Source organism: Amycolatopsis sp. NPDC058986, assembly GCF_042741125.1.
Classification (GTDB): domain Bacteria; phylum Actinomycetota; class Actinomycetes; order Mycobacteriales; family Pseudonocardiaceae; genus Amycolatopsis.
Genome location: NZ_JBHYJW010000033.1, coordinates 1 through 103,821 on the forward strand (window position 1 = coordinate 1; position 103,821 = coordinate 103,821).

Here is a 103,821-nt window from a genome sequence, read left to right on the forward strand (position 1 = left end):
TGCCGGCGCTGAGCGCCGGCAAGGAGGCCTTCACGGTCCATCAATCCACAAAGGACACCACAACGCGGGCGGTGCGGGTCAGTCCCTGGTGGCCAGCACCATGCGGACGCTGCCCTCGGCGAAATCCTCGTCCGTGTTCACGCGCACGCGGTAGCCCCGCCCGGAAAGCAACGACGTGACCTGGTCCAGCTGGCCGTCGATGTCGTGCACTTCGACCACGGCCCGGTGGATGCCGGGCCACTGGCCGTCTTCCACTCCGCTCAGGACGTCGAGTTCCGCGCGCTCCACGTCGATCTTCAACAGCGCCACCTCGTCCAGGCGGCGTTCGGTCAGCTCGCGCCCCAGCGTGGTCACCGGCACCGTGACCCGCTCGGGGTTGGCCCGGAACGTCGGCCAGAACTCCGAGCGCATGTCGTCGGGCACGTTCCGGTGGTTCAGCGCCGACTCCATGTTCCGCACGTCGTCGGCGTCGTCCACGAAGAGCGTCGACATCGTCGTGTGCCCCGGGTAGTAGGTGAGTTCCGCGGTGCCGGGCCGGGCACCGACCGCGGTCTGCGCGACGGCCATCGTGGGCAGGTGGCGCGCCCGGTTGATCTCGAGACACGCGAACGAACGAGGCGCGGGCTCGAACCCGACGATCTCGACCCCCGGCACCAGTTCGGTGAACAACAGGGCGGTGAGGCCGATGTGGGCGCCGACGTCGACGATCAGGTCACCGGGGCCGAGGCCGGCGACGGCCTCGGTGTACAACGCGCTGGTGCGGATCTGTTCCCAGACGATCTCGGTTTCGAACGCGGCATCGCAGGCGATCCTGCGTCCCCCGCCGATCTCGATCTCGCTGAACTCATTTACCGAGTTGGTTGTCATGCCTCACCTCGCTGTCTTCACGGCCACTATCGGTACGGTCTTCGTCGACGCCATCGAGTGCGTAGCGCGGTGCGTAGCGCTCGATGACGCGGTTCAGGTAACGCTCGCCGCCGAGTTCCGCGGCGAGGCCGGGCAGTCGCCGCCGCAGCTTCGCGATCGACACCAGGGTCGGCCCGCGGGCGTCGTGGACGACCTGCCGGGCGACCTTCGTCCGCAGCCTGCGCTCGATCTGGTCCACAATGGACTCGATGGGATACGGGGTACCGCTGGCGACGTTGACGATCTCGCGGTTCACCCCGGCGTCGAGCAGGCCGACCAGCGAAGCGCGGACGTCACTGACGTCGATGAGATCCCGGTACGCCCCGGCGTGCACCCGGACGACTCCGGTCCGGAGCTGGCCGACCAGGTTGGGCAGCAGATGCCACGGGGGCTGGTCCCCGCCCACCACATGGCTCAGCCGCAGTACCAGCCAATCCCGCAGGGACGTCGAGACCATCAGTTCGAGTTCGCGCTTGTGCCTGCCGTAATGCGCCGCCGGCACGATCGCCGCGTCCTCGGTGGCCGGTTCGGAGGTCGACCCGTACATCGCGTACGAGGCCGTGGACAGGAAGACCAGCAGCCTGCCCTCCTCCTGGCAGCGGGTGACGACCCGGCGGACCAGCTCCTTCTCCCGTGCGAACTCGTCGGGGGAAACCGACCGGCTTTTCGACACGCCGGCCGCGAGCACGGTCACCCCGGCGAAGCGCGCCGTCGCCGGGCCGAGGTTCCGTGCGATGAACCCGTTTCCGACTATGTTCATCACGCGGCTTTCGTCGAAGCGCGCACGAGCCGCTCCAGCTCGGCGACGACGGCGCTCGGCGGCGGCGCCGACTCGATCTCGTGCCGCAGCCGCCGCGCCCCGGCGGTGAACCCCGGGTCCTCCAGCACCGACGCGAAAGCCTGCCGGAGACCGTCGATGTCGGCCTGGCGTTCGCGGCTGCCGATCGAGAGCCCGGCGCCCGCCTCCTCGATCCGCCTGCCGTAGTCGAACTGGTCGAACCACTGCGGCAGAACGACCTGGGGCAGGCCGAAGGAGGTCGCGGTGAGCCCGACACCGCCACCCCCGAGCAGGACCACGAGATCGCAGCCGCCCAGGAAGAGGTTGAGCGGAAGCTGTTCCACCACCCGGAAACTCGCGGGCAGCGGTCCCACCCGCTCGCGGTCCGCCGCGGTGAGGGCGACCGTCGTCTCCACGTCGGGAATCCCGTCGAGGGCCGCCACGGCGCGCAGGACCGGTGCCGGTCCGCAGGTCGGCACGAGCGTCCTGCCAGGGCAGAGGCAAACCCGTTTGCGCCCCGCGCCGGTCAGCGCCCACTGCGGGAACACACCCGGCCCGTTGAAGGGGAGGTACCGCATCGGGATGCCGGGAACGGCGCTCTCGTGCTGGAGGCTCGGCGGGCACGGGTCGATGATGAACTCGGGATCCGGCAGCTCCGGCAGGCCGAGTTCCGCGCACAACGGGCCGAGCTGCCGTCGTGCCCGCTCGCGGAACGCCTCCCCGGTGGGGTCGACCCCCCATCGGTGCGTCACGGTCGGGACGCCGAGCACCCCGCCGAGGGGACGCGCGATGATCGCGGTGTGGTCGGCGAGGACGAGGTCCGGGCGCCAGGCCTCGGCGAACCGGCGATAGTCGGCGAGGTGGTCGATGGCGTAGGTCGACTGCATGTCCGCGATCAGCTCCATGAGCACGCGGCTGCGGTCGGCGTCTTCCCGTTCGGCCCACTCCGGGGCGGGGAAGGTGTCTTCGGGGACGGTCTGCGCGGCACCCTCGAACCGCTTCGCCGAGCCGAGCTCGATGAAGCCGAGTCCGGCGCTCAGCGTTGTCTCTTCGATGTCCGCCGGACCGGCGACGAGCAGCTCGTGACCGGCCGAGCGCAGCGCCCAGCACAGGGGTACCAGCGCGAGGAGGTGGGTCGCGGCCATTGCCGGGGGAATTACCAGCACTCGCACAAGAAGTTCTCCTTCGTGCCTCGCGGACAGGGCGGACGAGGTCACAGGACTCGTCCGGATCAGCCTCACGGGTGCGCCTAGCACGGACCTCGATTCGGGCCGGAGGCGAGCGCCCGCGGACGGCCCTCGTCCGTCCACATAGGACTGATCCGGCCCCTGGCGGCCCGGACGTGCTTCAGCCGCGCCCGAGGTCCGTTCCACCGGAGTGGGCTGGACTCGACGTGGACCGGCCGCGGCGTACCACCGCGCGGCGCATCCCGACGTGACACCCGAGGAGAACGGCAATGGTCCAGATGTCGCCGCAACCACTACCGTTGAACCGGCGCAGCCCGCTGGAGCCGCCTGCCGGCTATTCCCGGCTGCGCGCCGAAGCCCCCGTCTGCCCGCTGGCACTTCCGGACGGCAACACCGGCTGGCTGGTGAGCCGGTTCGAAGAGGTGTCGGCCGCGCTGGTCCATCCCGCGGTGAGCGCCCGGCGGAAGTTCCAGACCAATGTCTCGTCGGTGACGCTCACCGCCGAGGAATGGGTGGCGTCCGGCTTCGGCGAGGCCTTCATCGGCATGGACCCGCCCGAGCACACCCGCTACCGGCGGCTGCTGACCGGGCAGTTCACCGTGCGCAGGCTCAAGGCGCTCGAGCCGCGGATCGAACGGATCGTGGACGAGCACCTCGACGCCTTCGTGGCCGCCGGGCCGCCGGGCGATCTGGTGGCCGGGTTCGCGACGCCCGTGCCCTCGCTGGTGATGTCCGAGCTGCTGGGCATGTCCGCGGAGGACAGCAAGCGCTTCCAGGAGCACGCGGACGTGATGCAGCGGTTCGAGCGGACCCACGACGAGCTGCTCACCGCGATGACCGGCATGGGCACCTGCATGCGCGAGCTGGTGCGGGACAAGCGCGCGCATCCGGACGACGGGCTGATCAGCGCTCTCGTCGAAGCCGAGCCCGAGGACGGCGTGGCGCTGACCGACGAGGAACTGGTGGGAATCGGCAACCTGCTGATGATCGCCGGTTACGCGACCACCTCCAACATGATCGGCATGGGCGTGCTCGCGCTGCTGACACATCGGCCGCAGTGGGAGCTGCTGCGCGAACGTCCCGAACTCGTCGAGCGTGGTGTCGAGGAGATCCTGCGCTATCTCTCGGTCGCCCCGTTCGGCCTGCCGCGCACGGCGAAGACGGACTTCGAGCTCGGCGGGCAGCAGATCCGGGCGGGCGACCCGCTCGTCCTGTCGATCGAGTCCGCCAACCGGGACGCCGACCGGTTCGACGACCCGGACGTGCTGGACGTGGCGCGGGAACCGCGGCGGCACGTCGGTTTCGCCTACGGCGTACACCAGTGCCTCGGTCAGCAACTGGCCCGGCTCGAACTGCGGATCGCCTTCGGCAGGTTGCTCCAGCGCCTGCCAGGGCTCCGGCTGGCCGTTCCGGCCGGCGAGGTTCCGATGCGCGACGACATGCAGATCTACGGACCCCACAAGCTCCCCGTCACCTGGTAGCCGGGAATCGCAGGAAGGATCCCACCATCATGACCGCACTGAACGATCACCGGACCCCGGTACTGATCGTCGGGGGTGGGGTGACGGGACTGTCGATGGCGTTGTTCCTTGCCCGGCAGGGCCTGCGCCCGACCTTGGTCGAACGGCACCCGACGACGGCGATCATGCCACAGGCACGCGCGTTCAACCCCCGGACGCTGGAGATCTACCGGGCCTACGGCCTGGAAGCCGAGATCCGGCAGCGCGTGTCGATCCTCGCCGACATGCCGGACATGATCGGGGCGGCGACGCTGGCCGGCGCGGAGCGCTTCCACCTCACCGCCGACCAGCAGCCGCCCGCCGGACTGAGCCCCACGGACTGGGCGATGATCGACCAGGACGAACTGGAACTCCTGTTGCGCGCCCACGCCGAAGCGGCGGGCGCGGACGTGCGGTTCGCCACCAGCCTGACGTCCTTCGACGAACACGGCGAAGGCGTCGTCGCCACCGTCCGGGAGTCCGGTACCGGGAACGAATACCGCGTGCGGGCCGACTATCTCGTGGCCGCGGACGGCCATCGCGCCGGGATCCGGCATCGGCTCGGGATCGGCGTGGACGGCCCCGGGGTGCTGCACCGGGCCGCGCACTTCCTCTTCGACGCCGACCTCACCGAGGTCCTGCGTGGCCGCCGGTTCCACCTGGCCTACTTCGACGAGCCGGTACCCGGCACCGTCCTGGTGCCGCTACGGCAGTGGGGACGGTGGATGCTCGGTGTGCCCTACGCGTCGAGCGACGAACGCCCCGAGGACTACACCGAGCAGCGCTGCGCCGAACTCGTCCGGCTCGCGACCGGGGTCCCGGACCTCGACCTCGAACTCGTTCCGCCCGTGCCGGGCCGCGTCGACAAGATCACCCACCTCGGCATCGGCGGCTGGGTCGCGCACCGGTATCGAGCGGGCCGGGTCTTCATCATCGGCGACGCCGCGCACGTGGTGCCCCCGGCGGGTTCCTATGGAGCCAACACCGGGATCGCCGACGCCCATAACCTGGCTTGGAAACTCCTCGCCGTCATCAACGGCCACGCCGGTCCCGCGCTGCTGGACAGCTACGAGACGGAACGGCGCCCCGTCGCGACGGCGACGCTCGACCACGCGCTCGCCCTGCTGCGGGCCCGCCAGGTCGGCGCGGCGGCCGAACTCGACACCGTCGACGACATCACCATGATCTTCGGCTACCGCTACGCCTCCTCCGCCGTCCACACCGAACCCTCCACGCCGGACGGTCCCACGCAGGACCCCACCACGTGCACCGGCGAGCCGGGTCTGCGCGCCCCGCACGTTTGGTTGCAGCGCAACGGAACGAAGCTGTCGACCATCGATCTGTACGACGGGGCGTGGTGTGTCCTCGCCGGGCCGGGCGGTACCGCCTGGCGTGCCGCGGCCGAGGCCGCCGCGGCCCGGCTCGGCGTCCCCCTCACCGTCCACCAGCTCGGCACCGACCTGCACGACGCGGACGGCCGGTTCCTGGAGGCCCACGGCATCGGCGGCGCCGGTGTCACCGTCGTCCGCCCCGACGGCTTCGTCGCCTGGCGCAGTGCCGACCTCCCCGCCGATCCCCGCGAGACGCTCACCGGCGCGCTGGCCGGGCTGCTCCGGTCCCCGCTCCCCCGGTGACCGTTCGCCACGAAACGACCGGTCCGGGCGGGCCTCGCGGGCGCTCCCGGACCGGCCGTCACTCAGATAGCTGGTTGACAGGGCGATACCGGATGAGAATCGTTGACCCGGGGGAAGGACGGACGAGGGTATAGCGTCGCCTCCCCATGCCAGCCGTGGTCGGCGCTGCCCACCCGCGTCCCGCTCGCCGACACATCCGCCAGGGCATGGAGGAAGCGCATGGCCGCACGAAGACCGGGCCGGGTGGTCACCCCGCCCCCACGCCGATCACGAAAGGCGTGGTCACGAAGCTGTCCGCGACGCCGTTCCTCGTCCGCCGGGCACCCGGCGTGACGGCGAAGAACCGGCCAAGCCTGCCAGCCATGATCGTTTTGTCGGATATCGTCCCGAAAGAGCCGCTTTCCACGCACAAGCGTTTCCACGCCGAGCCGAGCCACCGCGCCACCGCCCCTGCCGGGACACCGATTCTCCGTCATCGCGCCGGGCCACGAGTTCCCGAGTCCCCGCCGCCGGAAGAGCAAGGGCCGTCGTGGCGACGGCGACCGCATTCGGCATCGGCCCGCGAACCTCCCGCGGCGACGCCGGAGCCGGCGACCTCGAATACCGATTAATCGCCCGGCGGGTCTCCTCGCCCGCCCGACGCGGGCACCGGAGATTATTCCCCGCCCACGCCCGGTATTGACGTTTTCGCCGGTATCCGCACACCTTGACAGTCCCGACCATGATCTCTATATTCAGCAATAAAGATCATTATCGAATAAACCTCGATCCGGTTTGTTCGCACATTCTTGTTTTGCCCTGGGGGATCGAATTGGCAGACGAGCATGCCCTGCACACGAATAAACTGCAATTCAGACTACTAGGGCCGATGAGAGTTTCCCTCGGCGGCAGGGACGTCACCCCCAGCGCGCCGAAACTTCGCGAGGTCCTCGCCTTGTTGGTACTGCGGGAAAATCGGCTGGTGTCCACCGGGGATTTGTCGGAGGAGCTGTGGGCGGCCACACCGCCGCCCAGCGCGTCCGTGACGTTGCAGACCTACATCCACCGGTTGCGCAAACTGCTGTTCCCGGCGGGCGCGTCGCTCCCGGCGGGGCCGTCGCTGCACACCGGCTGGCGTGGCTACCGGCTGGAGATCGGCACCGAGTGCGTGGACACCAGCCAGTTCGAAAGCCTGGCCGCCCGCGGCGCGATCGCGCTGGACGCGGACAAGCCATGGGAGGCCGCGGAGTTACTGCGTGGCGCGCTCACGCTGTGGCGGGGTGCCGCCATGGGCGATGTCGAGATGGGCAACCTGCTGACCGCGCACGCGGCACGCCTCGAGGAGGGGCGGGTGGGCGCGCTGGAGGCACGCATCGAGGCGGATCTGCAGCTGGGCAGGCACCGCGGGGTGATCAGCGAGCTGCGCGAGCTGGTCATCAAGCTGCCCCTGCACGAAGGCTTCCACCGCCAGCTCATGATGGCGCTCTACCGCGGTCACCGCCGTGACGAGGCGCTCAGCCTCTACCGGACGTTTCGCGACCGGCTGGTCGACGAGCTCGCCCTCGACCCCTCGCCGGCGCTGCAACAGCTGCACCGGTCGCTCCTGACCGGAGCGCTGGAGGACGATCCGGTTCCCGACGTGCCCGCCGACCGTCTCACGGCCACGACACCCGCCCAGCTGCCGTACGACATCTCCGACTTCGTCGGCCGCGACCGGCCGCTCGCGTCGGTGGTCCGCCGGCTGGCATCCGGGGACGGCACCGCGGGCGCGTTGCGGATGGCGCTGGTGACCGGAATACCGGGAGTCGGCAAGACGGCGTTCGCCATCCGGGTGGCCCAGGCGTTGCGCCCGACGTTCTCGGGAGGCCAGTTCTACACCACGCTCGGCGGGTCCACCGGACACCCCGTCGACGCGGCCGTGGTGCTGGGCAAGTTCCTGCGCGCCGCCGGGTTCGCCGAGGGCAGGATACCGGCGGACCTCGAGGATCGGGCGGCGCTGTTCCGCAGCTGGAGCGCGGACCGGGACGTCCTGGTGGTGCTCGACGACGCGGTTTCCGAGGCTCAGGTGGAACCGTTGCTCCCGGCCGGGCCGCGGTGCGCCGTCGTGGTGACAGCAGATCGGGGGCTGCAGGGCCTGGCGGGGGCGCACCTGGTGGCGTTGGCGCCACTGCCCTTCGACGAGGGGCTCGAGCTGCTGGCGACCCTGATCGGCCGGGACCGGCTGGCGGCCGAACGCGCCGAAGCGGCGCGGCTGGTCGAGCTGTGCGGCGGCCTGCCGCTGGCCATCCGGTGCGTCGGCGCGCGGCTGCGCGCCGCATCCGGCTGGCCGGTGGCCAATATGCGGCGGCATCTGGAATCGAGCGACCGGCCCTTGGATCTGTTGCAGTTCAACGGCTTGAACGTGCGAGCCAGGCTCGCGAACGCGTACCGGTCCATCCCGGCGCAACTCCAGCGCGCCTTTCGCCTGCTCTCGATGTTCGAGGACGGTTCGTTCACCGCCGCCGCCGTGGCACACCAGCTGCACTGCTCCGCGAAACAGGCGGACAAGCTGTTGGCGCACCTTGTCGGACACGGCCTGCTGGGCATCAGCGCCGCACCCGACGGCGTCGCTCATTTCCAGCTCCATCCGGTGAACCGCTGGTACGCGGCGGAGCTGCTGCGGGAAGAAGCCGGGCACGCCGAGCCGAGCCCACTCGGCGCGCCCGGCTAGTGTCCCCCGCCGGAAATTGGTCACACATCTCGACGGCCCAGCTTCCCGCTGGCGGCGTTGCCGGTCCGCCCGAGTACGATCCAGTACGAGGGCGAACCGGCGCCTTGCCGGCAGAAACCTGGATCCGCCGATATACGCAACGGATTTCCGGCGGGGGACACTGACTCACCAGGCCGAGGCGTCCACCTCGGTCAGCAACCGGGGCGCGGCCAGCCGCGGCAGGACACCCTGCTGCGGAAGCTGATCCTCCGCGTGCAGTTGCCTGCCGATCCTGCGCACCGCGCGGGGAAACCGGAACTCCGTCTCACCCGTCGCCGTCACCAGCAGGGACAGGTCCACCAGTTCGTCGAGTACCGCCTCGGCGTCCTCGTGGCTCACCGTGAGCTCGGCCGCGGCCGTCCACGTGCCGACCTCCGGTCCATCCAAAGTGGACAGCCGGCGGAAGGCCGACCGGGCGGCCGCGGAACCGAGGCCGTCGGAACGCAGCACGCCCGCCCGCAGACCGAGTGGATCGTCGCGGATCTCGGCGGGCGCGTCCGAGCCCGTTTCGAGCCACTCCAGCATCCGTGCCACCGACCAGCGCGGGCGCCGCTTCATCCGCGTGGCCGTGCTCTGCAGCGCGGCGGGCAGCCCGTCGTGCAGGTTGACCAGCCGCCGCAGGTCACACGGATCGACGTCCGTCCGGTCACCACCCATGGCGTTGGTGAGCAGCTGGACGCTCTCGGCCGTGGTCAGCGGCCGGGGACGCACCGTCGCGGTCACGGCGCCGGACACCAGCCGCCTGCGGCTCACGGCGAGCACCGCGCAGTCGCGGCTGGACGGGATGAGCTGCTCGAGTACGGTGTCGCCGGGCACGTCGTCCAGTACGACGAGCACCCGCCGCTCGGCGGTCCAGGTCCGGAACAGCTTCGCCCGGTCCTCGGCCGAGTCCGGGATCTGCTCCGCGACCATCCCCGTGGCGTGCAGGAATCCGCCCAGCACCTCCCCCGGGTCGATCGGCTCCCCGCCGGGAGTCAGCAGCCGCGCGTGGAACTGGCCGTCCGGGTACTGCTCCCGCAGCAGGTGACCGGCTCGCACGCACAGGGCCGATTTCCCGCTGCCGGGCAGCCCCTCGATGGCGACGACCGCCGGACCCCCGAAGCGGCGGGTCGCGCCCATCGCGGTCGTGATCGCCCGCAGCTCGTCTTCCCTGCCGACGAGCGGTTCCGCCTCCGGCGGCAGCTGCCGGGGTGGTTCCGCCGTGGCCTGGCGCCGCACCTCGACCGCTTCCGTTTCCCGCCAGTCGAGACTCCCGTCCGCGGTGAGCACTCCGTGGTGCAGCCGCTGCAGCTCCTGCGACGGGTCCAGCCCCAGCTCCGTGGCCAGCGTCCGCCGCGTGCGGTCGTACACCTTGAGCGCCTCGGACCGGCGGCCGGAACGGTACAGCGCGAGCATCAGCTTGGCCTGGAACCCTTCGTGGGTGGGCATCTGCGCCGAGAGCAGGGTGAGCTCGTCGAGCGCGGCGTGATGCCTGCCGAGGACCAGGGTCGCGTCGACCCGGTGTTCCAGCGCGCGAACCCGCATCTCCTCCAGGTGGACCACCTTGGCGTGCAGCACCATGCCCGGGTTCACGTCCACCAGCGCGGGCCCGCGCCACAGTCCGATGGCCTGGTTCAACGTGGTCAGCGCGGCTTCGGCGGAACCGGCTTCGAGCTCGTTCCTCCCCCGTGTCGCCAGCCGTTCGAACTGGCCGATGTCCAGCGCGTCGGAATCCAGCGCCAGCAGGTACCCGCTGGGCAGTGTGTGCAGTGCCGGACAGCGGGCCTCACGGTGTGCCGCGCCCGCCCGGTGGGAGGCGTCCAGCCACAACCGCTTGCGAAGCTGGTAGACGTAGGTTTGCAGGGTGGTGGTGACACTGGGCGGCGGATTGCCCTCCCACAGCTCCTCGATCAACTGCCCGGTATGCACCATGTCGTTCGCGTTGAGTGCGAGCAGGCTCAGCACCTGCCGCAGCTTCAAGGCGGAAGGAGTGGCCAGCACCCCGTCCCGCAGCACCTCGATCGGACCTAACAGATTGATACGCACCGACCGCACGCTCCGCTCCTCTCTCGGTAACGATGTGCATGGCGTGGTACGGATCGTGGCGAGTCGCTGGTCAAGTGCGGCGCGCACAGCCCGAACTTGTTTGAGGACCCCCAGTCGTCCACGATTCGACCTTCCCACGGATTCACTAGCAATCGTGCTGACGGCTCGCTTGATCCGACCTTGATCCAATGCGTGATGAATTTTTTTCCCGCGGTCGTCCACCCGGTCCTGACCGGGACCAGTTCCGGACAACCGGAGAACACACGGCCGTTCGCGGGGATTCGAGTCCGAATTGTCCGGACTCGAATCCGTCGGATTCCGAAATAGCGGCCATCGCGCAGTGCCCCGGCGACCGGGAACAGCCGCCATCGCGCGGCAGGGCGAACCCGTCCGAGGCGGTCCACGAGGAGTCCACATAGGATTCCGCGGAAGGTCTGCGAACCGCACCGTGCGGCCGGGGTGTGTTGTTCACGGGCGTGTCGTGAGGGCAGGGGCTTCGCGCGACGGCAACGCCTGTCGCGAACGCTCCGTTCGCGACGATCAACGTCCCGGACGGAGCGTTCGCGACAAGGGCGGAGTGGCCGGGCCGCCTCGCCGAGGCGTTTTCCGGGCCGGCACGGCGCGCCGAACACGCCCGCGATGAAGCCGGGCGGGACGTGGTGGGATAGATGTAGAGGGTGACCAGACAACGATCACGCTCGGCTGTCGGGGACAGCGTGTGGGCGCGCCTGCGGCGCCGGTACCGGTGGCTCGACCATCTGGTGCGGGCCATCGAGCACTACGTCGACTACAACGGCTATCACTACGTGGCCTCGATCTCGTACTTCACGCTGACCTCGCTGGTACCCATGCTGATGGTCGGGATGTCCGTGGCCGGGTTCGTGCTCGCCGGGCAGCCGGAGCTGGTGGAGACGATGTTGCGCTCGATCGCGCGAGCGGTGCCGGGGCCGTTCGGCGACAACCTGATCGCACTGCTCACCGGCTTCATCGACCAGCGCACCAAGGTCGGCCTCGCCGGTCTCGCCATCGGGCTCTACTCGGGCTGGAACTGGATGAACGCGCTGCGGGACGCGCTCACCGCGATGTGGGACAAGCATCCGCCGCGCCAGCCCCTGCTGCGCACGATCGGCAAGGACCTGCTCGCCCTGCTGAGCCTGACCGCGGCGCTGATGGTGTCGTTCGCGCTGACCGCCTCCGGTGGCGCGCTCGGCGCCTTCCTGCTGCGCCTCAGCCCGCTCGCGCACGTCGGGTGGGCGCACACCGTGGTCTCGGTGCTGTCCATCCCGGTCGCGCTGCTCGCCGACTGGCTCGTCTTCCTGTGGGTGTTCGCGAAGTTGCCGAGGGAACCGGTCGGCGTGCGCAGCGCGATGCGCGGCGCGCTCGTCGCGGCGATCGGGTTCGAACTGCTGAAGCAGGCGGGCGGGCTCTTCATCGGCCTCGTCGGCAAGTCGCCGACGGGGCTCGCGTTCGGCTCGGCGATCGGCATCCTGTTCTTCATCGCGCTGGTGTCGAGGATGGTGGTGGTGATCACGGCGTGGACCGCGACCGCGCACGACGCGCCGGTGAGGAAACCGGCGCCGCCCGGGCCCGCGGTGGTCCGGCCGGTGGTCACCCCGCGCCGGGCGTCACTGGCCTCGGCGGCGACCGGGATGATCACCGGTGTGGTGGCGACGCTCGCGGTGCTCCGGCTGCGTCGCAGGCCCTGACCAGGCGCCGCGTCGCGGGACGTGCGCGGGAACGGGCGCTCCTGCCAGGATGGGTTCCACGAGTGGCAGGGCCGCTGGAGCGGGGGTTGTCGTGGCGACGGTGCTGATCTGTGTGTTGCCCGCCAAGGGACACGTCGGGCCGACGCTGCCCGCCGCCGAGGCACTGGTCCGTGCCGGGCACACGGTGCGGGTGCTGACCGGGCGGCGCTACCTCGGCGACTTCACCGCGGTGGGTGCCACGGCGGCGCCGCTTCCCGAGGAGTCGGACTTCGGCGACGGGTACTTCCCCGAGCGCGAAGGGCTGCGGGGCATACGCCTGGCGAGGTTCGACCTCACCACGTTCGTGACCAGGATGGGCCCGCAGCTGGCGGCGATCGACGAGGTGCTGGCGGCGCATCCGATCGACGTCGTCCTCTGCGACCCGCTCCTCATGGCGGGCCTGCCGCTCACGATGCGCCGCCACCGTCCGCCGGTACTGGTGCTGGGATTTCTCCCGCTGACGGTGCCGCTTCCCGGCCTGGCGCCGCCGCGGACCTTCGCCGACCGCGTGCGCGCCCTGGCGACCAGGGCGATGATGCCCCTGGTGCTGCGGCCGGTGCAGGCGACCGCGGAACGGGAGGTGCGGGCGCTGACCGGCAGGGCGCCGGAGGTGCTGTTCCTCGACTGGCCGCTGGGCAGCGACGGGATCCTGCAGATGACCTGCCGTGGATTCGAGGTACCGCAAGGAGAACAGCCGATGCCTGTCGAGTTCGTCGGGCCGCTGTCGGCCAGTGACGCCGGCAGGCACCGGCTCCCGCCGTGGTGGTCCGATGTGGACGGTGGCGCCCCGGTGGTGCTGGTGACCCAGGGATCGGTGGCCAACACCGACCTCGGGGACCTGGTCGTGCCCACGCTGAAAGCCCTGGCCGATCGGGACGTGCTGGTCGTCGTCTCCACCGGGGGCGCCGAGCTGCCGGAAGACCGGTTGCCGGCCAACGCCCGTGCCGCGCGGTCACTTCCCTATGACGACCTGCTTCCCCGTTGTGCGCTGATGGTCACCAACGGCGGATACGGCGGCGTGAACCACGCGCTGCGCCACGGGGTACCGCTGGTGTGCGTCGGCGCGACGGAGGACAAATCCGCGGTGGTGGCGCGGGTGCGCTGGTCGGGCGCGGGCGTCGGCTTGACGCGGCGACGCGTGTCCGCGCGCACCGTGGGAAAAGCCATCGAGCGTGTGCTGGGCGATCCGCGCTATCGAGCACGGGCGCGGGCACTCGCGGAGGAGATCGCCGCCTGTCCTGGCACAGCGGGAGTCGTGGCCGCGGTCGAGCGGGTAACCGGACAGCGCGGCGAGTGACCCCCGTCGCGCCTCAGTCGGCGGGCAACAAGGTCCCGAGCGGGCCGAGATCGAGGTTGAGGTCGGCGGCGGAAAGCCCGTACCGTTCGCGCAGTTCGGTCATGCGTTCGTCCAGGAGCAGCAGCGTCAGGCCGACCCGTTCCTCCTGGTCCTCGCTGAGATCGCCCTCGTCCACGCGGCGCAGCGCCTGTCGTTCCATCAGCTGGCGCAGCAGCTCGACGATGGTCAGCACCAGTTTCATCAGGTCCCGCTCGACGCTGTCCCGGTCGGTGTCGATCCGCTCGGTGAGGGTGTGCGAAGCCCGGCTCAGCGCCGCCGTAACGCGCTCGGTGTCCGGTGGTTCAGACATCCGGCACACTCCTTTCCGGCACCACGTCGGGAAACGGCCGGCCCGCCCGGACCGAGGTGATCAACGCGCGCAACGACACGTGCACCAGATCCACCCCGGCGATGGACAGCAGCACGTCCCCGGTGAGCACGACGCCACCGGCCAGCAACCGGTCCAGGAGGTCGACGAGCGCGATCTCCCTGCCGGCCACGGGATCGCGGACGTCCCCGAATCCCGTCGTCTCGACACTCACGACGCGGTGTCCTCGGTTTCGCCGAGGTCGGGCAGCGCGAACGAGTAGGGCACCCAGGGCCCGGTCAGCTCGACCCGGCACTCCCGTGCCGCGGCGCGCAGCTCGTCCGCCTTCGCCAGGAACGACTCGACGCCGGCATCGCCGACGAGGTAGGCGATGTTCAGCACGTTCTGCTCGCCGCCTCCGCTCAGTCGCGTGCTTTGCGGCCGATGTGCCCGGCGGTCCACCGCGAGCGCACCCAGCGCCCGGTCCACCTCGGCCGCGGTCGCTTCGGCACGGGCCCACCCGGCGTCCCTCGATCGCCGTTCGGCCAGCCGTTTGCGCAGGTACGAGCGCCCCGGCGGGTCCGCCGAACCGGACGGAGCCACCGGCTGCTCGACGGCTCGTGCGGCGCTTTCCGTGTAGACCTTGACGCCCCATTCCGACCGGCCCTCGACGCGGTCCAGTGCGGCGCCGATCCGCTCCGCACCGGTCCTGAGCACGTCGTGGATCCGTTGCCGGTCAAGGTAGATCGTGGCCAGCCGGAACGGCAGCGTGGTCGCCCGTCGCGCCGCCTCGGCCACCACGTCGTTGTGCCTGCGGGCGACCTCTTCGAGCCAGCCGAGGTTCTCCAGGTTCGCCCGCAGCGCCGCTTCGCCGAACTCGGCGGCGGGCACCGGGCTGACCACCGCGCTGAGTCCCGCACAGTCCACAGTGTCCACTTCGGCGTCCGAGTCCACTGTGGAATCCCGAAGGCCCGGCAGGCCCTCGAAGGCGCCGGGCGGGAGCTGTCTGGTGACCGCGTAGCAGTACCAGACCCGCGCCCCGGCGCTCATTTCCGCTCGCTCCCTTCGAGCCGCGCGACCTTCTCCCGCAGTTCGCGGTTCTCCGACTCCAGCTTCCCGGTCGCGGACGCCGACGTCAGTGACGGATCGTGCTCCCACCAGTCGATCCCCATTTCCTTCGCCTTGTCGACCGAGGCGACCAGCAGCCGCAGCTTGATCGTCAGCAGCTCGATGTCCAGCAGGTTCACCTGGATGTCGCCCGCGATCACGATGCCCTTGTCCAGCACGCGTTCCAGGATGTCGGCCAGGTTGGCTCCGGAGGAGCCGCCGCCGTACACCGGCGGGCGGCTGCCCGCCGAGCGGTTCACCGGGAGGTCCGGTTCGGTCACGAGTGCACCTGCCTTTCCACACGGGGCGGCGGCTCGGCCGGATCAGCGGGCACCCGCGGGCTCCCGCTCTTCGTCCTCGACGTCCTCCTCGTCGTAATCTTCGTCGCCCTCGGCGGGCTCCTCTTCTTCGTCCTCGACGTCCTCCTCGGGCTCTTCGGCTTCCTCCGGCTCTTCGGCTTCCTCATCGTCCGGAGTCTCGTCGTCGTACTCCTCGGGCTCCTCCTGCTCGGCTTCCTCGGCCTCCATCGCCTCTTCGTGCGTGTGGACGACCTCGCCGTCCCGGATCTCGCCACGCCAGCCCTCGCCGGAGGCCTCCCCCGCCATCGTGATGAAACGGCGGTAGTGCTTGAGATCGAGCCTCGCCCGCCTGCCCTGTGCACGCCAGAGGTTCGCGGTCTTCTCGAACAGCCCGGCCGGGTAGTACTCGATCAGCAGCAGGACCTTCGTCAGGTTCTCGCCGAGTGCGTGGAAGGTCACGACGCCCTTGATGGTGCCCTTGGCCCCGTCGGTGGTCCAGACGATGCGCTGGTCCGGGATCTGCTCGGTGGTGGTCGCCTTCATCGAGCGGTTGGACCAGAAGATCTTGAACTTCCAGTTGCTCGTCACATCGTCGGCTCGCTCGGCGCTCTTGACGCCCTTGGCGAAGGTGCTGAACTTCTGGTACTCGGTCCACTGGTCGTACGCTTCGCGAAGCGGCACTCCGACGTCGATGTCCTCGACGATGGCGATCATCTTGCCGCCGGAGCCACTCTTTCCCCTGCCCCTCTTGAAAAGCCCGGTGATCTTGTCCTTTATGGACTTCCCGGCGGTCTCGAACCCCGCCCGCGTCATCGATTTGCCCTCGGCCAGCTTGCCGCCGAAACCGAGTGCGGTACCGATTCCCTCACCGTTCTCCGCGGCCTCGGAAAGCCGCGTGGTCATCTCACCGAGCTTCCGGCCGGCGTTCGACATCAGCTGCTGCGCCTTCGCCTGCAGGAAGTCCTCCCCCGCGTGCAACAGTTCCTCGGTCGCCGGATTCTTCGCCGCGTACTCACGCAGCTTCGTGATCGGGCCACTCTGCTCTTCGTTGCCGGCCACGGGTCACCTCCGCTTCGCCTGCGAGCCGCCGGAACCACTGCGGCTGCTGGTTTTCCGGGCTCCGCCGCCCTTGGCCGCGGCGCTTTTCGTCCCGGTGCTCTTGCGCGCGGAGGACGGGCTCTTCGCCGTCCCGGCGCGCTTCGCCGCAGTGGCACGGGAACCGGTGGTCCGCTTGACGGCCGAGGTGGCCGCCTTCGCCGGACCCGACCGGCCGGCACGACGAGGCTTCCCGGCGTCCGTCTCCTCCTCCGATTCCGGGGTTTCCTCGTCGGTGTCCTCCTGGCTGTCCTCGTCGTCACCGAGGCCGATGCCGGACTGCAGCGCGTTCAGCCTGTCGGTGTGCTGCCGCAGCGATCCGGCCATCCGGCCCGCCTGGGCGGCCGCCATGGTGACCGCCATCTTCTTGCCCGCGTCCAGCACCTGCTCGCGAACCTGTCCCTTCAGCTCGGCGAACTGCTCGGAGGAGCCGAGTTCCCCGGTCACGTCGGCGAGCAGTTTCCGCGGGCTCAGGTTCAGTTTCTTCCCGGCGAGTCCCAGTCCCATGGCGATCGCCAGCTTGGCCTTTTTCCTTCTGCCCAGGATGTATCCGCCGATGACCGCGGCGGCCACCTTCATTCCCGGAGACATGCGGCTCTCCTTTCGGTTCATGTCGTGTTGTCGATCGGCCCCCCACCGAGGTCTTCGAGTTCGTCGAGGAGTTCGTCCTCCCTGCGGTCGAATTCCTCTTCGGTGATCTCCCCCGCGAGCAGCGCGTTCTCCCACCCGGCCAGCTCCTGGCCGATGCGCGCGCGACGCTCGGCGAGCGCCGCGTCGGCGACCACACCGACGCTCCAGGCCGCCACCCGGAGCGGCGCGAGCGGCAACAACGCGATCTCCCGGAACAGCCCCACTTCAGTCCCGGTTCCCACCCGCGAAGCTGTAGGGCGGCAACGGTCCCCTCAACCGGACCTCCGCCACCTGGTCGAGCGTTCGCCTGAGGTGGTCGACGACCGAGGTGAAGTCGTCGAGCTCGTCTCGATCGACCAGGAACGAGCTGTTGAAGAAACAGCCGTCGACCTGCGGCCCGCTGCTCTCCCGCACCGCGTGCTCGCCGAGCATCGCGCTGAGGGCCTCGCTGTCGCGTCGTTGCCGCTCGGTCAGCGCGCCGGCCACCAGTTCACCGAACCGGATCTGTTCGTCCCTCGTCCCGCCGCCGCGCCCGCGCAGCTGCTCGTTCAGCCCGGCGAGTTCCCTGTCCTGCCGGAGCAGCGCGCCGAGCACCGCGTCCTGCTGGTGCGCGACCTTCACGTTCATCTCCACCCGTCCGTCCAATTCGGACAGTACGGCGCGGTAGTCGTCCTTGCGTGCGGCGACCGCGCCCGCGACCGCCTGCTCGTCCTGGGCGACGAGGCCGAACCGCATCGGCAGCACCGGGCCCTGCTCGATCAACGCCGCCAGCACATCCTGGTGTGCCTTGAGGTCCCGTCGTTTCGCCCGCAGGTCCGGCGGCGCGTCGCCGACCACGGCCTTGAGGCCGTCCGCGTCGACGGTCCGCACCGGGCCCGGTGTCTCGCCGACCCCGCGCAGCTCCGCCACGCCGGCCGGGTGGGAGTCGAGGACGATTCCGTAGACGTAGGTACTCATTCCGCACTCCCGCTACTGCGCCGGGTGCTGCGTGTCTTCGGCCGCTGCGCGGGTTGCTTCTCCCGCTCGTCGTCGCCGCTCGACTTCTTGAACTGCTCGGCGAACGTCTCCGCCGCGCCGGTCAGCGCCCCCTTCGACTTGCCCTTGGCGCCCTTCTCGGTCATGTCGCCGACAAGGTCGGGAAGTCCCTTCGCACTGGAGGACTGCTGCAGATCCAGCCGGTTGCAGGCCTCGGCGAACCGCAGGTAGGTGTCCACGCTGGCGACCACGATCCGCGCGTCGATGGTGAGCAGTTCGATGCCGACCAGCGAGACGCGGACGAAGACGTCGATCACCAGCCCCTTGTCCAGGATGAGATCGAGGATGTCGTACAGGTTTCCGGACCCGGCGCCACCGGCGCCTTGCTGCCGTCCGGAAGACTGGGTTGTCGCTACCGTCATGGGACCCGTTCCTCTCCTAGGCGTCCAGCCTGCCGCGGGCGTAACGGGCCACCCGTTCGTAGCCCGCGAGTTCGCCGTCCGGCCCCAGCCGGACCTGATAGGTCGCCAGCACGCTGGTGGTATCGGGGATCCGTTCCAGCTCGACGACCTCGACGTTCAGCTGCCATCCGTCGCCGTCCCGGCCGAACGACGACACCGATTCGACCGACCGCCCGGTGAGTTCCTCGAACTGATCCCTGGCCCCCCGCATCAGTTCGGCCGGCGAGGGACGCTTTCGCGTGCCATCCGTGCTTCTGGTTGGTTTGTGGTCGCTCTCGGCCATGGCGCCCGGCTACCCGTTCGAGTGAAGCCAAAACTCCGCGATCCCGGCTTCTCAGCGGCTTCCAGCACCTCGGCACGTCGAAAACCGTTGCGCGACAAGCACATTGCGGACCCGGAAGACGGATTCCGGCCGGCTGGTTCCGATCGCGGCGCGTAGGCCGTTCAGTCCACCACCGGCACCCGGCAGGGCGAAGGTCACCTGCCGCGCGCCTTGACCTTGACACTGTGACAAGGTCTTCACTGTGGGCAGGAGGTGGTACCCATGAACACGACACACCGGAATCCCCAGGACCCGCGCCTGCTCGGCGCGCTGGGCGCCGACAACTCGTCGACGCGTCTCGAGGCCGCGCTGGCCGCGGGCACGCAGGCCGACCCCGGCCTCGCCGACGCGCTCGTGGCGCGGTGCGCTGTCGAGCCCGACTTCTTCGTGCGCGACATGCTCACCTGGGCATTGACCCGGCTCCCGGCCGAGATCACGGTGCCCCGGCTCGTCTCGGAGCTGCGTGCCGAGCGCGCTCAGGCCCGCAGCCAGGCACTGCACACGCTCTCCAAGATCGGGGACCGGAGCGCGTGGCCCGCGATCACACGGTCGTTGCTGCGCGACGCGGACGACGATGTCGCACGGAGCGCGTGGCGTGCTGCCGTGGTCCTCGTCCCGCCCGACGAGCGGCACGAGCTGGCCACCGAGCTGGCCACCCAGCTCGGCCGCGGCGACCGGACCGTGCGGCTGAGCCTCAGCCGGGCACTCGTCGCGCTCGGCGAGGTGATCACCCCGGTTCTGCACGCGGGCCTGGCGAGCAAGGACCCGGCGGTGCGAGCGCATGCCCGCGCCACGGAGCGGCTGCTGCGCGACCCGGACGCCGGTTTCGATCTCGCCCTCGACGAAGCGAAACGGGTCGTCGCGCTCGGCCCGGAGCGCGTCAGGGACACGGCGTGCTGATCGGCGAGGTCGCCCGCCGCTCCGGGGTGAGCACCCGGATGCTCAGGCACTACGACTCGCTCGGGCTGGTCCGGCCGACGGGCCGCACCGTGGGTGGCTACCGCGAGTACTCCGCGGCGGACATCCGCCGGATCTTCCACGTGGAGGGCCTGCGGTCGCTCGGCATGTCGCTGCGCCAGATCGGACGAGCGCTGGAGGATCCCGCCTTCACGCCGTCCGCTCTGGTCGGCGACCTCATCCGGCGGACCGAAGACCGGCTCAAGCGGGAACAGGAGCTGCTCGAACGGCTCCGCACGATCGACGCCTCGGCGCCCTTCGGCTGGGAGGGCGCCCTGCGCGTCGTCGAGCTCCTGCACGGGCTCAACTCGCCCAGTGCCGCACGCCGGCAGCAGGCCGTCCTGTCCCCAGCCGAAGACGTACCGGTGCCGGCCGAGCTGCTGGCCAAGGCGGTCCTCACCGAGTCGGATCCCAACGTCGCCGGTGCCCTGCGGTGGGCCCTCGCGCGGGCGGGCGGTGACGGGGTGGCAAGCGTGGCCTCCGGCGTGCGTTCGGAGAACGCCGACATCCGGCGGCGCGCGGTACTGGCGATCGCCGAACTGCCCGGGGACGAGGCGACCGCGGTGCTCGCGGACGCGCTCGGCGACCCGGACAGGACCGTGCGCGGGCACGCCGCCCTGGCGGCGGGCAAACGTGGCGAGACCGCGGCCGTGCCGACGCTCGTCGACATGGTGGTCGAGGGCACGAACGACGTCGAGGCCGCCGAGGTGCTGGGCACACTGTCACTGGACTCCGCGTGCGCGGAGCGGATCATGAGCGCGCTCGTCGGCGAACTCGCCGCGCACACCGAGGACTCCGCGGTCCGGATACGCCTGACGCAGGCACTCGCCGAGCTGCCGGTGAGCGGAGCGCGGGACGTCCTGCGGCAGCTGACCCACGACGACGACCGGGCCGTCGCCCTCATCGCCTCGGCCCTCCTGGGCGTGCTCGACGAAAAGTAGCGCGGTGGGTCGTGGTACGAAAGCGACCGTGACCGATGCGGCCGATCGAGTGGTGGACGTCTACCGGCGTCATGCCTCGGCATGGGCAGCCGCGCGCGGCGCGAAGCCGCGAGAAAGCGGATGGCTCCTGCGGTTCGCGAGCATGCTCGGGCGTGCCGGCACGGTGCTCGACATCGGCTGCGGATCGGGCGAGCCCATCGCCCGCTCCCTCACCGGTCTGGGGCATCGCGTCACCGGCGTCGACAGCTCACCGGAGATGATCGCCCTGTTCCGGTCGAATCTGCCCGGCGCCGCCGCCGAGGTGGCCGATATGCGCTCGCTGAACCTGGGCCTCGGGTTCGGCGGCCTCATCGCCTGGGACAGCTTCTTCCATCTGACACCTCGCGAGCAGCGCCTGATGTTTCCCGTCTTTCGCGAGCACGCCGAGCCCGGCGCGCCGCTTCTCTTCACCAGCGGGGCCGCCTTCGGAGAGAGCATCGGCACCTTCGAAGGGGAGCCGCTCTATCACGCGAGCCTCGATCCCGACGAGTATCGTCGCCTGCTCGCCCACGCGGGTTTCGACGTCGTGGCCCACGTCGCCGCGGGCCCGGATTGCGGCGGGCACACGGTTTGGCTGGCGCGCTGCCGGTAACCACTTCCTTCGCGATATGTCCACAAAGGACGGGACGCGCCCGCAAGCGCTTACCCGGATCCACGAACACGGACGTCCATGATGGTCCATTCGTCCCAACGCCGTCCCAGCCGGACAGGTTACTCGCGGGTAAACGTCGACGCGCTCAAAACACTGCTCTATAACTTGTTCTAAATCCCTCAACGGCGAGGACTGTCAAATGAGCGACAAACCCGTGTGGAGACCCACTTCTGACACCATATCCCGTCGCCTCTTCCTAGCAGGAACCAGTTCCATCCTGGCCGGAGCCGCTCTCGGCGGCCGCGCCGCCGCCGCGCCGGTGTCCACCACCGGCCTGCCCAGCGGGGCACACGTTTCCGCGCTGGTGATCGGCAGCGGCTACGGCGGTTCGGTCGCCGCGCTGCGGCTCGCGCAGGCCGGCGTCGACGTCGCCATGATCGAGATGGGCATGGCATGGGACACCCCCAGCGCGGACGGCAGGATCTTCGCCAACACCACCAGCCCGGACCAGCGATCGTTCTGGTTGCGTACCAGGACGAAGCAACCGCTTTCCAACTTCCTCGGGTTCCCGCTCGACAAGGACATCCCGCGCTACACCGGAATCCTCGACGCGGAGGAGTTCGGCGGGATCATCGTCTATCAGGGCCGGGGCGTCGGCGGCGGGTCGCTCGTCAACGGCGGTATGGCCGTCACGCCGAAACGGGAGAACTTCGGCGCGATCCTCCCGTCGGTGAACGCGGACGAGATGTACGACGTCTACTACCCGCGCGCCAACGAGGGCCTCGGCGTCGGCACCGTCCGCCCGGCCTGGTTCGACACCACCGACTGCTACCAATACGCCCGCGTCGGCCGCAAACAGGCGCAGCGGTCCGGTTTCCCGTTCGTGTTCGTGCCCGACGTGTACGACTGGAACTACATGGAGCAGGAAGCGGCGGGCACCGTGCCGAAGTCCGCGCTCGCCGGGGAAATCCTGTACGGCAACAACTACGGCAAGAAATCCCTGCAGAAGACCTATCTTCCGCGGATCGCGGCGACCGGCAGGGTCAGCGTCTCGCCGCTGCACCGCGTGACGTCGGTGGCACCCGCCTCGGGCGGCGGCTACACGGTCGCGATCGAACAGCTCACCACCGACGGAACGGTGTCCACCACGAAGACGGTGACCGCGGACAAGGTGTTCTTCGCCGCGGGCAGCGTCGGGACGAGCAAGCTGCTGGTGAAGCTCAAGGCCACCGGCGCGCTGCCGAACCTGAACGGCGAGGTCGGAAAGAGCTGGGGTGACAACGGGAACGTCATGTGCGGGCGCGCCAACCACCTCTGGGACCCGACCGGCAGTCTCCAGGCGTCCATTCCCTGCGGCGGCATCGACAACTGGGCCGCGGGCGGCGCGTTCGCCGAAGTCGCCCCGCTGCCGACCGGGATCGAGACGTGGGCGTCGTTCTACCTGTCCATCACGAAGAACCCGAACCGCGCGCAGTTCAGCTGGAACCCGTCGACGCAACGCGTGGACCTGAACTGGCAGACCGCGTGGAAGCAGCCGTCGATCGACATGGCGAAGTCCATTTTCGACAGGATCAACGCGACGGAGGGGACGATCTACCGGACCGATCTCTTCGGCGCGTACAAGATCTGGGGCGACCACCTCACCTACCACCCGCTCGGCGGCGCGGTGCTGAACAAGGCGACCGACAACTACGGCAGGCTCGCCGGGTATCCGGGCCTCTACGTCATCGACGGCGCCCTGATCCCGGGCAACACCAGCGTCAATCCCTTCGTCACCATCACGGCGCTGGCAGAACGCAACATCGAGAAGATCGTCGCGACGGACTTCTGATGGTCCGTGAAGGCCTCCTTCACAGCGCTCAACGCCGTGAAGGAGGCCTTCACGGCATTCGTCACGACCGGTGCGACGGGAGCACGCAGACCGTGTCCAGCCCGAGAACGTGATTCAGCCGCCCGAACGCCAGCCACGAACCGAGGCTCATGCTCAGCTCGACGATTTCCCGCTGGCTGTAGTGTGCGGACATCCGCGTCCAGAACTCCTCGTCGAGGCCGTGATGGTCGAGGGCGTACCGCTCGGCGTACTCCGCCGCGAGCCGCGTCCGGTCGTCGAAGCGGTCCGTCGTGCGCCAGTCCAGCACCGCGTCCGCGAACTCCTCCTCGACCTTTTCGCCGTCGCGTTCGGTACGCCAGTCGAGACAGAAGACGCAGCCGTTGAGCTGCGCGATCCGCAGGCGCGCGGCCTCGAACTCCCGCAACCCCAACGTCGTGTGCGAGTAGACGGCCAGCGAAAAGTTCGACGCGGCGACTCCGATGCCGGGCACCATCTCGCCCCACACGTACCCGATCGGATCCTTGCCCTCGGGGATGTCGATGCGCATCAACGTTTCCTTCCGAGCTTGCCTGCTGCCGGGCGCAGCGGGACGTCGAGTGCGTCGTACAGACCGGGTTCCGCGCCCGCCAGCCAGTCGATCGCGCCGACGAGCCTGCCTACCGCGGTGGCATTACCGCCCGCGGAACGGTTTTCGCCCTCGTCGCTCGCCTCGACCGTGACCTCGATGCGTGGCCTGCCTTCGATGATCACGCGGTGCGCGCCCGCGCCACTCGGCGGCGTCGGCCAGTCCGGCGCGCACGACGGGTGGATGCGCGTCACGTGCTCGACGACGATCCGCGGCTCGCCGTCGACGACGCCCTGGACCTCGAACCGCACCGCGCCCTGCGTGCCCGCCTCGAACTCGCCCATGGTCCGCGTGGTCACGGTTTCCTCGAGTGGCCGCCGGTCGAGCGTCTCGCGGATCTCGTCCAGCTCGACGTCCAGCGCCCGCGCCATCAGCCGGACCTGGCCGCCCCACACCATCGTCGGCACGCCGCTCAGGAGCATCGGCGGCTGGTAGTCCATCGGCTGGCCCATCCCGACCAGATAGCGGACGGAATCGGGCTGCTCGTAGGTCGAGTAGTCGAAGATCTCCTGGCACCGGATGGCGTCGACGGTAGTACCCAGCCCGCTGATCAGCAACGGCAGCACGTCGTTGCCCCAGCCGGGATCGACGCCGGAGACGAACAGCGAACCGCCGCCGTCCTCGATCGCCGCCAGCACCGGCTCCCGCAGCTCCGGCGGCGCGTTCCGCTGGTCGTAGAGCGGATAGAGCGACGGCGTCACGACAACCGCGCCCGCCCGGACCGCCCGCACGATGTCGGCGAGCGCGTCGCCGGGCCGGACATCGCCCGAGGCGGCGTAGACCACCGCGCGCGGACTCGCCGCCAGCACGGCCTCGACGTCGTCGGTCGCGGCCACGCCCAGCGCGTCCACCCCGGCCAGCTCGCCCGCGTCCTTGCCGACCTTCGCGGGATCGTGGACGAGCACCGCGGTCAGCTTCAACGCCGGATGAGCGTCGACGGCCCGGATCGCGGCCCGGCCGACATTGCCCGTACCCCACACCACTGTGGCGATCATTCCGCCGAGTTTCCCCGCGCCGTCGCGAATCCGGGAAGCCTTTCGTTCCGGTGAGCGGACCGTACGGCCGAACGTCGCAATGGCGGTCAGGCTCGCGCCGGTGCACGCGAACGAGCGCCGACGTGACTGGCGATGAGGCGGCGGGTTTCGCGTTCGGGCAGTGCGTGTTCCTCAAGCGAGGCCAAGGTGTGCTGGTAGTGCGTCACCGCGCTGTCGCTGGTCAGGTAGGCGTGGCACCGATTGTGCTCGGCAACGACGACCTCCCGCTCCGGAGGCAACGTGATACACGCGAACGCCGCGGGCAACGGCCACCTCACGGTGTCGGGCACGATGCAGATCGGCACGGCCTGATCCAGCAGATGCCGAAGCTGGCCTCGACCGACGTCACACCCTCCCGGGAGGCGGCGTACCGCACGCTCGCCGAGCAGCACCCGGTACCGCATCGACAGGACGTGCTGCCGCGAAGCCGCGAGCACCACGCGTTCATCCTCACCACCGAGCGCCCCGACGTAATCGGCGGTTTGCAGCGGCACGGGAATCACCTCCGGCGCCCACACGGTGATCCTGGTCGCCCGGTGCTCGTACTCCAGCAGCAGCGCCGGATGGACCGCCGGGTCCGCATCGACGAAGTCGGGAAGACCGACCTGGCGCGCGAGTGCGAGCAACCGCGCGCCCTCGTCGGCACCCACGTGCAAGCCACCGATGATCCGAGCCACGTTCTCCACGTGCGGCGCGCGCCGCCCGCTCTCGTACAAAGCCAGCTCCGCAAAGGAGATACCCGTACGCGCACCCAGTTCCCGGTAGGTGATCTTCCGAGCCTCCCGGACCGCACGCAGCCTGACACACAACGCGACAGCCGCCGGGGTAAAACTCCGCGTCGTAGAAGCACGCAACGTCAGTACTCGTTCCTCTCAGGTGTGCCAGTGGTGCCGCAGCCGGTCGGCCACCGCGCCGTTGTGCCTCCGCGTCACGCGCGTGGGTACGGAACCGGCCGATGAGAAGCCGTCGGGTAACCGCCCGGCGGCGGCGAATAGCCCAGCTCCGCGCGATACTCGCGCTCACAATCCCAGCACTGGACCGGCACACCGTGCGTATCCCGATCCAGACGATCGCAATACTCCGCGGTCGCAACAAGACCACACAACATCGCGACACCCTCGCCCGGCGCGGGCAAATGAGTGAGCCACGCCCGATGCCACACCCCATCGACAACCGGGTGCAGATGCGCGAGATCCACATAGATCAGCGCGCTCACGGCAGGCGCTCCGGCTGGTCGCCGATATTTTCCTCAGCCCGGTCACGCTGCTGGCGCTCCGCTTCGGCAGCCAACTGCTGTTGAAGCTGCTGCGCGGCCATCGCCTGCGCCGCGATGCCGATCCCCTCGGCGCCCTTTCCGGTCACGTTCACCGCGCACCGCCTGCTCGCAGCGCGCTCTCCGCGAGCGTGTCCACTTCGCTCACGGTGTCCACGCCGTTGCCGCAGATGTCGGTCGCGCGCAAGATCCGCTTGTCGCCACGCCCTTGTTGTGCCATGTGCAGGACGCTATGACCTGCGGAAACCTCCGAAGGGTACGGTTTGTACCCTCACCCGATCAGCTGTCAGGCCACCAGGCCGACCCGCTGGCCAAGGTCCCGCACCTCGTCTCGCGCACCCGCTGGCGGACGTTTGGACAATTCCACCAGCATGTCCCGGGCAAACCCGTTGTAGCTGATCGTCTCGGATGCCACCCGCTGCGCCCGGTCGAGGGTGGCGAGAACCGCGGCCCTGTCGTCTTCGAGCGCGTGTACACGAGCGACTTCGATGAGGTGGCGGCTCCGCCGCGCCAGCGAAGGAATCGAAACAGGGTCCAGCGACTCGACGGCTCGCCGAGCTTCACCAACCCGGCGAAGTTCCACTCCGAGGGTTACCGCGTGTGCCTTCATCACGCTCTGGGAGAACGAAGTCTGGGTGTGGCGGTAGTCGGCGCCTAGGCCCTTGGCGACTCGCTCTGCGGCTTCCCAATGCGCCCATGCCTCACCGTGTCGTCCGCGCCGTGCGTGGACGTAGGCGATCTCCGCGTCCAGCGCACCGGCCATCCCGCGCCAGTGGACGGGCGCGGTATCGAGGTGAGGCAGCAACTGATCCTTTGCAGCTGTCGCCAGCGACACCGCCTCGTCCCACCGCCCGGCATCACGCAGGGCCTGCACCATTGCCCAAGCGCCTCCGGCGATCGAATACGGGTCGTCCGCCTCCTGCGCCTCGGTCAGTGCCCGGTCGGCGACCATCCAGACCAATTCCGGCGATGGCTGGTAAGCAACGTAGAAATCGGCCAGCTGATAGACCCCGGAAAGCACTCGCCGGGCCTCACGCCGCTCGGGCTCGGAAAGGGCGCGTACGGCTGCCTGCGCGTCGCTGATGAGTCCGGGCAGGAGCGCGCCGAGCTGGGTTCGGTGATCGGAGGAGGAGTGCCGGACGAGCCACGCGACACGCAACCGCTCGGCGAGATGAAGAACGGAAACTGGCTCCGGCGTGGCATTGATCCGGTATTCGGTGAGCGCGGACTGCACGGCGGACAGCGCAGCGTGGCGCTGTCCGGCGTAGACCGTCACGGGCACGGCGTGGCCGTTGCCGGTCAGCTTGGCCAGATCTTCGAGTTCGAGTGCCTGCGCGATCCGGAGCAGCATCGGAAGCCGTGGCGTTTGAAGCCGCCCGGACTCGACCGCCTTCAGCCACTCGACGGACTTCCCCAGGAGCCCGGCAAGCACCGGACGCGACATTCCCACGCGCTCGCGGTGCAGCCTGATCCTCTTGCCAACGGGCAACACGTCGTCGTCGGTCACGCAGACCCCCTCATTCGCGGAGTCGACCTCTCCGCGTGCACCCGAGAGCTACCCGGGGGCGTTCCTCCGCGAAGAGGTACGCCACCCAGCGTAGCTGCTACACGACCAGGTGAGCAGGGGCGGCCGATCGAGGTTCCGTCAGCGCTGTCGCGAATGGCACTCAGAACCTCGGCAGGCGCTGCTCTTCGGTCCACTCGACGCTGGTCGGTCGCGCTCCGGTCGTCATGAATTCGTGGGCGGCTTTACGGACGGCTTCGGCGGGGATCTCGGCGTTGTCGGGATAGTCGTTGTCCGAAGTCATGTAGTAGTAGCGGACCGCACCCCATTCGGGCCGGGCGAACGGTGTCCCGGTGTTGCGGCTGCAGGAGCCTGATGGGGCGTCGTGGCCTGCGTAGCGCAAGACGCCCCGGTCGCCATGGAGTCCGGCGGAGAGTTCCGGGCCGTCCGGGCCGTCGGCGGGGTACAGCTGGACGAGCCTGGGGCCGTCGAGTGCCGCCACCTTGTCAAGGACGGCGTCGAGTTCGGCCGCCGTGGTGACGATGGTCGGGTCGTCGGCGTCCTGGTCGTACCAGGCTTCCACCTTCATCGGTTCGCCTTTCCGGTGTAGCGGTTGACGGTGCGGGTGCCGTCCGGCGGCGTCGCGAATGGCACATTGGGGACGTTCAACGCCGTCAATGTCCCATTCGCGACGCTATTCAAGCTGGTAACCGGGCCGCGAGGTCCGCGAGTTGCCCGGTGTCGCGCAGCGGGTGGCCGTGACCGACGCAGACGATCCGGGGATCGAGACCGGCGAGACGGCGGATCGACTCACGGTTGCGTGCCGGATCCACGCAGAACGCGACAGGCGCCTCGGCGAGGGCCCCGCCCATGACCAGCGGACGCCGGTTGACCACGTCGCCGGCGATCAGCACCCGATCGGCTTCACGCCAGAAAGAAACCGAACCGGGTGTGTGTCCCGGCGTCTCCAGCACCGTGAATCCGCCGACGACGTCGCCTTCGCGCAGGCGCCGGGCGACCGGGTGCGCCGGGCCCGCCCAGTGGGCCAGCTGCCAGCGGGCGATCGCGACGTCCGGAGTCACCGCCGTGAGGTCGCCACTTTCGAGGGCGTCCGCGTCGCCCGCGCCGCACCACAGCGGGAGCCCCAACCGCTCGCACACCGCGTGACTGGCGCCCTGGTGGTCAGGATGCGCGTGCGTCACCGCGTGCGCCCGCACCTTCCGGCCCGCGAGCTGGCGCAGGATGCGTCGTCCGGCGTGCCGCGATCCGGCGTCGACCAGGACGTCGTCCAGCAAATAGACGTTGTAGGCGAAGCGCGGCCTGCCTTCGAGCAGGAACACGTCCTCTGCGATCTCGAACATCCCGTCCCCCTTAACATACGGAACCGTATTGATACGCTGTCGTATTGATACGCCCCCGTATGGTCATCCGTCAATACGGTCCCGTATCCTGGCGGCGTGCAGGAGCAACGGATGCCGCGGCTGTCCGGGCAGGACTGGGCGCGGGCGGCCCTGGAGGCGATCGCCCACGGCGGGCTGGCCGCCGTCGCGGTCGAGCCTCTGGCTCGCAAACTGGGCGTCACCAAGGGCAGCTTCTACGCGCACTACAGCAACCGCGACGAACTCGTCGTGGCCGCGCTGGCCGAGTGGGAACGTACCCACGGCCAGGACGGCCTGGCCGAATTCGCCGCGACGACCGAGCCCGCGGAACGACTGCGCCAGCTGGTTTCGGCGGCCGCGCGCGCCGGCACCGGCCTGGCACCTTCGGTACTTCTGAGCCTGCTCGCGGAACGGAGCGACGAGCGGGTCCACGCCGTACTGGGCCGGGTCAACCAAGCCCGGCTGGACCTGCTCGTCCGCACCTACCGCGAACTCGGCCTCTCACCCGCGCAAGCCCGGCACCGGGCGAGGATCGCGTACGCGACCGTTCTCGGCCTGCTGCAACTGGGTCAGCAGGACCCCGGCACTTCGCCGCGCGGCCCGCACCTGACGTCGTTCATCCACGAGGCCACCGCGATGCTCGTTCCCCATCGGGACTAGCCTTGCGTCGCCGAGGCCGGACCCCGCGGGCACGCCGCGACCGCGTCGGCCAGGATGCGAGACTGCGCCGCATTCCGCGCGGCTACCCAAGCTCTGCCGCGGCGCGAACGGTAAGAATGGGTACATGTCGGAAGAGGTCCGGGTCAGCGCTCCGCGCACGCGCAACCGCTGGGGGGAGGGCGAGCGGCTGCGCGGGGAGATCCTCGCCGCGGCCAGCCGGTTGCTGTCCGAGCTCGACGGGGAGGACGGGCTGACCATCCGCGGCGTCGCCCGCGCCGCCGGTATCGCGCCGGCCAGTATCTACCAGCACTTCACCGATCGCGCCGCGCTCGTCACGGGGCTCACCGAGTACGAGTTCGCCCGGCTGCGTGCCGCGATGGAGGCGGCCGAGGGGCGCGTGGACTCCGGCGACGTGGTGGGCCGCGTGCGGGCGATGATCCATGCTTCCTGCCGGTTCGCGGTGGAGAACCCCGGACACTACCGGCTGATGACCGCCGACGGGCCTCCCCGGACCGCACCCGGTGCCCGGCCCGCCGGGCCGCTGGCCGAGGTGATCGATCTGCTCGTCGACGGCTTCGCACGCTGTGCCGCGGCGGGGATCGCGCTCCGGGTGCCCGCCGAGCGGGCCGCCGTGATCGCCTTCGTCGGCGCGCACGGCCGCGTCGCTCTCTTCCCGAACTCCCCCAAGCACACCGATGCGGACTCGGTGATGGCGTTCGTCGACGAGTTCGTTTCGCTCGTTTTCGCCTGAAACACGGCGTTTTCTCCCGTTCCACACCGACGACCGTTCCCTGCTGTGGCGGCGATCTCGACCGGGCGGGTGGACAGGGTGCCCCGAGATTCCTAACATGTGTTCAGTAAGTTGGTGAACATTCGTTCGGTAGCTCTTCGCAGGAGGAAGCTCACCGTGACGTGGTGAACCCGGAAAGGACCGGCATGTTTCATCTGGATCACCTCTGCCTGGGCGTCCGCGACCTGGACGACGGGGTCCGCCGGGTGCGGGAGGAGACGGGACTCGCCCACTACGAAGGTGGCGTCTTCGCCGCCGGCATCGCGAACACCATCTTCCCTCTCGGCGGGGACGTCTACCTGGAGGTCGAGGCGGTGACGGCACCCGCGGCCGAGCGTGAGGCGGGGGCCGCCTGGTTCGATCGGGTCGTCGCGGACGGCGACCGGTGGATGTTCTGGAGCCTGCGCGCCGACACCCTCGACGAACTGGCCGCGGTCGCGCAGCGGCTCGGCGGCGAAGTGGCGCGGCTTCCGGGGCGCGTCCAGCCCGACGGTACCCAGCGCGTCATCACCACCGCGCCCGGCCCCGGCCGCGCGCTCGACACGTGCTGGCGACGGGGGCTGCCGAACTGGTTCTACCGGGAGGACCCGGCCACCAACCCGGATCGTGGGGCGGCGGAGCACGGTGAGCGCGGGGTGGCCGTGACCCGGCTGGAGATCGGTGCTGACGCCGGGGAACTGCGGGAGCACATCGGTGCCGAGACCTTCGACCGGCTGCCGCTGGCCGTCGTGTCCGGTCGGCCGGGCGTGCGCGCGGTCACGGTGCGCACCGCGGCCGGGCGCGAGGTCACGCTGCGCAGGGACCCGGCCGACCTCTAGCGCCGTCGGCCGGCCTGCCGCTACGAACGGACACAAGGAGGACCGACACACATGATCGTCGACGTACACGCCCATTACCTGCCTACCTCGTATCGGCCCATGCTGGGAGCGTTGACCGCTGGGACGCCAGCCACGACCCCGGCGAAATCGGTACTAGCGGAACGCAAGACGCTCGCGGTCATGACCGATGAACCGGGGATGATCGATCAGCGTATCGACATGATGGACGATGCCGGAGTGGAGCGGCAGGTCCTCTCCGCCGCCGGTCTGGCACCATACGCGCCGGAACCCCAGGTGGCGGTCGAGGCGGCACATATACTCAACGACAGCTACTGCGAGCTGACGAATTCGCATCCTGACCGGTTCTCCTCCTTCGTTTCTCTGCCCTTGCCGCATATCGATGCGTCACTCGAGGAAATGCGGCGCGGGCTGGACGAGTTGGGCATGGTCGGCGTGACCTTCAACTGCTCGGTGTTCAACCGCTCCACGGCCGAGGAGGAATTCGAACCACTGTACGAGGAGATGAACGCGCGTGGCACGACACTTTTCTTTCATCCATCCCAAAACGGCATCTGTTCACCGTTGATCAACGACTACGGCTTCACGGCGGCGGCCGGGGCATCACTGGAGGACACCGCTGTCGTTCTCCATCTGATCAAGCGAAACATCCCGGCTCGCTATCCGAATATCAAAATCATCATTCCTCATCTGGGTGGCCTGATCCCCATGCAGCTGGCGAGACTCGATGGCCAGGCAAGCACGCCAGACCTGCTCAGTCCACCAAGCGTGATGGCTCGCAGCCTGTACTACGACACCGTTGGATGGGGTTCACAAGCCGCTCTCCGGTGTGCCTGCGAAGCCTTCGGCGCCGACCATATCGTGCCGGGTAGCGACTTCCCCATTCTGCTGTCGGTCGAGTCCTACAAGCAGACGTTCGAGTACATCAAGGAATCCCGATTGCCCGACCAGGAAATCGAGAAGATCCTCTACGGCAATGCGTTGGCGCTGTTCGACTTCGACAAGGCACCACCCCGGACCGTTCCCCATCGGGGCTAGCCGCACATCGCCACCCGGTGGAAAGCCGCTAGCGCGTCGTCGATCGGATGCGGTAGCGGCTTGCCCGAGGGCCCGAACCTGTTCCAGCGCTGCAGGTTCACCGCCACGGCCAGCTGCCGCTCGCCGTCGGCGCTGGTCATCGCCAACGCTCCTCCGCCCCAGACCGAGCCGCCGTGGCCCCAGAAGGTGGTCCCGTCCGCGGCCGCCATCGGATGCAGGCCGAGGCCGTAGTCGATCGTCTTGCGTTCCTGGGAGATGACCGGGACGGTGCGTCGCATCCGCGCCAGCGACTCCGCGCCGACGATCTCGCCCGCCAGCAGCAGGCCGAAGAAGCGGTTGAGGTCCGCGACGGTCGAGATCAGGGACGCGGCGGGTCCCACGAAGGACATGTCGTAGACGCTGAAATCGCGTGGCGGGTCGATCATGCCGAACCAGGACTCGTAGAGCCGCGAGTGCGGCCCGTCGACGTGCGCCCCGTCGGGGAACGCGGTGTCCCGGAGACCGGCGCGCTCGATGATGTTGTGGGTGATGTACTTTTCGGCCGCGACACCGGTCACCTGTTCCAGAAGTGCGCCGAGGAGCAGGTAGTTGGTGTTGGAGTACACCCCCGGCGTACTGCCCGGGGCACCGGTGGCGGGCGCGGCGGCCCCCAGCCCGATCAGTTCTTCCGCGTCGAAGCGCGTGAAGCGGTGGTCGTCCAGGCTCTGCGGCCAGGTGTTCGCCATGTCGGGAAACGCTTTCAGCGTCGGGTAGGCATAAGGGAGGTATTCGGCGAGCCCGCTGGTGTGGTTGATCAACATCCGGACCGTGATCGCGGCACCGCGTTCGCCGGGAACCAGTCCCGGCAGGTAGTGGCCGATCGATGTGTCGAGCCCGATCTGGCCCTGCTCGACCTGCTGCAGCACGGCGGCGGCGGTAAAGGTCTTGGTGATGCTGCCGACGCGGTGCCGCAGATCGGCGGTGACGGGACGGCCCGTGACGACATCGGCGACACCGGCGGCGCCGCGCCAGATCTCTTCGCCGTCGCGCACCTCGGCGAACAGGCCCGGTATCCCGGCACGGTGGACGTTTTCCAGAGCGGCGGCCAACTCGGCGGGATCCAGCGGTTTCCTCATGGCGGATGTCCTTTCCTATTCCCCAGTCGCGAACTCGACGACGGCGAAGCGTGGGAGCGCGCCGCTTCGGGCGGCACATGTCCTCATTATGCACGCACTGCGTGCAACAGCAAGTGCATAAGCTATGCTGGCCGCGACGAGAGGAGCGAGATGACAGGTCGAAGGCGTTGGGCGACCGAGGAAATCCTGGACACGGCGGCGGATCTGCTGCGCACGGGCGACGCCGAGTCGTTCAGCGTGCGCAAGCTCGCCGCGGCGCTCGGGACCGACTCCTCCAGCCTCTACCGGCACTTCCGTACCAAGACCGAACTGCTGCGCGCGGTCGCGGACCGGATCCTCGCGGCGGCGATGGACGATCACCGCCCCGAAGGCGACTGGAGACAGCGCATCACCGCCTTGGCCCTGCGCCTGCGAGAGGCCTTCGGGCAGCAGCCCCAGCTCGCCTCGATCTGGGGGCGCTACGCGTCGAGCGGCACCGGTTCCCGGTTGGTCATGGAAGAAGTGCTCCAGGCCCTGCGCTCGTCGGGCCTGCCCGACGCGGAAATCCCGGGGCGCTACCACCGGCTCGTGGTCCTCATCGCCGCGCTGATCGCCGCCGAGGCGGGAGTCGGCACCCTCAGCGCCGACGAGCGCGAGCAGGGCATGGAACTGTTCCGTGTCGCGGTGCTGGGCGCCGACCCCGAACACTTCCCCGCCCTGGCCCACTTCGCGCGCGACGTCCGTCCTCTCGGGGCGGACCGCCGCGCCGCGTTCGAAGAGATCGTCGCAGCCCACCTCGCCGACATCGAGGCTCGTCTCCCCTGACGTGACAGGACCGCAACCCGAAGCGGGTTGACCCGCTGCCTGTTATCGCTAACATAACCTTGCTCACGCACCCGGAACGCGGCAAGGAGGTGTCGATGCCCGCCGATGGCTCCTCTGGCAAGCGCCAGGCAGGGCTCGCCGAGGTCGCGGCCCTGGCCGGGGTCTCGCACATGACGGTGTCCCGGGTCGTGAACGACACCGGCCCCGTCCGCGCCGAAACCCGGGCACGCGTGCTGGCCGCGGTGGAGAAACTGGGGTACCGCCCCAACTCCGCCGCGCGGGCACTGGCGACGGGCCGGTCGAACACGCTCGGCGTGGTCGCGCTGGAGTCCAATTTGTACGGTCCGGCGAGCACGCTCCACGGAATAGAGAACGCGGCCCGCGAAGCGGGTTACGCGATCACCATCGCGAGCGTGAGCCGCCCCGGCCGCTCGTCGATCGCGGATGCCGTGGAGAACCTGCGGCGCCAGGCGGTCGAGGGCATCGTCGTGATCGCACCGCATGTCACCGCGGGCGACGCGTTGCGGCGCGCGCCCGCCGACGTCCCGATGGTCGCCGTCGGCGGTGGCGACTCGGCTCCGGTGCCGGTGATCTCGGTGGACCAGCACGAAGGGGCCCGGCGCGTGACCGAGCACCTGCTCGCACTGGGACATCGGACGGTATGGCACGTGGCGGGGCCGTCCGACTGGCTGGAGTCGCTCGAACGTGAACGGGGCTGGCGGGAAACCCTGGAACGCCACAGCGCGCCGGTGCCACCCGCGCTACGCGGGGACTGGAGCCCGCGCTCGGGCTACGACGCCGGCCGCGCACTGGTCCGCGAGAGAGGAGTCGACGCGGTCTTCGTCGCGAACGACCAGATGGCGCTGGGCGTCCTGCGCGCGTTCGCCGAGGCCGGGATCGCGGTACCGGGAGACGTCCGGGTCGCCGGGTTCGACGACGTCCCCGAGGCGGCCTACTTCAGCCCGCCGCTGACGACGGTGCGGCAGGACTTCATCGAGGTCGGCAGACGGACCTTCCGGTTACTCGTCGAGCGAATGAACGGGGGTTCCCCCGACGCCCGCCACCTCGTGGCACCCGATCTGATCGTGCGGGACAGCACCGGAAAACGGTAGCCCTGCTCAGGAAAGCGCTTACAGTCTTGCCGTCCCGCAAATGTTAGCGCTAACAGTACTCGTTTCACCCGCCGCCAGCGGCGCTCCGTCACCCCGGTCCCCGAAAGGAAAGTCCCCAGTGCCAGCAGATCCTCTGGTCGTCGGTGTCGACTTCGGCACCCTGTCGGGCCGCGCGGTGGTGGTCAGGGTCCGCGACGGCGCGGAACTGGGAAGCGCGGTCACCGAATACCGGCACGGTGTTGTCGACGACCGGCTCCCCACGACCTTCCAGAAGCTGCCGCCCGGCTGGGCGCTCCAGGTGCCGTCGGACTATGTGGACGTCCTGCGCACCGCCGTCCCCGCCGCGCTCGCCGAAGCGGGTGCCGACCCGGGTGACGTGATCGGGATCGGCACGGATTTCACGGCCTGCACGATGGTGCCTGCCACCGCCGACGGCACGCCGCTGTGCGAGGTGCCGGAGTTCACCGGGAATCCCCACGCGTACGTGAAGCTGTGGCGTCATCACGCGGCGCAGCCGCAGGCGGACCGGATCAACGCGCTCGCACGGGAACGCGGTGAGGCGTGGTTACCGCGGTATGGCGGGCTGATCTCGTCGGAGTGGGAATTCGCGAAGGCGTTGCAGGTCTTCGAGGAGGCACCCGAGGTCTACGCCGCGATGCGACACTGGGTCGAGCTGGCCGACTGGATCGTCTGGCAGCTGACCGGGTCCTATGTCCGCAACACCTGCACGGCCGGGTACAAGGGGATCTACCAGGACGGCCGGTATCCGAGCCGCGCCTTCCTCCACGCGCTGACGCCGGGCTTCGAGTCCTTTGTGGCCGACAAGCTCGAACACCCGTTGGGGCGGCTCGGGTCCCGGGCGGGCAGCCTCACCGCCGAGGCCGCCGTGCTGACCGGGCTGCCGGAGGGAATCGCGGTGGCGGTCGGCAACGTCGACGCGCACGTGACCGCACCGGCGGCGCAGGCGGTCGAGCCGGGGCAGCTGGTGGCGATCATGGGCACCTCGACCTGCCACGTCATGAGCGGTGCCGAGCTGCGTGAGGTTCCCGGCATGTGCGGGGTGGTCGACGGCGGGATCGTTCCCGGGCTATGGGGATACGAAGCGGGGCAAAGCGGCGTAGGTGACATCTTCGGCTGGTTCGTCGAACAGGGCGTCCCAGCGTCCCATGTGGACGACGCGTGGGCGGCGGGGCTGTCCGTGCACGAGTGGCTGACCAGGCTCGCGGCGCGGCAGGAGGTCGGCGAGCACGGCCTCGTCGCGCTCGACTGGCACAGCGGGAACCGTTCGGTGCTGGTGGATCACGAGCTGTCCGGGGTGCTCGTCGGGCAGACCCTGGACACCCGCCCCGAGCACGTCTACCGGGCGCTGCTGGAGGCGACCGCGTTCGGCACCCGCAAGATCATCGAGACGTTCACCGCGGCGGAAGTGCCGGTCACCGAACTGATCATCGCCGGTGGGCTGACCAAGAACGCGCTGCTGATGCAGATCTACGCCGACGTCACCAACCTGCCGTTGTCGATCATCGGGTCGGCGCAGGGACCCGCGCTCGGCTCGGCGATCCACGCCGCGGTCGCCGCCGGCGCGTACCCCGACGTCCGTGCCGCCGCGGCCGCGATGGGTTCGGTCGAGCGGCTGGTGTACCGCCCGGTGCTGGCGAACGTGGCGGCCTACGACGAGCTGTATGCCGAATACGAGCTCTTGCACGACTACTTCGGCCGCGGCGGCAACGACGTCATGCACCGTCTCGCCGCCCGTCGCCGCGAGCTGGCCACTGTCGCGAAAGGACAGAACACATGACGCTCACCGCACGAGCCCGCGACACCATAGCCGCGCTGCGGGAAACCGTCGCCCGGCTGCACGGCGAGCTGACCCGCAACGAGCTGGTCAGCTGGACCGCGGGCAACATCTCGGCACGTGTGCCGGGCCAGGACCTGATGGTGATCAAGCCGTCCGGAGTGTCCTATGCGGACCTGAGCGCCGACACGATGGTCGTCACCGATCTGCGCGGGAAGCTGGTGCACGGGGACCTCGCACCGTCCTCCGACACGGCCGCGCACGCGTATGTCTACCGGCATCTGCCCGAGATCGGCGGGGTGGTGCACACGCACTCGACGTACGCGACGGCGTGGGCGGCGCGCGGCGAGCCGATTCCTTGTGTGCTCACGATGATCGCCGACGAGTTCGGCGGCGAGATCCCGGTCGGCCCGTTCGCGTTGATCGGGGACGATTCGATCGGCCGCGGCATCGTCGAGACGCTGCGCGCGAGCCGCTCCCCCGCGGTGCTGATGCGCAATCACGGCCCGTTCACCGTCGGGCGGACCGCGCGGGACGCGGTGAAGGCCGCGGTGATGGTCGAGGACGTCGCGCGCACTGTCCACATCGCACACCAGCTCGGGAAGCCCGTTCCGTTGTCCGAAGACGACGTCGACCGGCTGCACGAGCGCTACCAGAACGTCTACGGCCAGCACCGAACCGGCCAGAACGGGGAGAACAGATGACGTCCGGGACCAAGCCGCAGGTGTGGTTCCTCACCGGCAGCCAGTCGCTCTACGGCGACGAGACGCTCGAGCAGGTCGCCGGGCAGTCCCTGCGGATCCAGCACCTGCTCGCCGAGTCCGGCGGGCTGCCGGGCGAGCTGATCGGGAAGCCGGTGCTGACCGGGTCCGCCGGGATCCGCCGGGTACTGCAGGAGGCCAACGCGGACCCCGCCTGTGCCGGGGTGATCGTGTGGATGCACACGTTCAGCCCGGCGAAGATGTGGATCACCGGGCTGGACGCGCTGCGGAAACCGGTGCTGCACCTGCACACCCAGCTCAACCAGGCGCTGCCGTGGGCCAGTATCGACATGGACTTCATGAACCTCAACCAGGCCGCGCACGGCGACCGCGAGTTCGGCTACATCCAGACCCGGCTCGGCGTGCCCCGCAAAACCGTCGCCGGCCACGTGGCCGACCCGCTGGTGGTGGCCCGAATCGACGCCTGGGCGCGGGCGGCGCTCGGCGCGGCCCGGCTGCGGACGCTGAAACTGGCGCGGTTCGGCGACAACATGCGTGACGTCGCGGTGACCGAGGGTGACAAGGTCGAGGCAGAGCGGAGGTTCGGGGTCTCGGTCAACACCTACGGCGTGCACGACCTCGTCGAGCGGGTCGACGCGGTGTCCACTGTGGAGGTCGACGATCTGGTCGTCTGGTACGCCGACGAATACGTGCTCAGGCCCGAGCTGGCGCGCGGCGGTGCGCGGCACGACTCCCTGCGGTACGCCGCGCGGATCGAACTCGGCCTGCGGTCCTTCCTCACCGAGGGCGGGTTCGGCGCGTTCACCACGAACTTCGAGGATCTGGGCGGGCTACGTCAGCTCCCGGGGCTCGCGGTGCAGCGGCTGATGGCCGACGGGTACGGCTTCGGCGGTGAAGGCGACTGGAAGACGTCGATGCTGCTGGCCGCGGTCAAGACGATGGGCCGTGGATCGGACCGCGGAACGTCCTTCATGGAGGACTACACCTACCACTTCGGGCCGGGTGAGCCGAAGATCCTCGGCGCGCACATGCTCGAAGTGTGCCCGAGCATCGCGGCCGGGAAGCCGTCGTGCGAGATCCACCCGCTGGGCATCGGCGGGCGGGAGGATCCCGTCCGGCTCGTCTTCGACGCTCGCCCCGGACCCGGCGTCGTGCTCGGGCTGAGCGATCTCGGCGACCGGTTCCGCATGGTGGCCAACGAGATCGAGGTCGTACCGCCCGACGAGCCGCTGCCGAACCTGCCGGTGGCCCGCGCGGTCTGGAAGCCCGCGCCCTCGCTGACGACGTCCGCGGAGTCGTGGATCACCGCGGGCGCCCCGCACCACACGGTGCTCAGCCAGGCCGTCGGCACCGAGACCGTGCGGGACTTCGCCCGCATGCTCGGCGTCGAACTGCTCGTCATCGACGAGCACACCACGACCGCGGACTTCGCGGACCGGATCCGCTGGAACCAGGCCTATCACCGGCTCGCGCTGGGTTTCTGACAGAGCAATTCGAGAAACGCCTTCGGACAGGAGAACGAACAATGAGGTTCATTCGAAGCATCGCCGCGGCTGGGATCGCGGTACTGGGGCTGAGCGTGTCCGCGTGCGGGTCCAGCACGAAGACGGCCGACCAGCAGGCGGCGGCCGGAGCGGGTGGCGGGCTGGTCGGTGTCACCATGCCGACCAAGTCCTCCGAGCGCTGGATCCACGACGGCGACAACATCAAGGCATCACTGGAAAAGCTCGGCTACCAGGTCGATCTGCAGTACGCCGAGAACGACATCCCCACCCAGGTCAACCAGATCGAGAACCAGCTCACCAAGGGTGCGAAGCTCCTGGTCGTCGCCTCGATCGACGGGACGGCGATCACCACCCAGCTGCAGGAGGCCGCCGACCGCAAGGTCCCGGTGATCGCCTACGACCGGCTCATCCGCAATTCTCCCCACGTCGACTACTACGCCACGTTCGACAACTTCAAGGTCGGCGTCGAGCAGGCGAACTCCCTGGTCAAGGGTCTCGGCGACGGGCAGGGCCCGTTCAACGTCGAGCTGTTCGGCGGCTCACCCGACGACAACAACGCGACGTTCTTCTTCAACGGCGCGATGTCGGTGCTCAAACCGTTGATCGACAGCGGGAAGCTGATCGTCAAAAGCGGACAGACGGACTTCGCCCGCACCGCGATCCTGCGCTGGGACCCGGCCACCGCGCAGCGGCGGATGGAGGACCTGCTCACCAAGACCTACACCGGCGGCGCCAAGGTCCACGGCGTGCTCTCGCCGTACGACGGGCTGTCGATCGGCATCCTGTCCGCGCTGAAGAGCAACGGCTACGGCACCGCCGGGCAGCCGTACCCGGTGGTCACCGGACAGGACGCGGAGGTCGCCTCGGTCAAGTCGATCATCGCCGGGGAGCAGTACTCGACGGTGTTCAAGGACACCCGCAAGCTCGCCGAGGTCACGGTGAAGATGGCCGACACCGTGCTCAAGGGGAACAAGCCGGAGGTCAACAACACCACCGACTACGACAACGGCAAGAAGGTCGTGCCGTCCCAGCTGCTGCAGCCGGTCACCGTGGACAGGAGCAACTACCAGAAGGAGCTGCTCGACTCCGGGTACTACACGCCGGGCCAGCTGAAATGACCGAGTTGCTCGGCATGCGCGGGATCACCAAGACCTTCCCCGGCGTCACCGCGCTCGCCGACGTCACGCTTTCCGTGCGCCGCGGGGAGATCCACGCGATCTGCGGCGAGAACGGCGCCGGGAAGTCGACTCTGATGAAGGTGCTCTCCGGCGTCCATCCACACGGGACATTCGACGGCGAGATCTCCTTCGACGGCGAGCGGTGCACGTTTTCGTCCATTCGCGACAGTGAGCGGCGCGGGATCGTCATCATCCACCAGGAACTCGCGCTCTGCGGCCAGCTGTCGATCGCCGAGAACATCTTCCTCGGCAACGAACAGGCCCGGCGCGGCTGGGTCGACTGGAATCGCACCAATCACGAGGCGGGCGAGCTGCTGCGCCGCGTCGGCCTCCACGAGAACCCGGTGACGCCGGTGCGTGATCTCGGCGTCGGCAAGCAGCAGCTCGTCGAGATCGCCAAGGCACTGTCCAAAGAGGTCAGACTACTCATCCTCGACGAGCCGACCGCCGCGCTCAACGACGACGATTCGGCGCATCTGCTCGGCCTGCTCCGCGAACTGCGTGACGACGGGGTGACCTGCGTGATCATCTCGCACAAACTGGGCGAGGTGACCGCGATCGCCGACACCGTCACGATCCTGCGGGACGGCCGCACCATCGAAACGCTCGGCGCGGCCGGGCTCAGCGAGGAACGCATCATCACCGGCATGGTCGGCCGCGACCTCGAACACCGCTTCCCGCCCCGGGAACCGGATATCGGCGACGAGGTGCTGCGCATCGAGGACTGGACCGTGCACAGCCCCACCCAGCCCGGCAGGGTCGTCGTCGACCACGCCAACCTGATGCTGCGGCGCGGCGAGATCGTCGGGCTCGCCGGGCTCATGGGCGCGGGCCGCACCGAACTGGCGATGAGCGTCTTCGGCCGCTCCTACGGCACGGACATCTCCGGGCGGCTGGTCAAGGACGGCCGGGAGATCACCGTGCGGTCCGTCGGCGACGCCATCCGGCACGGGATCGCCTACGCCACCGAGGACCGGAAACGCTACGGGCTCAACCTGATCGACGACATCCAGCGCAACACCGCCGCCGCGGGCCTGCGCAAGCTGGCCCGCCGCGGCTGGGTGAACGAACACGCCGAACACGACGTCGCCGCGAGGTTCCACCGCGACCTGCGGATCAAGGCACCGTCCGTGCGCAGTGTCACCGGCAAGCTGTCCGGCGGCAACCAGCAGAAGGTCGTGCTGGCCAAGTGGATCTTCACCGACCCGGACGTGCTCATCCTCGACGAGCCCACCCGCGGCATCGACGTCGGCGCGAAGTACGAGATCTACACGATCGTCAACGCGCTTGCCGCACAAGGGAAGGCGGTGCTCGTCATCTCTTCCGAACTCCCCGAACTGCTCGGCCTGTGCGACCGGATCCACACGCTGTCCGCCGGCCGGATCACCGGCGAGGTCGCCCGCGCCGACGCCACCCAGGAAATCCTCATGCGGTACATGACGAAGGAACGGCCATGACCACCACCGACACCCCGCGGACCACGGACTCCGCCGCTCCGGCCGCGCCGCGCAGTCCCCGGCGGATCTCGATCAACCTGCGGCAGAGCGGAATCTACGTCGCCTTCGCGCTCATCGTCGTGCTGTTCGAGGTGATCACCCGCGGCGCGCTGCTGGAACCGCAGAACATCTCCAACATCATCGTCCAGAACTCCTACGTGCTGATCCTGGCGATCGGGATGATCCTGGTGATCATCGCCGGGCACATCGACCTCTCCGCGGGCTCGGTGGTCGCGATGACCGGCGCGGTTTCGGCTGTGCTGACGGTGAATCTCGGCCTGCCCTGGCCGCTCGCCGTGCTCGTCACCCTGGTCGTCGGCGCGCTGATCGGCGCCTGGCAGGGCTACTGGGTCGCCTACTTCGGCATCCCCGCGTTCATCGTGACACTGGCCGGGATGCTCGCCTTCCGCGCGCTGACCCTGACCGTGCTCGGCAACCAGGGCATCGGCCCGTTCCCGGACGCGATCCGCACGTTGTCCAACGGGTTCACCGGCGGCTACCTCGGCAACATCGGGCTCGGCCCACTCGGCGGCGCCGACCTCGTCAGCCTGCTCGCGGGCGTGGCCGTGGTCGCCGGGATCGCGCTCACCCAGTGGCGCAAGCGGACCGCGCGGCTCGGGTACGGGCAGGAGGTCGACCCGCTGCCGATGTTCGTGCTCAAGATCGCCGCGGCCGCCGTCGTCGTGCTCGCGGTCGTGGTGCAGCTGGCGCGGTTCAAGAACCTGCCCTGGGTGCTGGTCCTGCTCGCCGTGCTCGTGCTGGGCTACTCGCTCGTGGCCGGGAAATCCGTGTTCGGCAGGCACATCTACGCCGTCGGCGGGAACCTGCAGGCCGCGACGCTGTCCGGGGTCAAGGTCAAGTCCGTGACCTTCTGGATCTTCGTCAACATGGGCGTGCTCGCCGCGCTCGCCGGGATCATCTTCGCCGGACGGCTCAACCAGGCGGGCCCGACCGCGGGCGTCAACTTCGAACTCGACGCCATCGCCGCCGCGTTCATCGGCGGCGCCGCGGTGCAGGGCGGCGTCGGCAAGGTCGTCGGTGCCATCACCGGCGGCCTGATCATGGCGGTCATCAACAACGGCATGTCCCTCATCGGCGCCCCCAGCGAACGCGTCATGCTCGTCAAGGGCGCAGTCCTGCTCGCCGCCGTCGCCTACGACATCTGGACCAAACGCCGTGCGGGGACGGCGTCCCGCCTGCTCGCCCGGTAGCCCGTGGCAACCCGGACAGCTCGCTCGCGCGTATATGCGGCATCGATTCCAGGCGCGCGACGAGGAGGAACGGGAAATGGCCAGGAGAACGGCGACGACGGCACTGACGACCATGGCGATCGTGTTCGGGGGTGCGCCGGTGGCGGCCGCGGCGAGCGCACCGGCCCTCGAGGTCTATCCCACGGAGGTGCGGCCGGGCAGGATTTTCGGCACCGGCATCCACGGCGGCTGTGACCGGTACTCGGCCGTTTCCTCACCCGGCTTCACCGCGCCGGTCGCCCTGGTCGCCGTCGGCGGCGACCGGAACAACCTGTGGGGCAACGGCACGGCCGTCTCCACGCCGGGTGTCTACACCGCGACCGCCACCTGCGACGGCAGGAAGCTGTCCACCCGGTTCACCGTCCTGCCGCACCAGCCTCCGGCGTGGGGCCTGTACCCGGCCGAGGTGCAGCCGGGCGGCGAGATCTCGGCCGGCTCGGACACCATCAACGGCTGCCCCGGTGGCGCGCTGGGCCCCGCGACCTCGCCGGGTTTCGCCGCCCCGCTGCGGTGGACCAGCGGCGGCAACTTCGGCCGGTTCAGCGGGAAGACCACGGTGATCAGCACGCCCGGCCGGTACCAGGCCACCCTGAGATGCGCGGGCACCCCGATCCCCGGCGTGCTCGAGTTCACCATCCTGGGCACCCCGCCCACCACGACGCCACCGGCCTCCCCTGCCACGACGACGCCCGGGAGCGGCTCGGGCCTGCCCGCCGGACGGACGCCGATCGTGAAGCCGAAGGGCGCGCCGCAGACCGGAGGTGGCGGCACCGCGGAATAACCGCCCGTTTCGGGCACGCCGCCGTGAGCGCGGCGTCGACGGGAGAGCACAGGGCGTTGCGGATCGGGCTGGACCGCTATACGGTTGGGCGGAACTAGAACAGGTTCCAGTTTTTGGGTTGCGGTCCGGACCGAGGAGCGGAAATGGTGAAAAGGGCGCCGCGCGGCGACGAAGCCGACTACGTGGTCGTCGGATCGGGCAGCTCGGGGGCTGCGATCGCGGGCAGGCTGGCGAAGTCGGGGGCCAGCGTCATAGTGCTCGAGGCGGGCAAGAGCGACGAGCAGCTGCTGGTCACGAAGCCGGGGATGGTCGCCCCGATGCACGCGGTGCCCCAGCTCAAGAAGATCGTGGACTGGGGCTACTACTCGGTCCCGCAGAAACACGTTCTAGATCGCCGGATGCCGGTGCCGCGCGGCAAGGTGATCGGCGGCTCCAGCTCGGTGAACGGCATGGTCTACGTCCGCGGCAACCGCGCGAACTTCGACTCCTGGGCCGCCGAGGGCAACACGGGCTGGGACGCCGACAGCGTGAACGCCGCGTACAAGCGGATGGAGGACTTCGAGGACGGCGAGAACGCCTTCCGGGGCGCGGGCGGGCCGATCCGGATCACCCGCAACAAGATCCCGCAGGAAGGCACGCTCCAGTTCCTCGACGCCACCGCCGACGCCGTCGGCTGCGACATCCTCGACGACTACAACGCCGAGTCGCAGGAAGGCGTCAGCCGGATGCAGCAGAACGCCGCGGACGGCCTGCGCTACAGCGCCTCGCGCGGCTACCTCCGCGACCTCGCACCCGCGACGCTCGACGTGCAGTCCCGCGTGCTGGCGAAGAAGGTCGTCATCGAGAACGGCCGCGCCGTCGGCGTCGAGGTGGTCGACGCGAACGGCAGGCAGCGCACGGTCCGCGCGGGCAAGGAGGTCATCCTCTCCGCCGGGTTCGTCGGCTCGCCGCAGCTGCTCATGCTCTCCGGGATCGGCCACGCCGAGCACCTGAAAGAACACGGCATCGACGTGCTCGCCGACCTTCCCGTCGGCGACAACCTGCACGACCACATGTTCCACGCCCTGACGTTCCGGGTCTCCTCCTGCAAGAACAAGGGCACGGCGCCGTACTTCGCGCGCGGCCTGGCCCGTGAGCTGCTCCGGCCCGGCAGCACCTTCCTGGCGAACTCGGTCTTCGAGGCGCTGGCGTTCCTCAAGACTTCCCAGGCCGAGACGGTCCCGAACCTGCAGCTGCACCTGCTGCCGTGGGCGTACGTGTCGCCCAACCAGGACGCGCCGATCCGGCACGCCGTCGACAAGCGGCCCGCGCTCACCGTGCTGACGACGCTGATCTACCCGAAGAGCCGGGGCACGCTGCGGCTCGCCTCGGCCGATCCCACGGCGTCCCCGCTCATCGACTTCCAGTACCTCGCCGACCCTGCCGATCTCGACGTCCTCGCCGAGGGCTCGGAAATGGTGCGGGAGATCTTCGCGTCGAAGGCGTTCAAGGGCGCGATCAAGGAGGAGCTCCACCCGGGCACGCAGCTGCGCGGCCAGGCACTGCGCGACGCGATCCTGAACCGCGCGACGTCGGTCTACCACGGCGTCGGCACCTGCCGGATGGGCGTCGACGAGCTCGCCGTCGTCGGCCCCGACCTCAAGGTGCGCGGTGTCGACGGGCTGCGGGTCTGCGACGCCTCGATCATGCCGTCGATCACCGGCGGCAACACCAACGCGCCCGCCATCATGATCGGCGAGATGGGCGCGCAGCTCGTCCTCGCCGGAAAGTGAGCGGATCATGACCCTCACCCCGCTCGGGCTCACCCGGCCGGCGTCGGTGACCGACGCCTTCCTGCGGCAGCTCGTCGCCAGGGTCCCGGGTTCGTCCGGGCCGCCCTGGAAACTCACCGAGGTCTACACCGGCGAGACGCTCGTCGAGCTGCCGCAGTCGGCGCCCGCCGACATCGAGCAGGCGTTCGCGGCCGCGCGCGAGGCCCAGCGGAAATGGGCCGCCACCCCGCTCAAACAGCGGCTGGCCGTGTTCGATCGAGCGCATGCGCTCTTCGTCGGCAACGCGCGGATCGTCGCCGACCTCATCCAGGTCGAAAGCGGCAAGAACCGGCGAATGGCGATCGAGGAGTCCTGCGATCCGCCGATGGTGATGAGCCACTACCTCCGGCGGGCCCCGAAACTGCTGGCACCGGTCCGGCGCGGCGGGCCGGTACCGCTGCTGACGACGTCCACCGAGATCCGGCTGCCCAAGGGCGTGGCCGGCATCATCGCGCCGTGGAACTTCCCGTTCGCCACCGGCATTTCCGACGCCATCCCGGCTTTGATGGCAGGCAACGCGGTCGTGTTGAAACCGGACAACAAGACAGCGCTTTCGCCGCTGTACGGCATCCAGCTGCTCGAAGAGGCCGGGCTGCCGAAGGGCCTGTTCCAGGTGGTGTGCGGTGAGGGCCCCGACGTCGGTCCGACGCTCATCGACAACGCCGACTACGTGATGTTCACCGGCTCCACCGCCACCGGCAAGGTGATCGGCGAGCGGGCGGGCCGGAATCTCATCGGCTGCTGCCTCGAACTCGGCGGCAAGAACCCGATGATCGTGCTCCCCGACGCCGACATCGGCCAGGCCGCCCAGGGCGCGGTCTTCGGCGCGTTCGGCAACACCGGCCAGATCTGCATGCACATCGAGCGGATCTACCTCCCGGAGTCCCGCTACGACGAGTTCAAGAAGGCGTTCGTGGCCAAGGCCGAAGCGCTCGACGTCCGCGCCGCCTACGACTTCGGCCCCGAGATGGGCTCGCTGGTCTCCGTCGACCACATGCGCCGCGTCCAGTCGCATGTGGACGACGCGGTGGCCAAGGGCGCGACCGTCCTCTGTGGCGGCAAGCCCCGTCCCGACCTCGGTCCGGCGTTCTTCGAGCCGACGATCCTCGAAGGCGTCACGAAGGACATGCTCTGCGGCGTCACCGAAACCTTCGGACCCGTTGTCGCGCTGCACAAATACCGTACGGTCGACGAAGCCGTCGCGCTCGCCAACGATACCGACTACGGCCTCAACGCCTCGGTCTGGGGCAGGGACATCGGCGCTGCGCGCGCCGTGGCCGCGCGGCTCGAAACCGGCAACGTCAACATCAACGACATTCTCGCCACCGCGTACGCCGCGAAGGGGACGCCGTCGGGCGGGGTCAAGAGTTCCGGCGTCGGCGCCCGCCACGGCGACCAGGGCCTGCTCAAGTACACCGACGTGCAGAACATGGCGGTGCTCAAGAAACAGGTCATGAGCCCCCGGCCCGGCCAGAGCTACGAAAAGTACGTCGAGGGCATGCTCTCGGGGCTGAAGTTCATGCGGAAGCTGCGCATCCGCTAGCCGTCCCGGCGAGGCGAGCGCACGCGAGGCAGGATGTCTCCATGAGCGAGCCTTCCTTCACCCTCGTGCAGCTGCGTTACTTCGAGGCGGCGGCCCGGCATCTGAGCATGACCGCCGCCTCGAAGGAGCTCATGGTGTCGCAGTCGGCCGTGTCGACCGCGATCGCGCAGCTGGAGAAGGAAATGGGCGTGCAGTTCCTGCTGCGCCACCACGCCCGCGGGCTCAGCCTGACCACGGCGGGCGAGGCGTTCTACAAGCGGGTGCTGGACTTCCTCGCGCACGGCGCCGAGCTGGTCGAGACCGCCCGGCAGTCCGGCACCGAGCTGGTCGGGACGCTGACCGTCGGCTGCTTCGCCACGCTCGCACCGTTCCGGCTGCCCGGCCTGCTGGCCGAGTTCGAGGCCCGGCACCCCCGGGTCCACGTGTCGCTGCGCGAAGGCGAACACAACGCCCTCACCTCGGCTCTGCGCTCGGGCGAGACCGAGCTCGCCCTGCTGTACGGCTACGACCTTGGCGACGACATCGACCGCGAGGTCGTGGGCACGGCGCCCCCGTACGCCCTCGTCGCCGAGGATCACCGGCTCGCGCGGCGGAAGAGCCGCAAGGTGTCGCTCCAGGACCTGGCCGACGAGCCCATGGTGCTGCTCGATCTGCCGCACAGCCGCGAGTATCTGCAGTCGGTCCTCAGCGACGCGGGGGTGGAGCCGCGGGTCCGCCACCGCACCACCGGCTACGAGACCGTGCGCGCGCTCGTCGCCTACGGCCACGGCTTCGCGCTCCTCAATCAGCGCCCGCCCGCCGAAACGACCTACTCGGGCGCGCGAGCCGTACCGCTCACGCTGACCGACGACGTCCCGGCGCTGGACATCGTCGTCGCCTCGATGCGCGGAGTCCGCCTCACCCGGCGGGCGCAGGAGTTCCGGGAGCTGTGCCGCACCCGCTACGCGAACTGAAGTCAGGCCTGGCTCAGATACCCGCGCTGCGTCGCGATGTGGTCGGCGACGAACTTGGCGTCGTGCCACACACCCCAGATGAAGCTCGAGCCGCGACGCGCCAGCCAGGGCAATCCCAGGAAGTACACGCCCGGTTCCGACGACACGCCGCGACGGTGTCGTGGCTTGCCGTTCTCGTCGAACGCGTCGACGCGCAACCAGCCGTAGTCCGTGGCGAACCCGGTCGCCCAGACGATCGAGCGGACCCCGGCGGCGGCGAGATCGAGTTCGAGGATCGGGTCGGTCACGCACGCGGGGTCCGGCCCCAGCTCGCGCGCGGCCGGTTCTTCCGGGAAGTCCAGTCCGTTGCGCGCGACGTAGGCGTCGGCCTCGTCGAGCAGCGCGAGATAGTTCGCGTCTCCCCTGGCGATGTTCGCCCCGAGGTCCGGCGCGAACCGCAGGACGCCGTTGTCGTACGAACGGGTCAGGCCAACCAGATCGATGCCGAGCCCGGCCAGCGCCCGGAAGTCCACGGTGTGCCCGCCGCGGGCGCCGCTGACGGCGATGGTGACGTGCTCCGCGCCCGACGGCGGGGTTTCGGCGTCCCATTTGCCGAGGACGCCGAGCCACCAGCAGAAGTCGCGGTCGCGATACCGGCGCGGCGGCCGGTCGTGCGGGCCGACGGAGAGGTACACCTGCCGCCCCGACCGGCGGAGTTCCTCGGCGATCTGCACCCCGGACGAACCCGCGCCGACCACCAGCACCGCTCCCTCGGGCAGCTGCTCCGGGTTCCGGTAGCCGCTGGAGTGGAGCTGCAGGAGGTCGGCGCCGTCCGGCACGATCGGCGGAATCACCGGCCGCTGGAACGGTCCGGTCGCCGCGACGACGAAGCGGGCGTCGATCGTCCCGTCCGAGGTCTCCACGCGAAAACCGGGCCGCCCCTCGTGCCGCCGGACGGACGTCACCTCGACCCCGGGGCGGACCGGTGCGGCGATCTTCTCCGCGTACGCCTCGAAATAGTCCGCCACCTGATCCTTCGAAGCGAAGGCGTCAGGTGCCAGCCCGGCGAACTCCATGCCGGGGAAGCGGTCGTGCCAGGCCGGACCGTTCGCGACCAGCGAGTCCCACCGCTCCGAACGCCAGCGCTCCGCGATCCGGTGCCGTTCCACGACCAGATGCGGCACGCCGCTGTCACTCAGGTGCTCGCTCATCGCCAGACCGGCCTGGCCCCCGCCCACGACGAGAACCTCCACCTCTTGGCTCGACATCCCAGACCTCCACTCCGGACCGGCGGGGTGAACCCGTCCCGGTGCGTCTCCACGCTTTCGTACGTCTCACCGGATCCTGACCGCCCCCACTTCCCGTGTCCAACAGATGTTTCCGGCACACAAGATCTGTTCAGCCGATGCAGGATTGCATCGGAAATTCCGATTCATTGGTACTGAAAGATCTACTGGACAGAACGCAGGTGCCGAGTTCAGGCTGAGGCGACGTCCGACCACCGCCCCAGGGAAGGCCACGCAGTGACTGTCCACCGTCGCATCCGCCCGTTCAACACCCGCGACACCTACCCCGAGCAGAGCCTCGACAACGACCTCTGCCAGGCCGTCGTCGCCAACGGCACGGTCTACGTGCGCGGCCAGATCGGGCAGGATCTCGACACCAGCGAGTCCGTCGGGATCGGCGACGCCGCCGCACAGGCCGAGCAGGCCATGGCCAACATCGCCATGCTGCTGGACGAGGCGGGCAGCCGGATGGAGCACCTGGTCAAGCTCACCATCTACCTGATCGACCCGCGCTACCGCGAGGCCGTGTACCGCGTCGTCGGGCGGTGGACCAAGGGCGTGCACCCGATCTCGACCGGCGTCGTGGTGTCCGCCCTCGCACGGCCGGAGTGGCTGTGCGAGATCGACGCCATCGCCGTGATCCCGGAGGAGGAGAAGTGACCTTTTCGATCGTGGCCCGCGACATCTCCGGGGACACCGTGCGGTTCGGTGTCGCGGCCAGTTCGTCGAGCCCCGCCGTCGTCGCCCGCGTCGCACACCTGCGTCCCGGCGTCGGCGCGGCGGCCTCGCAGAACATCACGGACCCGCGGCTCGGCGTCCGGCTGCTGGACCGGCTCGCCTGCCACGGCGATCCCGAGCGCGCCCTCGCCGACGTCACCACCGCGGACGACATCGAGTACCGGCAGCTCACCGTGCTCGGCCGCACCGGCCCCGGCTTCGCCTACAGCGGATCCCGGACTTTGGGCACCCACGCCTTGGCGGCCGCCGACGGCGTCGTGGCGGCGGGCAACATGCTGGCGGGCAAGCACATCCCGCAGTCCATTGTGGACGCGTTCACCGCCGCCACCGGCGAACTGGAGCAGAGGCTCGTGACCGCGCTGCGGGCCGGTCTCACCGCCGGCGGCGAAGAGGGCCCCGTCCGTTCCGCCGGTGTCGTCGTGGTGTCCGATGTGGACTGGCGGGTCACGGATCTCCGGGTGGACTGGGCGGACGACCCCATCGACCGGCTCGCCGAGCTGCTCGACGTGTGGCTCCCCCAGCGCGACGACTACGTCACCCGCGGCCTCGACCCCGCCACCGCGCCCTCCTACGGCGTGCCGGGAGACGACCGATGACAACACTGACAACACTGTCGACGCTCAAGAACGCCACCCGCGCCGAGATCGACCGGCACGCCGACGCGCTGATCCGCCTGTCGGAACGGCTGCACGCCGACCCCGAGACGGCGTGGGAGGAACACCGCGCCGCCGCGGCGGTGCCGGAGCTGCTCGACCGCGCCGGGTTCGCCGTCACGGCGAAGTATCTCGGCCTCGACACGGCGTTCCACGCGAGCTTCGGCCATGGCCCGACGCGGATCGCGCTGTGCGCCGAGTACGACGCGCTGCCCGGCCTCGGCCACGCCTGCGGGCACAACCTGATCGCGGCCAGTTCGGTCGGCGCCGCACTGGGACTGGCCGCGGTGGCCGACGACGCCGGGCTGACCGTCGAGGTCTACGGAACCCCGGCCGAGGAGGGCGGCGGCGGGAAGATCGAGCTGCTCGACCGCGGCGCGTTCGCCGGCGTGGACCTCGCGATGATGGTGCACCCGGCGCCGGTCGACGTCGCCGAGGCCCGGCCGTTCGCCGTCAGCCACTCGAAGATCTCCTACACCGGCAAGTCCGCGCACGCCGCCGCCTACCCCGAGGCCGGAATCAACGCCGCCGACGCGTTCACCGTCGCCCAGGTCGCGATCGGCCTGCTCCGCCAGCAGCTCCCGGCGTCGGCACGCGTGCACGGCGTCGTGACACACGCCGGTGACGCGCCGAACGCGATCCCCGAGCACACCGAGGGCCGCTGGTACGTCCGGGCCGAGACACTCGCGGAACTGTCCGAAGTGGAGCCCCGCGTACTGCGCGCCTTCGAGGCGGGCGCGGTGGCCACCGGCTGCGAGCTGGCCGTGGAGCCGGAAAGCAAGCCGTACGCCGAATTCCGCGCGGACGAGGCGGCGTTGGCGGCCTACCGCGGCAACGCGCTCGAACTCGGCCGCGAGTTCGCCCCGGACGGCACCGCGTCCCGCATGAACCGCGCCTCCACCGACATGGGCAACGTCTCGCAGGTCGTGCCCGCCATCCACCCCTACATCGGCATCGGGTCCCTGCCCGCGATCAACCACCAGCGCGAGTTCGCCGCCCACTGCGTCGGCGGCACCGCGCAGCGAGCCCTGCTCGACGGCGCGATCGCACTGGCGTGGACCGGAGTGGACCGGGCCGTGACGCCCTGACCCGCTCCCGCACGTCCCGTCCTGTAACCACTTCTTCCGGGAAGGACAACGATGTCCCACACCCCGACGCGGACCGAGCACGACATGCTCGGCGAAATCGGCGTGCCCGCGGACGCCTACTACGGCGCCCACACCGCCCGCGCGCTCATCAACTTCCCAATCACGCGGGAAATCCTCGCCGACCGGCCGCACCTGGTCGTGGCACTGGCGACGGTCAAACAGGCCGCGGCCATCGCCAACGCGGACGTCGGTGCTCTCGACCGCGGCAAAGCCGACGCCATCGCGAAGGCCTGCACCGAAATCAGGAACGGCCTGCTGCACGACCAGTTCGTCGTCGACCTCATCCAGGGCGGCGCCGGCACCTCGACGAACATGAACGCCAACGAGGTCATCGCCAACCGCGCCCTGGAGCTGCTCGGCCACGAGCGCGGAGACCACGCCGCGCTCCACCCGCTCGATGACGTCAACCTCGGCCAGAGCACCAACGACGTCTACCCCACCGCGGTCAAGCTCGCGCTCGACAGCCACCTCGCCGAGCTGCTGGCCGCGCTCGCCGGACTCCGGAAAGCGTTTTCCGCCAAGGCGTCCGAGTTCGGCGACATCCTCAAGATGGGTCGCACCCAGCTGCAGGACGCCGTCCCGATGACCCTCGGCCAGGAGTTCGGCGCGTTCGCCGCCACCCTCGGCGAGGACGAGCAGCGCCTCGCCGAGGCCCGACTGCTGCTGCACGAGCTCAACCTCGGCGGCACGGCGATCGGCACCGGCCTCAACGCCCGCCCCGGTTACCGCGAGCTGGCCGTGGCGCGGCTGCGCGGGCTGACCGGCATCCCGACACTCGTCTCCGCCCCCGACCTCATCGAGGCCACCCAGGACGTCGGCGTGTTCGTCCAGCTTTCCGGTGTGCTCAAGCGGGTCGCGGTCAAGCTCTCGAAGATCTGCAACGATCTGCGGCTGCTCTCGTCGGGCCCGCAGGCCGGGCTCGGCGAGATCACCCTGCCCGCGCGGCAGGCGGGGTCCTCGATCATGCCCGGCAAGGTCAACCCCGTCATCCCCGAGGTCGTCAACCAGATCGCCTTCGAGATCATCGGCAACGACGTCACGATCACCCTCGCCGCGGAAGGCGGGCAACTGCAGCTCAACGCCTTCGAGCCGATCATCGCCCGTGCCCTCACCGCGGGCCTCGACCACCTCACCGCCGGGATCGGGGTGCTCACCGAGCACTGCGTCCGCGGGATCACCGCCCGCCGCGAGCACCTGGCGGGCATCGTCGCCGGCTCCACCGGCCTGGTGACCGCGCTGAGTCCCGCGCTCGGCTACGAGGCCGCGTCGACCGTCGCGCTGGAGGCGCACCGCACCGGCCGTCCCGCGCTGGACCTGGTGCGGGAGCGACGGCTGCTGACCGACGAGCAGCTCGGCGCGCTGACCACGCCCCAGGCGCTCACCGGCGGACCACTCGCCTGACCGTCCCCTAGCGTCTTCACCAGATCCGGTCCAAGGAGGCCACCGATGACCGCACGGGAAGCCGTTCCCGCCAGGGAACTCACCGAAACGATCGCCGACCCCGCGACGCTGCGCCGGAGTGTGGCCGCGGGCGCGGTCGGCGTCTTCGTGCACTGGTTCGACTGGGCCGCCTACGCCTACCTCGCGAGCACCATCGCCTCGGTCTTCTTCCCCGCGGGCGACGCCACCGCCGGCCTCCTCGCCGTGTTCGGGGTCTTCGCGGTGTCGTTCGGGATCCGGCCCCTCGGCGCACTGGTGTTCGGACCACTCGGCGACCGGATCGGCCGCAAGCGCACCCTGTCGATCGTCATCTTCGCGATGACCGGCGCCACCCTCGTCATCGGCCTGCTCCCCGGCTACTCGACGATCGGGATCGCGGCACCGCTGCTGCTGGTCTTCCTCCGGCTGCTGCAGGGCTTCGCCGCGGGCGGCGAGTTCGGCAGCGCCGCGAGCTTCCTCGCCGAGTACGCGCCGCGCCGCCGTCGCGGGTTCGGTGTCAGCTGGCTCGAAGTCGGTTCCCTGCTCGGGTTCCTCGCCGGGTCGTTCGTGTTCCTCCTGCTGTCGGTCGGTCTCTCGGACGCGCAGCTCGCCTCGTGGGGCTGGCGTGTCCCGTTCCTCATCGCCGCCCCGCTCGGCATCATCGGCTTCGTCATCCGCAACAAGATCGAGGACACGCCAGAGTACCGCACGCTCGAAGCGACCGACAACGTGCCGCGCAGCCCGGTGCGGGAACTGTTCCGCAACAACAAGAAACAGCTGCTCCAGGCCGCCGGGCTGATGACGATGATGCACGTCCCGTTCTACGCCGTGCTCACCTATCTGGTCACCTACGAGACCGACTACCTCGGCCACTCCTCCGGCAACGCCGCGCTGCTGTCCACGGTCATCTCGCTCGTCGGGCTGGTCCTCGTCCCGGCGTTCGGCCGCCTGTCCGACCGCGTCGGCAGGCGGCCGGTCCTGCTCGGCGCGGGCATCGCGTTGTTCGTCCTCGCGACCCCGGCCTATCTGCTGATGCGGACCGGCCTCACCGGAACGTGGATCGGCGGGCTCGCACTCGGCATCGTGCTCTCCGCGATCCTCGGCACGTACGCGGTGTGGTCCGCCGAGATCTTCCCGACCCGCACCCGCCAGGGCGGCCTGTCCATCGCCTACAACGTCACCGCCGCCCTCTTCGCCGGAACCGTGCCGTACCTGATGACCGTGCTGATCTCCGCCACCGGCAGCACCCTCGTCCCCGGCCCGTACCTCATGGCCGCCGCCGTGATCGGGCTGATCGCCGCCTTCTCCCTGCGGGAAACCGCCGGGAATCCGTTGCTACAGGCCGAAGATCTCGCCGAGGAGCGCCCCGAATCCTGAACCCCGATGCCAGGAACTCGCGCGGTGGCACCCGAGACCCCGGAACCGTCCATTAAGGACGCACCGTTGGTCGGCTTGTCCGATCTACGATCCTTTGCCGGTCTCACCAACCCAAGCCGCCCACCGGGTTCCTGGCATTGAACCTAGACCCCGTCGTCTCCGAGTTAACCCACTTAACAGAACGTTTACCTGCCTTCGCCCGGTTTTTCGTCCCTTTATCGGAAACTTGTCCCGACACGAGTGACCCTCACCACAACGTTTGTTAGGTAAGGCTCTCCTTAGCTTATGGTTCCGCGATCGTTCGAGGAGCCGGCCGAGAGGAGAGTTAACCTTTGGACCGCATGAGGAGTGAGCTCAGTACGCGATTCGCGCCCAGCGTGCAGTCGGTTTTCCGGGTCGTGGTGGGATTTCTGTTCGCCTGCCACGGAGCCGCGTCCCTGTTCGGGGTGCTCGGTGGCGCGATGGGCACGCACGGCGGCACGGTGCCGGCGGGTGCGTGGCCGGGCTGGTGGGCGGCCGTCATCCAGCTTGTCGGCGGAACGTTGGTGGCGCTCGGGCTGTGCACCCGGGTTTCGGCCCTGGTGTGCGCCGGGTCGATGGCCTACGCCTATTTCACCGTGCACCAGGCGAAAGCTCTCCTGCCCATTCAGAACAGCGGTGAACCGTCCGCCCTCTACGCGTGGGCGTTCCTGGCCATCGCGGCGCTCGGACCGGGCCCGTGGGCCGTCGGAAACGCTTTGCGCCGCCTGCGAAACCGGCCGCCCGCGCCGACCGCCGGCACAGCGGGCGCGCAAGCCTGAACCGCGGCCCGGCCTGCCTCGTCCGCAGGGCAGGCCGGGTCCCGCGTCATCGAGGCGACCGATCTGGAGAAACTCCAGGTTTACGATCGAAATCATGCGATTCGCCATCAAGACCTCGCCCCAGAACACCGCCTGGGCGGACATGCTCGCGGTCTGGCAGGCCGCCGACGAGATCGAACTGTTCGAGTCGGGGTGGACCTTCGACCACTTCTATCCGATCTTCTCCGATCCGACCGGTCCGTGCCTGGAAGGCTGGGTCACCCTCACCGCGCTGGCCCAGGCCACGAAGCGGTTGCGGCTGGGCACGCTGGTCAGCGGGATCCACTATCGGCACCCGGCACTGCTCGCGAACATGGCCGCCACGCTCGACGTCGTCTCCGGCGGCCGCCTCGAGATCGGCATCGGTGCCGGCTGGAACGAGGAGGAATCCGGTGCGTACGGCATGGAACTGGGCACCGTCAAGGAACGCAGCGACCGGTTCGAGGAGGCCTGCGCGGTCCTGCTCGGCCTGCTGACCCAGGAGACCACCACGTTCCAGGGTGAGCACTACCAGCTCACCGACGCCCGCTGCGAGCCCAAGGGGGTGCAGCGGCCGCACCCGCCCTTCTGCATCGGCGGCAGCGGCGAGAAGCGCACCCTGCGCACCACCGCGAAGTACGCCCAGCACTGGAACTTCGTCGGCGGCACGCCCGAGGAGTTCGCGCACAAGCGCGACGTGCTGTACCGCCACTGCGCGGACATCGGCCGCGACCCGGGCGAAATCACCCTCTCCTCGCACGTGCGCCTCGAGCCGGACCTGGACTACGTCAAGGTGGCCGCCCAGGCGGAAGCGCTCGGCGAGGCCGGAGTCGACCTGGCGATCATCTACCTTCCGCCGCCGCACACCCCGGCCGTGCTGGAGCCGCTGACGAAGGCCCTCGAACCGCTGCGCTGAAATCCGGGGCTGCCCGCGAACGCCCTGGCCTCGCGGGCAGCCCGGCGCCCTTACCCAGAAGTGCCGGATTTCAAACATCCACAACGGACTGTTCACGAAACTCATGGCACGGCAACAGAATGTTCGCGCGGAGTTAACCGGCGAAGCGGGCTTCACGCGTAGCACGCGACCGAAATCCTGGTGCGGCTACTACGCGATGCGCGTGTCCGGGGCCGAAACCCGCACCACGGAACGAAAAAACGCGACCCGGTCGAGTGACTTCGAAGGTGTCCCCCGGCAGCGTCCGGGCACCGTGATAGCGTCCGCCCGATGCGCACGGCCGACGGGACACCCACGATCGCCTCGGAAGAGGTGACCGATCCGGGAAAACCCTGCCCGGACACCGAAAACCAGCCCAGGACCCGTGCCGTGCCGTGGCGGTGGCTGGCCATCGTGCTCGGGTTGTTCTCCGCCGCCTGCGCGATCGCCTCCCCCTTCCTGCCCGTGGTGCAGGACACCGCCGAGATCACCTGGCCGGTCGCCGGCGACACCCGTCCGGTGAACGCCCCACTCACCGGCTACTGGGCGCAGGACATGCGGGTCGACCTGCCGTGTGCGACGGTCCAGTCGGTCGACGCGCGCATGCCGGGTGGCGGGTACCTGTTCTCCACGGTGCCCGGCGCGCGCACCGGGGACGGCGCCGGGGTGTTCCTGCGGGTCGAACACGGAGTGCTCACCGCGTTCAACCGCGGCCAGCAGGTCGCCAACCAGCCGCTGCCCGCGACCGGCTGTGATGTCCGGTTCTCCGCCTCGGCCACGCACACCACGCTGACCGTCGCCGGCACCCCCGTCTACGACTCGGGCGGCGACGTACGCCCGCGCGTGGTGGGAATTTACACCGACATAACGTCGGCCACCGATCCGATCACCGGGCTGCACGTGTCGATCACCCCGGACACGCGCTACCAGTCCTCGCCGACGGGGCTGAAGGCCGGCGTCGGCGTGGCCGGTGTGCTGGCGCTGATCGGCTCCCTGTTCGCGGTGAACCGGCTCGACCGCGGCGGTGCCCGGCGGGCACCCCGCTGGGCACCGGTCGGCTGGTGGAAGCTCACCAAACGCGACTTCACGGTGTTCGGGGTGCTCGGCGCCTGGGTGTTCATCGGGCCGGTGACCTCCGACGACGGCTACATCCTGACCATGGCCAGAGTGGCCGGGCAGGTCGGCTACCTGACCAACTACCACCGATGGTTCGGGGTAGCCGAAGCGCCGTTCGGCTGGAACGACCACATCTACGAGCTGATGGCGACGGTCTCCACGGTGCCGCCGTGGATCCGGCTGCCGTCGTTCGTCATCGCCGTCATCTGCTGGCTGCTGATCAGCCGCGAGGTCATGCCGCGGCTGGGCAACCAGGTCCGCCAGAGCCCGGCGGCGAGCTGGGCCGCGGCGATGGTGTTCCTCGTCTGGTGGCTGCCGTTCAACAACGGCGTGCGCCCCGAACCGTGGGCCGCGCTGGGCTCGCTGCTCGCGCTGTGCGCGGTCGAGCGGACCCTCGTCACACGGCGGCTGCTCCCGCTGTGTCTCGGGTTGCTGGCCGCCGCGTTCGCGCTCGCCGCGACACCGACCGCGCTGATCGCCGTCGCGCCTTTCCTGGTCGCCGCGCGCCCGCTGTTCCAGATGTTGCGTGCCAGGGCACGGGAAGCGGGCTGGGCCCCGGTCCTCGCACCGGTCGCGGCGGCCGGGTTCATCGTGCTCGTGGTCGTGTTCGCCGACCAGACGTTCGCCACGGTGCTGGAGGCGACCCGGCTGCGCGGCAACGTCGGCCCCAGCGAGCCTTGGTACAACGAGCTTTCGCGGTACCAGCTGCTGTTCGCCGACAACGCCGACGGGTCGATGATCCGGCGGTTCCCGGTACTGCTGCTGATGCTGTGCACCGGGACCTGCCTGGTCGTGCTGCTGCGCCGCGGCCGGATCCAGGGGGCCGCGCTCGGCCCCGCCCGGCGGCTGATCGGCACGACGGCGTTGTTCTTCCTGCTGCTGGCGCTGACCCCGACCAAGTGGACGCATCACTTCGGCGCGTTCGCGGCGGTCGGTTCGGCGATGGCCGCGCTCACCGCGCTCGCCACGAGTTCGGTGGTGCTGCGGTCGAAACGCAACCGGGCCGCGTTCGCGGCCGGACTGCTGGTGGTGGCCGCGCTCGCGGCGACAGGGCCGAACGCGTACTGGTTCGTCTCAGGAATCGGCGTGCCGTGGTTCGACAAGGCGCCGTCCTTCCACGGCTACCACCTGTCGACCCTGCTGCTGCTCGCGGCGGCCGTCGCGGCGGTGATCGCGTTCGTGGAGAACGTGAAGATGCAGCGGCCGGGGCTGCTGCCGCCCCCTACGCAGGAACGGCGGCTACGCGCACTCAAGCTCGGTTCGGTCTCGCTCGTCGTGGTCTGCGGCGTGGTCGTGATGTTCGAATTCGCCAGCATGGGCAAGGCGATCCAGAAGCAGTGGAACAGCTACAGCCTCGGCGCGGCGAACGTGCAGCACCTGTTCACCAGCAGCGGCAACCTGTCCGATCACGTGATGGTCGAGAAGGATCCGGTCTCCAGCCTGCTCAAGCCCGTAACGGCACGGACAGCGCCGGTCGAGCAGCGGCAGGCCAACCCTGCGCTGCCGCCCGCCGACCAGGACAACGGCACCACCTCGGCCGGGTTCCACACCACCACGAAGTCCGGCGACGACCCGCTCGACAGCCCGCCGCACGGGTTCACCACGAGCTCCGTGCCGATGTGGAGCAGCTACGGCTCGGACGAGCGGACCGGCCGCCTGCGCACCGACTGGTACCAGCTGCCGGACAACCGGGCGAACTCGCAGCTCGCGATCGCGGTGGCGGCCAAGTCCGGCAAGGCGGAGGGCGTCTGGCTCGAGTTCGGGACACACACGCCCCAGGGCGTCAAGGTCGTCAAGTCCCATCAGGTGCTCGCCCCTGGCGTGGGCACGGAGTCGGGCACCGACAAGTCGGTCACCGGCAAATGGGCCGACGAGCGGGTCGAGATGGGCGACCTGCCGAAGAACGCCACTCTGGTCCGCGTGGTCGCGAAGGACGATGACGTGACCTCGGACGGCTGGGTGGCGGTGACGGCACCCCGCGTCCCGACCTTCACCACGCTGACGCAGCGCGTCGGCAACGCGCCGGTGTACATGGACTGGCCCGCCGCGTTCGTGTACCCGCGCATGAACCCCGTGGTGTCGCACGACGGGATCTCCGAGGTGCCCGCGTACCGGATCACCGCAGGCTCGCTCGCGTCGGAGGCGGGCTGGGCGAGCAACGTCCACGGCGGTTCGCTCGGCTGGCTCGAGGAGGTCGCCGACCAGCCCGAGGTGCCGAGCTACCTGCGGGGCGCCCCGGAACAGTCATGGGGTCAGCTGATGCACGTCGAGCCTTACACGAAGGGTGCGGCGCCCCACGTCCAGCGCGGCGAGAAGACCGTGTGGGGCTGGTGGTCGCCGGGTCCGGGTCCCTTGCAGCCCAACGGATCCACGCCCACCCGCTGACGTCACGGCCGACCGCGCCATCTGTCCTTTGTGGATTGAAGGGCCGTGTGCACGCACCGGCTCTCACCATTCACACACACCGTTTCCAGGTAACACACACAATGACGCTCTACGGTCGCCGGGGTGTCAGCAGAATCGGAAGTCGTCGCCCTCGACGAGAATCGGAAGCGAACGTTCCGCCGGACAGGACTGGTGGCCGCGGCGGTCGTGCTCGCGATCGCGGCCAGGGTCGCCCTGTTCGACCACGAGTCCTTCGACTACAAGGTGTTCTTCAAGAACTGGTACGAGTTCATTTCCACGCACGGCGGATTCGGCGCGCTCAAGTACCGCTTTTCGGACTACAACGTCCCCTATTTGTACCTGATCACGATCCTGACCTATCCGCCGATACCCGCACTCGCCGGGATCAAGATCATCTCGGTGTTCTTCGACCTGGTGCTGGCGTACTTCACCTACCGCATCGTCGCACTGCGCCACCCCGGTCACTGGTCACCGCCGCTGGCCGCGTTGATCGTCCTGTTCCTCCCCACCGTGGCGGCCAACAGCGGGATGTGGGGACAGGCCGACGCGATCTACGCCGCGTTCGCCCTCGGCGGCGTGTACTTCGCCCTGCGCAAGCGGCCGTGGCTCAGCGCCGTCTTCTTCGGTCTGTCACTGGCTTTCAAGTTGCAAGCGGTCTTCCTGTTCCCGCTGCTTCTGGTGCTGCTCCTGAAAAAATGGCTGCCGTGGCGGGTACTCCCCGTCGTGCCCGGGGTCGTCCTGCTGCTCGACATCCCGGCGCTGCTGGCCGGAGCACCGATAGGACAACTGTTGTCGGTGTACGCGCAGCAGACGAGTTCGTACCCCGAGTTGTCCCTGCGCGCGCCGTCGATCTACCAGTTCTTCCCGGCGGGCGCCGACGCGGCGGTGATCCGGCCCATCGGCGTCGCCGTCACCGGGCTGGTGGTTCTCGGACTGTGTCTCGGTGTGCTGCTCAGCCGGGTCCGGCTGACGACGACGAAGATCGTGCTCATGGGAGCGACTTCGGCTCTTCTGGTGCCGTTTCTGCTGCCGTCGATGCACGAGCGCTACTTCTATCTGGCCGAGGTACTCACCGTGATCGCCGCGTTCCACCTGCCGCGCCGCCTCTGGTACGTACCCGTTCTCGTGCAGGTGGCCTCGGTGTTCGCCTATCTCGAGGTGCTGTTCCCGGCGATGGGACCGATGGGCCCCGGCGGCGGGCCGGGCGTGTTCATCGGCGGGCCTCCCCCGGACGGCACCGTTCTTCCCACTCCCGGCGGACATCCCCCGCCCGGCTTCATGACGGACCAGATGTCGAACCTCTACGCACCCACGCTGGAATTCCGGATCCTCGCCGCGCTCATGGCCGTCGCGGTCGTTTCCGTGCTGTGGACGACAATCCGCGAGTTCCGTCGGGACCCCGCTGCCGAGACATGGCCGTCCGTCTCTTCGCGCGGTCACCAGGGAAGCGGGCTGCCGTCCTAGCCGACGACGACAGCTGCCCGGGGTCGTGTTAGCCTGTCGCCGTGCAGCGCCGTATGACGTCCCAGCGACTCGTAGTCAGGCGCGCCGGCTGAACCAGGGAGCCGGCGCGCGACGTCGGCGACCGCCGTTACGGAACTCTCCCGGGGCCTGGCCCGCGTTCACCCCGTTCTCGAATCGCGGAGAGTCAGCCATGTCCTTCACCACTGCTTCGTCGTACGCCGTCCCGGCCCCGCGGGCCTCGATGCCGGTGCGCCGCCGGATCGCCACCTACTTCGTCGGCGGTATCACCGAAATCCCCGCCCTCGTCGACACACTGACGCGGCACGGTTGCCTCGTCCACGACCTGTCCGTGGACATCCGGGACGGCGTCCCGGAGAGCAGCATGGTCTGCGCGGTCCTGGTGGCCGCCGAGGAGGTCGACGCCCTGCTCGACCAACTCCGCCTGCTCCCGGCGGTCGCCTCGGCCGAACTCGCGTGAGGAGCTGAGCCCTAGGTCAGCCGCGCCGGATCGGTCCGGGTCAGTGCCGCCGGTACGTCCAGCCGCCATCCCGTCTCGTACGCCTCGGCGAAGCGCTCGTCCCCGAGCGCGGCCCTGCCCCGGCTGCTCAGCGTGCGGACCTGCGGTTCGGTGCGGTCATGGGCGCCCCGGAGGCGAGCCGCCGCGCCAAGCAGGATGGCCACATCGTGGTATAGCCCGTACTGCGCGGCCAGTCCGGCCGCGGTCACCGCCACCATCGCCACGACCGGCATGTCCTTGCTCTCGACGGCCGCCGCGTGCGCCCGGCGCAGCGCCTCCTCGGCGCCCGGCGCGTCGCCGAGTTCGAGACAGAGCGCGGCCCGCACCATGCTGACCAGCGCCTGCCCGTGGTCGCCGTCGAACGCGGACTGCCCGGCCAGTCCGGCCTCGGCAGCCTCGACCAGCTCGCGTGCCCGGTCCAGGTCACCGATCCGCACCCACAGCTCCGCCTCCCGGGTATCGAGCAGAACCGCCATGTCGGGCGACGCCGAGTACCGCACGCGCTCCCGGGTCGCGGCGATCATCTCGGTCGCCCGTGCGGTTTCGCCGAGCCGCAGGCGGAGGTCGACCAGGCGGAAGTCGACGAAGATCTCGTCGCTGAGGCTGAGCGACCCGAACTCGCGGGCCAGCCGTTTGGCCTCGGTCAGGTCGGCCAGCGCGCCGTCGAGATCGCCTTCGTACTGCCGCAGCTGCGCGTGCAGCGGCAGGGCGGTGGCCAGTCCCCAGCGGTCGCCGGCCCTGGCGAAGCAGTCCAGTGCGGCGGCCACGTCGTCGCGGACCCGCTCGAGGCGGCCCGCGTTCTCCTCGGACCGGGCCCGGAACATGCGGGCCAGCCCGGCCGGCCACACGTGCGGCCCGTCGATCAGTCGCTGGAGGATCGACCGCGACACCTCGGTCTCCTCCAGGCTGGCCAGCCTGACCGCGATCAGCACGCCACCGAAACCCGGCAGCTCCGGACGGCTCAGCAGCCGGTCGGTGAGCGCCCGCAGGTCTTCGCGCCGCTGGTTGGCCAGGTCGTTGGCCAGCGTGCTCTGGCTGGTGAGGGTGTGGAGCACCAGCCCCTCGGCGATGTCGCGCTCCACGCCCGGCCGCTCGGCAGGCACCGCGACAGCCTCGCCGAGCCAGTAGGCCGCGTCGTTGTACCTGCCGAGCATCTCCCAATACCAGACGAGGTCCACCGCGAGCCCGAGCGCGCCCGCGGAATCGCCCGTGTCGCAGCGGTGCCGCAAGGCGCCGAGCAGGTTGTCGTACTCGGCACTCAGCACGTGGAGTGCGGCGAGCTGTTCGGGGCCGCGCAGCAGCGGGTCGTGATGAGCGGCCAGTTCGGCGAAGTAGCGAGCGGCCAGGTCTCGTACTTCGGTACGAGCGCCCTGGTCCACCAAGGTTTCCAGACCGTACTCGCGGATCGTCTCCAGCATCCGGTAGCGGCCGGTGTCCGGAGCGAGCTGCAGCAGCGACCGGTCGGCCAGCCCCGCGAGCAGCTCCGGAATCTCGCCGGGCGACACCGTGGTCCCGGCACAGACCGCAGTGGCCGAGGCCGGGGTGACGCCGCCGGGCAGCACCGAAATCCGCTCCGCGACCGTACGCGCGTCCGCGTCGAGCAGGTCCCAGCTCCACGCGATGACCGCCCGCAGCGTGCGATGCCGGGGAAGGGCCGTCCGGCTACCCGTGGCGAGCAGGCGGAACCGGTCGGACAGCCCCGCGGCCAGGTCGGCGAGCGAGAGCGTGCGTAACCGGGCCGCGGCCAGTTCGAGGGCGAGCGGCAGGCCGTCGAGGCTGCGGACGATACGCAGCACCTCGCCGAGGTTGCGCTCGTCGACGCCGAAGCCGGGCCGCACGGCCGCCGCCCGCTCGGTGAACAGACACACCGACGCGGCGCGGCGGGCCTGCTCGACGTCCGCGTCCGGGCCGGGCAGCGGGAGCGGGCCGAGCGGGACCAATGCCTCGCCGTCGATGGCGAGGGGCTCACGGCTGGTGGCCAGCACGCGCAGCCCGGCGCAGCGCGTCAGCAGCGCCGCGATCAGGTGGGCCGCGGCGTCGATCAGATGCTCGCAGTTGTCCATCACGAGCAGGGCCTCCTCGCCGCCCAGCTGATCGGACAGCATGTCCAGCTCGTCGACCGGCTCACCGCGGAGCCTCGCCGAAGCCTCGAACAACGCCGAGCCGCGCAGCCCGATCGCGGTCAGGAGCGCGGCGCCGACCTTGGCGGGTTCGGTGACCGAGGCGAGGTCGATCATCCAGGCGCCGTCGCGGTACGCGTGCCGATGACGGCGGGCGGCCTCGACGGCGAGACGCGTCTTGCCCGCGCCACCGGGACCGAGCACGGTGACCAGCCGCCCGGCGGCGAGCAGCGTGCCGATCCGGTCGAGGTCGTCGTCACGCCCGATGAAACTGGTCACCGGCGCGGGCAGGTTGCTCGGCCTGGTCTGGGCGGCGGGCGCGGGCCGCTCGGCGCGCAGCAGGCGTAGATGGCGTTCGCGCAGGGCCGTGCCGGGGTCGGTGCCGAGGAGGTCGGCCAGGGTTTCGCGGACTCGCTCGTACACGGCGAGCGCCTCGGCCTGACGGCCCTGGGCGGCGAGCGCGTCCATGAGCAGCGCGGCGGTGCGCTCGTGGACGGGGTGCTCGGCGAGCAGCGCGGTCAGCCGGGTGGCGCCCGCGTCGGCCCGGCCCAGCGCCAGTTCGGCGTCGGCGAGGTCGGCGACGGCCTCGATCGAGACGTGGGCCAGCCGGGTCGCGACGGCGGGAGCCACCGCGGCGACGACCGCGGGGTCGGCGCCGGGACGGCCGCCCCACAGCGCCACCGCCTCGCCGAGCACGGCCGCCGCGGCCTCCGGGTCGCGGTCGCGCAGCCGATCACGGCCGTCCGCGGCGAGCTGTTCGAACCGCAGTGCGTCCACCTCGGCGGCGACGGCCAGCCGGTAGCCGCCCGCGACCTGCACGACGTCGTCCGCCGAGCCGAAAGTCCGGCGCAGCCGCGAGACGAGGGCCTGCAGAGCGTGGGCGGGGTCGGCCGGGAGGCCCTCGGCCCAGATCGCGTCGACCAGGACGCCCTGCTCCACCACGCGGCCACCGGCGAGCGCCAGCCGAACGGCCAGATCCCGCAACCGGGCCCCGGGAACGGGCAGGACGGTGTCACCGCGAGACACCTGAAAGGCGCCGAGCAGCGTGACCCGAAACCGCGCACCCCCGTCCATTCTCCGATCTTCGCGTACGCGTCCTCGGGTCCTCACAGCAGGGCCGCACCGTGTCAGCGTCGTGTGCGCCCCCTGTGAGCGGCCGGCGGCAGTCTTGCCGTGACGCCGGGAACCGGCGTCGGAAAGGGGATTTCGCATGCATGACGTAGTGATCGTGGGCGCGGGCCCGGTCGGTCTTTTCCTCGCCTGCGAGCTCGGCCTCGCGGACAGCTCCGTCCTGGTGCTCGAACGGGAACCGGAGCCGCACTCGCCGTGGCGGACGGACCCGCTCGGGATGCGAGGCCTGTTCGCCACCTCGGTCGAGGCGTTCCGTCGCCGCGGGTTGCTGGAGCCACTGCTGACGACCTCGGGCATCCACGACGTTCCCGGCGTGGATCCGGACGCGGACGAGCCCTCGCCTCCTCGCGGCGTAGGCCACTTCGGCGGCATGGTGCTCGATCCGGCCAAGGTCGATCTCACCGCCCTCCCGTTCCGGTTGCCCAGCCCGGCACCGGAGAGCGTGATGACGAACCTGGACGCGGTCGAGACCGTGCTGTCCGAGCGGGCGGCCAAGCTCGGCGTGGAGATCAGGCGCGGCGTCATGGTGGACGCCATCACACAGGATGAAGAAAGCGTGACCGCGCACGCCGGCGAACACGAGTACGCGGCGCGCTGGCTCGTCGGCTGCGACGGCGGACGCAGTGCAGTACGCGGGCTCGCGGGCTTCGAATTCGTCGGCACCGAGCCGCTGTTCACCGGCTACGTCATGCTCGCCACCCTCGCCGACCCCGAGAAGCTGAACCCCGGGATCAACCTGACGCCGACGGGGATGTACATCCGGATGCCTGCCGACGGGCACATCGGCATGATGGACTGCGACGGCGGCGCGTTCGACCGTTCGCGGGAGCCGACTCGCGAGCATCTCCAGACGGTGCTGCGCCGCGTGTCCGGCACTGATGTGACGCTACGCGAAGTCCAGCTCGTCTCGAGCTTCACCGACCGGGCGAAGCAGACGACGACCTACCGGCGGGGCCGCGTCCTGCTCGCGGGCGACGCCGCGCACATCATCTCGCCCCTGGGCGGCCAAGGACTCAACACCGGCCTCGGCGACGCGGTGAACCTGGGTTGGAAGCTCGCGGCGACCGTGCGCGGGCACGCACCCGACGGGCTGCTCGACACCTACACCCGGGAGCGTCATCCGATCGGCGCCTGGGCGCTCGACTGGACCCGTGCCCAGACCACGGCCATGCGGCCGGACCCGCACGGCCAGGCGGTCCAGGGCGTGCTGCGCGATCTGCTCGGGACCCGCGACGGAACGACGTACGTGTTCGAGAAGGTGTCGGGAGCATCGGTCCGCTACGACCTCGGCAGCGAGCAGCCGCTGGTCGGCCGCAACGCCCCCGACTTCCGTCTCGAAGACGGCACTCGCCTCGGCGACCTCATGCAGGACGGCCGCGGCGTCGTGCTCGATTTCAGCACCGATCGACGACTGCGCGATTCCACGACCGGCTGGGAAAACCGGCTGCGGTATGCGGCGGGCGCCGCGAAGAACGACCTCGGCGTGGGAGCCGTGCTCGTCCGGCCGGACGGCGTCATCGCCTGGGCAGGTGAGCGCGAACCCGACCGTGAAGCGTTCGAGCGGGCCGTCGGCCGGTGGTTCGGCAGCCCGGAAGTCTGACTCCCCCATTTTCCCTGCCGAATTCTCAGGAGCACCTATGACGATCACCCTCCGCCCTGGCAGCACCGTGATGTTCACCGGTGACTCGATCACCGACTGCCAACGGCAGGAAAGCGAAGACCGGCTCGGGTTCGGCTACCCGCTGCGCATCGCGGGCGAATGGGGACTCCGGCACCCGGACCGGCCCGTGACCTGGCTGAACACCGGCACCGGTGGTCACAAGGTGATGGACCTCGAAACTCGCTGGCAGGCAGACGTCCTCGACGCGCGCCCGGACGTCGTGTCGATCCTCGCCGGGGTCAACGACATGGGCTGGCACACGCTGGACCCCGATGGCCGCGTGATCCCCGTCGAGGAGTTCGAAGCCGGTTACGACCGGCTGCTCGCGCCGCTGGCCGAAGCGGGCACGGAGCTGATCCTCATCGAGCCGTTCCTCCTGCCGATCAAAGGTGTCGTCGAAGCCGGTGGCGGTCACGCGCTCATCGGGGAGAAAGAGCGCAAGGAATGGCGCATCGACCTGGACCCGAAGATCCAGGTCGTGCGCGAACTCGCCCGCGAATACGGCGCACACCTGCTCGCCGCCGACGACATGTTCGCCGAACTAGCCGCGACGACCGAACCGGAACACTGGTCCGAGGACGGCGTACACCCGACACCGGCCGGTCACGCCGCCCTCGCGGCGGCCTGGCTGCGGCTGGTCGCGTGAGCCGGGCCGCACGATCGCCCGTGACACCGGCGATCGTGCGGCAATGCCCGGTTCGTCTCGCTGGGTACCCTGCGACTCCGGGCCGGACGATTCCGAAGGAGTACGTCGATGACCGCGTGGGAGAGCGAACGAGCCCGGTTGCTGACGGCCCACGCCGGTGATCTGGCCGAAACCGCGCTGGCGAACGTGGTGCGCGAGTATCCGCACTGCGAGTTCCACTGGCACATCGAGGGCAAACCCATCCCCGCCCCACGGGAACTGCACCCCTGCTTCTACGGAAGTTGCGACTGGCATTCCTGCGTGGAGATGTTCTGGGTGCTGGTGCGCCTGCTGCGTCGTCACCCCGAACTCGTGCCCGCCACGAAGATCCGCAGCACGCTCAACGAGCATCTGACCCCTCAGGCGCTGAAGGCCGAACTCGCCTCCTTCGCGCCGGAGGAACACCGCGCCACCCAACGCCCCTACGGCTGGTCGGCATTGCTGGACCTGACCGTCGAGGTCGCCACCTGGGACGATCCAGACGCCGCGCGCTGGTCGACCGGCCTGCACGAGCTGAGCGCGCTTTTCGTGACCCGCTATCTCGCCTGGCTGGCGAAGGCCACCTACCCGGTCCGGCACGGCGTACACACCAACGGCGCCTTCGGGCTTTCCCGTGCCCTGCCCTACGCGGAATACCTCGCCCAGCAAGGCGATCCGCGGCTGCGCCGGGCCGTCACCGAGACGGCCTGGCGCTGGTTCGGCTCCGATCGTGACTACCCGGGCGCCTGGGAGCCTTCCGGGACCGACTTCCTGTCCCCGGCACTGGCCGAAGCCGAACTCATGACGCGGCTTCTCCCCTCGGCCGAGTTCGCCCGCTGGCTGAGCGGGTTCCTGCCCGGCATCGCCGGGCGCGAACCCGCCGCCCTGTTCACTCCGGTGACCGTGACCGATCCCGCCGACGGGCTGATCGCCCATCTGCACGGGCTCAACCTGCACCGCGCCTGGTGCTGGCACCGCCTCGCCCACGCCCTGCCCGCCGAGGACGCCCGGGTCCCGGCCATGCTCGACACCGCGTACACCCACACCCATGCCTCACTGCCCCAGCTCACCGGCGGCACCTACGAGGTCGAGCATTTCCTGGCCTACTACGCGCTTCTTCTGCTCGGCTGAGCACCGCACCTACGCTGTCCTGCTGCCGGCCCCGCCAACGTTCCTGTCGTGGCTATTGAGCGCAGGCACGCCGGCACTATCGCCGTGGCGAGAAACTGAGATCAGTGACGTCACCATTGGTCTCCCGAACGCACGGCGCGCCAAAAATCATACCGCGCAAACACGAGTAATACTGACCGATTCGCTGACGCAGCGCGAGAAGCTCGTCATCAGCCCTTTCAGAACACCGTCGCCAGCGCCAACTGACGACCCTAACCATCGAAACCGAAAGACCCTGCCAACTCTGACTGAGATGCTCGCGCACTCTCACCCCCGGAGTCCTACTCCAAATACTATCTCCTGCCGACGTCCTTCCCGACACCACATTAATCCCTTACACCGCCCTGTTGCGCTAACGCTGGTAACGGGTCACGGCCGTAGCATCCGGAGCAGACCCGGCCCCGAGAACCGTGCGTCAAGGTCGTTTAAAACCCACCTGCAGCCAGGCCGCCACCGTGCGATTGCCGCACTTGAGACGCCCTTCACTCCAATCTCAGCCTGCCCGAAGGGACAAGAAGATCTTCACTCGACCTGAGTAATGAGCGACACCCCAGGTTTCTACTTCATCACGATACGAACTCGATATCACGAGTCAATCAAATAAGCAATATAGTGTCAACGACATATGCCGACCTCCCTCGACCAAGTGGCGTAAACTACGGGAAATCAGATGAGCATCAACGAGCGCCAGAACTCAAAAATTGGGCTAGACCTCCTCAGAGCCGCGCAGGTCGCGAACCTGCGCGTCGCCCGAATAGAGTCGGCGAGAATGATTCTCTCCATCCTACTAATGCTCGCCACGGTAGCCTCAATGATACATGGCAGTCAATCCAACCATTTGCTAGCCATAATCGGATCTTCCTGGGCAATTATTTCGACGCTTATTCTTGTCCCGTCTTCACGTCAGCTGAGAAACGAAGCCTGCCTGCTACAAGAGCAGTTCGACACGTATGTCTTCGACATACCCTGGAATCGGAGCCAGGGTTCGAAGATCAACATGGAACGAATACACGAGCTAAGCTACCGCTTCAAGGGAAAGGTGGAAACCATCGTAGACTGGTATCCACACACCGACGCTCCCTGGCCACTGAACGCACTGATATGCCAACGAGCGAATATAAGCTACGATATCCGGCTTCGTGAACGATGGCGCCGGATCGTCGTAGGGTTTCTCACCGTTTGGCTGAGTACCGGTATCGCAGTCGGTGCAATCACATCGATGACCGTCTGGTCCATACTATCGACCTGGTTCGCCCCTAGTTGCGCGGCGATCATATTTGGCTACGAAATTGTGCTCTCACAAGCAAGGGCGCTTTATGACCGTCGGTTGATCCTGCCTGGAATCGACCGAGCCATCGAGACGCTACGAGAAGAGAACCGGGAAAACACCCTAGGTTCCTACGAATTTCTTTGCCGCACTTTTCAGGACGCACTATTCGACGCACGTAAGCGCGCTAGCCGAGTGCCCTCCTGGTTCTACAGGATATTAAGAGAAAGAAACGAGCAAATAATGCGCATCGCCGCCGTAGATGCATACAACAGCGATACGTAGATGCTCACTATCGACCCACTGCAACAAGTTTAACTACTTGAAGCCCAATCGCCGACATCACTCGTTCTCCGACGGTTTCGCACTTAAAGAAATACCCTTCAAGATCATTGATTTAACAACATTGATGTCCTCCGACTGGTGATTCCACTCAACACCAGGAGCTTGCACCAAGGCGCCTTCTTCGTTTACAGTTCGCACTCCTTCACCTTCGACGCATTCACCAACAGGATAGCATTTCGCGCCAATCTTTTCGATCGCCTTCGCCACACTTCCGAACGCCTCTTCAGGACACGAGAAACACAAGCAAAAATCCGTTGAAGCGCTAATCGCCAGCTCTTCCGGACGTCGACCGACCAGGTTGGCGACCTCGGCAACACCTGCCCCCAGCGGGATCCGCTCCAGATCCAACACGATCCCGACCCCACTAGAGCGAGCCAACTCCGCAGCTGTCGCCCGCAAACCATCGGATACGTCCTGGCAAGACATCCGGATATCTAATTCAGCCAACGCACGGCCGACCTCCATTTGGGCATTGAACCCGGTCCATGACGTTAACAACTCTTCCCAGACACGAGCTTCGAGTTGCGCTACCAATTCCGAGGAAGATGCCATGACCGCCGCTCCGGCACCACCTACACGACCGGTGACCGCGACGACGTCACCCGGCCGCGCCCGACTTCGGAGTAAGTTCTTACCCGGCCGATTGACACCTACGGCGAAGCCACTCAAAATAAGTCGCTCTGCCGATCCGGTATCTCCACCAAGAAGTCGCAATCCGTATTGCTGGCACGCCTCATCCATTCCCGTCATAACTTCACAGAAGTCGCGGTCACTAAATTCGGGAGGATAGCGTACAATCGAGAAAAATCCTACCCCCAGCGCACCCATTGCCGCGATATCACTTGCGTTGGCGGTTACACAGAAGCGTCCAATATCGGAATTGGTCAGATAACCTGCTTCGTAGAGGTGAAACTTCGGACCACGTACGTAGTCTGCGCCGAACACCAGGTCGACCGCTTCTCGCGTCGACACCACAGAACAGTCGTCTAGTTCCGATACACCTGCGACGTAGCCTATGCCTAGTTCGGCCAGCTCACCGTCGCTGCGCGTTCGGTTGACACTCATGAGGTGGTCCGCGATCCATCGAACGCGATCCTTTTCTCCGGACATCTTCAGCACCCGCTATCCCTTGAGTAGTTTTAACGTATCGAAGTATGTCTTATTCTCAGCTTCCAAGACCCAGTCTATGTCACAAATCCCGGAGTTATCGTTCAGTGCGGCCAGCAACGCCCTGCTGATCTGACGTATCCCAGGTCGAGGTCGGCCGACAATAATAGAATCCACCGAAAATACCAGCACATACTCATCCATTCTCGACAGCGCACGGTATGCCTGTTGCCATCCAAAATGAACATCATCAATATCGACAAACGATTCCACGGCAGAAATAAACCTGTCAAATGAATGAAACCGATTTTCGATAGGGCAGACATGCGTGTGACAGTGGCGCACACAGGACATAGAACTGCGCATTCCGGGAGAACCGTGCTCGACCGCGGCCACAGGCCCTAGCTTGAAGGAGGACAAGAACGTCGCCGCTTCGGCCAGGTAGTCCCAGTACTTGGCAAAGCCATCCATGCCCAGCTGCGCGGCCCGCGTCAGGTGCTCGAATGGGAATACCAGGAGATGACCGAGTGCAATAGGTGCAATATCGACAATAGTAGCCCAATCGGCACGAGCCTCGATCAAGCGCTTCAGTTCCGTTCCGCAGTTAGCCCCAATTCCGTCCGCTATCTCACACATCCCCGATTCATCGCATCGCGTTGACATATCGGAACCTCGAGGGATTTCCAACCGACTCATGATTTTTCACCTCCCAGTTCCTGCGTCCACTGCTCAAGTTGCTGCAAATTGATCACCGTTCGGGTCAGCGGGAAGGTGTCGAACCGTTGCTGCCCTGCCAGAATCAGATACAGGCACGTGAAGTACTCACGCATCCACCTGCGCTTGATCGGCATGAACTGCATCACGATCGACTCGAACTGCCTACGAATAGTCCCGACCACATCGAGCATGCAATTCACCGCCACGGCAGATGAGCGGTTGAGTTTTGCGCTGAGCCCCTCGCGAGCAACCTCAACATCCCATTCACTGTTGAGCAGTCTGTCGACCTGAAGCAGCACTCGGGGGTGCACATGCCGTGGAAACCGCATGAAACGTAGTGACGACTCCATCAGGACAAAGTCCTTCGCCAGGTGATCTCGCAGCCCGGCCCATTCGTAATCCACCAGATGCGGTCTACCTCGACTGATGACGACATTGCTCAGATGCAAGTCACCGTGAACAGCGCACACATAGAATGTGTCAACAGTCCGATCCAGGAGCTTCGGCAGAGAATGTAACGGATCTTCCGAAACTACATGGCCGCAGATCTCCAGAGGAGTTCCATCACCTCGAAACAAGAGCTGCGCGCGGTTAGTGCTAGCGCCAGTCCTCAGGTACCGAGTAAACAGTGCACGGTAAGTTCGTTTCTCGATAATTGGAGCTACGTGATGAGCACCCGACATGGTGTCATACACCTCGGTCAGGTGTTCCATCAACTCATCTTTTGCGCGACCGTCACCCACTAACGCCTTTCGATAATAGTCGTCGAGCTCGACCACATCGGTATCGCGCCCAGTCCGTGATCTCAACCTAAAACAAAGACCTGCGCGGCGCGCCTCCGAGTCCGAGCAGTGAATCACATCGTCCGTCTCAAGATATCCACGCACCGAATGCCACGCACGACGCTCCCGCCGAATTTTTGAGGCCGGCCCGATTTTAGCCACATGCGGCTGGCCTGATCCGTCAGCGGGACGGAGAACGTACATGTATGAATCCGAGAACCCGAAACGTCGAAGAGAATCAACCTCAGCGGCTGTCCACTTCAGTCTGCCGACAAAGCCTCTCAAGAGTTGCTCGTCAGCCACAGAAATCATACGGTTCACCAGCGTGGGCGAGGCGTCCGGCCCGTCTTGCTCACATGCGCCGTTCGACTCCAATCCCTCGTCCACGTCACAACCGCTCTTCCAAGCGCCGCCAATCTCCTTGCTGCGTGTTTCGTACTACTTTCTCCAGCCACACGCGATCGTTGAAGCCGCCCCGCTCCGCTCGCTTCCGCGCTGCGGCCTCGGCGACATCGACCAAAGAAGAGCCCATTGTGTCGATCAGCGCGCTCAGGACCTCAAAGACATCCGCCAATTCATTGACACGCTCCGCACCACGCGCTTCTCGTAATTCCGCCAGTTCTTCGTACGCCTTATCAATCAGACCAGCGATGTAGTCCGCGTCGTCGGCTATCCTGTCGCACACCGGCAGATCCCCCGCTCCGCGGATGATCTCCGGAATCCTATCGCGGACAAGCTTGCGGTAGGAGTCGACTTGGCTTGCGACCATCGGGACGTCCCTTCGGTGGGTGGAGGCCGGTCCGCTGAGGCTCCTCTACCGTAACGGTAGAGGAGCCTCACGGTTCCTGCGGCACGCCGAGCGCCAGGAGCGGGCCACGCCCGCACAGCTCTATCGGCACCGTGACCGGCCAGTCGGCTACCAGGCCACAGGCCAATAACACGAACCGATGTGCCTCGCAGGCGCCCGTCCCTCCGGACGATCTCGGCTGAACACGGATCAGGAACCTTGCGGCAGATTCAGACCACCGCCAGTTCGACTCGGCCCGGCGGCCCCGTAGCAGGCGGCTTGCCTTCACCAGAGAAGGATCACCCGTCCGTGTGATGTCAGCCTTAAAGGACACGCCCCATTCAGGATGTGCGGACTCAGTTCACGGGGTACACCCAGTAATTGTCGCCGTCGAGAATGTGGTTGTCCGCGAGGAAAGTCTGCAGCCGCGTCAGCAGTTCCTGGTAGTCCGCGGTGGCCACCGGCCGCACGACGTAGGTCGGCCCTGGCGTGCCGCCCCTGGGCGTTGCGCCCTGGCGCGTGGCGTCGAACGGGAACGCGGCGCACACGTTGGTCCCTCCGCCGGGCCGCTGCTGGTAGTCCGGTCCCCAGCGGGTGACACAGCTGTTCTCTGCGACGGCGCGGTGCGCCTGCTGGGAAGCCGTGTCGTAGTACTGCCGCGTGAGCGGACGGCGCCAGACTTCGCGGCCGCCGACACCGGGGTAGCCCGGGATAAACCAGCCGCCGCCGAGCGGCGGGTACGCGGCCGAGGAACCCACGATCCCGTCGGAGATCAGACGTGCCGACTCGGCGTTGAGTGCGTCCGCCCGGTCGACGTAAAAGTACGTCTCGTGCGGGAAGGCGCAGTCGGCGCCGCGTCCATAAGAGGGGTTGAGCTGCCGGACGACGTCGCACCGCACGCCGAAGGAGGAAGCGCCGGTGGTCAGCTCCGAACGAGTGCCCGGCGGCTCTTCGACGAACATCCGGTACGAGAGCGTGTATCCGGTGCGCTTCTCCGCCTGGATTTCGGGCGGCTGAGCGGGATCGGGCAGGTCCTCGCCGTCGAAGGCGAGCGTGGTGAACTCGTTCATCTGGGTCCGCCACTCGGCGATGCTCTTGACGATGGTCGCCGATGGCTGGTCGCACCGCGCGGTGCCGGACGTGTTCTTCGGGACGCACTCGATCGCCAGGCCGATGCGGGTGGTCTCCGGGAGATCGGTGTAGAAGCCACCCATCTGGTGCCCGACCTGGACCTGGCGGGTCCCGGGGACGAGATTGCTGATCGTGGTGACGAAGGCACTCGCGGTGCCGTCGACGGCGCAGCCCGCGTCGGGACAGGCGTAACGCTTGTAGCTCAGCCGCGTCTTCGTGCAACTGCCGAAGCGGTTCTTGGTCCAGGGACCGGTCGCGTTCGGGGCGTAGCAGGTGTCGAAGGTGATCGGTGCCGGCGTGTTGCGCTCGCCGACGGTGGGCGTGGCCGCCTGCGCGGCCGGAGTGGCGACGGACAGCGAGAGCGAAACGAGAGCCAGCGCCGCCAGCGCCAGTTTCCGGGCGGCGTTCATCGATCTTCGTGAGTGCATTCTTCCTCCCAGGACAGCGGCGGAACCGCCAGAGCCAGCTCACGCTATCGGTCCGGTTCGTCCGGGTCATTCCGGCAATCAGGTGGACAAAATTGCCCTGGTGGCCGGACACGGGTGCTGCCGGGCGGCCCAAGATCCTTTTCCCGGCGCACCCGCGTCCGTCAAGCGGCCGGTTACCCGGAAACGCGGTCCACCGCGGCGGGCGCGACCATGCGTTCCAGTTCGGTGCGGGCGATTTGCTTGCGGAACTCACCTTCGTAGGAGGCGTCACCGGCGTTGTGTATTGTTTCGGTGACCCCGACGGCGAATGTCTGCACGTCCCAGATGTGCTTCAGGCAGGTCTCGGAGTATTCTCCGAGCAGACTCGGATCGTCCTTCTCGATCTGGTGCACGACTGCACGCGCGAAAACTTCGACGTCGCGAAGGGCGAGGCTCATCCCTTTCGCACTCATCGGGGAAACGAGATGTGCCGCGTCCCCGAGCAGGAAGAGCCTGCCATGGCTCATGGGGCTGAACACCACACACCGGAGCGGCACGAGCTGCCTGTCGGCGATCCGGCCGGTGACCGCCACGGGTTCGCCGAACCGGGCCGCCAGCTCGCTCCAGATCCGCTCGTCCGGCCAGTCCTCGAGGGTGTCGGTGAGCGGGCACTGCAGGTAGAGCCGGCTCGCGTCCGGACCGCGCGTGATCTGTGCGGCGAAGCCGCGCGAGTGCACCGCCATCACGGCGGGCGGATCCGCGGGCACCTCGGCCAGGACGGCCAGCCACGCGTACCCGAACTCATGGGAGTAGCAGGTGAGGACGTCGGCGGGAATGGACGCCCTGCTGACGCCCTGGTAGCCGTCGCAGCCCGCGACGAAGTCGCAGCTGATCACCTTCGCCGCGCCCGCGGCGTCCCGGTAGCGGACCAGCGGGCGCTCGCCGTCGAGGTCCTCCAGGGAGATGTCGCCCGCTTCGAAGCGCAGATCGCCCCCGTCGCGGAGGAAGACCTCGATGAGGTTCCGGACGAGAACCTGCTGGGGGCAGAAGACACCCGCGCCGTCCCGCTCCTCGCCATCGTCCCACCCGGCCGTCCAATGCCGCAGTTCTCCCTCGATCCGCAGCGGCATTCCCTCCGATTCGAGGGGCGCGGCGGAGGAGCCGCCCATGACCTCTTCGAGGCCCCACTCACGGAACATCCGCACCCCGCGGCCGTCGAGTGCCCCGGCCCGTTGCCGGCGCTCGACATAGTCCCGGCTGTGCTTCTCCACAATGACGCATTCGATACCACTGCGCAGCAGGAAATTGCCGAGCGCGAGTCCGGCGACACCGCCGCCGACGATGACCACGGCAGTTTTCTCAGCTGTTTCACTCATGTGTTTCCCTATTTCCTCGAATAAGCCCGATGATCGACAGCGCCGGGTTCCGCAACCGCTGTCGATCACCACGATCGCCCCATGACGAGTTGCCGACCACCGGTAACCGGACAGCCGATACCGGAAAGTCGCCAACCTGAGCGGCTACCTGCCGCCGGCGCGCAGATCGGCCTGGTAGCGCCCGGGAGTCTGGCCGACGATGGCGGTGAACGCCTCGATGAAGCTCGTGGGGTTGGACCAGCCGCACGCGATCGCGGTGTCGGTGACGGACCGGCCGTCGGTGAGCTGGACCAGGGCGTGATGGATGCGCAGGATGGTGCGCCAGTGGTGGAAACTCATCCCGAGCTCGGTGTGGAACAGCCTGCTCAGCGTGCGCGCGCTCGCGCCCGCGGTCCGGCCAAGCTCGGCCAGTGTCGCGGCCGTGGCGGGATCGGCGCGCAGCAGATCGGTGACGGCACGCAGCCGGTCGTCGCGCGGCTCCGGCAGGTGCACGGACTCGTCGGGGGCCTCGACGAGTTCGTCGAGCACCACCGCGCGCAGCCGTTCACGGGCGCCGGGACGGGTCTCCCGCCGATCGGTCAGCGCCAGCAGGACCTCGCGCAGCAACGGACTCACCGCGAACACGCTGGGATGCGCCACGAGATCCCCGCAAACGTCGGCGGGGATGACGACGAGACGGGCGTCGGTCCTGCCGTAGAAGCGGTGGGAGTGCATGAAGCCCGGCGGCGTCCACGTCACCCGGCTGGCCGGCGCGACCCAGCTCCCCCGCTCCGTCGTGGTGGCCACGACCCCGGATGCCGCGTACACCAGCTGCCCGTCGGTGTGGGAGTGGGGGTCCATGTGGAAGCCGTGGTCGAGCCAGCCGCTGCCGTGCGACACCTTCGCCGGGAACGTCGAAGGCGGCTTCGCGGCTTGGCGAGGTTCCGGCATCGGCAGCCACATTACCGCCGAGACGGCCACGCCACGGGCTCAGGGCAGCGTCGCCAGCGCCGCGCTCAGCGCCTCCTCCGAGAGGTCGTTGTCGGTCATCTCCCCCGCCAGATACGCGCCATACGCCGGGAGGTCCAGGTGCGCGTGCCCGCACAGCGCGGTCAGTATCACCTTCTCCTCCCCGGTTTCCTTGCACCGCAACGCTTCCCGCACGCAGGCCGCCAGGGCGTGCGTCGGCTCCGGCGCCGGGATGATGCCCTCGGCGCGCGCGAACCGCACCCCCGCGGCGAAACACTCCCGCTGCCCGATCGCGACCGCCTCGAACAGGCCCAGCTCGTAGATGTGGGACAGCAGCGGCGCCATCCCGTGGTAGCGCAGCCCACCGGCGTGGATCGGGTCCGGGATGAACTCGTGGCCCAGCGTGTGCATCTTCAGCAACGGCGTCAGCCCCGCGGTGTCACCGAAGTCGTACGCGTAGGTGCCGCGCGTCAGCGACGGGCACGCCGCCGGTTCGACCGCGCGGATCACCGGGTCCATCCGCCCGGCCAGTTTCTCCCGCAGGAACGGGAACGCGAGCCCGCCGAAGTTCGAGCCGCCGCCGGTGCAGCCGACGATCAGGTCCGGCGTGTCCCCTGCCAGCCGGAACTGCCGCAGCGCCTCCTCGCCGATGACCGTCTGGTGCAGCAGCACGTGGTTGAGCACGCTGCCCAGCGCGTACCGTGCCGCGGGATCCGCCGCCGCCTGCTCCACCGCTTCGCTGATCGCGATCCCCAGGCTGCCGGTCGAGTGCGGATCGGCCGCCAGGATCGCCTTTCCGGACGCGGTCAGCTCCGACGGGCTCGGGTACACCGTCGCGCCGAACGTCTCCATCATCAGCTTGCGATACGGCTTCTGGTCGTAGGACGCGCGCACCTGCCAGACCTCGCAGTCCAGCCCGAACTGCGCGCACGCGAACGCCAGCGCGCTGCCCCACTGGCCGGCCCCGGTCTCGGTGGTCAGCCGCGTGACCCCCTCGGCCGCGTTGTAGAACGCCTGCGGCACGGCGGTGTTCGGCTTGTGCGAACCGACCGGGCTGACACCCTCGTACTTGTAGTAGATGCGCGCGGGAGTGCCCAGCGCCTTCTCCAGCCGCCGCGCGCGGAACAACGGCGAAGGCCGCCACAGCCGGTAGACGTCCAGGACTTCTTCCGGGATCTCGACATACGACTCGCCGGACACCTCCTGGGCGATGAGCGCCTGCGGGAACAGCGGCGCCAGATCCTCCGGCCCGATCGGCTCGCGGGTGCCCGGATGCAGCGGCGGCGGTGGCGGCTCGGGCAGATCGGGGACGACGTTGTACCACCGGGTGGGGAGATCGGCCTCGTCCAGGGTGTACTTCGTGCGTCCGGACATCACGCCTCCTAGGTCGGCGAACCGACCATAGGACGGCCTCGCCACCGATGCCAGCCGTGGCCGCATGGGCATACTTGTCCGGTGGCGGACACGCGCAACGAGGTGAGCGGGGTGGTGGTCGGCACCGTCGTGCAGGCCAGGACCGTCACGTTCGCCGGTCAGGCGCATCCGGCGGGGCCGGTGTGGATGGTGCCGGAGCCTGCCAGGGAACTCGTCGAGCGGGCCGAGGCCGCCGAGCGGCTGACCGCGTCCATACTGGCCGGTGACGCCACCATCGGCGTCGTCGCCGGAGGCGGTTTCGGCAAGACGACCCTGGTCGCGCAGGTCTGTCGCCGGGTGCGGGACGCGTTCCCCGGCGGCGTGTTGTGGGTGACGCTGGGCGAGCAGGTGCCGGATCCCGTGCTGGCGGACAAGATCAACGACCTCAGCGAGCTGCTGAGCGGGAGCCGCCCCACGCTCGTCGACCCGGCGGCCGCCGCGCACCGGCTGGCCGGACTGCTCGGTGACCGCGAGCGGACGCTGCTGGTGGTCGACGACGTGTGGACGGCCGGCGGGCTGTCCCCGTTCCTCCTGGCCGGTGTCCAGATCGTGGCGACGACCCGATCCCGTGGCACCCTGCCCGCGACCGTGCGGGCCGTGACCGTGGAACCGTTGAGCCCGGGCGAAAGCCGGTCGCTGCTGGCCCTCGGCCTGCCCGGGCTGACCAGGACCGAGCGGCTGCTCCGGCTCACCGGCCGGTGGGCACTTTTGCTCGCGCTGGTCAACGCCGCCCTCCGGCAGGCCGTCGCCGAGGGCACGGCCCCGGACGCGGCAGCGGACCTGGTGGCCGGACAGCTGTCGCTCGACGGTCCCGGCAGCCTCGACCTCGACAGCGCCGACCGCAGGGACCACGCCGTCCGCGCGACCGTCGAGGCGAGTATCCGGCGCCTGGAACCGGTGGGGCGCACCCGGTTCCTGGAGCTGGGAGTGTTCCCCGAGGACGTCGACGTTCCCGTGGCGGTGGTGCATCTCCTGTGGCGCGCGGCCGGGCTGGCACCAGCGGCGTGCCGTCGGCTGACCCGGCAGCTCGTCGACCTGTCGCTGGCCGAGGTCCGCGACGAAACGATGCGGCTGCACGACGTGCTGCGCACCTACCTGCGCCAGACGCTCGGTCAAGACGAGCTGGCCGACGTCAGCGGCAGACTGGCCGACGCACTGCGCGCGGAGGCGCCGGCCGACTGGGCCACGGCCAGGCCGTACACCCTCAGGCACCTGGCGGGGCACGCGGCCGACGCGGGCAGGCTCGACCCACTGCTGACCGACGCGGGGTTCCTGCTCGCCGCAGAGCAGTCCGGGCTCCTGCCCTGCCTGTCTCAGGCGAAGAGCGAGCAGGCCCGGACGGCTGGCCTCGCCTATCAGCGGGCCGCGCACCACCTGCGCGACCAGCCCCCGGGAGAACGGCCCGCCTACCTGGAACTCACGGCACGTCAGACCGGTGCGGCCACCCTCACCGAAGCGGCGGGCAGGCTCGCCGTGAACTCGCCGTGGCGATGCACCTGGACCGACTGGCACACCGAGCCGCCGCACCACATCCTGACCCGGCACAACGCCAAGGTCATCGACGTCGCGCCGGTCCCGTTCGCCGACGGCCGGGTGCTGGTGTTCAGCCTCGACGTCGGCCACCACGTCCGGATCGTCGAGGCGCACAGCAACCAGCGTGCCGACTCGCCGTGGCCACTGCCGGAACTGGTGGAGGCGCTGGCATGCGTCCCGCTCACCGGCGGCGGTCACGTCTTCCTGGCCGGCACCATGACCGGGGAGATCCGGGCCTGGGACGTCGACAGCGGAGAACCCGTGAGCTGGGAGCTGCCGCCGCTCCCCGTCGATCCTGTCGAAACCGTCGATCCATGGGACGCGTCGGCGGCACGCGAACGCTCCGAGGATCTCCCGGCGGCGCCGGAGCCGTCCGAGCCCGACGATCCCGAGCCGGGGACGGAGGACTACGTCGAAGACCTGCTCGCGCTCGAACCGGCCGGACCGGACATCGATTGGTACGCCTACTGGAACGACTACCGCGAGGACATCCTGCCCGGGGTGCACCGGATCCTGTGGACCCCGGCGCCCGGCGGGCCGGTGGTCGCGATCGTGCGTGCGCACCGGCTGGTCCATCTGGTCGCGTCGACGGTGTCCTATCAGGACGTCTCGGTGTGGGCGATCGACACCGCGACGGGCCGCAGGATCCGCACGCCGTGGCCCGGAACGGCGGACCGGTTCGCGCTCGACCTACAGTCCACTTCGGACAGAGGAGACCATCGGGCGACGGTGTCGGGAGCGGGCTGGACACATTCCTGGGACGTGATCAGCGGGAAAGTGCTGGAGGACGACCGCGGGTGCTCCGCGCGATCCTCGGTCGCCACCTGGCTTCCGGACGGGAGCGAGGTCAGCTGCTACGGCGGTGGCAGCATGTGGATCACCGCCACCCCGGACGACCGCGTGGGCACCCTCGTGCACGCGCATTCGGGCCCGATCCAGGCCGTGGCGACGACCACGCTGCCCGACGGCCGCGTCGTGGTCGTGACCGGCGGGTTCGACGACCGCACGGTGCGGCTGTGGGACGTGCGCGAGCTGCTCGGCGGAGAGCCGGCCACACCTACCGGCGTCGGGCACCTGGCGGTCGCCGGCGGGCTCCTGGTGACCGGGCACGCGGGCCCGGTCCTGCGGGTGTGGTCGGAGGGACGGCCGGTTCGCGAAGTGGTGCTGGACGCGCGGCCGACGGCACTGATCGCGGCGCCGGACGACCGGGACGGCCCGCGGGTGGTGTGCGACACCGCCCAGGGACCACCAACGCTGGTCGATCCGGCCACCGGGGAGCGCACCGCCTGCCCGGCGGCCGTCACGGGCCGGGCACTCGCCTGCACCAGCACGGACGGGCAACGGGTGCTGCTCACCGACGACGAGGGCACCGTCCGCGCCTGGGACCTGGCCGACGGCGCCCAGCTCTGGCAGCTGCCGTCGCGGGAACCGACGGCCATGAGCACTTCCGACGGGCACTTCGTCGTCAACGACGGCGCCACCGGCCGCCTGAGCATCCACGACCCGAGGACCGGGCAGCCGGGCCCGTCGATCACCTTCTGGCCGGGAAGGTCGATCATGGTCGGCGTGCTGCCGGGCACGGACGTGACCGGGGACGAGCCGCTCGTGGTGTTCCACGACGCCTTCCTGCACGCCTGGGCGCCGGGGGCGAAGAAGCATCTGGCGGCGAAGTCGTTGCATGACAAGGTGTACGACACCACTTTCCGGCGGCGGCCGAACCACGGCGGCGCCATCATCGCCAACGACACCGCGCTTCTGCGGCTCTCCGGCGGCGTGGCCGCCGCCGCCCTCGGCGGCCGCGTCCTGCGGCTCGCCCGCCTCGTTCCCACCCCGGAACCGAAACGATCGGAGCGGCTCGCCCACCCCTGCGAGTGGGAAATCCTGTGCGACGTCGATCTCGATACCGAGGTGACGGCACTGGCCGTCGATCACGACGGCACCCTCGTGGTCGGCACCGCACGCGGCATCGCGCGACTCCGCCTGGCGAACGTGCGACCGGAAGCCCGCCCTGCCGGGTAGCCCGGCGACCAGCCCCGAAGAGTCCATTGTGGACTCCGATAGCGCCTCGACTCGGCCGCGTACCGGGCCGGAGCCATCGGGACGCGAAGGGACTTCCGCTTGTGGCAATTGCCGCTTCCGGAAGCCCGCTGGGGTTTGGCCACCCGCCACGGCTTGTTACGTTCGGTCACAGCGCGCGCTGTCCAACCCATGCGACCCAGGGAGAGGTGAGCGGAATGAAGGAGTACGAGACCCCGACGCTGACGGAGGCCGGCGAGTTCGAAGAGGTCACCGGACTGCTGCAGTTCCACGGCAACGACCGGCTGATCCTCAGCAAGAACTGAGTACGCCGAACGTCGATGCCTGAGGCATTGGGCATGCTGGGTCACGGCGAGGAGTACTTCGCGGTCTTTCCCGACCACGAGGCGGGCCTTGCCGTGGCCCCGCGGTTTCGCGCGCAGGGGTCCCGGACGCTGCCCCACGTCTCGGGACGGCCGTGGCTGACCGGCCGGTGGCGCGACGGCGGGATCGTCGCCGTCCGAGCAGGGGAAACGCTGCTGGCGGTGATCGGCTGCTGCCCGGTCACGGCAGACGAACTGACAGCCGAGGCCGGGCGCGTCCGTGATCCCGCCCAGCTCGATGCCCTGGCCCGTAAGCTCCCGGGCAGCTTCCACCTGGTCGCCGCCGTGCGCGGCCGGTGCCGGGTCCAGGGCACCGCGTCCGGTCTGCGGCTGGTCCATCACGCGAAAATCGGCGGAATCGCGGTCGCCGCGGACCGCGCCGACATTCTCGCCGAGGTCACCGGGGCGGACCTCGACGAGCAGACCGTGTCGGTGCGGCTGCTCTTCCCCGTGCCGCATCCCTTGCTGCACAAGCCTTTGTGGCACGGCATCGACGGCGTGCGCCCCGGGGACGCACTGGTGCTCGAACCCGACGGCCACACGAGGACGGCGACCTGGTGGCGGCCACCGCGCCCGGTCCGCGGCCTCGCCGAGGGCGCACCGCTGGTCAGGGAAGCACTCACCGCCGCGGTGGACGCCCGTACCCGGGGCGGCGGGACTGTCGCGTGTGATCTGTCCGGTGGCCTGGATTCGACGTCGGTGACCTTCCTCGCCGCGCGCGGCGACGCTCGCGTGATCGCGAGTACCTGGCCGGGCATCGACCCCGCGGACGACGACCTCGGCTGGGCGAAGCGGGCGGCCGCTCATCTGCCCGAGGTCGAGCACCTGGTGTGGGACGCGGGGAAATCGCCGCTGGTCTACGAGAAGCTGCTGGAAATCGACGACCCGCTGGACGAGCCCAGCATCGGCATGATGGACAGGGCGCGGCTGCTCAGCGATCTGGAACCGCTGGCGGCCAAGGGAAGCCGGGTCCGGCTCACCGGCATCGGCGGGGACCACGTCGCCTGGTGTTCCGAGGCGCACTACCACACGGTGCTCCGGCGGCGGCCGCTGTTCGCGCTCCGGCAGCTGCGGGGTTTCCGTGCCCTGTTCACCTGGCCGTTCGGGGACATGGTGCGGGCGCTCGCCGATTCGCGGTCGTACCGCAGGTGGCTCGCCGACACCGCGGACGACCTGTCCGCGCCGAAGACCGCGCCGGTGACCGCGGCGCTGGGCTGGGGCTGCCCGCCGCGGCTGTTCGACTGGGTGACTCCGGAGGCGAGACAGCTCGCCGCGGCGGCCATCCGCGAGGCGGCGAGGTCGGCGGAACCGCTCGGCGCCACCCGAGGGGAACACACCGACCTCGACCAGATCCGGGCCTGCTCGCGGATCATCCGGCAGTGGGAGCAGATGAGCGCGCGGGCCGGGCTGCCGATCCAGTCGCCGTATCTCGACGACCGGGTGATCGAGGCGTGCCTGGCGATCAGGCCGGCGGACCGGGTGACGCCGTGGGCCTACAAACCGGTGCTGACCGAGGCGATGCGGGGCGTGGTGCCCGCCGAATGTCTCGCCAGGACCAGCAAGGCGCAGGCCTCGATGGACGCGGCGGCCGGGCTCCGGGAGAACCGGGGCGATCTGGCCCGGCTCTGGGACGACCCGCTGCTGGCGCGGCTCGGTCTCGTCGACCGGGATCGCTTGCGCGCCTTGGCTTCCCGCCCGGACACGCCGGGACTGCGCGAGGCCGTCCTCTACTCGACCATCGGCTGCGAGGTCTGGCTGCGCACCCTTTCGAAGTAGTCCCGATTTTCCAGGAGGAGAGATGGGCCTCACGTTACGCGCCGAAGTGTCCGTTGTGGACACCGACTACGGAAGTGTGCTGCTCGACGAGCGCGCGGGCCGGTATTTCCAGCTCAACCCGACCGGAAAGCTCGTGGTCGGCGCGTTGCTCGAAGGCCGGAGCGCCGAGCAGGCCGCCGAGGCGCTCGCCGGCGAGTACCGCGTGTCGAAGGAGCAGGCGGAGCGGGACGTGACGGCGCTGGTGGCGGGCCTGCGTTCGGCAGGGCTGGTGACACCGTGACCACGCCGAGCGCGCTCGGCCGCCCGCTGCCCGTCCCGCTCGGGCGCCGGTCTTCCGCCCGCCTCGCGGTCGTGCTGGCCAAGCTGATCGCGAAGCTGCCACCCCGGCGGATCAAGGCCCTGTTGCGCGTGCTCCGTCGTGGCGCCCGCCCGGCCTCGTACGAGCAGGCGAAGTCCGCGCGGGACGCCGTCCTCGCGGTCAGCCTGACCTGCCGGGGCCCGCAGGGCTGCCTGCCGAGGTCGCTCGCCGCCGCCGTCCTGTGCCGGTTCGGCGGTACCTGGCCGACGTGGTGCGCCGGCGTCCGGATGAAGCCGCCGTTCGGCGCCCACGCCTGGATCGAGGCCGAAGACAGGCTCGTCGACGAAGGCGCGCCGTCCGGGTATTTCGGGCGGCTCCTCGCCGTCGGGCCGCCCGAATGACCGCTCGCGCCGGTTTCCGCGATCTGCTGCGGCTGACGGCGGGGCACCGGCGGGTACTGGCCTTCGCCATCGCGCTCACCGTCGCCGCCTCCGGTCTCGGCATGGTGCAGCCGTTGCTCGTCAGGAACGCCGTCGACACGGTCGGCACGCGGCCGCTGCCGTGGTGGCTGATCGCCGGGATCACCGCGCTCTTCCTGACTCAGGCCACAGTGGACGGTCTCGGCCTGTTCCTGCTGGAACGCTCGGGCGAGGGAGTCGTGCTCGGGGTCCGGCGCCGGCTGATCGCACGGCTGTTGCGGCTGCGGATGCGGGAATACGAGGACCACCGCCTCGGTGACCTCATCGCGAGGCTCAGCGTCGATACCACCGTACTGCGCGACGTCGTTTCCACGGCGTCCGTGCACCTCGTCTCCGGCGGGCTGACGGGAATCGGCACGGTGGTGCTCATGCTGCTGCTCGACCCCGTGTTGTTCCTGATCGTCGCCGCGACGGTGGCGGTGGCGGCCGTCATCGTGGTGTCGTTGCTCAGCAGGCTCCGCACCGCGGGCGAGCAGACGCAGCGCGGTGTCGGCGAGATGACCGCCGATCTCGAGCGCGCGCTGGGCGCGATCCGGACGGTCCGGGCGAGCAGGGCCGAAACCCGGGAGGAACGGCGGATCGCCGGGCGGGCCGAGTCGGCTTACGCCGCGGGCGTGCGCGCGGCCAGGCTGACCTCGGTGATGACCCCGGCCGTCGAACTGGCCATCCGCGGTTCGCTGCTGCTCGTGCTGCTGATCGGCGGGACGAGGGTGGCGGCGGACGCCACCTCGCTCGGGAACCTGGTGGCGTTCCTGCTGTACGCCACTTATCTGGTGGTCCCCCTCGTCTCGCTGTTGCAGGGCATCGGGCTGATCCAGCGGGGAATGGGCGCGATGCAGCGCGTGCACGAGGTGGCGGCGATTCCCGTCGAAAACGACGCCGGAGTCCGTGCTCCCGCGCCTCGCGCACCACACACCCCCGTCCTGGAATTCCGCGATGTCCGGTTCTCCTACGCCACGCGGCCGGTGCTGAACGGAGTGTCGTTCACCGTCGGCGCACGAGCGAATATCGCACTGGTGGGTAAGTCCGGCGCGGGCAAGTCGACAATTTTCTCACTGGTCGAGCGTTTTCACGAACCACTTTCCGGAAGCGTCCTGTTGAATGGTGTCGATGTCACACGCCTGCACCGCGACCACTGCCGTTCGCGTATCGCACTGGTGGATCAGAACGCGCCGATCCTGCACGGAACGTTGCGTGAGAATCTGACCTACGCGGCACCGGAGGCCGGCGACGCGGCGCTCGCCCGGGTTCTCGAACTGGTCTGCCTCACGGAGCTGGTCGACCGGTTGCCGGACGGGCTTGTCAGCCAGGTGGGTGAACGCGGCACCATGCTCTCGGGGGGCGAGCGACAGCGCGTCGCCATCGCACGCGCCCTCCTCACCCAGCCCGACCTGCTCTTACTCGACGAGCCGACGGCACACCTCGACGCGATCAACGAGCTGGCGCTGACCGAGGCTCTCGCACGGGTCGCCGGTGAATGCGCGCTGGTCGTCATCGCGCACCGGCTGTCCACCGTGCGCGGCGCCGACCACGTCATCGTGCTCGACGAGGGCAGGGTGGACAGCCACGGCAGCCATGCGGAACTCGTCGAAACCAGCGAACTTTACCGTCGGCTCATCACCAGTCAATTCGTCGAAGATCGCTTCGCCACGATGGCCCGATCGTCGGTATCCCATCCCCTGGATGGCCCTGGCGAACCGTCCGCGCACTGCTAAGAATTGATTCCGTTCCTCGTTCGCTGCGCTGTTCTGATGGGCCCGGTGGTAGTCGAATGTCGTTCAACCAGCTGACCGATGGCCAATGGGTCCGCCGAATGGAATTCGTCGAGATCCTGCACGACCGGACCGCGGTGCTGAGAAGAATCTGTCAGCTGGCCGAAATGGCGAAATTCGTGCACGGGGTTTTGTGCGGGGCGTGGGCGGACAAGTGCGATCCCGCGCTCCTCGAATGCCCCGCGGCGGGCAGCGGGCGACGCCGGCTGCTGGTCGACCCGAGACTCGTCGGCCTGGACCGGCTGCGCGGCCAGGCGTCCGGCCGGAGGACGGAGGTCAGGGTCCACGACGGCACGCTGCGGCACATGCTGATCTTCGGCACCCGGTTCGCGGTGCTGCCGCTCGACGAAGGCGATCTGGACGCCGGCGCCCTCGTGCTCCACACCCCGATCGCCGTCCTGTGCAACCAGCTGTTCGACCTGCTGTGGGCGAATTCCCGGCCACTCGACAGCGGCTTGCCCGCACGCGCCGGACTGTCCGTGCGCCAGCTCGGCGTCGCGGAGCTCCTGGTCGAGGGCGCGACGGATCACCAGGTGGCGAACCGGCTCGGGCTGAGCAGCCGCACGGTACGCACCGTGGTCGCGGAGCTGCAGCACCGTTTCGGCACGACGTCACGGATGGCGCTCGGGTTCCGGCTCGGCGCACAGGGCGTGCGCGGCACCGCGTCGGGGGCCGCCGCCGGTTGCGGGCCTCGATCGCTTCCCGGGTCGCCGGGGTGATCCGGGCCGGCGCCGCCGGAACCACTCCCACTCAGTGTCCTTTTCGGACGTCCGTTATGGACCTGCCGACGCTCAGTCGGCGGTTTCGAGCAGGATCTTCTGGGCACCGTCCTGCTTCTTCTGGAAGATTTCGTACGCCTTCGGCGCGTCCTCGAGGGGGAGCTTGTGCGTCGCGAACCCTTCCACGCCCAGCGGATCGTCGTCACCGGTGAGCGGCGGCAGGAGTTCGCCGGCCCAGTGCCGGACGTTCGCCTGTCCCCTACGCAGGTCGCTCGCCCACCGCGCCGACGAACTCGACCACATCACCACGGTCATCGAAACGCGGGACGGTGTGCAGGCCAGGGAGCTGACCTTCGCGCACACCGAGGCGGCACGGGAACTCGTCGTCGCGCGCCCGCCTGTCGAGGGCTGACGCTTCCGGGACGGGCTACACGCCGTGCTGCCGCCGCACCATCTCGGCGATCCAGACGGGCGCGAACGGCGACGTGCAGTTCGGCGGCGTCGGATAGTCCTTGAGCACCTCCAGGCGCTCGCCGATGTCGATCGCCCTGGCGCGGTGCCCGGCGTGCCCGATCCCGATCTGGGCCAGGCAGCTGTTCATCGCCCACTGCAGACGACCCGGGGCGTCCTTCAGCTCCGCCTCGATGACGTCGAGCAGTCCAGCGAGGTCGAGCCCCTCGGGCTGTTTCACCACGCGTTCGGTGGTCAGCGCCCATCCCGCGCTCGCGACGACCGGATCCGGATCGGCGGACCAGGCCAGGCGCAGCTCTTCGGCGTGCGGGCTCTTCTTCACCACGTAGTTCACGAGCCAGTCGTGCACCTTGGGGACGCATGCCTCGCGCACCATGCCGTCCAGCTCGGCACGCTCGAACGCCTTCGGGCGGCAGATCAGCGTCGCCAGCAGGCGCGCCGCGGCGTCACCGGTCCCCCACAACTCGCGGGCGAGTTCCTGCCGCGTTTTCAGCCGCTTCGCGAGGGCGCGCAGCTTGCCGAGGTTCACCCCGTGCTCGTCACCGTGTTTCTCGTTCACCTCGCGGATCTTCGGGTCCTCGAGCGCGGCCAGCTCGGCCAGCACCTCGGCCACCGTCGTGTCGGTCACTCGGCCTCCTGTCCATCCCCGTGCGGGCCCCAGCCTACGAGCCGGGCACGGTGATCAGCCGGAGGTGCGCAGCGTCGTCAGGAAGTCGTGGGCGAGCTGGTGGAGCTTGACGTTGTGGTGCTGCGACTGCTCGACCAGCCGCGCGAAGGCCTCGTCGCCGGTGCAGCCGTGGATGGCCATGAGCGCGCCCTTGGCCTGCTCGATCCCGGCGCGGGTGGTCATGGCCTGTTCGAGCTGCGTGATGGTCCGGCGTGCCTCGTACCAGCGACCGGCGCAGTCGATGACCGCGGTGGCGGCGGTGGTGAACAGCCGCAGCAGCGTCTCGTCCAGGGGGTCGAACGCCTTCGTCGAGCGGCTGTAGACGTTCAACGCCCCCACCAGCCGCCCCTCACCAGGATTGCCGGAGTCGTCCAGCAACAGCGGGATCGACACGGACGTGGACATCCCCACCGCATCGGCAGCTTCGGAGAATTCCGGCCACTCGCGGCGCCGTTCGGCGATCACCGCGCGCACCGGCTGGCGATCACGGGCCGCGTCCAGACAGGGTCCCCGATCGGCGGCGTACTGCTTGCCGTCCAACTCGGCGATGGACGGATCGGTGGCTGCCAAGGTCCGGGGCCCCGCCGAGGTGAGCGAGGTGATGGACACGGCGTCGGCCTCGACGATCAGCTGCGCGGCGAAGGAGACATTGTGCTCCAGCAGCGCCTCCAGATGGCGTTCCTCGGCCAGCACGACACGCAGATCCGCGAGCGCCTCGTTGGCGACGTCGAGATGGTTCAGCGCGTCCGTCCCGGCGTCCATGACGCGACCTCCGCTGTCCTCAGCCGACGTTCCGCGGCCGGGCCTCCGCCGGCGGGACCTCGGGGTCCTCGGGTTCCTCGCCGCTCGAATACAGGTGCCTGTTGACCCGCCGCTTCAGGTCGTCGAAGTGCGCGAAGAGGGCGGCCAACGGCCGGTCGTCGTCCTCTTCGGCGCTCCCGGCGTCTTCAGGTCGGTCGGGATGCCACGTCTGGCCGTATGTCGCGGTCATCGTCGTTCACCCCTTCTGACTCGCACGTGCCGAACCACGACGGCGTACAGAGAGAGGTTTCCCTTTTCGGCGCCGAAGGAAACGTTCGTGGTGTGTCTCACAGCGGACGCCGGGGCCCGCTCAGCTGTCGTAGTACGACGAAGGCGGTCCCGGCTGGTCCCAGCGGCGGGTCGGTGCCTGGTCCGCCGCGGGGCCGCGGTAGCGCGTCCGCGCGCTCGCCGCCATGCTGCTCACGATCACCGCGATCGCCAGCCCGAGCACCAGGTTGATCAGCGCCGTCGCCACCTTCGCGCTGATGTTCACGGTCAGCGTCAGCGGCAGCACCACCGCGATCGCGGTCACCAGCACCATGATCCACCCGAAGAACTGCCCCGGCGACGGCGTCGCCACGCTCAGCAGGTGCATCAGCCCGGTGGCGAGCAGGGCGACGATCGCGGCCACCACGGCGTAGGTGGTCGTGCTCGCGTTGCCCCAGATGCCGTCGCCCTTCGGCGCGAGCACCTCCACCGCGAAGATCCCCCTGGCGATCAGCAGCCCGACGATGGCGATCAACGCCGCCACCACAGCGGTGGCGACACCGCCCGCCCACAGCCGGGCCGCGTCCACGCCGGGCCGGTCCTGGCGGGTGTTACGCGGGTAGTCGGACATCTGCGGTCCTTCCGTCGCTCGCGGGTCTCCGGTCCCGATTGTCGCGCGATCGGCCGTATCGCGCCCGATACCGCGACGGCGGTGACGCAAATGCACCACGTCCGTGGGACTCAGGGCTCTATCAGGTCAGCGGGACACAGCGGGACGCTGATGTCTGCCACCCTCCCCCGGCATCCCGTGGCGATCCAGGGGGCACACCCGTGAGCGCGCGCCGGGTGTGCCGTCGCCCACCGGCGTGGGCGTGCTCCACCTGGCCGGGCACACCCACGCCGGTTCCGGAACCCGTATCGATGCCTCCGACACTCATGAGGCCGGTTCCCCGGTTTTCCGCGCGTCAAAGGCGGCGAATCGCTCCACGAGCCCCTTGGGCGCGTCCGGGGCGAAGATCATTTCAAGTCCCTCGGCGGACTCCCGCGCGGAAGCCGCGGAGCGAGGGAACAGCTCGGCTTCGTAAGCAGTGAGGGCGGCTTCGACGTCGTCGCGATGGGCGACGATCGCGAGCGCGAGTTCCGCCCCGTCGAGCATGGCCAGGTTCGCTCCCTCGCCCGCGAACGGGGACATGAGATGTGCGGCGTCGCCGAGCAGGGTCACGCCGGGGACGCGGCCCCAGGAGTGCCCGACGGGCAAGGCGTTGATACGGCGGGGGATGAGGGCGGTGTCGGCGTTCGCGACGAGGCCGCGCAGCGCGTCATCCCATCCGTCGAGAAGATTCAGGACGGCTGCTTTCGCGGCCGGCGTGTCGGTGAAGTCGATGGTGTCGATCCACGACTCGTCGCAGCGGTAGCCGAAGTAGACGTGCAGGCTGCCGTCGGTCTCCTTGTGGCCGAGGACGCCGACGTCGCCGCCGAGCGCGAAGAGCGCGCCGTCACCCATCGCCGCCGCCTCGGCCGGGTGCTTGTCGACGGCGTCGAAGAGGTCGGTCTCGATGAAGGAGATGCCGGTGTAGGCCGGCCTCGCTTCGGAGACGAGGGGGCGCACGCGGGACCAAGCGCCGTCGGCACCGATCATGAGATCGGTCGTGAAGGAGCCGCCGTCGGCGAGCGTGACTTCGTGCCGCCCGGGGTGACCGTCGACGGCATGGACGCCGGTGACCTTGCTCCCCCACCGCACGGTGCCTTCGGGCAGCGCGTCCAGCAGCATGTCCCGCAGGGTGCCGCGGTCGATTTCGGGCCGTGTGAGCTCGCCGTCGTCGGCTTCGTTCCGCAACACGGTGCCCTGCTTGTCGAGCACGCGCATGGCCTCGCCGCCCTGGTGGTACTTCCGCAGGAACTCGTCGAACAACCCGGCCGCGTGCAGGGCTTTCTGCCCACTGTCCTCGTGGATGTCGAGCATGCCGCCCTGGGTACGGCCGTGCCGCCCGGCCTCGAGTTCGAAGACGACCGGCTCGACGCCGTTGACGTGGAGCACGCGCGCGGCGGTCAGCCCGCCGAGGCCGCCTCCGACGATTGCGATCGGATAGTGGGATGTGGTGTGCATGAGTTCGTCTGCTTTCTCTTCGGTGTCGGCTGGGCGGGACGGCATCGGAGTCCACAAAGGACAGGCCGCCTCATTCGGTGGCGAGCGCGACGATTCCGGCGATCTGCGCTTTGAGGTACCAGCTCCACCGCTCGCCGGGCGTGCCGCCGAGTACCGCTTCGGCATGCCGCGCGAGCAGTGGCGCGCGGTCCGCGCTCGCGGCACGGACCGCGTCGGCGAGAGCACGTTGCTTGGCCGGACCGTCCGTGTCCGCGTCGGCGTCCCCGTCCTCGGGGACGGCGTGTTCGGCCGCGCTCGCGGTCGCGGTCAACAGCAGCAGGTCGACCCCGATACCGGCCTGGCCCGGTTCGGCCCCGCCCTCGACGAGCAGGCCCATCATGCGGTCGTACAGCGTCAGCAGATGGGGGCCGGACGGCCGGATCACCAACGCCGACCGGGCGAGCCCCGGTTGCGCGGCCAGGATGTCGCGATAGTCCGTGACGAGGCGTTCCAGCCGCTCCTGCCAGGTCCCCCCGGCCGGCATCCGCACGCCGCCCAGTAGCTCGTCGATGACCGCGGCGTGCAGCTCCGCCGTGTTCCGGACGTAGACGTAGAGCGAGGCCGGGCCCGTGTCGAGTTCCTTCGCGACACGGCGCATCGTCGCCTTCCGCAGCCCCTCGCGGCGCATGATGCCGATCGTCACGTCGATGATCCACTGCCGGGACAGCGGCGGTTTGGCGGGGCGCTCCCGCCTGCTTCGAGGTTCCATCCCCGCCTCCTTCCTTGCGAACACGTTCGTCACGAACATGTTCGTTCAACTCGAGACTACCCCGCCCGCCGGTCGCTGTCCACACCGCCGTCGCCGCCCGTCGCACCGTCCACAGAGGACAGCGTTCGGCGGCGCGGCGGTAGCGGATACTGCGACCGGCGGGTTGCGGGTGCCGAACCCGTACCGGGAAACTGGGATGAAGCGCCGGAAATCCCTTGGGGCGGAAGAACTGTCGCCTCGGCACGGGCGCTCGCCGAAGAATCGGCCCGTTCGACCCACAGCGGTGTTCTCGTCGTTTCCCGATGCGCGAAAGAGGTGATCACCGTGACAGCGACGGCACGGTTGGCGGCCGCGGCGGCGGTGTGCGCGGCGACCGTGTTCCTGCCCACCGGCGCGACCGCGACGGCACCCGGCACGCCGCCGCCCTGCGCGGTGGGGACCGACGTGGTCACCGCCGACGGCCCGGTGTGCGGGGTGAGCGGCAACGGCGTGACCTCGTGGCTCGGCATCCGCTACGCCGCGCCGCCGACCGGCGAACTGCGCTGGCGCGCCCCGCGTCCGGTCGCCCCGTGGACGGAACCCTTCCCGGCCACCACACCGGGCAACCTCTGTCCGCAACCCGCCCGGCAAGGACCGCGGCAGACCAACGAGGACTGCCTGAACCTCGACGTCCGCGTCCCCCGCGACGCCGGGCCGGGCCCGCTCCCGGTCATGGTGCAGATCCACGGCGGCGGTTTCCTGCTCTTCGGCCCGCACGACGCCGGCCATCTCGCCGCGACCGGCCGGGTGATCAGCGTCGAGATCCACTACCGGCTGGGCATCATGGGCTTCTTCGCCGAGGAAGCCCTCGGCCCGCATTCCGGCAACTATGCCTTCCAGGACCAGCAGGCCGCGTTGCGCTGGGTACAGCGCAACATCGCCCGGTTCGGCGGGGACCCGCACAACGTGACCATCTACGGCGGGTCCGCGGGCGGATCGAGCGTCTGCGCGCAGACGGTCTCCCCCGGCGCCCGCGGCCTGTTCCACCGGGGAATCAGCCAGAGCGGGCAGTACAACTCCCTGTTCGGCCACGACACCACCTGGCAGGCACAGGACTGCAAGGCACGGTGGCCCACCGAATCCGAGGCCCAGCGGGCCGGCGCCCGGTTCACCGCCGCGGTCGGCTGCGCACAGGCCGCCGACGTCGCCCGCTGTCTGCGAGCCGTCCCCGTCGAGCGGTTGCTGGCGCAGGCCGGCGACGGGATGAAAGCCGACAGCGGCACGATCGCCCCCGTCGTCGACGGCGTCACGATCCCGCTCTCCCCCGCCGAAGCCTTCGAGGAGGGCGAGGTCAACCCAGTGCGCCTGATGATCGGCGTCGACCGCGACGACGTGCAGCTCCCGCTGCCCGACACGCCCCAGCAGTACGAAGAACTGGTCCGGCAGCAGTACGGTGAGCTGGCTCCGGCCGTGTTCGCCCGCTACCCGCTCGAACGATTCCCCGAGCCGTCGGCGTTTCTCGCCTACCGCACGATCGTGGCCGACTCGAACTCCGTCTGTCCCGCCCTGCGTACCGCCCGGCACCTGGCACGGCGGCTGACGGTCTACGCCTACCAGGTGGACGACACGGACTCGCCACCGGCGTGGTTCCTCGACCAGAGCAAACCCAACGGCGCCTTCCACGTTTCGGAGAACACGTTCCTCTACCTGCCCGCCAACGTCACCCTCACACCCAACCAGGCGGCCTACGGCAGGCAGATCGTCGCCCAATGGACCGGATTCGCCCGCACCGGCAACCCCACCGTCACCGGGACCCCACGCTGGATTCCTTACACCCCAACGGATCCAGCGGTCATGTCGCTTCAGCCCGCCGGGGACAGCGTGCTGACCCGCGAAATCGGCGACCAGCATCAGTGCGGGTTCTGGGATTCCGTCAGCCCGTCACCCCGCTGAGGTTCGGCCCGGCCCGATCGCGACAAGGGCGTCCCTGGGTGCGTTGAACGCACCGGGGGCGTCCCTCGGTGCGGTGGACGCACCCAGGGCGTCCCTCGGTTCCGGCGTAAGTCACGCCGCACAAGCCTGGAAGCCCTTGACGAGCACACCTCCTTCACAATAACGTTCCGATCCGAATCGGAACGTTATTGTGAAGGGAGTCGCTGTGCGAGCAGCGGTTGTGCAGACGTCCGGAGAGGTCCGTCTCGTCGACGTGCCGGAGCCCACGCCCGGCCCCGGACAGGTGCTCATCGAGGTCGAAGCGATCGGCGCGGGCTACGTCGACGTCATGGTCCGCCGGGGTGAGTACCCGGGCAGTACCGGCCCGGGTTCCGTGCCCGGGGCCGAAGTCGTCGGCCGTGTCCAGGACGCGGGACCCGGTGCACCGGGTGACCTGGTGGGGCAGCGAGTGCTGGCCATCCTCGGCGTCGGCGGCTACGCGGATTGGGTCGTCGCCGATGTCGGCCGCGTCCTGCCGGTGCCGCAAGACGCCGACGCCGTCGAGACGGTTGCACTGGGTGTGAACGCGCTCGTCGCCGGGATCGCGCTCCGCCGCGCGGGGATGACAGCGGGAGAACACGTGCTCGTTCGCGGCGCGAGCGGCGGAATCGGTGTACTGGCCACGCAGATCGCCCACGCTCGCGGTGCCGAGGTCACCGCGGTCACCTCCTCCCCTGCGCGCGGTAAGCGGCTTCGGGAGCTGGGTGCCGCGCGGATCGTGGACCGGACCAGCAGCGCTGCCCCGGATCAGACGTACGACGTGGTCGTCGACACGGTCGCGGGCCCGGATACGGCCAAACACCTCGAACTACTGCGCGACAACGGACGCCACGTGCTGTGCGGCGCCGCCGGTGGCCCTCCGGCGGAAGACGTCATCGCCACGCTGGTGCGCGATTTCCACAAGTCGCCGACGTTGCTGGGGCTCAGCCTGAACTCGGTGAAACCCGAGGAACTGCGCGAGTCGTGGCAGGAGGTCATGGCGTTGTGGAAGCAGGGACAGCTCTCGCCCGTGGTCCACCAGCGCCTCGAACTGAGTGACGCCGAACAAACCTTGAAACTACTCGAAAGCGGCGCACCGTTCGGCAAGGTGGTCATGCTGCCTCGGTAGGGTGAGCGCGGCAGGGAGGTGGAATGGCACGCCGACGTGACGAGCGCATCGACCACGCCGTGCTGGCGGCGGTGTCCGAGCTGCTCCGGGAGGTCGGCTACCCGGCGCTGACCATGGAGGCCATCGCCGCCCGCGCGGGCACCACCAAGCCCGCCATCCGGCGGCGCTGGAAGAGCCAGCAGCAGCTGGTCGTCGCGGCCATGGCGCGCGACCGCGTCGGCGTCGTGGAGATCGACACCGGCTGCGTGCACTGCGACATCGTCGGGCATCTGGAGGCTCTGCGCACCGGCCTGGCCGACCCCGCGCTCAGCCGCGTGCTCCCCGCCCTGCTGGCCGATCTGGCCGACGATCCCGAGCTGCGCGAGGAGTTCCTCACCGTTTTCTGGGAACCCCGCAGGCAGGCCTGCCTGGCTTCCCTGCGCGGCGCGCGGGAACGCGGCGAGCTGGAACAACTCGGCGACGCCGACCTCCTGACGGACCTGTTCGCCGCGCCCATCGTCTTCCGGGCGCTGTTCCACCACGCCGGGATGGGGCCCGACTTCGCCGAACTCGTCACCCGCGCGGTGCTCGCGGGGGTGGGCACCGCCAAGACGCCCCGCTGCGCACGTGCCGCCGGACACCCATCCCGCTGACCCCGCGACGCGCGAAATCCCGGACTCACCGCGAGCACCGAAACCGGCACGGCTCGCGAGAAGCCATGCCGGATCACGGTGTTCAGCCGACCGGTTTGAGGACGAAGCCCTCCTCTTCGTCGTCGTCCCGGCGAGCCGGGCGCGGCGAGGGACGGGCGGGACGCTCGGTTTCCTCAGCCACCGGTGGACGCGGCCGGTCGGTGACGCCGAGGAAATCCGCGATCGCCCCGGCGATCGCCGGGGTACTGCCCGCCTGGACCGCCCGCATTCCTGCCTTCAGGACGTCGTTGCCCGCTTCGGCGCTCAGCTCGGCGATCCGCGCGGCCAGCCGATCCGGGCCGAGGGCGATGCCCTGGTCGTCGATCTCCAGCCCGACCAGCTTGCCCTGGACGTCCACCGTCACCGAGACGCCGTCGCCCGAGGCCCGGCCGCGCAGTCCGGCCATGCCCTCGGCCAGCCCGAGCCGTTCGGGGATCTCCTCGGCGAGTTCGATCAGCTCGTCGACGGTCCGCTCGTCGTGCTCCATCAGAGCCTCCAGCTGTCGGGCGTGGTGCCTTCCGCGGCCTCGGACAGCGATTCGTCGCGGGTCAGCCCGAGCCGCGCGAGCTCGTCGTCGTCCAGGCCCGCGAACTCGCCGGACTGGACGGCCCGCCGGTCGGCCTGGGCCGCGGCCTCGCGCACGAGCGCGAGGATCGTCTCGGCGAGGCCGGTTCCCCTGGCGCGCAACGCTTCCGGCGTCAGATCCAGCGATTTCAACGCGCCGCCGGGCAGGACCTCCACCGAGACCCCGTCCCGCCGGGCGCTTCCGGTGACGTTCACTTCGGGTGCACCCCACCGTAGAAGAGGTGCGCGTCGCGCGGCAGCGTGTAGGTGTGGCGCATCACCTGGTCGCTCGAGTTGCCCTCGATCGTGGTGATCTTGTTGCCCTCGACCTTTTCGATGAGGCCGATGTGCCTGCTGCCGCCCCAGCTGGGCCCGGTGCCGAACAGGATCGCGTCACCCGGCCGCGCCTGCTTCGCCAGGTCGTGCCGGTTGTACGCGAGGTGGTGCCGCTCGCCCCACTTGTAGACGTCGCCGGTGAAGCCGTACTTCGGGATGTTCACCCCGGCCTCGCGCCACATCGAGGTGGCGAAGTAGGCGCACCACGGCTGGCCGGTCGGTCCCCATTTGTTCCGGTTGTTCGGGCCCTCGTGGTAGCCGAGGTTCTTCCTGGCGTGCTCCAGGATCTCGTGTGCCTTCCCGGACTCGCTCGGCTTGGTGCCGCCCTTGTGGTGCCCGTGCCCCGGCTTGTGGGGATGGTGCTCCTTTCCCTTGCCCGGCACCGGTTTGTGGTGCTCCTTGCCAGGGTCGGCGACCCCGTCGGAGTTCAGGTCCCGTTCCAGCGCCTTGAGCTTGCGCGCCGCCTCCTCCATCTCGGCGCGCGCGCCCTTGAGGTGTCCCGCGGACTCCTTGAGGTACTTGCCCGCGAGGTCGGTGACCTCGGCCAGCGCCCGGAGCATCGCGCCGGACGCCCCGAAGCCCGCGAGTGCCGCCCCCGCCTTGAGGAACGCCTCGGCCTTCCGGACGAACTCGTCGATCAGGGCGCTGGTCGCCCCGTGCCGTCCGGCGAGCGCCTCGGTGACCTCGGCGACGATCCGGGCGCCGCGCACGCTGGCTTCCGCGGTGGTGGTGAGGTCGTCGCCGAACTTCGCCGACTTGCCCTCGAACGCGGCCGCCGCCCTGCCGTCCCAGTGGGTCAGCAGCGCCTGGGCGTCCTTCCGCTGGGCGTCGTGCTGCGCCATGATGTCGCGCGCCGCCTTCTCCAGCGCGTGCTGCGCGGCCTGCGCCTCACCCGCCTTGCCGGACAGCTTTCCCTGGTGTGTCTTCATTTCGCCCGCGAGAAGCGTGGCGATCTGTCCCGTGTCCATGTGTGACTTCCCCCTAGCCCAGCACGCCCGTGATGTCGGCCGCCAGCTCGTTGTCGTTGGCGCGGTAGCTCTTCGCGGCGTGGGACGTTTCCGAGCCCAGCACCTGCGCGTTCCGCCCGGTCGCGGCGACCTGCTTTTCCAGCGACTTGCTGAACTGTCCCAGCGCGCCGGAGAACCCGGTCTCGACGCCGACGTGGCCGAAGCTGTCCTTCGCGATGGACGTCACCGCGTGCACCGTGCGCGAGCCCACCGACTTCAGCTCCGCCGCGATGTGATCCGCCTTCTTCGAGTAGGCGATGAGCTGCTCCGGATCCGTCTTGAAACCGCCGTGGCCCTTCCCCTTCGGAGGATGATGGACCGGCTTCTTGGGGTGGTGCGGTGGTTTTCCGTGGTGCTTCGAGACCTCTGCGGCGGCCTTGCGGGCGGCGGCGAGGTGTTTCTTGTACGCGCCGTTGGTGTAGGTCGACCACGGCCCGAAGTTCTTGCCGTGCCCCGCGATCGCGTACGCGGCCTTCGCGTTCTCGTCCGGGTCGAACAGCTCGGAGTTGGAGTGCAGATGGAACTGGTGGCGGCGGGCCGGGCCCATCGAGCCGAGCATGTTGATCTGCCACAGGCCGTAGGAGTTGTCCGGCGGTGTGCCGTTGTGCGCGTGCGGGTTCCCCCCGGACTCCGCCATCGCCACCGCGACCGCCGTCTCCAGCGCGTGACCGCGGAAGCCCGCCTTGTAGGCGTGTTCCGCGATCTGCGTCGCTGTCAGCGTGCTCATCTCTCCCCTTTCTCGAAAACGGACCAGGTCGAAGACTCGTAGTCCTCCGACGCGCCCGAGGTGCCTGGCGTTCCGGTTTCCCCTACCCGGTGGAGCAGTTCTTCGACGCGGTTCACCAGCCAGTGCCCGTTCGCGGGTGTCACCGTCACCCAGCGGGTCCCGGCGACGTCTTGAACCGTCGCGCCGTAGCGGCCCGCGCCGGTGTCGAACCAGCTCACGACCGGCGAACGGCCCGCGGGGCCGTTCGCGGCCAGCTGCCCGGAGACGTACCGCGGCGAATCGACCATTGTGGACAGTGCCCGCGTCGCGCGGCCGGTGATCCCGGCTCGCGCCAGCGTCCGCTCGAAGGCCGGATATCCCTTGTCGGCGAAGGCCCGCATGGCTTCCGAGTACGTCTCCCGGGGCAACCGGACGGGCTCGCCCGGCCCGGGATCGCAGTCGCCGACCACCCCGGCGACGACGTCGACGAGCTCGTCCGGCCACATCGGCCGCAACGCCAGCTCGTCGTCGTCGAGCGTCGCGAGCACACCCCGGCGCTTCCCTGCCGCCGCCAACATCCGCAGCGGTATTTCCCCGACGACGAGCGCGTCCACCGAGACGACCGGCCGGGCGAGCGAGTCGAGCAACTCGTCGACGCGGGGATCCACCCGGTCGTCCTCGTCGACCAGCCCGGCTTCGGCCAGGCCGTCGAACACCTGCCCGCCCAGCGCGTCGCGTTCGTCCATGGTGTAGCCGTGCGACCGCACCTCGAGCGGGTAAGGCTGCGGTCCCAGCCCGAGATCGGCCCACAACAGGTCGTATTCGAGGTGGGACAGCACGATGCCGTTCACCGACGGCAAGGTTCTCGCCACGTCAGTTCCCCCAGTGCCGGTTCACTCGCCGAGCACCGGTGGGTACGCGGGCGGCAGATCGTCGAGCAGGTCAAGGCCCCGTTGTTCGGCGTAACGGTTGGTGTGCTCATCGTCGTCCGAGCCGCCGGGCCGTCCGGCACCCATCCCGCCCGGATACATGCCCATCCCGCCGGGACCCGCACCGCGCGCGGCCACCGCGCCCCCTTGCGCGGCGCTCGCCGCGGCCGTCCCGAACCCGCTTCCGGAGGTGCTCCCCGCGCCGAGGGCCGAGCCACTGCCGACGCCACTCCCGGTACCGATGCCGCCGCCGGGAACCGAACCGATGGTGCTCCCGGACCCCGTCGTCCCGACCTCGCCGCCGGGAACCGAGACCGCCGAGGCGGCCACCGTGCCGTCGGGTGCGGTGCCACTGCCGCGGTCCGTGCCCTGCTCCGCGCCCTGGGCGGGCCCGCCGGGCCGTCCGGCCACCGGCTGCGGCGCGTCGGTGAAGTGCGGCAGCTTGTCGTGCACGTGCTTGCTGCCTGCCTCGTACCGTTCCATCACCCGCACGGCCTCGGCCTTGGCGTTCGACGCCTGGCGCTGGGTCGGGAGGCGATCGTCGAGCAGCTGGTCCGCGAGGATCGCCGCGCTCGGCCCGTTGCCCGCCTTGATGTCGTAGCCCTCACGGAAGTGGCGGACCTCCGAGTAGTACACCGGCTCGGGCATGTGGTTGCGCGCGTCGAGCAGGGCCGAGGTGTACTGGTCGAGGCCGTCGCCGACGTGCCGCATCGTGTCGCACGCGCCCGCTCCCCACTTCGTCAGCTTCGACGCCGACTCGGCGGCCGTCACGGCGGAGCCGCCCCGCCACGACATCAAGAGCTTCTGCACCGTCTGGTGCACGTTCGTGGTCACCGTGTCGACGCCGACCGCGAGCTGCGCCCAGCGGTACGCGGCCGTTCCCATCGTGGCCGGGTCGGAGGACTGCACCATGTCCCACAGCTGCTGGTGGTCGTAGGCCGCCCAGTTGATCTTGCCGAAGCTCCTGTCCTGCTGGTTCGCCCTCCTGGCGCGGTCGAGACGGCGGACGAGGCGGCGCTGCGACGCGGTCGGCTTGTGGTCCTGTGACCAGTAGCGGTGTTTGCGATGCGGGTTGTAGCGCGGGTTGTCGGTCATCGCTCAGACCCCCGAAGCGGCGTCGGAACCCGGGTGGAGCTTGGCAAGGCTTTCCCCCGCCTGCTCGTCGGCGCGCGCGTGACTGGCGCCCGCCTGCCGGATCGCGTCGCGCAGCGTGTCGAGTTCGTCGAGGTAGTCGCGCAGGGTGGCCTGCACGCCGGTGTCCGCCCCACCGCGCAGGCCGAACGCCCTGCGCAGGTGCGTCGCGACCGGACTGCCGCCGTCCCGCAACGGGGCTTCGAGCTCCTTCGCCTGGCTCAGCAGCTCGGACAGCTCGTCGTAGTGCCTGGCCAGAGCGGCTTCCGCCGCCGCGATCTGCGCGGGGTCCAGCTCGATCCGGCCGGCGTCGTCGGCGACCAGCGCCGCGTTCCCGGCGCCGCTCGGGTCGTGGACGCCCTCGGCGGACGCGACGTGGTGCGGCGTCCGTGGTTGCCTGCCCAGCTGCTTCAAGAGCCGACGGGCATCGTCCTTGTCCTGCAACCGGTGCGGATCCACACCGCCCACCTCCCCGTTCCCCAATCCGGGTCGCCCGGCGGGCACGGCGCCGCCGGGTCGCGCGACAGCATATATCGCCGAAATCACACTCGCGCCGCACTACGACGTCCCGCTTCCGCACTCGGTTCCCAGTCCGGCGACGGTCATCCGGTTTGCCGGTTTTTGTGGCCAGTGACTGATTTTTTGCTCCGGACGGACGCTTTCAGCGCGGCGGTCTTCGCGTCGATACCGCCCACAGCCGCCGTACGCGCGCGGCGAGTTCCGGGTTCCCCGTCCGGTGGGCGAAGTCGAGAATCTCGGTTCCCTTGCCCTTGCCGAGCTTGCCCCGGTGGCGGGCACGTTCGAGGTCGGCGAGGTGCAGGACCAGTTCGACCGAGTCGGGAGCACACACCGCCAGCCGCGCGACGCACTGCCCCGCCAGCTCACGGTTGCCCGTCTCCCTGGCACGCCACGCCAGGAGGAACCACGTCGCGGTCACCACGTCCTCCCGATGGAACAGGCCTTCGGCCGCGAGATGCTCGGCCAGCCGGAGACTGCGCCGCACCTCACCGCCGGCCGCGGCGGACCGCACCGCGCGGATCAGCTCCCTCGCCTGACCGTCCACGAACGGATCCTCGGACACCCGCATTCCCATCACCCTCCCCCGTCCGGCTCCCACGCGGCCGGACACACTCCCGTCCTAGAAGAGCATGAGGAGCAACGTCAGATACCACCAATGGAGTAGTCGATCTCCTCCGGAACGAGACCGGACGGCGCGACGAGCCGCTTGTTGTCCCGGTAAGCAGGTCACCAACAGGACAGCACGACGGAAATCTCTTGACTGCGCAAGAGGTCCGGAATATGGTCTAGACCACAGTCCCGCTCACCTCGTTCCCCGTCCCCACCGCCCGGCGGCCCATGCCGCCATTTCGGCATACCCACAGGGGAACGAATCTTCCCCGAAGGAGCCGGCATGAAAACGAATCGGAAACTGGTCGCCGCACTCGCCGGTGCGGCGGTCGCCCCTGTGCTCGTCGTCGCCGGACCAGCCGGTGTCGCGAGCGCGCACGGTTATGTGAACGCGCCCGCCAGCAGGCAGGCGCAGTGCGCGCAGAACGTGGTTCCCTGTGGTTCCATCAAGTACGAGCCGCAGAGCGTCGAAGGCCCCAAGGGGCTGCGCAGCTGCAACGGCGGCAACGCGGCGTTCGCCGAGCTCAACGACAACAACAAAGGCTGGCGCGCGACCTCGGTGGGCCGCACGGTGAACTTCACCTGGACCTTCACCGCCCGGCACCGCACCACCAACTACGAGTACTACATCGGCGGCGACAAGGTCGCCGACGTCAGCGGCAACAACCAGCAGCCGCCCGCCACCGTCACGCACTCGGTCAACCTGGGCAACCACACCGGGCGCCAGACCGTGCTGGCCATCTGGAACATCGCCGATACGGGAAACGCTTTCTACGCGTGCATCGACCTCCAGGTCGGCTGAATCGGATGTGCTG

98 protein-coding genes and 1 pseudogene are annotated in these 103,821 nt (G+C 69.2%); 50 read left to right on the forward strand and 49 right to left on the reverse strand.

From position 1 onward, the window contains the following. Positions 1-78: 78 nt before the first annotated feature. The 3 genes from ACFW0G_RS26590 to ACFW0G_RS26600 are packed head-to-tail and all read right to left on the reverse strand — an operon-like array spanning position 79 to position 2,856. On the reverse strand, positions 79-867 hold the full coding sequence (locus tag ACFW0G_RS26590) for an FkbM family methyltransferase (protein WP_378328115.1): 789 nt from the start codon (positions 865-867) through the stop codon (positions 79-81). Then, the gene (locus tag ACFW0G_RS26595) at positions 845-1,666 is read right to left on the reverse strand and encodes an NAD-dependent epimerase/dehydratase family protein (RefSeq protein ID WP_378328116.1); all 822 of its coding nucleotides are present in this window, start codon (positions 1,664-1,666) and stop codon (positions 845-847) included. The genes ACFW0G_RS26590 and ACFW0G_RS26595 overlap by 23 nt, the downstream gene beginning before the upstream one ends. Then, entirely contained in the window at positions 1,666-2,856 is a 1,191-nt protein-coding gene (locus ACFW0G_RS26600; RefSeq protein ID WP_378328117.1) for a nucleotide disphospho-sugar-binding domain-containing protein, read from the reverse strand. The genes ACFW0G_RS26595 and ACFW0G_RS26600 overlap by 1 nt, the downstream gene beginning before the upstream one ends. Before the next feature lie 284 nt (positions 2,857-3,140). Between ACFW0G_RS26600 and ACFW0G_RS26605 the strand changes: the two genes are divergently transcribed. From ACFW0G_RS26605 to ACFW0G_RS26615, 3 genes are all read left to right on the forward strand, one after another. Next, positions 3,141-4,352 (forward strand): cytochrome P450, encoded by a 1,212-nt coding sequence (locus ACFW0G_RS26605; protein ID WP_378328118.1) that lies wholly within the window; start codon positions 3,141-3,143, stop codon positions 4,350-4,352. Between the two features lie 29 nt (positions 4,353-4,381). Then, the gene (locus ACFW0G_RS26610; protein WP_378328119.1) at positions 4,382-6,004 is read left to right on the forward strand and encodes an FAD-dependent oxidoreductase; all 1,623 of its coding nucleotides are present in this window, start codon (positions 4,382-4,384) and stop codon (positions 6,002-6,004) included. Positions 6,005-6,872: 868 nt separating this feature from the next. Next, the gene (locus ACFW0G_RS26615; RefSeq protein ID WP_378328120.1) at positions 6,873-8,693 is read left to right on the forward strand and encodes a BTAD domain-containing putative transcriptional regulator; all 1,821 of its coding nucleotides are present in this window, start codon (positions 6,873-6,875) and stop codon (positions 8,691-8,693) included. Positions 8,694-8,858: 165 nt separating this feature from the next. On the opposite strand, the gene ACFW0G_RS26620 is transcribed toward ACFW0G_RS26615, so the two are convergent. After that, positions 8,859-10,766 (reverse strand): BTAD domain-containing putative transcriptional regulator, encoded by a 1,908-nt coding sequence (locus ACFW0G_RS26620; protein WP_378328121.1) that lies wholly within the window; start codon positions 10,764-10,766, stop codon positions 8,859-8,861. Between the two features lie 668 nt (positions 10,767-11,434). Here ACFW0G_RS26620 and ACFW0G_RS26625 point away from each other — a divergent pair. After that, positions 11,435-12,463, forward strand: a complete 1,029-nt coding sequence (locus ACFW0G_RS26625; protein ID WP_378328122.1) for a YhjD/YihY/BrkB family envelope integrity protein — start codon at positions 11,435-11,437, stop codon at positions 12,461-12,463. A gap of 91 nt (positions 12,464-12,554) precedes the next feature. Continuing rightward, on the forward strand, positions 12,555-13,799 hold the full coding sequence (locus ACFW0G_RS26630) for a glycosyltransferase (protein ID WP_378328123.1): 1,245 nt from the start codon (positions 12,555-12,557) through the stop codon (positions 13,797-13,799). A gap of 13 nt (positions 13,800-13,812) precedes the next feature. On the opposite strand, the gene ACFW0G_RS26635 is transcribed toward ACFW0G_RS26630, so the two are convergent. Genes ACFW0G_RS26635 through ACFW0G_RS26680 form a run of 10 tightly spaced genes read right to left on the reverse strand, consistent with a single transcriptional unit; the run spans position 13,813 to position 18,995 of the window. Continuing rightward, a complete protein-coding gene (locus ACFW0G_RS26635) occupies positions 13,813-14,148 on the reverse strand; it encodes a gas vesicle protein K (protein ID WP_378328124.1) in 336 nt (111 codons plus the stop codon). Continuing rightward, a complete protein-coding gene (locus ACFW0G_RS26640; protein WP_378328125.1) occupies positions 14,141-14,380 on the reverse strand; it encodes a gas vesicle protein in 240 nt (79 codons plus the stop codon). The genes ACFW0G_RS26635 and ACFW0G_RS26640 overlap by 8 nt, the downstream gene beginning before the upstream one ends. Further along, positions 14,377-15,195 carry a GvpL/GvpF family gas vesicle protein gene (locus ACFW0G_RS26645; RefSeq protein ID WP_378328126.1) on the reverse strand — a complete coding sequence of 273 codons (819 nt, stop codon included), beginning with the start codon at positions 15,193-15,195 and terminating at the stop codon, positions 14,377-14,379. Before ACFW0G_RS26645 ends, ACFW0G_RS26640 begins: the two co-directional genes overlap by 4 nt. After that, positions 15,192-15,533, reverse strand: a complete 342-nt coding sequence (locus tag ACFW0G_RS26650) for a gas vesicle protein (RefSeq protein ID WP_378328127.1) — start codon at positions 15,531-15,533, stop codon at positions 15,192-15,194. The genes ACFW0G_RS26645 and ACFW0G_RS26650 overlap by 4 nt, the downstream gene beginning before the upstream one ends. 42 nt (positions 15,534-15,575) lie before the next feature. Continuing rightward, complete coding sequence (locus tag ACFW0G_RS26655; protein WP_378328128.1) at positions 15,576-16,610, reverse strand: SRPBCC family protein; 1,035 nt, start codon at positions 16,608-16,610, stop codon at positions 15,576-15,578. A gap of 3 nt (positions 16,611-16,613) precedes the next feature. Next, positions 16,614-17,237 (reverse strand): hypothetical protein, encoded by a 624-nt coding sequence (locus ACFW0G_RS26660; protein WP_378328129.1) that lies wholly within the window; start codon positions 17,235-17,237, stop codon positions 16,614-16,616. A gap of 17 nt (positions 17,238-17,254) precedes the next feature. Beyond that, positions 17,255-17,518, reverse strand: a complete 264-nt coding sequence (locus ACFW0G_RS26665; protein ID WP_378328130.1) for a gas vesicle protein GvpG — start codon at positions 17,516-17,518, stop codon at positions 17,255-17,257. Further along, positions 17,502-18,233 carry a GvpL/GvpF family gas vesicle protein gene (locus tag ACFW0G_RS26670; protein ID WP_378328131.1) on the reverse strand — a complete coding sequence of 244 codons (732 nt, stop codon included), beginning with the start codon at positions 18,231-18,233 and terminating at the stop codon, positions 17,502-17,504. Before ACFW0G_RS26670 ends, ACFW0G_RS26665 begins: the two co-directional genes overlap by 17 nt. Then, complete coding sequence (locus tag ACFW0G_RS26675) at positions 18,230-18,673, reverse strand: gas vesicle structural protein GvpA (protein WP_378328132.1); 444 nt, start codon at positions 18,671-18,673, stop codon at positions 18,230-18,232. The genes ACFW0G_RS26670 and ACFW0G_RS26675 overlap by 4 nt, the downstream gene beginning before the upstream one ends. Positions 18,674-18,689: 16 nt before the next feature. Beyond that, a complete protein-coding gene (locus ACFW0G_RS26680) occupies positions 18,690-18,995 on the reverse strand; it encodes a gas vesicle protein (protein ID WP_378328133.1) in 306 nt (101 codons plus the stop codon). 261 nt (positions 18,996-19,256) lie between these two features. Between ACFW0G_RS26680 and ACFW0G_RS26685 the strand changes: the two genes are divergently transcribed. The 4 genes from ACFW0G_RS26685 (at position 19,257) to ACFW0G_RS26700 (ending at position 23,394) form a co-directional block, all read left to right on the forward strand. Next, positions 19,257-19,934: a HEAT repeat domain-containing protein gene (locus tag ACFW0G_RS26685; RefSeq protein ID WP_378328134.1), complete on the forward strand. Its 678-nt coding sequence runs from the start codon at positions 19,257-19,259 to the stop codon at positions 19,932-19,934. Next, positions 19,928-20,932, forward strand: a complete 1,005-nt coding sequence (locus ACFW0G_RS26690) for a HEAT repeat domain-containing protein (RefSeq protein ID WP_378328135.1) — start codon at positions 19,928-19,930, stop codon at positions 20,930-20,932. The genes ACFW0G_RS26685 and ACFW0G_RS26690 overlap by 7 nt, the downstream gene beginning before the upstream one ends. A gap of 28 nt (positions 20,933-20,960) precedes the next feature. After that, entirely contained in the window at positions 20,961-21,563 is a 603-nt protein-coding gene (locus ACFW0G_RS26695) for a class I SAM-dependent methyltransferase (protein ID WP_378328136.1), read from the forward strand. A 277-nt stretch (positions 21,564-21,840) separates the two neighbouring features. Next, positions 21,841-23,394, forward strand: coding sequence for a GMC oxidoreductase (locus ACFW0G_RS26700; protein WP_378328211.1), 1,554 nt, complete (start codon positions 21,841-21,843; stop codon positions 23,392-23,394). A gap of 61 nt (positions 23,395-23,455) precedes the next feature. Here ACFW0G_RS26700 and ACFW0G_RS26705 read toward each other — a convergent pair whose 3' ends face one another. The 9 genes from ACFW0G_RS26705 to ACFW0G_RS26745 form a co-directional block, all read right to left on the reverse strand. Continuing rightward, positions 23,456-23,941, reverse strand: a complete 486-nt coding sequence (locus ACFW0G_RS26705; RefSeq protein ID WP_378328137.1) for a carboxymuconolactone decarboxylase family protein — start codon at positions 23,939-23,941, stop codon at positions 23,456-23,458. After that, positions 23,941-25,014, reverse strand: coding sequence for a dihydrodipicolinate reductase (locus ACFW0G_RS26710; protein ID WP_378328138.1), 1,074 nt, complete (start codon positions 25,012-25,014; stop codon positions 23,941-23,943). Before ACFW0G_RS26710 ends, ACFW0G_RS26705 begins: the two co-directional genes overlap by 1 nt. Before the next feature lie 86 nt (positions 25,015-25,100). Further along, positions 25,101-25,907 (reverse strand): helix-turn-helix domain-containing protein, encoded by an 807-nt coding sequence (locus ACFW0G_RS26715; protein ID WP_378328139.1) that lies wholly within the window; start codon positions 25,905-25,907, stop codon positions 25,101-25,103. Between the two features lie 74 nt (positions 25,908-25,981). Next, positions 25,982-26,269, reverse strand: coding sequence for a hypothetical protein (locus ACFW0G_RS26720; RefSeq protein WP_378328140.1), 288 nt, complete (start codon positions 26,267-26,269; stop codon positions 25,982-25,984). After that, positions 26,266-26,421, reverse strand: coding sequence for a hypothetical protein (locus tag ACFW0G_RS26725; RefSeq protein ID WP_378328141.1), 156 nt, complete (start codon positions 26,419-26,421; stop codon positions 26,266-26,268). The genes ACFW0G_RS26720 and ACFW0G_RS26725 overlap by 4 nt, the downstream gene beginning before the upstream one ends. Further along, positions 26,418-26,546: a hypothetical protein gene (locus ACFW0G_RS26730; RefSeq protein ID WP_378328142.1), complete on the reverse strand. Its 129-nt coding sequence runs from the start codon at positions 26,544-26,546 to the stop codon at positions 26,418-26,420. Before ACFW0G_RS26730 ends, ACFW0G_RS26725 begins: the two co-directional genes overlap by 4 nt. Before the next feature lie 66 nt (positions 26,547-26,612). Beyond that, positions 26,613-27,833, reverse strand: coding sequence for a helix-turn-helix domain-containing protein (locus ACFW0G_RS26735; protein WP_378328143.1), 1,221 nt, complete (start codon positions 27,831-27,833; stop codon positions 26,613-26,615). A 160-nt stretch (positions 27,834-27,993) separates the two neighbouring features. Next, on the reverse strand, positions 27,994-28,419 hold the full coding sequence (locus ACFW0G_RS26740; protein ID WP_378328144.1) for an Imm1 family immunity protein: 426 nt from the start codon (positions 28,417-28,419) through the stop codon (positions 27,994-27,996). A gap of 109 nt (positions 28,420-28,528) precedes the next feature. Beyond that, entirely contained in the window at positions 28,529-29,191 is a 663-nt protein-coding gene (locus ACFW0G_RS26745; protein WP_378328145.1) for an MBL fold metallo-hydrolase, read from the reverse strand. Positions 29,192-29,287: 96 nt separating this feature from the next. On the opposite strand from ACFW0G_RS26745, the gene ACFW0G_RS26750 reads away from it, so the two are divergent. The 4 genes from ACFW0G_RS26750 to ACFW0G_RS26765 all read left to right on the forward strand — a co-directional run bounded on the left by ACFW0G_RS26750 (position 29,288) and on the right by ACFW0G_RS26765 (position 32,533). After that, positions 29,288-29,869, forward strand: coding sequence for a TetR/AcrR family transcriptional regulator (locus ACFW0G_RS26750; protein WP_378328146.1), 582 nt, complete (start codon positions 29,288-29,290; stop codon positions 29,867-29,869). Between the two features lie 124 nt (positions 29,870-29,993). Further along, the gene (locus ACFW0G_RS26755; RefSeq protein ID WP_378328147.1) at positions 29,994-30,620 is read left to right on the forward strand and encodes a TetR/AcrR family transcriptional regulator; all 627 of its coding nucleotides are present in this window, start codon (positions 29,994-29,996) and stop codon (positions 30,618-30,620) included. A 185-nt stretch (positions 30,621-30,805) separates the two neighbouring features. Beyond that, on the forward strand, positions 30,806-31,477 hold the full coding sequence (locus tag ACFW0G_RS26760) for a VOC family protein (RefSeq protein WP_378328148.1): 672 nt from the start codon (positions 30,806-30,808) through the stop codon (positions 31,475-31,477). A gap of 51 nt (positions 31,478-31,528) precedes the next feature. After that, on the forward strand, positions 31,529-32,533 hold the full coding sequence (locus ACFW0G_RS26765; RefSeq protein WP_378328149.1) for an amidohydrolase family protein: 1,005 nt from the start codon (positions 31,529-31,531) through the stop codon (positions 32,531-32,533). Here the strand turns inward: ACFW0G_RS26765 and ACFW0G_RS26770 are convergent. Next, the gene (locus ACFW0G_RS26770) at positions 32,530-33,648 is read right to left on the reverse strand and encodes a serine hydrolase domain-containing protein (protein ID WP_378328150.1); all 1,119 of its coding nucleotides are present in this window, start codon (positions 33,646-33,648) and stop codon (positions 32,530-32,532) included. The genes ACFW0G_RS26765 and ACFW0G_RS26770 overlap by 4 nt on opposite strands. A 150-nt stretch (positions 33,649-33,798) precedes the next feature. On the opposite strand from ACFW0G_RS26770, the gene ACFW0G_RS26775 reads away from it, so the two are divergent. From ACFW0G_RS26775 to ACFW0G_RS26830, 12 genes are all read left to right on the forward strand, one after another. Continuing rightward, positions 33,799-34,452, forward strand: coding sequence for a TetR/AcrR family transcriptional regulator (locus tag ACFW0G_RS26775; protein ID WP_378328151.1), 654 nt, complete (start codon positions 33,799-33,801; stop codon positions 34,450-34,452). A 95-nt stretch (positions 34,453-34,547) separates the two neighbouring features. After that, positions 34,548-35,564 carry a LacI family DNA-binding transcriptional regulator gene (locus tag ACFW0G_RS26780; RefSeq protein ID WP_378328152.1) on the forward strand — a complete coding sequence of 339 codons (1,017 nt, stop codon included), beginning with the start codon at positions 34,548-34,550 and terminating at the stop codon, positions 35,562-35,564. 118 nt (positions 35,565-35,682) lie between these two features. Next, positions 35,683-37,362 carry a ribulokinase gene (araB, locus tag ACFW0G_RS26785; RefSeq protein ID WP_378328153.1) on the forward strand — a complete coding sequence of 560 codons (1,680 nt, stop codon included), beginning with the start codon at positions 35,683-35,685 and terminating at the stop codon, positions 37,360-37,362. Continuing rightward, positions 37,359-38,063 carry an L-ribulose-5-phosphate 4-epimerase gene (locus ACFW0G_RS26790; RefSeq protein WP_378328154.1) on the forward strand — a complete coding sequence of 235 codons (705 nt, stop codon included), beginning with the start codon at positions 37,359-37,361 and terminating at the stop codon, positions 38,061-38,063. Before araB ends, ACFW0G_RS26790 begins: the two co-directional genes overlap by 4 nt. Next, positions 38,060-39,565: an L-arabinose isomerase gene (gene araA / locus ACFW0G_RS26795; RefSeq protein ID WP_378328155.1), complete on the forward strand. Its 1,506-nt coding sequence runs from the start codon at positions 38,060-38,062 to the stop codon at positions 39,563-39,565. Before ACFW0G_RS26790 ends, araA begins: the two co-directional genes overlap by 4 nt. A 41-nt stretch (positions 39,566-39,606) precedes the next feature. Continuing rightward, entirely contained in the window at positions 39,607-40,704 is a 1,098-nt protein-coding gene (gene chvE / locus ACFW0G_RS26800) for a multiple monosaccharide ABC transporter substrate-binding protein (protein ID WP_378328156.1), read from the forward strand. Then, positions 40,701-42,221, forward strand: a complete 1,521-nt coding sequence (mmsA, locus tag ACFW0G_RS26805; protein ID WP_378328157.1) for a multiple monosaccharide ABC transporter ATP-binding protein — start codon at positions 40,701-40,703, stop codon at positions 42,219-42,221. Before chvE ends, mmsA begins: the two co-directional genes overlap by 4 nt. After that, complete coding sequence (mmsB, locus tag ACFW0G_RS26810; RefSeq protein ID WP_378328158.1) at positions 42,218-43,471, forward strand: multiple monosaccharide ABC transporter permease; 1,254 nt, start codon at positions 42,218-42,220, stop codon at positions 43,469-43,471. The genes mmsA and mmsB overlap by 4 nt, the downstream gene beginning before the upstream one ends. Before the next feature lie 76 nt (positions 43,472-43,547). Further along, the gene (locus tag ACFW0G_RS26815) at positions 43,548-44,291 is read left to right on the forward strand and encodes a hypothetical protein (protein WP_378328159.1); all 744 of its coding nucleotides are present in this window, start codon (positions 43,548-43,550) and stop codon (positions 44,289-44,291) included. Between the two features lie 143 nt (positions 44,292-44,434). Then, on the forward strand, positions 44,435-46,063 hold the full coding sequence (locus tag ACFW0G_RS26820; protein ID WP_378328160.1) for a GMC family oxidoreductase: 1,629 nt from the start codon (positions 44,435-44,437) through the stop codon (positions 46,061-46,063). Between the two features lie 7 nt (positions 46,064-46,070). Further along, positions 46,071-47,645, forward strand: a complete 1,575-nt coding sequence (locus ACFW0G_RS26825) for a succinic semialdehyde dehydrogenase (protein ID WP_378328161.1) — start codon at positions 46,071-46,073, stop codon at positions 47,643-47,645. Positions 47,646-47,686: 41 nt separating this feature from the next. Next, positions 47,687-48,598, forward strand: coding sequence for a LysR substrate-binding domain-containing protein (locus tag ACFW0G_RS26830; RefSeq protein ID WP_378328162.1), 912 nt, complete (start codon positions 47,687-47,689; stop codon positions 48,596-48,598). Positions 48,599-48,600: 2 nt separating this feature from the next. On the opposite strand, the gene ACFW0G_RS26835 is transcribed toward ACFW0G_RS26830, so the two are convergent. Further along, positions 48,601-49,845: a flavin-containing monooxygenase gene (locus tag ACFW0G_RS26835; RefSeq protein ID WP_378328163.1), complete on the reverse strand. Its 1,245-nt coding sequence runs from the start codon at positions 49,843-49,845 to the stop codon at positions 48,601-48,603. A 255-nt stretch (positions 49,846-50,100) separates the two neighbouring features. Here ACFW0G_RS26835 and ACFW0G_RS26840 point away from each other — a divergent pair, with 255 nt between their 5' ends. The 10 genes from ACFW0G_RS26840 to ACFW0G_RS26885 all read left to right on the forward strand — a co-directional run bounded on the left by ACFW0G_RS26840 (position 50,101) and on the right by ACFW0G_RS26885 (position 62,414). Further along, positions 50,101-50,523: a RidA family protein gene (locus ACFW0G_RS26840; protein WP_378328164.1), complete on the forward strand. Its 423-nt coding sequence runs from the start codon at positions 50,101-50,103 to the stop codon at positions 50,521-50,523. Continuing rightward, positions 50,520-51,197 (forward strand): DUF1028 domain-containing protein, encoded by a 678-nt coding sequence (locus ACFW0G_RS26845; protein WP_378328165.1) that lies wholly within the window; start codon positions 50,520-50,522, stop codon positions 51,195-51,197. Before ACFW0G_RS26840 ends, ACFW0G_RS26845 begins: the two co-directional genes overlap by 4 nt. Beyond that, complete coding sequence (locus ACFW0G_RS26850; protein ID WP_378328166.1) at positions 51,194-52,342, forward strand: M20 family metallopeptidase; 1,149 nt, start codon at positions 51,194-51,196, stop codon at positions 52,340-52,342. The genes ACFW0G_RS26845 and ACFW0G_RS26850 overlap by 4 nt, the downstream gene beginning before the upstream one ends. Before the next feature lie 51 nt (positions 52,343-52,393). After that, the gene (locus tag ACFW0G_RS26855; protein ID WP_378328167.1) at positions 52,394-53,803 is read left to right on the forward strand and encodes an aspartate ammonia-lyase; all 1,410 of its coding nucleotides are present in this window, start codon (positions 52,394-52,396) and stop codon (positions 53,801-53,803) included. 45 nt (positions 53,804-53,848) lie between these two features. Further along, positions 53,849-55,198, forward strand: a complete 1,350-nt coding sequence (locus tag ACFW0G_RS26860) for an MFS transporter (protein WP_378328168.1) — start codon at positions 53,849-53,851, stop codon at positions 55,196-55,198. A 341-nt stretch (positions 55,199-55,539) separates the two neighbouring features. Continuing rightward, positions 55,540-55,998 (forward strand): DoxX family protein, encoded by a 459-nt coding sequence (locus ACFW0G_RS26865; RefSeq protein ID WP_378328169.1) that lies wholly within the window; start codon positions 55,540-55,542, stop codon positions 55,996-55,998. Positions 55,999-56,092: 94 nt separating this feature from the next. Then, positions 56,093-56,932 (forward strand): TIGR03560 family F420-dependent LLM class oxidoreductase, encoded by an 840-nt coding sequence (locus tag ACFW0G_RS26870; RefSeq protein WP_378328170.1) that lies wholly within the window; start codon positions 56,093-56,095, stop codon positions 56,930-56,932. A gap of 309 nt (positions 56,933-57,241) precedes the next feature. Continuing rightward, positions 57,242-60,451, forward strand: a complete 3,210-nt coding sequence (locus ACFW0G_RS26875; protein WP_378328171.1) for an arabinosyltransferase domain-containing protein — start codon at positions 57,242-57,244, stop codon at positions 60,449-60,451. Positions 60,452-60,574: 123 nt separating this feature from the next. After that, entirely contained in the window at positions 60,575-61,936 is a 1,362-nt protein-coding gene (locus ACFW0G_RS26880) for a hypothetical protein (protein WP_378328172.1), read from the forward strand. Positions 61,937-62,126: 190 nt separating this feature from the next. Continuing rightward, entirely contained in the window at positions 62,127-62,414 is a 288-nt protein-coding gene (locus tag ACFW0G_RS26885) for a hypothetical protein (RefSeq protein WP_378328173.1), read from the forward strand. A gap of 11 nt (positions 62,415-62,425) precedes the next feature. Here the strand turns inward: ACFW0G_RS26885 and ACFW0G_RS26890 are convergent, their stop codons facing one another. Next, positions 62,426-65,647: a BTAD domain-containing putative transcriptional regulator gene (locus tag ACFW0G_RS26890; RefSeq protein ID WP_378328174.1), complete on the reverse strand. Its 3,222-nt coding sequence runs from the start codon at positions 65,645-65,647 to the stop codon at positions 62,426-62,428. 136 nt (positions 65,648-65,783) lie between these two features. Here ACFW0G_RS26890 and ACFW0G_RS26895 point away from each other — a divergent pair, with 136 nt between their 5' ends. From ACFW0G_RS26895 to ACFW0G_RS26910, 4 genes are all read left to right on the forward strand, one after another. Continuing rightward, positions 65,784-67,304 (forward strand): FAD-dependent monooxygenase, encoded by a 1,521-nt coding sequence (locus ACFW0G_RS26895; protein WP_378328175.1) that lies wholly within the window; start codon positions 65,784-65,786, stop codon positions 67,302-67,304. Between the two features lie 37 nt (positions 67,305-67,341). Further along, complete coding sequence (locus ACFW0G_RS26900; protein WP_378328176.1) at positions 67,342-68,010, forward strand: GDSL-type esterase/lipase family protein; 669 nt, start codon at positions 67,342-67,344, stop codon at positions 68,008-68,010. Positions 68,011-68,118: 108 nt separating this feature from the next. Then, positions 68,119-69,159, forward strand: coding sequence for a DUF2891 domain-containing protein (locus ACFW0G_RS26905; protein WP_378328177.1), 1,041 nt, complete (start codon positions 68,119-68,121; stop codon positions 69,157-69,159). A gap of 709 nt (positions 69,160-69,868) precedes the next feature. Next, positions 69,869-70,750 carry an S-4TM family putative pore-forming effector gene (locus tag ACFW0G_RS26910; RefSeq protein WP_378328178.1) on the forward strand — a complete coding sequence of 294 codons (882 nt, stop codon included), beginning with the start codon at positions 69,869-69,871 and terminating at the stop codon, positions 70,748-70,750. Positions 70,751-70,807: 57 nt separating this feature from the next. Here ACFW0G_RS26910 and thiL read toward each other — a convergent pair whose 3' ends face one another. From thiL to ACFW0G_RS26950, 8 genes are all read right to left on the reverse strand, one after another. After that, complete coding sequence (gene thiL, locus ACFW0G_RS26915) at positions 70,808-71,920, reverse strand: thiamine-phosphate kinase (RefSeq protein ID WP_378328212.1); 1,113 nt, start codon at positions 71,918-71,920, stop codon at positions 70,808-70,810. Positions 71,921-71,932: 12 nt separating this feature from the next. Then, the gene (locus tag ACFW0G_RS26920) at positions 71,933-72,613 is read right to left on the reverse strand and encodes an HIT domain-containing protein (protein WP_378328179.1); all 681 of its coding nucleotides are present in this window, start codon (positions 72,611-72,613) and stop codon (positions 71,933-71,935) included. After that, positions 72,610-73,803, reverse strand: a complete 1,194-nt coding sequence (locus ACFW0G_RS26925; RefSeq protein WP_378328180.1) for a hypothetical protein — start codon at positions 73,801-73,803, stop codon at positions 72,610-72,612. Before ACFW0G_RS26925 ends, ACFW0G_RS26920 begins: the two co-directional genes overlap by 4 nt. A 1-nt stretch (position 73,804) precedes the next feature. Beyond that, on the reverse strand, positions 73,805-74,185 hold the full coding sequence (locus ACFW0G_RS26930) for a phosphoribosyl-ATP pyrophosphohydrolase (protein ID WP_378328181.1): 381 nt from the start codon (positions 74,183-74,185) through the stop codon (positions 73,805-73,807). 374 nt (positions 74,186-74,559) lie between these two features. Next, positions 74,560-75,762: a transporter gene (locus ACFW0G_RS26935; protein ID WP_378328182.1), complete on the reverse strand. Its 1,203-nt coding sequence runs from the start codon at positions 75,760-75,762 to the stop codon at positions 74,560-74,562. 173 nt (positions 75,763-75,935) lie between these two features. Then, positions 75,936-77,117, reverse strand: a complete 1,182-nt coding sequence (locus tag ACFW0G_RS26940; RefSeq protein WP_378328183.1) for a 4-hydroxybenzoate 3-monooxygenase — start codon at positions 77,115-77,117, stop codon at positions 75,936-75,938. A 144-nt stretch (positions 77,118-77,261) separates the two neighbouring features. Then, positions 77,262-78,047: a helix-turn-helix domain-containing protein gene (locus ACFW0G_RS26945; protein ID WP_378328184.1), complete on the reverse strand. Its 786-nt coding sequence runs from the start codon at positions 78,045-78,047 to the stop codon at positions 77,262-77,264. A gap of 39 nt (positions 78,048-78,086) precedes the next feature. Continuing rightward, entirely contained in the window at positions 78,087-79,439 is a 1,353-nt protein-coding gene (locus ACFW0G_RS26950) for a TrpB-like pyridoxal phosphate-dependent enzyme (protein WP_378328185.1), read from the reverse strand. Positions 79,440-79,520: 81 nt separating this feature from the next. Between ACFW0G_RS26950 and ACFW0G_RS26955 the strand changes: the two genes are divergently transcribed. The 7 genes from ACFW0G_RS26955 (at position 79,521) to ACFW0G_RS26985 (ending at position 88,454) form a co-directional block, all read left to right on the forward strand. Continuing rightward, a complete protein-coding gene (locus ACFW0G_RS26955) occupies positions 79,521-83,030 on the forward strand; it encodes an NB-ARC domain-containing protein (RefSeq protein ID WP_378328186.1) in 3,510 nt (1,169 codons plus the stop codon). Between the two features lie 215 nt (positions 83,031-83,245). Next, positions 83,246-83,353 carry a keywimysin-related RiPP gene (locus ACFW0G_RS26960; protein WP_378328187.1) on the forward strand — a complete coding sequence of 36 codons (108 nt, stop codon included), beginning with the start codon at positions 83,246-83,248 and terminating at the stop codon, positions 83,351-83,353. Positions 83,354-83,368: 15 nt separating this feature from the next. Then, on the forward strand, positions 83,369-85,186 hold the full coding sequence (locus tag ACFW0G_RS26965; protein ID WP_378328188.1) for a lasso peptide isopeptide bond-forming cyclase: 1,818 nt from the start codon (positions 83,369-83,371) through the stop codon (positions 85,184-85,186). 22 nt (positions 85,187-85,208) lie between these two features. Then, positions 85,209-85,466, forward strand: a complete 258-nt coding sequence (locus tag ACFW0G_RS26970; protein ID WP_378328189.1) for a lasso peptide biosynthesis PqqD family chaperone — start codon at positions 85,209-85,211, stop codon at positions 85,464-85,466. Then, positions 85,463-85,885: a lasso peptide biosynthesis B2 protein gene (locus tag ACFW0G_RS26975; protein ID WP_378328190.1), complete on the forward strand. Its 423-nt coding sequence runs from the start codon at positions 85,463-85,465 to the stop codon at positions 85,883-85,885. Before ACFW0G_RS26970 ends, ACFW0G_RS26975 begins: the two co-directional genes overlap by 4 nt. Beyond that, entirely contained in the window at positions 85,882-87,678 is a 1,797-nt protein-coding gene (locus tag ACFW0G_RS26980) for an ABC transporter ATP-binding protein (protein ID WP_378328191.1), read from the forward strand. The genes ACFW0G_RS26975 and ACFW0G_RS26980 overlap by 4 nt, the downstream gene beginning before the upstream one ends. Positions 87,679-87,734: 56 nt before the next feature. Then, positions 87,735-88,454 carry a LuxR C-terminal-related transcriptional regulator gene (locus ACFW0G_RS26985; RefSeq protein WP_378328192.1) on the forward strand — a complete coding sequence of 240 codons (720 nt, stop codon included), beginning with the start codon at positions 87,735-87,737 and terminating at the stop codon, positions 88,452-88,454. 72 nt (positions 88,455-88,526) lie between these two features. On the opposite strand, the pseudogene ACFW0G_RS26990 reads toward ACFW0G_RS26985, so the two are convergent. From ACFW0G_RS26990 to ACFW0G_RS27020, 7 genes and pseudogenes are all read right to left on the reverse strand, one after another. Further along, positions 88,527-88,721, reverse strand: a pseudogene (locus tag ACFW0G_RS26990) (glutathione-dependent formaldehyde dehydrogenase); the annotation flags it as partial. A gap of 160 nt (positions 88,722-88,881) precedes the next feature. Then, positions 88,882-89,553, reverse strand: coding sequence for a DNA alkylation repair protein (locus ACFW0G_RS26995; RefSeq protein ID WP_378328193.1), 672 nt, complete (start codon positions 89,551-89,553; stop codon positions 88,882-88,884). Positions 89,554-89,607: 54 nt separating this feature from the next. Then, positions 89,608-90,354 (reverse strand): ANTAR domain-containing protein, encoded by a 747-nt coding sequence (locus ACFW0G_RS27000; RefSeq protein WP_378328194.1) that lies wholly within the window; start codon positions 90,352-90,354, stop codon positions 89,608-89,610. A gap of 19 nt (positions 90,355-90,373) precedes the next feature. Next, complete coding sequence (locus ACFW0G_RS27005) at positions 90,374-90,583, reverse strand: hypothetical protein (RefSeq protein WP_378328195.1); 210 nt, start codon at positions 90,581-90,583, stop codon at positions 90,374-90,376. A 120-nt stretch (positions 90,584-90,703) separates the two neighbouring features. Beyond that, positions 90,704-91,231: a DUF6069 family protein gene (locus ACFW0G_RS27010; RefSeq protein ID WP_378328196.1), complete on the reverse strand. Its 528-nt coding sequence runs from the start codon at positions 91,229-91,231 to the stop codon at positions 90,704-90,706. 303 nt (positions 91,232-91,534) lie between these two features. After that, positions 91,535-92,707, reverse strand: a complete 1,173-nt coding sequence (locus ACFW0G_RS27015; RefSeq protein ID WP_378328197.1) for an FAD-dependent oxidoreductase — start codon at positions 92,705-92,707, stop codon at positions 91,535-91,537. A 70-nt stretch (positions 92,708-92,777) separates the two neighbouring features. Next, complete coding sequence (locus ACFW0G_RS27020; RefSeq protein ID WP_378328198.1) at positions 92,778-93,455, reverse strand: TetR/AcrR family transcriptional regulator; 678 nt, start codon at positions 93,453-93,455, stop codon at positions 92,778-92,780. A gap of 324 nt (positions 93,456-93,779) precedes the next feature. On the opposite strand from ACFW0G_RS27020, the gene ACFW0G_RS27025 reads away from it, so the two are divergent. The 3 genes from ACFW0G_RS27025 to ACFW0G_RS27035 all read left to right on the forward strand — a co-directional run bounded on the left by ACFW0G_RS27025 (position 93,780) and on the right by ACFW0G_RS27035 (position 97,166). Beyond that, on the forward strand, positions 93,780-95,387 hold the full coding sequence (locus ACFW0G_RS27025; protein WP_378328199.1) for a carboxylesterase/lipase family protein: 1,608 nt from the start codon (positions 93,780-93,782) through the stop codon (positions 95,385-95,387). Between the two features lie 205 nt (positions 95,388-95,592). After that, positions 95,593-96,534: a zinc-binding alcohol dehydrogenase family protein gene (locus ACFW0G_RS27030; RefSeq protein WP_378328200.1), complete on the forward strand. Its 942-nt coding sequence runs from the start codon at positions 95,593-95,595 to the stop codon at positions 96,532-96,534. Positions 96,535-96,557: 23 nt separating this feature from the next. Beyond that, the gene (locus tag ACFW0G_RS27035; protein ID WP_378328201.1) at positions 96,558-97,166 is read left to right on the forward strand and encodes a TetR/AcrR family transcriptional regulator; all 609 of its coding nucleotides are present in this window, start codon (positions 96,558-96,560) and stop codon (positions 97,164-97,166) included. Positions 97,167-97,248: 82 nt separating this feature from the next. Here the strand turns inward: ACFW0G_RS27035 and ACFW0G_RS27040 are convergent, their stop codons facing one another. The 8 genes from ACFW0G_RS27040 to ACFW0G_RS27075 all read right to left on the reverse strand — a co-directional run bounded on the left by ACFW0G_RS27040 (position 97,249) and on the right by ACFW0G_RS27075 (position 102,965). Beyond that, positions 97,249-97,692, reverse strand: coding sequence for a hypothetical protein (locus tag ACFW0G_RS27040; RefSeq protein ID WP_378328202.1), 444 nt, complete (start codon positions 97,690-97,692; stop codon positions 97,249-97,251). After that, positions 97,692-97,985, reverse strand: coding sequence for a YbaB/EbfC family nucleoid-associated protein (locus ACFW0G_RS27045; protein ID WP_378328203.1), 294 nt, complete (start codon positions 97,983-97,985; stop codon positions 97,692-97,694). The genes ACFW0G_RS27040 and ACFW0G_RS27045 overlap by 1 nt, the downstream gene beginning before the upstream one ends. Beyond that, positions 97,982-99,073: a CHAP domain-containing protein gene (locus ACFW0G_RS27050; RefSeq protein ID WP_378328204.1), complete on the reverse strand. Its 1,092-nt coding sequence runs from the start codon at positions 99,071-99,073 to the stop codon at positions 97,982-97,984. Before ACFW0G_RS27050 ends, ACFW0G_RS27045 begins: the two co-directional genes overlap by 4 nt. A gap of 13 nt (positions 99,074-99,086) precedes the next feature. After that, complete coding sequence (locus tag ACFW0G_RS27055; RefSeq protein ID WP_378328205.1) at positions 99,087-99,839, reverse strand: transglycosylase SLT domain-containing protein; 753 nt, start codon at positions 99,837-99,839, stop codon at positions 99,087-99,089. Continuing rightward, a complete protein-coding gene (locus ACFW0G_RS27060; RefSeq protein ID WP_378328206.1) occupies positions 99,836-100,690 on the reverse strand; it encodes an ESX secretion-associated protein EspG in 855 nt (284 codons plus the stop codon). Before ACFW0G_RS27060 ends, ACFW0G_RS27055 begins: the two co-directional genes overlap by 4 nt. Before the next feature lie 21 nt (positions 100,691-100,711). After that, the gene (locus tag ACFW0G_RS27065) at positions 100,712-101,842 is read right to left on the reverse strand and encodes a PPE domain-containing protein (RefSeq protein ID WP_378328207.1); all 1,131 of its coding nucleotides are present in this window, start codon (positions 101,840-101,842) and stop codon (positions 100,712-100,714) included. A 3-nt stretch (positions 101,843-101,845) separates the two neighbouring features. After that, the gene (locus tag ACFW0G_RS27070) at positions 101,846-102,337 is read right to left on the reverse strand and encodes a hypothetical protein (RefSeq protein ID WP_378328208.1); all 492 of its coding nucleotides are present in this window, start codon (positions 102,335-102,337) and stop codon (positions 101,846-101,848) included. 202 nt (positions 102,338-102,539) lie between these two features. Continuing rightward, entirely contained in the window at positions 102,540-102,965 is a 426-nt protein-coding gene (locus tag ACFW0G_RS27075) for a hypothetical protein (protein WP_378328209.1), read from the reverse strand. Positions 102,966-103,289: 324 nt separating this feature from the next. On the opposite strand from ACFW0G_RS27075, the gene ACFW0G_RS27080 reads away from it, so the two are divergent. Further along, positions 103,290-103,808 (forward strand): lytic polysaccharide monooxygenase auxiliary activity family 9 protein, encoded by a 519-nt coding sequence (locus tag ACFW0G_RS27080; RefSeq protein WP_378328210.1) that lies wholly within the window; start codon positions 103,290-103,292, stop codon positions 103,806-103,808. Positions 103,809-103,821 lie beyond the last annotated feature (13 nt).

Bases quoted from the DNA above. Each gene is read 5' to 3' on its own strand.
- ACFW0G_RS26590 (WP_378328115.1), bottom strand. From the start codon at position 867: ATGACAACCAACTCGGTAAATGAGTTCAGCGAGATCGAGATCGGCGGG.
- ACFW0G_RS26595 (WP_378328116.1), bottom strand. From the start codon at position 1,666: ATGAACATAGTCGGAAACGGGTTCATCGCACGGAACCTCGGCCCGGCG.
- ACFW0G_RS26605 (WP_378328118.1), top strand. From the start codon at position 3,141: ATGGTCCAGATGTCGCCGCAACCACTACCGTTGAACCGGCGCAGCCCG.
- ACFW0G_RS26610 (WP_378328119.1), top strand. From the start codon at position 4,382: ATGACCGCACTGAACGATCACCGGACCCCGGTACTGATCGTCGGGGGT.
- ACFW0G_RS26615 (WP_378328120.1), top strand. From the start codon at position 6,873: ATGAGAGTTTCCCTCGGCGGCAGGGACGTCACCCCCAGCGCGCCGAAA.
- ACFW0G_RS26635 (WP_378328124.1), bottom strand. From the start codon at position 14,148: ATGTCTGAACCACCGGACACCGAGCGCGTTACGGCGGCGCTGAGCCGG.
- ACFW0G_RS26645 (WP_378328126.1), bottom strand. From the start codon at position 15,195: ATGAGCGCCGGGGCGCGGGTCTGGTACTGCTACGCGGTCACCAGACAG.
- ACFW0G_RS26660 (WP_378328129.1), bottom strand. From the start codon at position 17,237: ATGTCTCCGGGAATGAAGGTGGCCGCCGCGGTCATCGGCGGATACATC.
- ACFW0G_RS26670 (WP_378328131.1), bottom strand. From the start codon at position 18,233: ATGAGTACCTACGTCTACGGAATCGTCCTCGACTCCCACCCGGCCGGC.
- ACFW0G_RS26675 (WP_378328132.1), bottom strand. From the start codon at position 18,673: ATGACGGTAGCGACAACCCAGTCTTCCGGACGGCAGCAAGGCGCCGGT.
- ACFW0G_RS26680 (WP_378328133.1), bottom strand. From the start codon at position 18,995: ATGGCCGAGAGCGACCACAAACCAACCAGAAGCACGGATGGCACGCGA.
- ACFW0G_RS26685 (WP_378328134.1), top strand. From the start codon at position 19,257: ATGAACACGACACACCGGAATCCCCAGGACCCGCGCCTGCTCGGCGCG.
- ACFW0G_RS26705 (WP_378328137.1), bottom strand. From the start codon at position 23,941: ATGCGCATCGACATCCCCGAGGGCAAGGATCCGATCGGGTACGTGTGG.
- ACFW0G_RS26710 (WP_378328138.1), bottom strand. From the start codon at position 25,014: ATGATCGCCACAGTGGTGTGGGGTACGGGCAATGTCGGCCGGGCCGCG.
- ACFW0G_RS26730 (WP_378328142.1), bottom strand. From the start codon at position 26,546: ATGGCACAACAAGGGCGTGGCGACAAGCGGATCTTGCGCGCGACCGAC.
- ACFW0G_RS26740 (WP_378328144.1), bottom strand. From the start codon at position 28,419: ATGAAGGTGGAAGCCTGGTACGACCAGGACGCCGACGACCCGACCATC.
- ACFW0G_RS26745 (WP_378328145.1), bottom strand. From the start codon at position 29,191: ATGTTCGAGATCGCAGAGGACGTGTTCCTGCTCGAAGGCAGGCCGCGC.
- ACFW0G_RS26755 (WP_378328147.1), top strand. From the start codon at position 29,994: ATGTCGGAAGAGGTCCGGGTCAGCGCTCCGCGCACGCGCAACCGCTGG.
- ACFW0G_RS26760 (WP_378328148.1), top strand. From the start codon at position 30,806: ATGTTTCATCTGGATCACCTCTGCCTGGGCGTCCGCGACCTGGACGAC.
- ACFW0G_RS26765 (WP_378328149.1), top strand. From the start codon at position 31,529: ATGATCGTCGACGTACACGCCCATTACCTGCCTACCTCGTATCGGCCC.
- ACFW0G_RS26770 (WP_378328150.1), bottom strand. From the start codon at position 33,648: ATGAGGAAACCGCTGGATCCCGCCGAGTTGGCCGCCGCTCTGGAAAAC.
- ACFW0G_RS26775 (WP_378328151.1), top strand. From the start codon at position 33,799: ATGACAGGTCGAAGGCGTTGGGCGACCGAGGAAATCCTGGACACGGCG.
- ACFW0G_RS26780 (WP_378328152.1), top strand. From the start codon at position 34,548: ATGCCCGCCGATGGCTCCTCTGGCAAGCGCCAGGCAGGGCTCGCCGAG.
- ACFW0G_RS26790 (WP_378328154.1), top strand. From the start codon at position 37,359: ATGACGCTCACCGCACGAGCCCGCGACACCATAGCCGCGCTGCGGGAA.
- araA (WP_378328155.1), top strand. From the start codon at position 38,060: ATGACGTCCGGGACCAAGCCGCAGGTGTGGTTCCTCACCGGCAGCCAG.
- chvE (WP_378328156.1), top strand. From the start codon at position 39,607: ATGAGGTTCATTCGAAGCATCGCCGCGGCTGGGATCGCGGTACTGGGG.
- mmsA (WP_378328157.1), top strand. From the start codon at position 40,701: ATGACCGAGTTGCTCGGCATGCGCGGGATCACCAAGACCTTCCCCGGC.
- mmsB (WP_378328158.1), top strand. From the start codon at position 42,218: ATGACCACCACCGACACCCCGCGGACCACGGACTCCGCCGCTCCGGCC.
- ACFW0G_RS26815 (WP_378328159.1), top strand. From the start codon at position 43,548: ATGGCCAGGAGAACGGCGACGACGGCACTGACGACCATGGCGATCGTG.
- ACFW0G_RS26820 (WP_378328160.1), top strand. From the start codon at position 44,435: ATGGTGAAAAGGGCGCCGCGCGGCGACGAAGCCGACTACGTGGTCGTC.
- ACFW0G_RS26825 (WP_378328161.1), top strand. From the start codon at position 46,071: ATGACCCTCACCCCGCTCGGGCTCACCCGGCCGGCGTCGGTGACCGAC.
- ACFW0G_RS26830 (WP_378328162.1), top strand. From the start codon at position 47,687: ATGAGCGAGCCTTCCTTCACCCTCGTGCAGCTGCGTTACTTCGAGGCG.
- ACFW0G_RS26835 (WP_378328163.1), bottom strand. From the start codon at position 49,845: ATGTCGAGCCAAGAGGTGGAGGTTCTCGTCGTGGGCGGGGGCCAGGCC.
- ACFW0G_RS26850 (WP_378328166.1), top strand. From the start codon at position 51,194: ATGACAACACTGACAACACTGTCGACGCTCAAGAACGCCACCCGCGCC.
- ACFW0G_RS26855 (WP_378328167.1), top strand. From the start codon at position 52,394: ATGTCCCACACCCCGACGCGGACCGAGCACGACATGCTCGGCGAAATC.
- ACFW0G_RS26860 (WP_378328168.1), top strand. From the start codon at position 53,849: ATGACCGCACGGGAAGCCGTTCCCGCCAGGGAACTCACCGAAACGATC.
- ACFW0G_RS26865 (WP_378328169.1), top strand. From the start codon at position 55,540: ATGAGGAGTGAGCTCAGTACGCGATTCGCGCCCAGCGTGCAGTCGGTT.
- ACFW0G_RS26870 (WP_378328170.1), top strand. From the start codon at position 56,093: ATGCGATTCGCCATCAAGACCTCGCCCCAGAACACCGCCTGGGCGGAC.
- ACFW0G_RS26875 (WP_378328171.1), top strand. From the start codon at position 57,242: ATGCGCACGGCCGACGGGACACCCACGATCGCCTCGGAAGAGGTGACC.
- ACFW0G_RS26885 (WP_378328173.1), top strand. From the start codon at position 62,127: ATGTCCTTCACCACTGCTTCGTCGTACGCCGTCCCGGCCCCGCGGGCC.
- ACFW0G_RS26890 (WP_378328174.1), bottom strand. From the start codon at position 65,647: ATGGACGGGGGTGCGCGGTTTCGGGTCACGCTGCTCGGCGCCTTTCAG.
- ACFW0G_RS26895 (WP_378328175.1), top strand. From the start codon at position 65,784: ATGCATGACGTAGTGATCGTGGGCGCGGGCCCGGTCGGTCTTTTCCTC.
- ACFW0G_RS26900 (WP_378328176.1), top strand. From the start codon at position 67,342: ATGACGATCACCCTCCGCCCTGGCAGCACCGTGATGTTCACCGGTGAC.
- ACFW0G_RS26905 (WP_378328177.1), top strand. From the start codon at position 68,119: ATGACCGCGTGGGAGAGCGAACGAGCCCGGTTGCTGACGGCCCACGCC.
- ACFW0G_RS26910 (WP_378328178.1), top strand. From the start codon at position 69,869: ATGAGCATCAACGAGCGCCAGAACTCAAAAATTGGGCTAGACCTCCTC.
- thiL (WP_378328212.1), bottom strand. From the start codon at position 71,920: ATGTCCGGAGAAAAGGATCGCGTTCGATGGATCGCGGACCACCTCATG.
- ACFW0G_RS26920 (WP_378328179.1), bottom strand. From the start codon at position 72,613: ATGAGTCGGTTGGAAATCCCTCGAGGTTCCGATATGTCAACGCGATGC.
- ACFW0G_RS26930 (WP_378328181.1), bottom strand. From the start codon at position 74,185: ATGGTCGCAAGCCAAGTCGACTCCTACCGCAAGCTTGTCCGCGATAGG.
- ACFW0G_RS26935 (WP_378328182.1), bottom strand. From the start codon at position 75,762: ATGCACTCACGAAGATCGATGAACGCCGCCCGGAAACTGGCGCTGGCG.
- ACFW0G_RS26940 (WP_378328183.1), bottom strand. From the start codon at position 77,117: ATGAGTGAAACAGCTGAGAAAACTGCCGTGGTCATCGTCGGCGGCGGT.
- ACFW0G_RS26945 (WP_378328184.1), bottom strand. From the start codon at position 78,047: ATGCCGGAACCTCGCCAAGCCGCGAAGCCGCCTTCGACGTTCCCGGCG.
- ACFW0G_RS26950 (WP_378328185.1), bottom strand. From the start codon at position 79,439: ATGTCCGGACGCACGAAGTACACCCTGGACGAGGCCGATCTCCCCACC.
- ACFW0G_RS26960 (WP_378328187.1), top strand. From the start codon at position 83,246: ATGAAGGAGTACGAGACCCCGACGCTGACGGAGGCCGGCGAGTTCGAA.
- ACFW0G_RS26965 (WP_378328188.1), top strand. From the start codon at position 83,369: ATGCCTGAGGCATTGGGCATGCTGGGTCACGGCGAGGAGTACTTCGCG.
- ACFW0G_RS26970 (WP_378328189.1), top strand. From the start codon at position 85,209: ATGGGCCTCACGTTACGCGCCGAAGTGTCCGTTGTGGACACCGACTAC.
- ACFW0G_RS26980 (WP_378328191.1), top strand. From the start codon at position 85,882: ATGACCGCTCGCGCCGGTTTCCGCGATCTGCTGCGGCTGACGGCGGGG.
- ACFW0G_RS26985 (WP_378328192.1), top strand. From the start codon at position 87,735: ATGTCGTTCAACCAGCTGACCGATGGCCAATGGGTCCGCCGAATGGAA.
- ACFW0G_RS27000 (WP_378328194.1), bottom strand. From the start codon at position 90,354: ATGGACGCCGGGACGGACGCGCTGAACCATCTCGACGTCGCCAACGAG.
- ACFW0G_RS27005 (WP_378328195.1), bottom strand. From the start codon at position 90,583: ATGACCGCGACATACGGCCAGACGTGGCATCCCGACCGACCTGAAGAC.
- ACFW0G_RS27010 (WP_378328196.1), bottom strand. From the start codon at position 91,231: ATGTCCGACTACCCGCGTAACACCCGCCAGGACCGGCCCGGCGTGGAC.
- ACFW0G_RS27015 (WP_378328197.1), bottom strand. From the start codon at position 92,707: ATGCACACCACATCCCACTATCCGATCGCAATCGTCGGAGGCGGCCTC.
- ACFW0G_RS27020 (WP_378328198.1), bottom strand. From the start codon at position 93,455: ATGGAACCTCGAAGCAGGCGGGAGCGCCCCGCCAAACCGCCGCTGTCC.
- ACFW0G_RS27035 (WP_378328201.1), top strand. From the start codon at position 96,558: ATGGCACGCCGACGTGACGAGCGCATCGACCACGCCGTGCTGGCGGCG.
- ACFW0G_RS27040 (WP_378328202.1), bottom strand. From the start codon at position 97,692: ATGGAGCACGACGAGCGGACCGTCGACGAGCTGATCGAACTCGCCGAG.
- ACFW0G_RS27050 (WP_378328204.1), bottom strand. From the start codon at position 99,073: ATGGACACGGGACAGATCGCCACGCTTCTCGCGGGCGAAATGAAGACA.
- ACFW0G_RS27055 (WP_378328205.1), bottom strand. From the start codon at position 99,839: ATGAGCACGCTGACAGCGACGCAGATCGCGGAACACGCCTACAAGGCG.
- ACFW0G_RS27065 (WP_378328207.1), bottom strand. From the start codon at position 101,842: ATGACCGACAACCCGCGCTACAACCCGCATCGCAAACACCGCTACTGG.
- ACFW0G_RS27075 (WP_378328209.1), bottom strand. From the start codon at position 102,965: ATGCGGGTGTCCGAGGATCCGTTCGTGGACGGTCAGGCGAGGGAGCTG.
- ACFW0G_RS27080 (WP_378328210.1), top strand. From the start codon at position 103,290: ATGAAAACGAATCGGAAACTGGTCGCCGCACTCGCCGGTGCGGCGGTC.